Here is a 113,468-nt window from a genome sequence, read left to right as displayed (position 1 = left end):
CGCGTTGCCGTGCACGCCGACGACGGAGGAGAGGGCGACGATACGGCCGGTGCGGCGCTTGAGCATGGGGAAGACGGCGGCGCGGCAGGTGTGGAAGACGCCGTCCAGGTTGGTGTCCATGACCTGGTGCCAGTCGTCGTCGGACATGAGCGCGAGCGGGCGGTCGCGGGTGATGCCCGCGTTGGCGACGACGGCGAGGACGGGGCCGAGTTCGTCCTCGGTGCGGGACACCCAGGACGCGGCCTGTGCGGGGTCGGAGACGTCGGCGCGGACCGCGAGGCAGCGGACGCCGAGTCCGGCGGCCTCCTTCTCCACCGACCGGGCGGCTTCCTCGTCGGAGCGGTAGCAGAAGCCGACGTCCCAGCCGTCCTGGGCCAGGCGGCGGACGATCGCCGCGCCGATTCCCCGGGAACCGCCGCTGACCAGCGCGATCCTGGGGGCGAGGGGGGAGGGTCGGGTCATGTCAGCGTGCCCTTTCCAGCCGCAGGACGGTGGCGGCGGCCAGTCCGTGTCCGTCGGTGGAGGTGATGACCGCGTGGCCGCCCGGGGCCTGTGCCGCGGCGGCCAGGACCGCGGCGAGCTGGAGGGCGGAGGCGGCGGCTCCGGTGTCGCCGACGAGCGGGCCGACGGCGGGCAGGCGGTCGCGGGTCTGCCGGGGGAAGAGGGCGTCCAGGGCCTCGTCCTCGGCGGTGTCCAGCCCCGATCCGGTGGCCGACCAGACGTCGGACGCGGCCACACGGGCCCGGCCCAGGGCGGCGGAGACCGTGGCCCGGACGGTGTCGGCCGGGTCGGTCCCGGGCGGGGCGTGACGGGTGTGCACGGCGAGGACGGTGGCCAACGGGGGCGTACGGGCGGGGAGTTCGGACGGGGTGAGGCGCAGGACGGCCGCGCCTTCGCCCAGCAGGGCCGGTGCGCCGTCCCGGCTGCGGGCCTGGAGCCAGGCGCGGGCGTGCGAGTACTCCTCGGCGGCCCCGCACAGAACGGTGCGGGCGCGTCCGGCCCGCAGCAGGCGGCGGGCGTAGAGGAGGCCGAGGAGGGCGGCGGCGCGGCCGCCCGCCAGGGTGGTGTTGGGGCCCTGGATGCGGTGGCGGATGGCGCACTGGGCGGCGGCGCAGTTCATGACGCTGTTGGGGATGACGCCGGGCTCGACGTCGTAGGGGCGCTCCCCGGTGAGGGAGGAGCGGGTGAAGTCGGTCATGGACTGGACACTGCCCGTGGTGGTGCCGAGAACGAGGGCGGTGTCGGGTCCGGGGCAGGCGGCGCGGGCGTCGCCGCAGCCGTCCGGGGCACCGCCTGCCGTGCGGTCGCCGAGGACGGCGCCGACGGCGGTGACGGCGAGGGCGGTGACCCGGTTCATGTCCCGGGTGCCCTTCTTGCCGAGGACGGCGCGGGGGTCGAAGTCCGGTACCAGGCAGCCGGGTTGACCCTCCACGCCGGGTACGGGAGCGGCGGTGGGGCGGCGGTCGCGCACGCCTGCCGAGAAGTCGGCGGCGGTGTGCCCGTACGGGGAGAGCGCCGACCAGGCGGTGATGTTCACGGGGTCCTTCCTTCGTACCGGCCGAGCACCACGGACGCGTTGTTGCCGCCGAAGGCGAGGCCGTTGTTCTGGACGACGCGCAGGTCGGCGGCGACGGCGTGGTTGGGAACGCAGTCGACGGCGCACGCGGGGTCGGTGGTGCGGTGGTTGATGGTCGGCGGGATGAAGCCGTGGGTGATCGCGAGGGAGCAGGCGATCGCGCCGAGCGCGGAGGCCGCGCCCATGGTGTGGCCGAGCATGGACTTCAGGGAGACCGTGCGGGGCGGGGTGCTTCCGTAGACCTGGCGGATGGCGCGGCTCTCGGTGACGTCGTTGGCCTTGGTGCCGGTGCCGTGGGCGGAGATCAGGTCGACCTCGGCGGGCTTCACCCCGGCGTCGTCCAGGGCGAGCCGGAGGCAGCGGGCGACGCTGTCCTCCTGCGGGGCGACGGGGTGGTACGCGTCGCAGTTGAGCCCGTATCCGAGGATCTCGGCGTAGACGCGGGCGCCCCTGGCGAGTGCGGAGTCGAGGCTTTCCAGCAGGAGCATCCCGGCGCCCTCGCCGGTGAGGATGCCCCGGCGGTCGGTGTCGAAGGGGCGGCAGCAGTCGGGGGCGATGGTGCCGAGCCGGTAGAACGCGGTGAAGGTCTTGCGGCAGAAGGCGTCCGCGCCCCCGCACAGGGCGACGTCGGCGTCGCCGTGGCGGATGGCGTCGAGACCGTTGCCCAGGGAGTAGTTGCCGGCGGAACAGGCCGTTCCGATGGTGAGGACCTCGGCGTCGGACAGGTTCAGTTCGCGGGCGGCGGCGATGCCCAGGAGGGGGGCGGGGACGCGGCGGGCGGCCTGCGGGGCGACCGCGGGGAGGCCGCCGCGCAGGTGGGCCTCGGTGATGCGGTCCAGGTCGTACGACTCGCCGTCGGTGGTGCCGACGGAGATCTGGACGCGTACGGAGGCGAGGTCGGCGTCGGTCAGACCCGCGTCCTCGACGGCCAGGCGGGCCGCCGCGGCGGCGAACTGGGCGGCGCGGCCGTGGTGGGCGGGGTCCAGGCGGTGGAGGAGGGGGGCGGGGTCGAAGTCCTGGACCTGGCAGGCGTTGGCGTGGGCGAAGCCGGTGGTGTCGAAGGCGGTGATGGGGGTGACGCCGGAGCGGCCCTGGCGGAGGCCGGTGGTGAAGGGGGCCGTGCCGGTGCCGATGCTGGAGAGGGGGCCGAGGCCGGTGATCACCACGCGGGGGGCCGGGACGGGGTGCGGGAGGGCGGGGCGATGGAGGTGGGCCGGAACCGGGGCGGGCCCGGAGCGGGCGGGACCGCTCCCCTCGCCCGCCCTTCCTCGAGCTCTCGGCTCCGTTCGAGCGGGGGACGCCCCACTCGCCCCCGGAGGACGGCCCCGCCGCCCGAGGGGGGCGCGGTCCTCGACGGGGGCGGGGGGTCCGGGGGGAGACGCCGGGGAGGCCGGTCCGGGGTGGTGGGGGGGCACGGGGGCGGTCACCAGCCCTTCGTCTCGGAGAGGACCTCGCGGATTCCCGCCAGGTGCGCCATGCGCGGCATCTCGCTCTGGTCGATGGTGACCTTGAACTCCTTCTCCAGCGCGGCCAGTACACCGATCAGCGCGAGGGAGTCCGCGCCGTGCTCCTCGACGAAGCGGTCGGTCTCGGCGAGCTCCTCGGGCTCCAGCTCCAGGCGGTCGCAGACGATCTCGGTGATGCGGGCCTGGCGGATGTCGACGGTCGGCATGGTGGTTCTCTTCTCGTACAGGGGCGGGCGGCGGGTCAGGGGAGGGCGGCGGCCAGCCGTCGGGTGGATTTCCAGGCGGCCAGGCCGACCTCGTCGCGTACGGCCGCGCAGCCTTCCAGGACGCGGTCCAGGTCGGCGGCGGTCAGCTCGCAGTGGACGGAGAGGCGTTGCACGCAGCGCCGGTTGGGCACGGACGGCGGCACGAAGGCCGCGCCGAACACGCCCCGCGCGTCCAGGGCCTGCTGGAGGACGCGTACGCCGTGCTCGGTGCCCGGCTGGAGCGGGATGATCTGGCTCTCGCTGGGGGTGACGTTGTAGCCCAGCTCGGTGAGGCCCTCGCGCAGCACCCGCGCGTTGTGGTCCAGGCGCTCCCGCCGGTCGTCGGCCTCGCGCAGCACCCGCAGGGCGGCCGCGAGGCCCGCGACGTCGTGGGGCAGGAGCGTCGAGGAGAACACCGCGCCGAGGGAGTGGTAGGGGAGGTAGCCCGCGACCTCCTCGGGGCAGGCGATCAGTCCGGCTCGGCCGGCGAAGGCCTTCGCGAGGCTCGCCGTGCGGTAGGCGATCCGGGCCGTGAGTCCGAGCGCGGGGACCAGGCCCGTGCCCTGGCGGCCGATGACGCCCAGGGTGTGGGACTCGTCGGCGACGAGTTCGCAGCCGGTGCGGGCGGCGAGGGCGGTCAGGTCCCGCAGGGGGCAGAGGTCGCCGGTGACGCTGTAGAGGGTGTCGAAGGCGATGAGTCCGGGTCCGTATTGGCGGATGAGGCGTTCGAGGTTCTCGGTGTCGTTGTGGAGGAAGGGACGGGCGACCGCCGTGGCGGCGGAGATTCCCTCCCAGAGGGAGGCATGGGCGAGTTCGTCCACGTAGACCGGTGCGCCGGGCGGGCAAATGGCCTGGATGAGGCCGACGTTGGCGGCCCAGCCGGACTGGCAGAGCATCACGGCGGGGGCGTCCAGCCAGTCGGCGAGGTCCGCTTCCAGGTGGCGCAGCGGATCGGTGTCGCCGGTGAACGCGCCCGACATCAGAGCTCCGTTGCCGTACGCACGGAGGCTGGCGATCTGGGCCTCGACGACGACGGGGTGGCCGCCGAGCGCGAGGTAGTCGTTGGACAGGAGCGCGAGGTCGGCGCGGCCGGGTGTCGCGCGCCCCCGGTAGAGGGGGCCGCCCCAGCTCGCCTGGCGGATTCCCCATGCCTGCAACCGGTCCTGGAGGAAGGACAGTTCGCCGGACATCACACCTCGCTCGGTCGGCAGGAACCCCGGCCGGAGAACCGGCCGGGAAGTCTGAACTGACAAGACCGGCAAGACCTTAGGGGCGAATCGGACGGCCCTCGCACCACGGAATCCGTAGGACATACGTCCACGCCTCCGGGGAGGGGCGGGTTTGCGCAGCTCAGGCGCTTCCCCGCCGACCCGGCGCACACCGGCGGGTGAACTCACACTTCACTCCCCTGGATGCGCCTGCGCGCCCCTTTGGGCGCCCCTTCGGTCATTCGTCCAATCACCGGCGCACCTGCCATGTGGTTTCCACCCAAAACCTTGCAGGTGCGCGAGAAATTCGCCTATCTTGCCGCACATGCAGTCCTACACAATCGGACAGGCGGCCCGTCTGCTCGGCGTCAGCCCGGACACCGCCCGCCGCTGGGCCGACGCGGGGCGGGTCGAGACCCACCGCGACGAGAGCGGCCGACGCGTCATCGACGGCCGGGCGCTGGCGGCGTTCTCCGTCGAGGTGGGCCAGAGCGCCCCCGGCGAGGAGGACGCCTCCTACACCTCCGCCCGCAACGCGTTTCCCGGCATCGTCACCGCGGTGAAGCTGGGCGACGTGGCGGCGCAGGTGGAGATCCAGGCCGGGCCGCACCGACTCGTCTCGCTCCTGACCCGGGAGGCCGTCGAGGAACTGGGGCTGGAGGTCGGCATGCAGGCCACCGCCCGCGTGAAGTCCACCAGCGTGCACATCGACCGCGCGTGACCCCCGACCCCTTGCCCGTGACTTCTCCCACCGCAGCCCAGGAGCCCGCATGAAGACCGCACCGGCCGGCCGCCGCACCCTGGCGGCCCTGTTCACCGCCGCCCTGCTCGTCCCCCTCGCCGCCTGCGGGGGCGGTGACGGCACACCGGACGGCGGTACGAAGACGGGCGGGACGGCCTCCGGGGCCGCGGCTTCCGGGGGGAAGCTGACGGTCCTGGCCGCCGCCTCGCTCACGGACGTCTTCCGGACGGCGGGCGCCGCGTACGAGAAGGCGCACCCCGGCACGAAGGTCAAATTCTCCTTCGCCGGCTCGCAGGCGCTGGCCGCGCAGGTCAAGCAGGGCTCCCCCGCCGACGCCCTGGTCACCGCCGACACCAGGACCATGGACGGCCTGACGTCCGAAACCGGCCAACCGACCGTCATCGCCAGGAACCGCCTGGTCATCGCCACCGGCAAGGGCAATCCGAAGAAGGTCGGCGCGCTGAAGGACCTCGCGGACAGCAAGCTCAAGGTCGTCCTCGCGGCACCCGCGGTGCCGGTCGGCCGGTACAGCCAGAAGGTCCTCGACGCGCAGCGGATCACCGTGCGGCCGGTCTCGCAGGAGGCCGACGTGCGTTCGGTGCTCAGCAAGGTGGAACTCGGCGAGGCCGACGCGGGCATCGTGTACCGGACGGACGCCTCCGGCGCCGCGGGCAAGGTCGACGCCGTGGAGATCCCGGACGCGCAGAACGCGGTCGCCGCCTATCCGGCGGCCACGCTCAAGGCGTCCAGGAACGCGGCGGGCGCGGAGCGGTTCGTGGCGTGGCTGTCGTCGCCGGAGGCCCAGAAGATCCTCCAGGACGCGGGCTTCCAGAAGCCGTAGCGGGCGGTCCGCCCGCCGGTGGCGGTTCACGTGCCGCGGGCGGACCGGCCACGTACCGCAGAAGCCCCATGAACCACTCCCCCACCCGCACGGACGACGACCGCCGAGCCCAGGAACAGCCGATGAAACGCCTCCGTCCCCGCCGTCGCAGTGCTCCCGCCGCCCTGGCCGTGCCGGCGGCGCTGGCGGTGGCGTTCCTGCTGCTGCCGCTGGTGGGCATCCTCACCCGTACGTCGTGGGGCGAGGTCGCGGGGCACCTGACCGCTCCCGAGGTCGTCGAGGCGCTCCGGCTGTCGCTGTACGTCTCCTTCTGGTCGCTGGGGCTCTCCCTGCTGCTGGGGGTGCCGCTGGCGTGGCTGCTGGCGCGGGTGGAGTTCCCCGGGAAGGCGCTGGTGCGTTCGCTGGTGCTGCTGCCCATGGTGCTGCCGCCGACGGTCGGCGGGGTGGCGCTGCTGCTGGCGTTCGGGCGGCGGGGCGTGCTGGGGCCATGGCTGGAGGGCGCCTTCGGGATCACGCTGCCGTTCGAGACGGCGGGCGCAGTGGTGGCGGCGACGTTCGTGGCGATGCCGTTCCTGGTGATCAGCCTGGAGGGGGCGCTCGGCGGGCTCAGGCCGCGGTACGAGGAGACGGCGGCGTCGCTGGGCGCTTCGCCGGTACGGGTCTTCCTCACCGTGACGCTGCCGATGGTGGCTCCCGGGCTGATCGCGGGCGCGGCGCTGACCTGGGCGCGCGCGCTCGGCGAGTTCGGTGCGACGATCACCTTCGCGGGGAACCTGCCGGGCACCACGCAGACGCTTCCGCTCCAGGTGTACCTGCTGTTGCAGGAGGACCCGCAGGCGGCGACATCGGTGTCGCTGCTGCTGCTGGTGATCGCGATGGCGGTGCTGGTGGGGCTGCGGGGGCGGTGGACGGGGTCGCCGCGGCCGGCCGTTGCGTCCCGGCCGCCCGCGCCCGAGCAGCAGTCCGCGGCGGACGCCGTGCCCCCGGCCGCGGCCCCCCGGCCCGCCGCTCCCCCGCCTTCCGGCGAGAGGTGGTCCCTGCGCGCCGAGGTGACCGGTTTCAACGAGCTCGGCCTCCACGCCTCCCCCGGCACCACGCTCGCCGTCGTCGGGCCCAACGGGGCCGGCAAGACCACCCTGTTGCGCGCCCTGCTCGGGCTCACCCCGCGCGCCCACGCCGTGCTGCGGCTGGGCGCCGACGACGTGACCGCCCTGCCGCCGCACCGGCGGGGGGTGGCCTGGGTGCCGCAGGACGGGGCGCTGTTCCCGCACCTGAGCGCGCTCGGCAACACGGCGTACGGGCTGCGGGCCCGGGGGGTGCCGCGTGCGCGGGCGCGCCGGGAGGCGCGGGAGTGGCTGGAGCGGCTCGGGGTGGGCGCGCTGGCGCACCGCAAGCCCGCCGAGGTGTCGGGCGGACAGGCCCAACGCATCGCGCTGGCCCGGGCGCTGGCGTCGCGGCCCCGGCTGCTGCTGCTGGACGAGCCGCTCTCCGCGCTGGACCAGACGACGCGGGCGCGGGTGCGGCACACCCTGCGCGCGCACCTGGCCGGGTTCGGCGGGGTCTGCCTGATCGTCACGCACGACCCGGTCGAGGCGGTGTCACTGGCCGACCGGGTCCTCGTACTGGACGGGGGGCGGGTGCTGCAGGACGCGCCGCCCGCCGAGGTGACCCGTCACCCCCGCTCCCCGTGGGTGGCCCGGATGCTGGGCCGCAACGCCTGGCCGGGGACGGCGACCGCCGAGGGGCTGGACCTGCCGGGCGGCGGTGCGCTGGTGGTGGCGGAGCCGCTGCCGGCGGGCACGGAGGCACTGGCGGTCATCGCGCCGGAGGCGGTGTCGGTGCACCGGGAGCGCCCGGGCGGCAGCCCGCGGAACGTCTGGTCCGGCACGGTGCGCGAGATCACCGCGAGCGGGTCGCGGCTGCGGCTGCTGGTCACCTCCGACGAGGCTCCCGACCTGGTGGCGGAAGTGACGCCGCAGGCCGTGGCGGAGCTGGGGCTGGCGGACGGCACACCGGTGTGGACGAGCGTGAAGGCGACGGAGGTGACGGTGGTGCGGCTGTGAAAGCCGCCGGACCGGCCGTACTCCCGAGGCGCGGGACCCCCGGCCGTCCGGGCCGGCCGTCCCTTCGCCGCACGGAGTGCGCACACTCGCCCACCCGTGTGCCTCAGGTGCTCAGGAAGGCCCGGAGGGACGCCTTGAGGGCGGTGACGAAGGCGTCGCGGACGGGAGCGGCGACCCGGTCGAGGGAGAGGTAGGGGTTGAGGTCCTCCAGTTCGACCAGGAGGAGGGCGCCGTCCCGGGTGCGGCAGGCGTCGACGCGCTGGATGCCGTGGGAGAGCGTGTTCCAGGCGATGAAGCGGTCGGCGAAGGCCAGGTCGGCCGCGGTGGGCTCGTACGGGACCAGTTCCCAGCGGCGGTCCGGGTCGGGGGCGTACAAGGCGTACTGGAAGACGTCGTCGATGTACGTGAAGGAGACCTCGTACCGGAAGTCGATGCGGGGCTGGATGAGGTTCGCGCCGGTGGCGAGCGGCGGCAGGGCCTCGCGGGGGACGAACTGGAGGCCTATGGAGTCCGCGCCCGCCTTCGGCTTGACCGCGTAGAGACCGGCGGCGGGGAGCGCGGCCAGGTCGTCGGGGCGGTCGACGGTGGGGATGACGGGCAGGCCCTCGGCGGTGAGGTCCAGGAGGTACTGCTTGCCCGCCATGTCGGCGCGGCCGGTGAGCGGGTTGTAGACGCGGACGCCGTCGGCGAGGGCCTGGGCGCGGAAGGCGTCGTAGGCCTCCTGGTAGTGCAGGACGGGACCGGTGTTGCGGACGAGGACCGCGTCGAAGGAGCCCATCAGGGCGGCGGCGTCCAGCGGGTGGCACAGAGCGGCGTCGAAGTCCTCGCGCAGCCGGGCGAAGAGGTGCAGGTCCTCGTCGCAGTAGCGGCGTCCGCGTGCCGGATAGGCGAGGTCGCTGACGTGCAGGAGACGGGGCCTGCGGTGGGGGCGGGTGGGCACGATGTGACTCCTGGGGTGCCTGGGGTTGCGGGTGCTCAGCCTAGCGGCGGGTGCGAACATGCTGGTCAGAGGACTGGCGCAGGCACTGGTCGACCTTGCCCCTGGGGCAGGGCGCAGCATCGGGGGCACCGGGCCGCGGGGTCCGGTGCGGGGAGGAGAGGGCACGTGGGGGCTTCGGACGCGGGGCTGTTGACGATCGGGGCATTCGCGAGGGCGTCGCGGCTGTCGCCCAAGGCACTGCGGCTGTACGACGAGTTGGGGCTGCTGACTCCGGTGCGGGTCGATCCGGTGACCGGGTACCGCTTCTACGCGGTGGGGCAGTTGGAGCGGGCGCGTCTGGTGGCGTGGCTGCGGCGGCTCGGGATGCCGCTGGCGCGCATCCGCGAGGTCTGCGCGCGGGACCCCGCCGGGGCCGCCGACGAGGTGCGGGCGTACTGGGCGGAGGTCGAGGCCGACACCGCACAGCGCCGGGACCTGGCCGCCCTCCTCGTCGGTGAGCTGTCGGGCGGCGGCGGGGCGGTGACGGCGCCGCTGGAGCTGCGGTACGCGGCCCTGTCGGACGCGGGGCGGGTGCGGGAGAGCAATCAGGACACGGCGTACGCGGGGGCGCGGCTGCTGGCCGTCGCCGACGGATTCGGGACGGCGGGGGCGCCGGCCGGGGCCGCGGCCGTGGCGGCCCTGCGGCGGCTGGAGGCGGACGCCCGCGCGACGGACGCGCTCCCGGCGCGGGCCCACGGGGGGACGGCCGGTGGTGTGGCGGCCGGTGGTGTGCTGAACGCGCTGGAGGACGCCGTCGAGGAGGCCCGGCATGCGGTACGGAGCGCGGGCGGGCCACCGGGCGAGGGGGCCGGGACCACGCTCACCGCGATGCTGTGGACGGGGTCGCGGTTGGCGCTCGTGCACATCGGGGACTCGCAGGCGTATCTGCTGCGAGGCGGCGGGCTGTTCCAGATCACCACCGACCACACGGTGGTGCACGCGCTCGTGGCGGAGGGCCGGCTCACCCCGGAGGAAGCCGCGTCCCACCCCCAACGGGCTCTGCTGGCAAGGGCGTTGACGACGGACGAGAGCTCACCGGACGCGGCTGCCGAGGTGCGGTTGCAGGACGCGCTGCCCGGCGACCGGTATCTGCTGTGCTCGGACGGACTGTCGGCGGTGGTGCCCACCGGCGAGATCCGTGAGGTGCTGGCGCGGGCCGGGGAGCCGAACGAGGCGGTTCGGGAGCTGGTGGACCGGGCGAACGCGCTCGGCGGGCCGGACAACGTCAGCTCCGTGGTCGCCGATGTGCGCCGTTCGGGCGAAGACACCACCCCCGCGGGGGAAGCGGCGTGACTGCGCGGGGACGGGGGCGCGAGGGTCGGCGGGTGCGCGGACGGGTTGCCGGACCGCGCGTCCGTGGCCGCCGAGCGGCGGCCCACCGTGTTCTGGACCAGGAGATTCACCATGCGTGTGCCCCGTTTTCTGCTGACCGCCGTCGGCGCCGTCGCCCTCGTCCTCGCCCCGATCGGCGCGGCGAACGCCGCCACCTCGGGCGTCGCGCCGGTCGCGGTCAAGTACCCGTGCGGGTTCTACAAGACCGGCAGTGACGCCTTCTACCACCACTGCACCGCCGACGGCTCGCACGTCATCATCAAGGTGGACGCCAACTGGGCCCCCGACTACGAGCGTTGCGTGTCCCCGGGCAGGACCTGGCTGGGCGCAGGCAGCAAGATCAACAACGCTCACTACACGGGGCGCACCTGCTGATCCCCGCACCCGGGGCGGGCCGGACCCCCGGCCCGCCCGGTGCGCCGGGCGGGATCTGCGCGCCTCTCCCCCGGCACGCGCAGACGCGGCGCAGGGCACGGCGGGGGCCGGGCCCGCCACCCCGGGGGTCTTCTCAGCCGTGCACCGCTCCTGCCGGGGCCCGTACGGGAGTGGTGGTGCGGGTGGTGTGGACCAGGCGGGCGGTGCGGGTCGGGACGTCGACCGTGTAGGCGTCGACGGTCATCGCCCGGTCGGAGACCTTGAGCACCATGAACCCGTGGTCGGAGAAGTTCTGCCAGGCGGCGGGGTGTTTTCCGTGGGCGCGGCCGTCACCGGACTTGGCGGACGCGCCGCAGACGATCTGCCGGGTGCCGGCGGTGCGGGTGGTGGGCTCCAGGAGCTGGAGGGTGTGGTCGTGGCCGGAGAGGATCAGGTCGGCGCGGCCGACGACGACCTCCTCGTACAGCTCCTTGAGGTGGATGCCGCGGGTGTAGTGGCCGACGAGGAAGCCGTCGTAGGTTCCGGCACTGCCGTGCCTGCCGTTGTTGAGGTAGGGGTGGTGGCCGATGACGACCTTCCAGCGGGCCCGGGAGGCCGCGAGGGCGCCGTCGAGCCAGGCGCGCTGGGCGCGCATGTAGGGGCCGTTCCAGTAGTAGTGCGGGTCGAGCTGGGTGACGGTGGAGGCGACCGGGTTGGTGTCGAGGGCGAAGAACTCGATCACGGGGTCGGCGCCGCCGGCGGGCAGGGCGGCGGTGTAGTAGCGGCTGGGCATGTGCCAGCGGCGGGAGGAGCGGGCGTAGGAGACCTCGCGGTCGCCCCGGGAGGGGTCGCCGCCGCTGCCCGGGACCAGGCCGGAGCAGTCGTGGTTGCCGAGGACCATCAGCCAGGGCATGTCGAGGCCGGTGTTGGGCTCCTCGAACTTGGTCCGGAACTCGTCGTCGGTGTCGGACTCGGGGCCGTTCTCGTAGATGTTGTCGCCGAGGCCGACGGCCACGCCGACGCCCTCGCGGCGGCAGACCTCCCGGGCGGCGGCGGCCACGGCGTGCTGCTCCGCCGTGCCGGTACCCGCGTCGCCGGTGATCAGGACCGCGAACTCGCCCTGACCGTTGGGTCGTTGGGGGAAGGGGAAGGCGTCCGCGGCGGCCCCGCGGGGTCGTACGGCTCCTGCGGTACGGGCCTGCGCCGCGGCATGGCCGGGCAGGGCGGCGAGTGCCGCCCCGGCGGCCGCGCCGCCCAGCAGGGCGCGTCTGCGCACGGTGCCCATGGCGCGGACGCGGTCGCCCACCGGCCCGGCGGCCAGCTCGGGTTCGGCGCGCAGCCACTGGGCCTCGGTGAGGTCGGGGCGGGGCGGGATGAGGTCGTCGTCGCACATGGATGCGTTGTCCCACAGCACTACGGAAGGGCGGAAGGCCGCGGGGCGAACACCGGGCGGAGGTATGGGGGCGAGTTTGTGGACGGCGACGGCCGGGGGCCGTTTTGCCCCGGAACCGGCGCGGAGGGGCGGGTCACGGGGCGACGGAGGCCGCTCCCGGGTGGCCGGGGGCGAGGAAGACGACGACGTCGCCCGGGTCCGCGCCGGGCTCCGGAAGGACCTCGTGCCAGCCGAGCCGCCGGTAGAAGGCCACGGCGTCCGGGGCGGAACGGGCGGTCAGCAGCCAGACGCGGCCGTCCCGCGCGGCCCCGTCGCAGACGGCGGCCAGCAGGCGGCGGCCGAGACCCGTGCCGCGGGCGCAGGGACGTACCGCCAGCTCGTCCACCTGGAACGCCCCGACCAGGAGGGGACGGAGCCGGAGGCCGAGCTGGGCGGCGACGTGACCGGCGACGCGGCCGGCCGAGCGGTCGGCGGGGAACGGGCCGGGGGTGGTCCAGCCGCTGGCGAACCCGGCCGCGCCGGGCCCCCCGTCGCGGGCGGGGGCCACGGCGGCGCGGAAGCCGGGACGGCGCCGGTCGGTGTCCAGGCGCTCCCGGAAGGCCGGGACGGCGTCGGCGGGCTCGTTCCAGGGCGGGGCGGTGAAGACCTCCGCGTAGACGGAGACCAGGTCGTCGGCACGTTCGGCCACGTCGGCACGGTAGATGCGCATGCGCGGACAGTAGCGAAAGGGTTTCCCAAATTATTTCTGCAAAAATACTTTTGCAGAGTGGGGCGACCGTCCTACGCTGCCGGACATGGGAAACGAGGAACAGGCGAACGAGCGTCCGGACCGGTCGGCGGAACACGATCGCGTGCTGGACCCGGCACAGGACCTGGCGGCCCTCAAGGCCCTCACCCACCCCTTGCGCATCCGGCTGCTCGGCCTGTTGCGGCAGCACGGGCCGGGCACGGCGAGCGAGCTGGCCGCCCGGACCGGCGAGTCGTCCGCCTCGACCAGCTACCACCTGCGGGTGCTGGCGAAGTACGCCTTCGTCGAGGAGGCGGAGCACCGGGACGGGCGCGAGCGCCGCTGGCGGTCGGCACACACCGTGACCCGCTGGAACAACGAGGCGATGCACGCGGACCCGGCGGGCCGCACCTTCCTCGACTTCACGCGCCGGCAGCAGCTCGACCACCTGCGGACGGCACTGGTGCAGCACGAGGCGGACATGGCCGAGGGGCTTCTCGGCCCCGACTGGGCGGAGCCGTCGGGCATCAGCGACCTGATGCCGCGCCTGACCCCGGAGTCGGCGACGGAACTGCAACGGGCCTTCGAGGAGAAGCTGGCGGAGCTCTCCGCCCGCGACGCCGGCGATCCGCGCGCCGAACAGGTCGTCCTCCTCACCGCCGCACTCCCCCTGGCACAGCGCGGCGCCCCTGACCCGCGGACGACTTCGGACATGGGTGACGGTGCGACATGAAGCCCTCCCCCGATGTCCTGCGGACCGCGCGCCGCCGCTACGTCGTGGTCACCCTGCTGTTCTGGCTCCCGATCGGGCTGGGCTTCGGCACGGCCGTGCTGCTCTTCACCGAACGCGGCCTGGGCCTGGCCGCCGTCGCCGCGTGCTTCGCCGCGCACTCCGTCACCGCCGCCGTACTGGAACTGCCCACCGGCGGGCTCTCCGACGTACTGGGCCGCCGCCCGGTACTGGCCGCCGCCGGGCTCCTCAACACCGCCGCGCTCACCCTCCAGGCCGTGGTGGCCTCGCCCGCGATGCTGGCCGTCAGCATGGCCCTGATGGGCGCCGGGCGCGCCCTGTCCAGCGGGCCCGCCGAGGCCTGGTACGTCGACACCGTGCAGGCCCACGGCGGGCCCGACGCCGATCTGCGCACCGGCCTGGCACACGGCGGCACCGCCGCCTCCGTCGGCCTGGGGGCGGGCTCCCTGGTCGGCGGCACACTCCCGCTGCTGATCGGGCTCGGCCCGGACCTCGGGTCGTGGCTGGGACGGGCCACCGGGGGAGCCGTCGTCCCCATGTCCGTGCCGAGGCTGACGGGCGCCGCCGTCGCCGTCGTCTTCGTGCTGTACGTCCTGTCCGCCCTGCGGGAGCCGCCGCGCGCCCCGAGCACGCTGCGCGGCGTGCTGCGGGGCGTGCCGGCCACGGTGCTCGACGGGGTGCGGCTGGGGGCCCGCGAGGTGACGGTGCGCCGGGTGCTGCTGAGCGCGGCGGCGGCCGGGGTGGGCCTGGCCGCGATGGAGCTGCTGCTGCCGGTCCGGGCGGCCGGCGTCACCGGGGCCCTGGAGTCGGGGGCGCTGGCGTACTCCCTGGTGGGCTGCGCGGGGTTCGCGCTGGCGGGTTGCGGCAGTGCGCTGGCACCGCTGACGGCGCGCTGGACACGGAGCGGGGAGCGGGCGGTGCTGGCCGGTCTGGGGGTGTCGGCGTGCGGGCTGGCGCTGCTCGGGGTGACGGCGCTGTCGGTGTCACCCCTGGCCATCGGGGTCGCGCTGGTCGGCTACGGGCTGTTCTATCTGGGGCTCGGCTCGGCGGGCCCGAACGAGAACGAGCTGCTGCACCGCCGGGTGACCAGCGCGCAGCGGGCAACGGCACTGTCGGTGCAGTCGCTGGCGTTGCAGGTGACGGCCGGGCTGAGCGGGATCGTGCTGGGTGCCGTGCCGGCGGGGGCGGGCCCGTGGCTGCTGGCGGGTGCGGCGGTGCTCTGCGGGGCGCTGCTGTGGGTGCGCAGGCCGACGGCGGTGTCCGTGGCGCAGCCCGAGGGGAAGGGCGGCGAGGCGGTCGTCCAGACACGGGGGTGAGCGCCGGTGCGGGGGCGCCCGCACCGGCAGGACGGTTATGTGAGGGCCAGCTCGGCGACCGTCTCGTCGCCGCTGGTCTCGCCGGTGGGGCGGAAACCCAGTCCCGCGTAGAAGGCCTCGGGGCCGGCCGGGCCCGGGTGGTAGGTGACCGTCATGCGGGTGCCGCCGCGGCGGCGGATCTCGGCGGCGACGGACTCCACCGCGAAGCGGCCTCGGCCCTGCTCGTCCGCCGCGACGTTCAGGCGCCAGAGGCCGGAGCGCAGGTCGCGCCTCGTCCCGTCGCCCGCGAAGTCGATGTCCAGGAAGGCCATCAGGAAGGCCACCGGGCGGTCCCCGTCCAGGACCAGGCGCGGCCAGGCGGTCTTCCCGTGGACGTACGCCTGGGCGAGGGACTTCACGACCGGCGCCACCAGGTGCGCCTGGTCGGGCCGGACCTCGATGCCGAGCGCAGCGTCGAGGGTGGCGGGGGTGATCTCCGCCAGGCGGAGGCCCGGAGGGGGCGTTGCGGTCATGGGAGCAGCGTACGAAGTGCGGTCAAGCGGTTTCACGGCCCCGGGGCGGTCCCCGGCTCCCCCGCGCCGCCGCACGGGCGCCGGCCGCAAGCCGTGGCCGCCGCAGGGGGTCCGGCGGGGATGCGGCAGGATGGCGTCCGCACCGGACGGCCCGTCAGGAACGGCGCTGTCCCGGTGTGCCCGTACGACCGGAATGAGCAGGTGACCAAGGTGACGACACCTCACATATGCCGCCCCCAGGGGCAATTCGACCGCAGTCGCTCGGCCGTGCCGACGGCCCGGGGGGCGCACTGATGGAGCGCGCCCTCGCCCTGAGCGACCTGGTCGTCGCCGGAATCGCGGCGGCCGCGGGCCTGCTCGCCGCCCTCCTGCTGCGGATGCTGCTGCGCTGGCTGGGCGAGCGGGCCAGCCGTACGCGCTGGGGCGGCGACGACATGATGGTGGACGCGGTACGGACACTGGTCCCCGTCGCCGCGATCGCGGCCGGGATCGCGGTCGCCGCCGCGGCACTGCCGCTGACCGCCCGCACCGGACAGAACGTGACCCGGGTACTGACCGCCGCGCTGATCCTGGCGGGCACCCTGACGGCGGCCCGGATGGCGACCGGTCTGGTGCGGTCCGTGGCGCAGTCCCGGTCGGGGGTGGCCGGGTCGGCGACGATCTTCGCGAACATCACGCGGGTGGTGGTCGTCGCGATGGGCTTCCTGGTGCTGCTGCAGACCCTGGGCGTCTCGATCGCCCCGCTGCTGACCGCGCTCGGCGTCGGCGGCCTGGCGGTCGCGCTGGCGCTCCAGGACACCTTGGCGAACCTCTTCGCGGGCGTGCACATCCTCGCGTCGAAGACCGTGCGGCCCGGTGACTACATCCGGCTCAGCAGCGGCGAGGAGGGGTACGTCGTCGACATCAACTGGCGCAACACCGTCGTGCGCCAGCTCTCCAACAACCTGGTGATCATTCCGAACGTCCAGCTCGCGGGCACGAACATGACCAACTACAGCCGCCCCGAGCAGCAGCTCCAGATCAACGTGCAGGTCGGCGTCGCCTACACCAGCGACCTGGAGCACGTCGAGCGGGTCACGACGGAGGTCGTCGCGGAGGTGATGAAGGAGATCACCGGCGCGGTGCCCGAGCACGAGCCCGCGGTGCGCTTCCACACCTTCGGGGACTCCCGGATCGGGTTCACGGTGGTCCTGGGCGTGGGCGAGTTCAGCGACCAGTACCGGGTCCAGCACGAGTTCATCAAGCGCCTGCACCAGCGGTACCTGGTGGAGGGCATCCGGGTGCCGGCCCCGGCACGGAACGTGACCGTGGTGCAGGGCGAGCCGCAGCCGGACCTCGTTCCGCTCCTGGCACCGGGCATCCCGCAGCAGCGCCGCTCCGCGCCGACGCCGGAGCAGAGCGCACCGTAGGCACCGCGGTTCGGACCTCCGGTGAAGGTGGGGTATTGTTCTCATGCGCGCCCAGCCAGGGGGAAAGCCCAGGTCAGGCGCGCACCGGGACGTGGCGCAGCTTGGTAGCGCACTTGACTGGGGGTCAAGGGGTCGCAGGTTCAAATCCTGTCGTCCCGACCGGCGGTACATCGCAGGTCGGAGCCCGTATCAGAAGATTCTGATACGGGCTTTTCCGTATTTCCGGGAGGAACGATGGCTGACAGGGACGGGCGGCGCGACCGGGACGGCGAGGGGCGGGCGCGCAACGCGCGGCCGCGGGACGGCCTCGGGAGGCCGTTGCCGTACGGGACGCCGGGGGTGGAGCGGCAGCCGGAGGGGGTGGTCCGCTCCCCCGCCGAGTCGGTGCGCGAGGCGCAGCGGCTGCTGGACGCGGGGATGCCCTTCCACGCGCACGAGGTGTTCGAGGACGCGTGGAAGGCGGGCCCGCCGCAGGAGGCTCCGCTGTGGCGGGCGCTGGCGCAGGTGGCGGTGGGGCTGACGCACGCGGCCCGGGGCAATGCCACGGGGGGCGCGCGGTTGCTGCTGCGGGGCGCCGAGGGGCTGGCCTCGTACACGGGCGCGGACCACGGGATGGACCTGGGGCACGTACAGGCGTGGGCGCGGGCGCTGTCGGAACGGGTCGGGGCGCCGGGCGCGCCCGCGGTGGACGCCCGGGTGGAGGCGCTTCAGTTGCGCGGGGGTGAGGTGCGGGTCGCCGGCCGCCCGCGGCGGAGGGGCTGAGCCGTCGCGGGCGGGGGCTCCGGGGGCCGGAGGAGGGTCCGGGGGGGTCAGGCTTCGGTGAGGAGGACGACCTCCAGTGTCCGGGGCCCGTGCACCCCCTCCACCCTGTCCAGTTCGATGTCGCTCGTCGCCGAAGGGCCCGAGATCCAGGTCAGCGGACGGGTCGGGTCCAGGCGGGGCATGGCCTGCGGGAGGGACGCGACGACCTGGGAGGGGGCGCGTACCACGCAGATGTGGTGGTCCGGGACCAGGGTGAGGCGGCGGCGGCCCTGGGCGGGGCCGGCGTCCAGGACGACGGTGCCGGTTTCCGCGACGGCCAGGGCGCAGCCGGTGACGACGCTGTCGACCCGGTCGAGCTCGGCCGCGGTGAGTGCCGCCCGGTCCTCGACGCGTGCCGCGCCGGTCTCGGAGAGCCACCCGTCGGGCAGGCCCGCGGGGACGAGGACGGAGGTCGAGCCGTGTTCCGCGAGCAGGCGCGCCAGGAGGGGGGCGAGGGCGTCCTCGGTGGTGCGGTGGACGATCGCCCGGTAGTCGGCGAGGTTCTCGTGGAGCAGGTCGAGGACGGCCGCCGGGTCGTCGGGGGTGTGCGCGGTGGCGTACGCGCGGGTCGGTCCTGGCGCTTCGGGGGCGTCGGCGAGGGCCCTGCGGACGCGGGCGAGGACGCGGTCGCGGCCGGTGGCCGGCGCGGCGGTGCCGGAGGGCTGGGGCTGCGGGGAGCGGGTGTTCACGATGTGCGGTTCCTCTTCCACCAGTCCCGGAAGGGCGCGGCGGGCAGTTCGGGCAGGTCACGGGTGTTGGTCCAGGCGGCGGCGCCCGGGAGGCGCCGGGGGTGGGCCTTGCGGGTCAGGGAGGCGGCGCGTTCGGCGGCGGCCAGCGCGGAGGGGTGGTCGAGGACCCACCCGGACGCCTTCATCGCGGCCTTCTCCAGGCGGTGGCCCCGGCCGCCCCGGTCGGCGACCTTCTCGCGGAGGTGGACCAGGACCTCGGGGATGTCGATGGCCACCGGGCACACCTCGTAGCAGGCGCCGCAGAGGGAGGAGGCGAAAGGCAGGGAGGCGTCCAAGTCCGTCGTGGTGCCGCGGAGTTGGGGGGTGAGGATCGCCCCGATCGGGCCGGGGTAGACCGAGCCGTACGCGTGGCCGCCCGCCCTTTCGTAGACCGGGCAGACGTTGAGGCAGGCGGAGCAGCGGATGCAGCGCAGCGTCTGGCGGCCCACCTCGTCGGCGAGGACGTCGGTGCGGCCGTTGTCGAGGAGGACGAGGTGGAAGGCCTGGGGGCCGTCGCCGTCGGTGGTGCCGGTCCAGGTGCTGGTGTACGGGTTCATGCGCTCGGCGGTGGAGGAGCGCGGGAGGGTCTGGAGGAAGACCTCCAGGTCCCGCCAGGTGGGGACGACCTTCTCGATGCCGACGACGGAGATCAGCGTCTCGGGGAGGGTCAGGCACATGCGGCCGTTGCCCTCGGACTCGACGACGACCAGGGTGCCGGTCTCGGCGACCATGAAGTTGGCGCCCGAGATGCCGACCTTGGCGCGCAGGAACTTCTCGCGCAGGTGCAGGCGGGCGGCTTCGGCGAGGTCGGCGGGGCGGTCGGTGAGGTCGGCAGGGGCCGGGCGGCCCCACGCGCTCATCGTGCGGGCGAAGATCTCGCGGATCTCGCCCCGGTTGCGGTGGATGGCCGGGACCAGGATGTGGGAGGGGCGGTCGTCGCCGAGCTGGACGATGAGTTCGGCGAGGTCGGTCTCGTAGGCGGCGATGCCCGCGGCCGCCAGGGCCTCGTTCAGCCCGATCTCCTGGGTGGCCATGGACTTGACCTTGACCACTTCGCGCTCGCCGGTGGCTCGCACCAGGTCCGTGACGATGCGGTTGGCCTCGTCGGCGTCGGCCGCCCAGTGCACGGTGCCGCCTGCCGCGGTGATGGCTTCCTCCAGTTGCAGCAGGTAGCGGTCCAGGTGGCGGAGGGTGTGGTCCTTGATCTGCTTCCCGGCCTCGCGGAGTTCGGCCCAGTCGTCCAGTTCGGCGACCGCTTTGGCGCGTTTGTCGCGGATGGTGTGGGTCGCGTGCTTGAGGTTGGCGCGCAGGGTGGCGTCCCGGACGGCGGCGCGGGCGGCGCGGGGGAAGGCGGGCATGCCCAGATACGTACGGTTCGCGCCGTTCTTGTAGCTGGTTTCGGACGTAATGGCCGTGGGCGCGACGGTTCCGGATGATTCGGTTCCGGATGGCCCGATTCCGGACGCGGCGGTTCCGGACGGGGTGGCATCGGAGGCGCCGGTGCCGGGCTTCGGGACGCTCACAGCAGGGGCTCCTCTTCGGTGCTGGCCAGGATCTCGGCGAGGTGCAGGGCGCGCTGCGGGGAGTCCTGCCGGCGGAGCATGCCGCCCAGGTGCATCAGGCAGGAGTTGTCCGCGCCGCACAGGACCTCCGCCCCCGTGGACCGGGCGTTGCGGAGCTTGTCCTCGCCCATGGCGGCGGAAACATCGGAGTTCTTCACCGCGAAGGTGCCGCCGAAGCCGCAGCACTCGTCCGCTCCGGGGAGCTCCCGCAGCTCCAGGCCCTTGACCGCTTCGAGCAGCCTGCGGGGGCGTTCGCCCAGGCCCAGCACGCGCAGTCCGTGGCAGGAGGGGTGGTAGGTGACGGTGTGCGGGAAGTACGCCCCGACGTCGGTGACGCCGAGCACGTCCACGAGGAACTCGGTCAGCTCGTACGTCCGCGGGACGAGCCCGGCGGCCGCGGCCGCGAGGTCGCCGCCCCGGCCCTCCTTGGCCTGGAGGCGTCCGATGCGCGGATAGTTGTCGCGGATCATCGCCGCGCAGGAGCCCGACGGGGTGACCACGCAGTCGTACCCCTCGAAGGCGGCGGCGGTCCTGCGGACCAGCGGTTCGGTGTCGCGGCGGTAGCCGGTGTTGTACTGCGGCTGCCCGCAGCAGGTCTGGGCGGCGGGGAAGTCCACCTCGACGCCGAGCCGCTCCAGCAGCTTCACGACGGCGATTCCGGTGGCGGGGAACACCGCGTCGTTGACGCAGGTGACGAAGAGAGCGACGCGCATAGGTCGGAGGATAGGGCGGGCGGAGGCCGGCCGGATAGGCCGTGATCACGATCGTGTGATCACGTTTGCGCATCCCCGCCTCCGTATCCGTCCCGGCATCGGTGTCCACCGCCATCACCTCCCTCTCCGTGTCCGTTTCGCTCCCGATCGGCCGGACGTACGGAATCGGGTCCTCCAGGTGGGGGAAATCCGGGCGAAAACCCCTCTCCCGGGGGAGAGATGTCCCCCGGGGGTACCCTTGGGGATTCCACTCGGCCCGCCCGGCGGCCCCCGCACCGCCTCGTCACGCCGTCGGGGCCCCCACGCACCTCGGAGGCCGCCCGGACCGGGAAGAGTGGCTCAGGTCACTTGAGAAAAGGCGTAACGAAACAACGCGGGTGCGCGATGACCTGACAGGTGCCGTCGCGCAGCCGAGCCTTCCGCCCTGTGGAACGAGGCTCGGCTACGGCCTCGCTCCCGCCATCACACTTGTATTTCTCGCTACGAGAGGCTCTTCGTGTCGCTCAGTCCGTCCCGCCCGTTCCCTCAGGAGATCGCCGAATCGCCGTCCTTGGTCTCGCTCATCGAGCGCGGCCGGGACCAGGGCCACATCAATGGCGACGACGTCCGCCATGCCTTCGAAGCGGACAGCATCCCTGTCGACCAGTGGAAGCGGGTCCTGCGCAGCCTGAACCAGGTCCTCGACGAGGAGGGTGTGACGCTGATGGTGACGGCGGCCGCGGCCGCCAAGCCCGCGAAGGCCGCCAAGCGCGCGCCCCGCAAGGCCGCCGCCGCCGGCGAGGCCAAGCCCGTCGCGAAGCGTGCCGTCGCCAAGAAGGCCGCTCCGGTCAAGAAGACGACGACGGCCGCCAAGGCCGCCGCCGCTGCCGCCCCCGAGGCTCCGGCCGTCGAGGACGAACTCGACGAGACCACGGCCGTGGCGGACAAGCCCGCCCCGAAGAAGCGCGCCACCAAGAAGACGGCGGCGAAGAAGACCGCCGCGAAGAAGCAGACGGACGAGTGGGCGGGTGACGGCGAGGAGGAAGAGGAGACCCCCAAGCCCGGCACCGCCGGTTACGTCCTGTCCGACGAGGACGAGGACGACGCGCCGCCGCAGCAGGTCGCGGTCGCGGGCGCCACCGCCGACCCGGTCAAGGACTACCTCAAGCTCATCGGCAAGGTGCCGCTGCTCAACGCCGAGCAGGAGGTGGAGCTGGCCAAGCGCATCGAGGCCGGTCTCTTCTCCGAGCACAAGCTCGACGGCGAGGACGGCGAGGCCACGGAGGAGCTGACCCCGCAGTTCCGCCGCGAGCTGGAGATCCTGGTCGAGGACGGCCGCCGCGCCAAGAACCACCTCCTGGAGGCCAACCTCCGTCTGGTGGTCTCGCTGGCGAAGCGTTACACCGGCCGCGGCATGCTGTTCCTGGACCTCATCCAGGAGGGCAACGTCGGTCTGATCCGCGCGGTCGAGAAGTTCGACTACACCAAGGGCTTCAAGTTCTCGACGTACGCCACCTGGTGGATCCGGCAGGCAATCACCCGCGCGATGGCCGACCAGGCCCGCACCATCCGCATCCCGGTGCACATGGTCGAGGTCATCAACAAGCTGGCCCGCGTCCAGCGCCAGATGCTCCAGGACCTGGGCCGCGAGCCCACCCCGGAGGAGCTGGCCAAGGAACTCGACATGACCCCCGAGAAGGTCATCGAGGTCCAGAAGTACGGCCGCGAGCCCATCTCCCTGCACACGCCGCTGGGCGAGGAGGGCGACAGCGAGTTCGGCGACCTCATCGAGGACTCGGAGGCCGTGGTTCCGGCCGACGCCGTCTCCTTCACCTTCCTCCAGGAGCAGCTCCACTCGGTGCTGGACACCCTCTCGGAGCGCGAGGCGGGCGTCGTCTCGATGCGCTTCGGCCTGGCGGACGGCCAGCCCAAGACGCTGGACGAGATCGGCAAGGTCTACGGCGTGACGCGTGAGCGCATCCGCCAGATCGAGTCCAAGACGATGTCCAAGCTGCGTCACCCGTCGCGCTCGCAGGTCCTGCGCGACTACCTGGACTGATGCCCGCCCGGCTGTTCGGCCGGGAAGGACAGGTGCAGCGCCTGGGGCGAGCGATGGATCAGAGTGGGCCGTACGACGACCTGCTGGTCCGCCGCTCGCCCCAGGCGCAGGTGCGGGAACCGGCGGGTGAACAGCTCCAGGGTGATGCGCAGTTGCGCGCGGCCCAGGTGCGCGCCGGGGCAGCCGTGGACGCCGCGGCCGAAGCCGAGGTGCTTGGCGGGGGCGGTCCGGGCGATGTCGAAGCTGTCGGGGTCGGCGTGGCGGGCGGGGTCGCGGTTGGCGGAGCCGTACGCGACGAACACGGTCGCGCCGGCGGGGAGTTCGGTGCCGGCGAGGGTGACGGCACGGGTGGTGAGCCGCCGGAAGCCCTGGATGGGGGCGTCGAAGCGGGCGCACTCCTCGACGGCGGCCGGGACGCGTTCCGGCTCGGCGCACAGCAGCTCCCACTGGGCGCGGTCGCGCAGCAGGTGGTGGACGGCGCTGCCGATCAGGGCGGTGGTGGTGAGGTGCCCCGCGATGAGCAGGTTCTGGAACTGCGAGACGGCCTCGGCGCGTTGTTCGCGGGTGAGGTCGCCGGTGCCCGGCACGAGGGCGGCCGTCATGGTGGAGACCAGGTCGTCCCGGGGGTGCGCGCGGCGCTCGCGGATGTAGTTGTCCAGCAGGTGCTGGAGGGTGACGACGTCGCGGGCGGCGGCCACCTGCTCCTCCTCGGGCAGCGGCCGGAAGAGGAGTTCCTCGGCGCGGCGGCTGCCGTGGACGGCGGTGCGGGCGTCCTCCTCGGTCAGCCCGAGGAGACGGCCGATGACGTCGCCGGGAAGCTGCTGGGCGTACTCCCCCATGAGTTCGGCCTGTCCGCGGGGGGCGAAGGCGTCCACGAGGGCTTCGGCGCGGGCGGCGGCGTACGGGAGGACCGCGTTGACGCGGGCAAAGGAGAGCCCGGAGTTGAGGGGGGTGCGGTAGGCGCGGTGGGCTTCGCCGTCGGCGCTGAGAACGGTACGGAAGCCCCCCAGGCCCCTGGCGAGCTCGGCGAGAGCGGCGGGGCCCGGGCGGACGTCGGGGCGCAGGGCGTTGGCCGAGGAGAAGTCCTCCGGACGGCGCAGGACCTCGCGGACGTCGGCGTCCCGGGCGACGAGCCAGGCGTCGAGCTCGGGCACGAAGGTGAGCCCGGGGGCCGCGCGGGCGCGGGCGCAGCGGGGGTAGGGGTCCCGGTAGAGGGCGTCGAGGCGGTGGTGATCGGCCAGGTCCACGGGGTCATGGTGCACGAGGGGGGCGGGGCGGGGGAAGGGGGTTCCGGGGCGGGTCGTGGACCACGTGCCGTGGGGACGGTGGTGAGGGGCACGCGCGGGTGAGCGCGTGCAGGGGCGGTGCCTTCGTCCCACGGGCCGGGGCGCCGGCGCTTCGCGGGGTGCGGAGCGCGGAGAGCCGAGGCAGGGGCATGACAGGGTGGCGGGGGCGTGCGGTAGGTTTTGCGTCTCCTTCAGCATGCGATCACGGGCACTCACCCGTACGCCACTCACCTCGGGGACTGAGACTTCTCAATGGAAGACATCGTCAACGGAATCGGCCGTGCCGCCGCCTACGGCGCCCTCGGCGTCGTCCTGCTCACGCTGGGCATCTTCCTGGTCGACGCGCTGACCCCGGGCAAGCTGGGGCGGCAGATCTGGGAGCAGCGCAACCGGAACTGCGCCGTGCTGCTCAGTTCCGCGCTGCTCGGCATCGGCGGCATCGTCTTCACGTCCATCTGGACGACGTACGACGACTTCGGCAAGGGCCTGGTGTCCACCGCCGCGTTCGGTGTGCTCGGCCTGGTGATGATGGCGGTCGCGTTCTGGGTGGTGGACGTGGTGACGCCCGGCAAGCTGGGCCAGACCCTGGTCGAGCAGGAACCGCACCCGGCGGTGTGGGTGACGGCTTCCTGCAACATCGCGGTGGCCGCGGTGATTTCGGCCTCCATCGCCTGACGCGCGGGGCGCGAGACGCCTGACGGCCTGAAGTACGGGGGTTTCCCGCCCCCGCACTTCAGGCCGTCAGGCGTTCCAGGATGCGGTCCATGCCGCTGTTCCAGTTCTCCCTGAGCGCGCGGACCGCGCTCGGCAGGTCGCCATTCACCAGGCACTCGGCGATGCGTTCGTGTTCCTCGGCCGACCGTTCCAGCACGTCCTGGTCGCCGAGGGCGACCTGTTCGTAGCGGTGCATGGTGAGTTTGAGGGAGGCGATCAGGTCCATCAGGCGGGCGTTGGGGCAGCCCGAGAGCAGCAGGGCGTGCCAGGCGTCGTCGTACCGCTCGATGACGTCGTGCCGGGCCTGCGGCGCCGAGAAGGCGCGCGCCTCTTCGAGCAGCCTCGGTGCCAGGGCGGCCAGCCGGGCCGGATCGGTGGACTCCAGGGCGAGGGATTCCAGGGTGGCGACGATGGTGGTGAGGTCGCAGAACTCCCGGGCGCTCAGGGGGGCGAAGCGAAATCCCTTGCCGCGTTCGCTGGTGATGACGCCCTCGCGCTCCAGGGAGATCAGGGCTTCGCGGAGCGGGGTGCGGCTGACGCCGAGTTCGGTGGCGAGGCGGCCCTCGTTGATGGGCTCGCCGGTCGGGATGGTGCCGCGGCCGAGCCGTTTGATCAGTTCCTCCTTGACCTGCTCGCGCAGCGGGCGGTTCTCGATAGGCATGTCGGCGGCCCTTCCCCTCGTCCGGCTCAGATTATCGGCCACCCGGGGCGGGCGGCCGCCCCGGGTGGCCGGTGGGTGGGTGTGCGTCACGCGGTTCCGCCGCCGTCGACGGGGATGATCGCGCCGCTGAGGAACGAGGAGGCGTCGGAGGCGAGGAAGGCGACGGTCTGCGCGATGTCGCGGGGCTGCCCGATGCGGCCGAGGGGGCGGTCGGCGGCCTGCTCGTAGAACACCTCCGCGGATGCGCCGAGTTGGCGGGCCTCTTCGGCGAGCATGCCGGTGGCGGTGTCGCCGGGGCACACGCAGTTGACCCGGATCAGGTCGGGCCCGTGGTCGATGGCCATGGCGCGGGTCATGTTGACGACGGCCCCCTTGGAGGCGCAGTACGAGACGGCGCGGGCGCCGCCCGAAATCCCCCACCCGGAGCCGGTGTTGATGATGGAGCCGCCGCCCTGGGCCGCCATCCCGGGTATCACGAGGCGCGACATCAGCAGGACCGAGCGGACGTTGACGGCCATGACGAGGTCCCAGTCGTCGTCGGCGATCTCGCAGACGGTGGACCGGCGGATGATTCCGGCGTTGTTGAAGAGGACGTCGATGCCGCCGAGTTCGAAGTGGGCGGCCCGGACGGCCTGCTCGCAGTCGGTGCGCCGGGAGACGTCGCAGCACACGAAGACGCCGCCCGCTTCCTTGGCGGTGGCCTCGCCGGCTTCGGGGTCGATGTCGGCGACGACGACGCGGGCGCCGAGTTCGGCGAGGAGGAGGGCGGAGGCGCGGCCGATGCCGGAGGCGGCGGCGGTGACGAGGGCGCGCTTGCCGGTGAGGTCGATCATGTCGGACTGGCTCCTTGGGGTGGTTGTCCGGTGGCTGAGGCGTCTTCAGTGGCTGGGGCGTCTTCAGTGGCTGAGGCGGTAGAGGGCGGTGCGGCCCCGGCCGGTGAGGACGGTGGCGTAGCCGGAGAGTTCGGCGTCCAGGGCGTCGTCGCCGGTGTCGATGAGGAGGGGGCGGCCGTGCAGGGCGGCGAGTTTGGCTTCGGTGGCGAGGACGAGGAGCTTGCCGGGGGCGAGGGTGCGGAGGACCTCGGGGGAGATCTGCTGGTTGCCCCGGCCCAGGAGGAAGCCTTGGCCTCCGACGGGGGAGAGGGCGAGGAGGAGGGGGTGGTGCCGGGCCAGGGCGTGGAGGTGGGCGGAGGTGAGGCGGGTGGCGAGGGTGCGGTACGGGGGGAGGCCGGGGGGTGGCGGGTGCGCGGCGGCACCGGGCGGGCGAGGGGGCGGGGGCGCAAGGGCCGCCCGCGGGGACCCAAGGGGAGGGAGCGCCCCGTCAGGGGCGCGGGGAACCGCACGGTCAGCCACCGCGCACCCGCACGGCGACGGGCAGTCGCCGCAGTGGCTCGCCCCGCACCCGCCGCCCGCCCGGACCAGCGCCGTGACCCCCGTCAGCGGGATCTCCGCGCCCAGGGCGGCGGCCACCGCCCGGGTGGTGGTGCCCGGGCCCAGGATCAGGAGGTCCTCCGCCCCCGCCCGGGACGCCAGCTCCGCCGCGATCCCCCCGAGCGCCTCCGGGGAGGCCCCCGTGCTGCCCGCCTTGCGCTGCTGGACGCGCACCGGCACGTACGGCACCGGCAGCCAGCCGTAGAGCCGGGAGGCCAGGCGGCCGCGCCGCAGTTCCGCCTCGTCGCGGTCCATGACCTCCGCCGGGCGCAGCCGCGGCCCGCCGGACCCGGACGCCCAGCCCGCAGCGATCTCCCCGGCAGCCCGGGGGTTCACCGCGAAGACCGCCGAGTGCATCTTGACCCCGGTCGGGATGCCGAGGACCGGGAGCCGTGCCTCCTCCCCCAGCGCCTCCAGCACGTCGCGGGCGGTGCCGTCGCCCCCGGCGAACAGCAGCAGGTCCACGTCGTCCGCGAGGGCCCGCACGGCCTCGACGGTGTCACGCGGCCCGGTGGCCCCCGGGCGGCGCGGCCGGTGCACCACGCGTGCGGGCAGCCCCGCCGCACGGGCCGACGCCTCCCCCATCGCGCCGGAGACGGTCAGCAGCTCGACGTCCCGGGTGCGGCGGGCCAGTTCGGCCAGGGCGGCCGTGGAGCGGTCCACCGCGCACGGCACCGCCCCCCGTTCCAGCGCCCGCCGCTGGGTCCGCGTACCGTCGCTGCCGCCCAGGCCCACCCGGCCGCCGAGCCCGGCGACCGGGTTGACCACGAGACCGAGCCGGATCATGTGGCGTCCGCGGCGCCCAGCACCTTGCGGCGGTAGGTGCGCCAGCTCGGGGACCAGCGGGCCGGGTCGTCGAGTGCCTCCGGGCGGACCCGGTGGACGGTGGAGCGGTGCGGGGCGGTGCGGACCGTCTCCGGGTCCTCGTAGGCCTCCCGTGCCACCTCGGCGAGGATCGCCGCGTACTCGTCGAGGTCGGCCCGGGAGTAGGACTCGGTGGGCTCCAGGGTCATCGGCTCGGGGACCAGGTAGGGGTGGTGGCTGGTCCAGTAGTGGGCGCCGAAGTCGGCGGCGCGCAGGCCGATCTGCTCGCTGTGGACGCCGGTGTCCGCGTTCAGCTGCTCCCAGCTGTAGCGGACCTGCTCGACGCGGGGGCGCCCGGTGGCGTACGGGACGCTGACGCCGCGGATCTGCTTGACCTTGTGCAGGAGGTAGTTGTTGTTGAGGACGGCGGTCTCGGCGACCTCGCGCAGGCCGTCGGCGCCCAGGGACATGATCCAGGCGTACGCGCGGACCAGGTTCGGGACGACGCCGTGGTGCGGGCGGATCTTGCCGACCGAGTACGGCCGGTCGCCGTCCAGCCGGTGGCGGCCGCGGTCCGCGTCGTACTCCACGGTGGGACGCGGGAGGTACGGGGCCAGGGCCTCGGTGACGCCGCAGGCGCCGGCCGCCGGGCCGCCGCAGGCGTGCGGGGTGGAGAAGGTCTTGTGCAGGTTGAAGTGGCACAGGTCGAAGCCCGCGTCGCGGGCCCGGGTGATGCCGAGGATGCCGTTGGCGTTGGCCTGGTCGTAGGCGGCGAGGCCGCCCGCCGCGTGGACGATGTCGACGAATTCGGCGATGCGGGGGTTGTAGATGCCCGTGTCCTCGGGGTTGGTGATGAGGAGGGCGGCGGTACGCGGGCCGACGGCCGCGCGCAGGGCCTCGATGTCCGGGTAGCCGTCGGCGTCCGGGTGGAGGGTGATGACCTTGAAGCCGGCCGTCTTGGCGCAGGCCGCGTTGGAGGGGTGGGAGAAGACGGTGGTGATGATCTCGTCGCGGGTCCGGGCCTCGCCCCGGTCGGCGAAGTAGGCGCGGATCATGGCGACGTTGGCGTAGATGGCGGCGGAGCCCGCACCGGGCTGGAGGGAGACCCGGTCCATGCCGGAGACCTCCTTCAGCAGGCCCTCCAGCCGGTGCAGGATCTCCAGGACGCCCTGCACGGTGGACTCGTCCTGGAGGGGGTGCAGGCCCGCGATGCGCTCGTCCGTGACGAAGCGGTCGTTGACCTTGGGGCTGTACTTCATGGTGCAGGTGCCCTGGCCGACGTCGACGTTGAGGTCGGCGCCCAGCGTCTCCTGGGAGAGCCGCAGGTAGTGGCGGAGCACCTGCTGCTGGCCGATCTCGGGGAGGGCGGGCGCGGTGGTGCGGCGCAGCGCGGCCGGGACCTCGACCGCACCGCCGAGGGCTTCGGTGATCTCCGGGTCCACGTCGGGGACCAGGACGCCGCGCTCCCCCGGTGAGCCGAGTTCGAAGATGAGCTTCTCGTCCCAGGACGCCTGGTGGAAGCGGCGCAGCGCGGGCTTGTCCGCGATCCGGGCGTCCTCGGGGGCGACGGGCCCGGCGGCGGGGTGCGCGGTGGGGCCGGCGGGGTGGGTGTCGAAGGGGGCGCTCACTTGACGATCTCCTCCAGGGCGGCGGCCAGCTCGTCGATGTCGGCCTTGCTGTGGACTTCGGTGACGCAGTACAGCGCCTGGTCGACGGCGGTCTCGATGCCGCCGAAGATGCCGCGTTCGCGCAGGTCGGCATGGATGTCGGCGGTGCTGCGGGCGCCGGTGAAGCGGACCGGGAAGTCGGCGAAGTGGACCGCTTCGGCGTGCGGGACCGCGACGCCGGGGACGCGGGCGAGGCGCTGCTTGGCGTACGCGGTGTGGGCGAGGACCGTCTCGCCGATCTCCCGCATGCCCTGCGGGCCCATCAGGGAGAGGTAGACGCCCGCGCCGATGCCGTGCAGGGCGGCGGCGGTGCCGACCCACTCCTTGCCCTCCTCGCGCCGGGCGAAGGAGGTGCGGTCGTACGCCACGTCGCCGAAGCCGTACTCGCCCTCGACGTCGGTGGGGACCAGGCCGAAGAGGCGGGTCGGGTACTCCGCCACGAGGCGCGGGTCGTCGGCGGCGCCGATGAAGCCCGCGGTGCCGCCGCCGTAGCTCATGCGGATGCCGAGCGGCTGGATGTCGCCGCAGGTCAGGTCGGCTCCGTACGAGGACGGCGGGGCCAGCACGCCGAGGCTGACCGGGTTGCAGCCCACGACGTACAGGGCGCCGCTGCCGTGCGCCAGCCGGCCCAGCCCGGGAAGCGTCGGGTCGACCAGTCCCAGCCGGTTGGGGGCCTCCGCGTACACGGCCGCCACGTCGCCCCCGGCGAGGGCGGACCGTACCGCGTCCGCGTCGGTGCCGCCGGTCGCCGGGTCGGCGGGGACGAGGACCACCTCGTGGTCGGGGCGGACGTAGTCGCGGATCTTGGACAGCTTGTCGGGATCGACGTCGCCGCAGATCAGCAGTCTGCGCAGGCCCGTGACGCGGCCGGCCATGCGCAGCGCCGTACCGGCGGCCTGGAAGCCGTCGTAGACGGGGACGTTGACGACGTCCACGTCGAGGAGTTCGGCCATCAGGGACTGGTACTCCCACATGGCCTGGAAGCGGCCGTGGTCCTCGTACGGCTCGCCCGCGTAGGCGGTGAGGAACTCGGACCGTCCCGTCACCTCGTCGACGACGGCGGGCACGTGGTGGGGGTAGCAGCCGCCGCCGAGGAAGCTGAGGGTGCGGGTGGCGGGGGTGTTGCGGCTGAGCAACTGCTCCATGTGGCGCACGAGTCGGGCCTCGGAGCGCAGGGGTGCGGGCAGGTCGAGGGGGCGGCGGAGCCGGATCCCCTCGGGGATGTCGGCGTAGAAGTCCTCGACACCGGCCGCGCCGACGGCGTCCAGCATGGCCTGCCGTACGGCGGGAACCGCGTTCGGAATGTACGGGTGCACCGGGACCCGGAGGTGCGGGCGGTCCGGGGAATTCTCGGGTGGGGTCATGCCGCGCCTCCGCTGGCGAAGAGCTCCCGGAGCCGGGCCCTCGGTCCCGACTTCCGCGATTTCAGGGGCAGTTGACGTTCGACCTCTTGACGCGACAAGGCGTCATTCAGTGTTCTGTATACAGCATTAGGCATTCCGACGGCGGGAGACAAGGGTGTCAACTCGACCGGCACGCAGGGCAGTTCTGGCCGCCGGGCTCGCGGCGGGGGCCACGGCCGCGCTCTCCGGCTGCGCCACCGGGGGCGCCGGCGGCCGGGGCGGTCCGGCTCCGGAGGTGCCCGAGGCGGACGGGAAGCAGCTCAGGGGCACGGTCACCGTCTGGTCCTGGGACGTCGCGGCCAAGGCGATGCGGCGGCTGGCGAAGGACTTCCAGGCGAAGCACCCGGGGACGGCCGTCACGGTCCGCGACATCGGCTACGACAGCGCCTACGACAAGATCACCGTGGGCCTGAAGAGCGGCTCGGGGCTGCCGGACGTGCTGACCGTCGAGGGCCCGCGCATGGCGACGTACACGGGGAACTTCCCCCGAGGCTTCTACGACCTGACGAAGCCCGCCGGTGCGCACCGGAAGAACTTCGACGAGGCGTCCTGGAAGACCGTGGTGGACCCGCGGGGCAGGACCGTCGCCCTGCCGTGGGACATCGGCCCGTGCGGGATGTTCTACCGGCGTGACTACTTCCGGGCGGCCGGGATCGAGCCCGGGTCGATCCGGACCTGGGACGACTACGTGCAGGCGGGCGAGCAGCTCAGGAAGCGCACCGGCCGCCGGATGCTCGTCCTGGACTCGGTCGAGGACTCCACCTTCGCGATGCTGCTCCAGCAGCAGGGGCGGCACTTCTACGCCGACGGCAGGGTGGCCGTCGACAGCCCGGAGGCGGTGCGGGCGGCGACACTGCTCAAGACCCTGGCCGACCGGGACCTGGTGGATTACCAGAAGGGCTGGGACGGCCTGGTCACCGCCACGAAGGCGGGCAGGGCGGCCACCGAGACGAGCGCGGCGTGGTGGATGGGCACGCTGCTCGCCGACGCGCCGGAGCTGAAGGGGAGGTTCGGCGTGCTGCCGATGCCCGCCTTCACGGCCGGCGGGGCGCGCACCTCGAACCGGGGCGGGTCCGTGCTCGCCGTGCCCGAGCAGAGCAGGAACCCCGGACTCGCCTGGGCCTTCGTGGAGTTCCTGCTCACGAGCGTGCCGAACCAGGTGTCGATGCTGAAGCGGGAGGGTCTCTTCCCGGCCTTCCTCCCGGCACTCGCCGACCCGTATCTGAGCACGCCGCAGGAGTACTTCGGCGGGCAGGCGGCCCTGAAGGTGTTCGCGGACCTCGCTCCGACGACACCGCCGGTGGAGTACACCGAGGACGGCGCGAAGGCGAGCGAGATCATGTTCTCGACGATCTCCGGAATCCTGACGCGCGACAAGGACCCCCGGGAGGCGCTGGGCTCCGCCGCCGCGCAGATCGCCTCGGCCACCGGCCGGCCGCGGATCGCGGGCTGACGCACCATGGCCGCGCCCACGCGTACGCTCCCGCCCTCCCCCGCCGTGGCGCCCCCGTCCCCGTCCCCGTCCGGCCGGCGCCGGCAGCGGCACCGGGTGGTTCCCTGGGTGTTCGCGGGGCCCGCCGCCGTGCTGTTCGCCGTGTTCTTCGCGTACCCGCTGGGTGCGAGCCTCTTCCAGAGCTTCACCGCCGAGCGCGACGGGGCGTCGGTGTGGGTGGGGCTCGCCCAGTACCGGCGGATGGCGTCGGACCCGGCGTTCCTGGAGTCCCTGGTCAACGTCGGGCTCATCCTGCTGGTGCAGGTGCCGCTGATGGTGGTGCTCGCGCTGCTGCTGGCGGGACTGCTCAACCAGTCCTGGCTGAGGTTCCGGGGCGCCTGGCGGGCGGTCTACTTCCTGCCCGCCGTCACCACGCTCGTCGCGTACGCGGTCGTCTTCCAGGTGCTGCTGAAGACGGACGGGGGGCCGGCGAACCAGTTCCTGTCGGTGTTCGGGCTCGGGCCCGTCGACTGGCTCAACGACCCGGCCTGGGCGCGGATCTCCCTGATCGCCTCGCTGACCTGGCGGTGGGCCGGGTACAACGCGGTGATCCTGCTGGCCGGTCTCCAGGCGATCGGCAAGGAGCAGTACGAGGCGGCCGCCCTGGACGGGGCGTCGGCCTTCGCGACGTACCGCAGGATCATCGTCCCGCAACTGCGCCCGGTGGTCCTGTTCTGCGCGGTCACCTCCACCATCGGCACACTGCAGCTCTTCGACGAGAACTACGTGCTGACGCGCGGCGGCCCCGACAACGCGACCCTCTCCCCCGTGGTCTACCTCTACAGGACCGGCTTCGAGCAGCTCGACTTCGGTTACGCGGCGGCCATCGCATGGGTGGTGGTGCTGCTGATCGCGGTGCTGTCCCTCGCCCAGTACCTCCTGTTCGGACGGCAGGAGCGCCGATGAGCACGGCCGCCCCGGCCCGGGACGCCGTACGCAGGAGCCCCGTGCGGCGGCTCGCGGGACCGGCCGTCGGGCTGGTCCTGGTGGCCGGCGCGGTGATCAGCCTGGTGCCGTTCGCCTGGATGGCGATCGCCTCCACGCACTCCACCGCGGACCTCTTCCGCTCCCCGCCCCCGCTCGTGCCGGGCGGCCGGCTCCTGGACAACCTGGCCCGGCTGGAGGAGACCGTCGGGTTCAGCCGGGTCATGCTCAACAGCGTCGGCATCGCCCTGGTGCACACCGCGCTGAGCGCGCTGATCTCGGCGATGTGCGGGTACGGGCTGGCCAAGTTCCGGTTCCGGGGGCGCGGACTGCTGCTCGGGGTGGTCCTGGCGACGATGATGATCCCGTTCCAGGTGCTGCTCGTGCCCCTGTTCCAGATGATGGCGAGCCTGGGCTGGGTCAACACCTACCAGGCGGTGGTCCTGCCGTTCCTCGCGAGTTCCTTCGGCATCCTGCTGATGCGGCAGGGCTTCCTGGACTTCCCCGACGAACTGCTGGAGTCGGCGCGGATCGACGGCTCCGGTGAGCTGCGCACCTTCTACACCGTCGTACTGCCCTGCGTGCGGCCGCAGTTGGGAGCCCTTGTGATCTTCACCTTCATGAGTGCCTGGAACAGCTTCATCTGGCCGCTGCTCATGCTGAACTCGGAGGACGCCTACACCGTGCCCGTCGCGCTGAACACCCTGACCGGGCTCTCCCGCGTCGACCACTCCGGGCTGATGCTCGGCTCGCTGCTGGCCACGCTGCCCCTGCTGCTGCTCTTCCTGTGCTTCCAGCGGCAGTTCGTCTCCGGTCTGCTGGGCGGGGCGGTGAAGCAGTGAGCCGCGGCTTTCCCGAGGGCATCCAGTACGGCGGGGACTACAACCCCGAGCAGTGGCCCGAGGAGACCTGGGCCGAGGACGCCGCGCTGATGCGGGAGGCGGGCGTCACCCTGGTCACGGTCGGCGTCTTCGCCTGGGCGAGGCTCCAGCCCGGCCCCGACTCCTGGGAGTTCGGCTGGCTCGACCGGCTGATGGACCTGTTCGCCGCGCACGGCATCGCCGTGGACCTCGCCACGGCGACCGCCTCGCCGCCCGCGTGGCTGGTGCGTTCCGCCACCTACGTCCGGCCGGTCACCGCCGACGGCGTACGCCTGGAATTCGGCTCCCGGCAGCTCTACTGCCCCTCCGACCCCACCTACGCCCGCGCCGCCGGGAAGCTGGTGCGCGCGCTGGCCGAGCGGTACGCCAGACACCCGGCGCTGGCGCTCTGGCACATCCACAACGAGTACGGCGACCACGTCACCGAGTGCTTCTGCGAGGAGTCGGCGGCCGACTTCCGCGACTGGCTCAGGAAGCGCTACCGCACCGTCGAGGAACTCAACCGCGTCTGGGGAACCGACTTCTGGTCGCAGCGCTACGGCGACTTCCGGCAGATCGAACCGCCGCGCACCGCCCCGGGCCCGGTCAACCCCACCCAGGTCCTGGACTGGCGGAGGTTCTGCTCCGACGCGCTCCTGCGGCTGCACCGGCTGGAGCGGGACGTGCTGCGCACGCACTCCCCCGACGTGCCCGCCACCACCAACTTCATGTCGATGTTCAAGGCCCTCGACCACTGGGAGTGGGCCCGGCACGAGGACATCGTCTCCGACGACGCCTACCCCGACCCGGCCGGTCCGGCGGCGCACGTGGGCGCGGCCCTCAACCACGACCTGATGCGCTCCCTCAAGGGCGGCCGGCCGTGGCTGCTGCTGGAGCAGGCGCCGTCGGCGGTGAGCTGGCGGCCCGTCAACGTGCCCAAGCGCCCCGGCCTGCAACGCCTGTGGTCGCTCCAGGCGCTCGCCCGGGGCGCGGACGGGATCCTGTACTTCCAGTGGCGGCAGTCGCGGGCGGGCGCGGAGAAGTTCCACAGCGCGCTGCTGCCCCACCGGGGCACGGCCTCGCGGGGCTGGCGGGAGACGGTCCGGTTCGGGGCGGAGCTGCGCCGGCTCGCCGAGGTGGCCGGCTCCCGGATCACCGCGCGGGCCGCGATCGTCCTGGACTGGCACTCCTGGTGGGCGCTGGAGGGCACCGACCACCCCTCGGAGCGGATGCGCTGGCGGGAGCTGCTGCGCCCCTGGTACGAGGCGCTGTACGCACGCGGGGTCACCGTGGACTTCGTCGCGCCGGACGCGGATCTCTCCCCGTACCGGCTGGTCCTGGCCCCGAACCTGTACCTGCTGCGCGCCGAGCACGCCCGGCGGATCGCCGACCACGTGCACGGGGGCGGGCATCTGGTGTGCGGGCCGTTCAGCGGGGTCGTGGACGAGCACGACCACCTGCACCCCGGGGGCGCGCCGGGGCCGCTGCGGGAGGTGCTCGGGGTGGTCGTCGACGAGTTCTGGCCGGTCCCGGACGGGGAGTCGGTGCGGGTCGGCGAGGACGCCCGGGCGAGCGTGTGGAGCGAGTGGCTGGTGGCCGAGGGGGCCCGTCCGCTGCTGGCGTACGCCTCCGGGGCGCTCGCCGGGCAGCCCGCCGTCACCCGGAACGCCTGGGGGCGGGGCAGCGCCCGCTACCTGAGCTGCCGCCTCGACGCCGAGGGCCTGGGCCGGGTGCTCGACGGAGCGCTCTGCGAGGCGGAGGTGACACCGGTGCTCGGCGCCGCGCCGCCCGCGGGGGTCGAGGCCGTACGGCGCGGCCCGTACCTCTTCCTGCTCAACCACACCGACCGGGAGGCCGACAGCCCGGCCCTGCCCGGCACCGACCTGCTCACCGGCGAGCAGGTGCACGACCGCGTCCGGCTGGGGCCGCTCGGCGCGGCCGTCGTCAGAACCGTATCCACGGAAAGGTGACCATGAACCCACGCACGCCCGCCCTCGCCGTCGCCCTGGCCTGCGGCACGCTCCTCGCCGGGGCCGTCGCGGCCCCCGCCGCCCCGGCCCCGCCCGCGGCGGCCGGCAGCCCGGGGCCGGTGGCCGGCTACGGCGACGTCCTGGACCGGCGGGGCTCCCCCGCCGCCGCCCGCCCGGACGAGTCCGACGGCCACAACAACTCCGTGAACGTCTTCGCCGACCGGGGCGCCTGGCACGCGTACGCGCTGCCCGAGGCGGGCGACACCGCCGCGTACGGGGGTTTCACCGGGCCCCTCTACATCGCGCAGGAGTACCCCTGGTGGCTGAGCAGGGCCTTCAGCCGCCTCCGCCTCACCGAGTCCGGGCAGCCGTTGGACCTCGCCGCCGGGGGCGCGCCGCGCTTCACCTCGCAGCCGGGCCGGCTGCTCCAGTCGTACGACCTCGGGGGCGGTCTGCGCCTGGAGATGGAGCTCCGCTTCTCCTCCCGGCGCACCGCGCTGGTGCGGGCCGAGATCCGCAACACCGGGCGGCAGACGCGCACCCTCGGCGCGGGCTGGACGGGGTCGCTGCTGCGCCCGCGGGCGGCGCCGATGAAGGACGCGCCGCGGCTGCGGGCGACCCGGCACGGCGTCGGGGTGGACTTCGCGAAGGTGCGCGAGACCTGGGAGTACCTGACCGACGGCACCGAGCGCTTCGAGGTCGTCCACCGGGAGCCGGTCCGCACCACCGTCGACGGCGACGCCTACCGCACCGAAGCCGTCTCCCCCGTCGTCCTGCGGCCCGGCCGCGGTCACTCCTTCGACTGGACCGAGTCGTACACCTTCACCGGGGCCGAGCGGGCCCGCGAGGCGGCGGCGGTGCGTTCCGCGCTCGCCCGGCCCGACGCGGCGGCCGCCTCCGCCGACGCCCGGTGGCGTCGCTATGTCGACTCGGTGACGCGTGGGGTGGCGAAGGAGGACCGGCGGGTCGCGGTGAAGTCGCTGGAGACGCTGGTGACGAACTGGCGCGGGGCCGCGGGGAAGCTGGCGCACGACGGCATCACGCCGTCGATCTCCTACAAGTGGTTCACCGGCGGCCTGTGGGCGTGGGACACCTGGAAGCAGGCGGTGGGCACGGCGCGGTTCGAGCCCTCGCTGGCGCAGAGCCAGATCCGCTCGATGTTCGACCACCAGATACGCGCCGACAGTGCGACGCGCCCGCAGGACGCGGGCATGATCCCCGACTGCGTCTTCTACAACGACCCGGCGCGCGGGGGCGGCAACTGGAACGAGCGCAACTCCAAGCCGCCGCTGGCGGCATGGGCGGTGTGGGAGGTGTACGCGAAGTCCGGCGACCGGTCCTTCCTGCGCGAGCTGTACCCGAAGCTCGTGGCGTACCAGGAGTGGTGGTACCGCACCCGCGACCACGACGGCAACGGTCTCGCGGAGTACGGGGCGACGGTCGACCCGGGCAACGACTCCCCCACGGCGCGGTTGCTGGCGGCGGCCTGGGAGAGCGGCATGGACAACGCGCCGCGCTTCGACGCCGCCCTCGGCGCGGCGGTCGTCGCCAACACGGGGGCGGACGGGAAGGTGGTCGGCTACTCCGTCAACCAGGAGTCGGTGGACCTGAACGCCCATCTCGCCGCCGACCAGGGCCATCTGGCGAGGATCGCCCGGGAGCTGGGCAGGCCGGGCGAGGCGCGGGACTGGGAGCGGAGGTCCCGGGCGACGCACACCGCCGTACGGGAGCGGATGTACGACCCGGCGACGGGCTGGTTCCACGACAAGGCGCTGGGCGGCGACCGGTTGCTGACCGCGCGCGGACGGGGCATCGAGGGCGCGACACCGCTGTGGACGGGCACGGCGTCCGCCGGGCAGGCGCGGGCGGTGCGGGCGAAGCTGACCGACCCGGCGGAGTTCGCGACGAAGGTGCCGTTCCCGACGGTGGCCAGGAGTTCGCCGTACTTCCAGCCGACGCGCTACTGGCGGGGCCCGGTCTGGCTGGACCAGGCGTACTTCGCGCTGGGCGGCCTGCGGTCGTACGGCTACGGCCGCGACGCGGACAGGTTGACCGGGCAACTCCTCGCACAGGCGGCCGGTTTGCGGGGCAACGGGCCGATCATGGAGAACTACGATCCGGTGACCGGGGCCGCCCTCAACTCCACCAATTTCAGTTGGTCGGCGGCCGCGCTGCTGCCGATGCTGACGCGCGACCGCTGACCCGCCGCCCGCCCGTCGACCTGTTCAGCGCCCGCCCTTCGCGGCACGAGCACGGCCCGTTCGCCCCGCCGGGGCGGGCGGGCCGTCGCGCGTTATCAAGCCCCACCCGTCACTGTCCCGCGCTTGCGGCATATTCCTTCCATCCGGTGACTCCCTGCACACAAGCGAGCGCCGAACGTACAAAGTCGGTGAGTCTATGCCGGGGACGACGATCGGTGCAGGGGCTTGGCAGAACCGGCCGACGCCCTCACGCGGGCGGGCTAAGCTCGCTGCGCAACAAGCCGAGTTGATGTGAATTCATCCACTTGTTCCCCTAGGTCGCTCTTGTTTGAAAACGTCCCCCAATCACCGCCAGAGGCTCTCCATGGTTCGGGTTGAATCCCCCCCACGTCAGGCAGCACATCAGGCGCGGCAGGCGACACATCAGGCGCATGCGGCACGACAGCAGGAGTCCACCTTCTTCCGGCCGATCGCCCTGGCCGTCGTCCTGACCGTCGCGGCCACCGCGGGCGCGGCGTTCCTCGTCGACGTGTCCGCCCGCATACCCGTCGTCTGGGCGGGGGCCGCGGCGACGGTGGTGATCGCCGCCCTCACGGGTGAGATCGTGCGGCGCGGCAGGGCGCTGCGCCAGGCGCAGGCCGACCACGCGGCGCGCGCGGCCCAGTTGGAGCGGCGGCTGGCCGAGCACGACGACGAGACGGTACGGCTGGCCAAGGAGCTGATGCCGGCCGCGATCCGGCGGCTGCGCTCCAGCGAATCGCCCGCCGAGGTGATGCGGGACGTCGTCGACGCGGACGAGCGCTACCGCGATCTGCCGTACGCGCAGCGCGAGTTGCTGCGCACCGTGCTCGACATCATCGACCTCGAAGAGGCCAGGCGGGAGTCCGCGCAGCGCGCGTTCGTCAACATCGCCCGCCGGGTGCAGGCCATCGTCCACCAGCAGGCGAGCGAGCTGCGGCAGATGGAGGAGGACCACGGGCGCAACCCGGAGGTCTTCGACGACCTGTTGCGCATCGACCACGGCACCGCCCTGATCGGCCGGCTCGCCGACTCCATCTCGGTGCTCGGCGGGGCCAGGCCCTCGCGTCAGTGGCCGCGCCCGGTACCGCTGTTCAGCGTGCTGCGCGGCGCGATGTCGCGCATCCTGGAGTACCGGCGCGTCGACCTGCACTCGATCGCCAAGGTCGCCATCATCGGCACCGCCGTCGAGCCGCTCATCCACGCCTGCGCGGAGCTCCTCGACAACGCGACCCGTTACTCGCCGCCGCAGACCCGGGTGCACGTCACCGCGGTCGAGGTGCAGACCGGCATCGCCATCGAGATCGAGGACGGCGGCGTCAGCCTCAGCGAGGAGGCCCGCCGCCGGGCGGAGAACATGCTCGTCCAGGCACAGGCCGGCATCGACCTGAACGCGCTGGGCGACACGCCCCGCCTCGGCATGGCCGTGGTCGGACGGCTGTCGCAGATGTACAACCTCCAGGTGTCGCTACGGCAGTCCGCGTACGGCGGGGTGCGCGCGGTGCTGATCGTTCCGCGCGACATCGTCACCACCGGCCCCGCGCCCGGCATCGCCCACGGCATCGGCGCCTCCGCCGTGCCCCGCGGCGGCAAGATCGACGGCATGACGCCCGAAGAGGCCCGGGCGCCCCAGCGCAAGCCCCGTCCCGCCAGGCCGAAGCCGCCGACGCCCGCCCCCGCGGCGCCGGTCGCGCCGCCCCGGCCGGTACCGATGTCGGCCATGGAGGACGACGTTCCCGTGGTCACCGAATGGACCGAGAACGGGCTGCCCCAGCGCCGCAGCCGGGGCCGAGCGCCCCTCGGCTCCCACAACCTCCCGGCGCAGGAGCGTCAGGCCGCGGCCGAAGCCGCCGCGGCGGCAGCGGCGGCCGGCTTCCCGGTCAAGGAGGAACCCCAGCCGGGGATCTGGCTCGAAGCGTTCACCAAGGCGGCCAAGGGAGTGCCGCTGGACCCGCCGGCCGAGGCGGACGGCCCGCCCACGCACCAGGCCGACGGCACACACGACGACAACACGTGGGACAAGGGAGATCTGAAGTGATCCAGCAGCGGGCCAACTTGGACTGGATTCTGAAGGACCTGGCCACCGGCGTACCGCAGATCCACCAGATCGTGGTGCTCTCCGCGGACGGACTGCGCATCGCCCGGCACGGCGGCGACCCCGACGTCGCCGACCGCCTCGCCGCCGCCTGCGCGGGGCTCCAGAGCCTGGCGTCGGCGGTCGCCGCGGAGATCCCCGACAGCGACGGGCAGATGCGGATGGTCGTCATCGAGGTGGACGGCGGCTTCTTCTACCTGATGGCGGCGGGCACGGGGGCCTACCTCGCGGTCCTCGCCGACGAGACGGTGGACGCCGGTCTGGTGGGAGCGCGGATGCGCGACCTGGTCGTACGGATCGGAGCCCACCTGACCAGCCCGCCCCGGCACGACGGGCACCACGGATGAAGACACCCCGCCGCGAACGCCGAGACAAGCTGCCCGCCACCTCCGTCGCCGCCCCCGACCCGGGTGCGGCGAAGGGGGACCCGGAGCGGCTGTACGTCATCACCGGCGGCCCGGACGGCGGGGAGCGAGCCGCGCTCGACCTGGTCACCATGGTCGTCGCCTGTTCCACCCCGTCGCCGACCGTGCAGCCCGAACAGGCCGCGATCCTGCGGCTGTGCCGGGCCCCCCTGTCGGTGGCGGAGATCTCCGCATACCTGCGCCTGCCCTTCAGCGTGGTCACCTCGCTGCTGACCGACCTCCTCGCCACCGAACTGGTGGAGTCGCGCGCCCCGATCGTGCGCGCCGTACTTCCCGACCGGTCCCTTCTCGAAGCGGTGATGCATGGACTTCAACGGCTCTGACACCATTACGGGCCCCCGTACCGAGGACGTACTGCCCAGCACTGCCACCGCCGCGGTGAAGGTGGTGATCGTCGGCGGTTTCGGCGTCGGGAAGACGACGATGGTCGGCGCGGTCAGCGAGATCCGCCCGCTGACCACCGAGGAGACGATGACGCAGGCCAGCATCGGCGTCGACGACAACTCGCGGATCGAGGGCAAGACGGCGACGACCGTCGCCATGGACTTCGGCCGGATCAGCATCAGCGAGCAGCTCATCCTGTACCTGTTCGGCACGCCCGGCCAGGAGCGCTTCTGGTTCCTGTGGAACGGCCTGTTCGAGGGCGCGCTCGGCGCGGTCGTGCTGGTCGACACCCGGCGGCTCGAAGTCAGCTTCGACGTGATCGGCCGACTGGAGGAGCGCGGGGTGCCGTTCGTCGTCGCCGTGAACACCTTCCCGGACGCGCCGAGCCACCCCATGGAGACGCTGCGGCACGCGCTGGACCTGCCCGACGAGGTGCCGATGGTCAACTGCGACGCCCGGCTGCGGGCGTCCAGCCGCGATGTGCTGCTGACCCTCATGAACTACCTGCACGCGCTCGCCCTCCAGCGGTCCTGACACCCGCCGGACCCTCGACTTCCCAATGCTCTTCAGGAGTTGCGATGACTTCCCCCTTCGATCCGACCCCGCTGCCGCCGCCCGAGTGCCCGGCGCACGCCTCGGGCGGCGCGCCCGAACCGGAGGTGAGCGAGATCGGCCCCGGCGGGCTGCGCAGGCTCTACGGCCCGGCGCACGAGAAGGACCCGATGGGCCTGTACGAGAAGCTGCGCGCCGAGCACGGGCCGGTGGCCCCCGTCCTGCTCAACGGCGACGTTCCGGCCTGGCTGGTGCTCGGCCACAGCGAGAACCTGCACATGACGCGCACCCCCTCGCTGTACTCCCGCGATTCGCGGCGCTGGCGGATGCTGCAGGACGGCTCGCTGGACATGACCAACCCGCTCGCGCCGATCTTCGCGTACCAGCCGGTGTGCGTCTTCGCGGACGGCGCGGAGCACGAGCGTCAGCGGGGCGCGGTCACCGACTCCATCGCCCGCATCGACCACCGGGGGGTGCGCCGCTTCATCAACCGGTTCAGCAACCGCCTGGTCAACGACTTCTGCGAGAGCGGGCAGGCCGACCTGGTCAGCCAGTTCGCCGAGCACCTGCCGATGATGGTGATGTGCCAGATCATCGGCATGCCCGAGGAGTACGACGAGGAGCTGGTGCAGGCCGCGCGCGAGATGCTCAAGGGCTCCGAGAAGGCGATCGCGGCCAACGAGCACGTGATGGGTGCCCTGTACCGGCTGGTGGCGCGCCGCCGGGCGGAACCCGAGGAGGACTTCGCGACGTGGCTGGTGGAGCACCCCGCGCAGTTCACCGACGACGAGGCCGCCCACCATCTGCGCCTGGTGCTGATCGCCGCGTACGAGACGACGGCGAACCTGATCGCCAACGTGCTGCGCATGGTGCTCACCGACCCCCGCTTCCGCGCCCAGCTCAGCGGCGGGCACATGACGCTGCCGGAGGCGGTGGAGCAGACGCTGTGGGACGAGCCGCCGTTCACGACGATTCTGGGCCGGTGGGCCGCCGGTGACTCCGAGCTCGGCGGGCAGAAGATCAAGGCGGGCGACGCCCTGATCGTCGGCATCGCCCCCGCCAACGTGGACCCGGTGGTGCGCCCCGAGCCGTCGGCCTCGATGCAGGGCAACCGCGCCCATCTCGCGTTCAGCGGCGGGCCGCACGAGTGCCCCGGCCAGGACATCGGGCGTGCCATCGCCGACACGGGTGTCGACGCCCTGCTGATGCGCCTGCCGGACATTCAGCTCTCGGTCGAGGAGGACGAGTTGAGGTGGCGCAGCACCCTGATGTCGCGTCACCTGATCGAGCTGCCGGTGTCCTTCGCGCCGCGACCGCCGCAGGAGATCACCGGCCCCGTCATTCCCGAGCGGGCCGGGGCCGCGGCCCGCGACTGGCAGATCAGCTCTCCGCGCAGGCCCGACCCGGCCGCATCCGGCACGGTGCCGCAGCCCGGCCCGGTACCGGCGGCGCCCCGGACCGCGCCGCCGGCGGCGACGGTCCCGGCGCAGCGTCGGGGGTCGGCGCCGGTACGGGCCTGGCGCACGCTGGTCACCTGGTGGCGGGGCTACTAGCAGCCGTCGTACGCGTCCGGGGCCCGGCGGCGCCGGGTCGGGCCGGGGCCGTTCGCGCGTCGTCTCAGGCGGCGTGGCGGACGGCCTCGACGTGTTCGGCCACCTGGTCCCACCACCAGGAGATGGTCGGCAGCGGCAGGGCGTCGGCGCTGTCGTCGGCCGGGCGGTGCTTCCACCAGCCGGCCGGTTTGGCGAGCGGGGTGACCTGCTGGGGCGCCACCCGGTAGCGCGGGCAGCGGGCGGCCCAGTCGAGGTGGCCGCGCACGAACTGCCCCAGGTCGTGGACGTATCGCCGCAGTTCGGCGCCTCCGTCGCACAGGACCTGCGCGCGCAGGCGCAGGAAGAGCACCATCACGCGGTCGCGCATGGCGACGGCGTGCTGGAGCGCCTCGGCGGGGGCGCAGTCCAGTTCGTGGCACAGGACGTCGACCAGGTTGAGGTCGTCGTCGGCGCGCAGGAGTTCCTTGTTGCGCGAGTAGAGGTCGTTGTCCCAGCTGACGAGGGTCCAGGTGATCTCGGTGAGGGCCCGCACCCGGGGGTCCTCCAGGTCCTCGTCGGGGACCGAGTAGCCGGCGACTATCTCCATCATCGCGGTGGAGGGGGCCATCCCGATGGCCCGCATCCACAGGGTGACGTAGTCGTTCACGGAGGGCTGGCCGGGGCTGCGCCGGCACTCCGCCTCCCAGACCAGGCCGGAGGTGTAGACGCGCATGGCGTCGACCCAGCGGCGGATCTGGCGGGCGGTGGCGTACCGCTCCAGTTCGACGCGCAGGTCGCGCAGGACGGCGGCGTGCCGCGACTCGCCGGGGACGGGGTCGCCGGGGGCCTCGACGGCCCGCATGATGTGGCCGACCTCCCGGGCGAGCTGTCCTGCGGTGGGCCGGGCCTCGTCGCAGACTCCGTCGTCGAGGGAGAAGAGGACGGCGTGGAACTTCGCCATCAGGGTGAGCGGGGCGAGACGGCCGTAGGGCATGGTGAAGGCCGTGAGCCCGCCGAAGTCGCAGCGCGCGAGCCGGGCGCGCTGGTCCGCGTCGGTGTCGAGGTCCTGCCGGAACATCCAGTCGACGGTCAGCTCGTTCAGCACCTCCGCCGACGGGTGCGCCGCGGACGGCACCGGGCAGTAGAAGGGCGTGTGCGGCAGGGGCTGAACAAGCCGGTGATCCGAAGTGACGTGCATGGGAATTCCCCCTGGAGTCCAGGTTTCAGCGTGCAGTGCGGTGTTCTGGTCCGTGCTGTGGCCTATCTGCCCATGTCGGATCGTCAATAACGATGCAATTGCCCGCCATCTGCGGAAAGTTGAGCGCGGGGTGTCCGGAGCTGTCGATGGGCCGGACTTCGGGACCGGTGCGCGCTGCGGATGATCTCCAGGGGGCGTACGAGGCCACCGGGACGGATCTTTACCCGTACACCTCTTGCCATCGAGCCGCCCCGGGGGGCCGGACCCGTGATTCCGTACGGTGGACGCACGTACGGGCACGGAAAGGGTTCACGAAGCGCGCGGGTGGGCACGGGTGGCTGCCATGTGGCCGGATATCGCCTTGTTCCGAACGGGATGTTCGAAGGGTCCGGCCCTTACCCGTCCGGGTCCGCGCCGTCGCACGCCTCCGTTCGCGCCGCGAGCGCCGGGTGCGGTGCGCTCCGGTGCGCACTGCCGCGTTCGAATCGCTTCGGACGCCCTCGGGCAGGACACCGGGCCGGCGCGCGCGGCGCACCGCCGCACGGTGTCAACAAGGGGCGGGTCCGGACCCGGGCGGATCAGCCGGTGCCGAACCAGGTCTCGGCGACCGCGTCCCACGTCGGCTCGGGCGGCGCGGGCAGTTCGCGGAAGTACCAGGGCAGGTTGGCGTAGACGTGGAGCAGGGTGTACGCGAGGAGCAGGCGCGGGTCGAAGGCGCGGCCGTACTCCTGCTGGAAGCGGGCCATCAGGCCGGGTTCGCCCCTGGTGAGGAAGAGTCCGACGCCGACCAGGTCGTAGGCCGGGTCGCCGAGCATGGCGGGTTCGAAGTCGAAGAGCCCGGTGAGCTGCCAGGTGGCGGGGTCGACCACGAAGTGCTGTCGCATCGGCTCGGTGTGCAGCAGGACGCGGGGCGCGTCGGCGGGCAGGTCGACGGAGTCGAGGAAGGCGGGGATCGTCTCGACCCACTCCTCGGGCAGGCCCCGGGTGCGCTGGCGTTCGACGGCGCCGGCCCGCTGCCGGGCGAGGAAGTGGGCCCAGTCGGCGGGGCCGAGGGTGGTGGCGAGGGGCTGCGGATCGAGGGCGTGCAGCGCGGCCAGCGCCCCGGCGGCCTGGGCGACGACGCCGGCCCGGGCGGCGGCGGGGATGCGCGGCCAGGCCCGGGCCAGGTCTTCGCCCGGGAGGCGGGACATGAGGACGTACCGCCAGCCGTTCTCGTACCCGCCGGTGGAGTGGAGGGCGGGCGTGGCGACGGGGAGGCGTCCGTGGAGGTGGGCCAGGACGCGGCTCTCCGTGTCGGCGTCCGAGGCGTCGACACCGGGGAAGAGCTTGAGGACGTGGGTGTCGCCGACGGCGTAGACGGGCTGCGAGCCCTCGGAGAAGCGCACCAGCGGCAGGTCGCCGAGGCCGAGGCGGGCGCAGAGGTCCTGCGCTCCGGGGCGTACGCGCGCGTCGTCGGGGACGACGGCGTCCCACTCCTCTTCGGTGTTCACCTCGGGAAGCATGACGCGGACAGTAGGCGGATGATCAGCACGGCGGCAATCGAATTGGGGGGAGGCTGCGTTAGGCTGCGGGTCACTCGTGCCCGATTTGCACCGTTTTGGGAGCTCCGGGCGTGCCGTGGTGCCGCTCGTGCCCTCCGTACCACGCAGGCCGCTCCCGCCACTTCGGTTCGCCGCCTGTCGGTTTGCTCCCTGGAGGTCCTCTTGCTTTCGAGCCGCCCCCGCACCGGCCGCCCCTCCGTCAGCCACTCCTCCGCCGGCCGCTCCCCCGTCGGCCGGGGCCCCTTCCGGCGTCGGCGTCGGCTGGCGCTCGCGGTGCTGCTGGTGGCCTCGCTGGCCGCCGGGTCCCTTCCGGCGACGGCCGACGCCCCCGCCCCGTACACCCTCGTGCACGACAGCACGCTGTCCCCGGACGCGCTGGCGGCGCCGGGGACGAACCTGCTGGTCGTGGGCATCGACCGGCGCACGGGGATGACGCGGGAGCAGATCGCCAGGCTCCATGTCGGCGGCAAGGAGTGCGACTGCACCGACACGATGATGCTGGTGCACTTCTCCCGCGACGGCGACCGGATGAGCGTGGTCTCGCTGCCCCGCGACTCGTACGTACCGTTCGCCCCGCACGACCATCCGCGGCATTCGGGGAAGATCAACGGCGCGTACCTGCACGGCGGGCCCGACCTCGCGGTGCGCACGGTCGAGCAGGCCACCGGACTGCGGATCGACCACTACCTGGAGACGGACTTCGTCCGCTTCGCGGACGCGGTCGACGCGCTGGGCGGCGCCGAGGTCTGCACCGACAGACCGCTGGAGGACCTGAACGCGGGGCTGAGCCTGCGGCCCGGCACCCGTGTGCTCCAGGGCGTGGAGGCACTGCGGTACGCACGGGCCCGCAAGGTGTCGCCGCCCGGCGACCTCGGCCGGGTGCGCCGTCAGCAGCGGTTGCTGCTCGGGATGCTGACCCGGCTGGCGGAGGCGGGTGCGCTGAGCGACCCGGTGAAACTGGCCGCCGCGGCCTCCGCGCTGCTCCCGCAGGTGCGCACGGACGCGGGGACGGGCGTGGCGACGCTGTTCGGGCTGGGCTGGGGGCTGCGCGAACTGCGTGCCGACCGGGTGGAGTTCGCGACGGTGCCGATGAGGGCCTTCGACCACCGGGTGCCGTCGTGGGGCTCGACGCTGCTGTGGGACGAGGTACGGGCGAGCCGGATGTTCGCCGCGGTGCGGGAGGACCGGCCGGTCGCCGACGAACTCACGCTGCGGGCGGTGCCGGTGGCGATGGACCCGGGCACGGTTCTGGTGCGGGCGGACGACCCGGACGTGGCCGAGGGGCTGCGCAGGAGCGGTTTCGCCGTGACGAAGGCGGAAGCCCCGGCGGTGCGGGCCGAGCAGCCGACCGTGATCGTGTACGACCCGTACTGGGAGCGGTACGCCTCGACGCTGGCGGCGGCGCTCCCGGGCGCGCTGCTGCGGCCGGTCCGGGGGAACGGGCGCACCTTCGAGGTGCGGGTCGGGAGCGCCGGGCAGCCGGTGGCCGAGGTGATGTACGACAGGAGCATGGTCGAGGGGGCGCCGATGACGGGGGAGCAACTGCGCTGCCGTTGAGCTCCGGCCCTGGGTGAAGGGCAACCCCGCGTAGTTCTCGGCGAGTTCGGCCGCGGCGTGCCGTGAGGAGGCGATGCGGTCGAGCTGGGAGATCTGCAAGCGGGTCCGGAACGGGGACTGGCCGGGCTCCGGGTGCAGGGTCGTCGTCATGAAGTACGAGAAGTGCTCGGCCCGCCAGTCCCGGCGCAGCGCGGCGTCCGAGGAGGCGTCGAGGAGGTCGCCGCCGCCGGTGAACGGCAGCGCGTAGCCGTAGAAGGGGCCGACCGTCTGGGAGCGGGTGTTGCGGGCGACGGCCTCGGGCATCGAGGCGGACCTCGCGCAGGCCGGGAGGTTCACCCGCACGGCGGCTTGCTGAAAGCACCGCGAAACGCACTCGAAAGGGGTGCGCGAGTGCGGCGGGTCGGCTGCGGCGGCCCCGCTCGCGGGTGGAGGATCGGGAGCGCCGGGGGCGATGTGCGCGCTTCGCCCGCGCGGTCCCGTTCCCTGCCCGCGCGTCGCCGGAGGTGAGTTGCGGCATGGCCCGCACTTCTGTCGTCGGTCCCCGCCTTCGGTACTGGTTCGACAACACGATGACCCGGGGCACCCCCGCCCTGATCGGCTGGCTCTCGCTGGTCTGCCTGGGGCTCGTCGTTCCGGTGAGCGCCCTGCTGGTGCGGGCGGACACCGGCCGGTCCGGCACGCCGCGCAGCCAGCTCGGGGAGATCTGGAAGAACGTGAGCTCGACGCTCAAGCTGGGCGGCGCGGTCGGCGCCCCGGCGTTCGTGCTGCTGTCGATCCTGCTCGCCCTGGTGGGGCTGTTCTTCGCGAGCACCCTGGTCGGGCTGATCGCGGCCGGCGTCAACCGCAAGATCATGGATCTGCGGCGCGGCCGCTCCGTGGTCCTCGAAGACCAGCACACCGTGCTCCTGGGCTGGTCGGAGCAGGTCTACCCGGTCATCAGGCAGTTGGTGGAGGCCAACGTCAACAAGCGCCGGGCGGCCGTCGCGGTCCTCGCCGACAAGGACAAGGCCGAGATGGAGGACCTGATCCGGGTCCGGGTGCCGAACACCCGCAACACCCGGGTGATCTGCCGCACCGGAAGCCCCGTGGACCCCGCCGACATCCAGCGGGTCAATCCGCGGGGCGCGCGGGCGGTGATCGTGCTGACGCCGGGCGTCGAGGACGGTGACGCCGACATCGTCAAGACGCTGCTGGCCGTCACCCGCAGCCCCGGCATGCAGGAGGGCCCGCGGCATGTGCTGGCCGCCGTGCAGAACGTACGCAACCGGGACGCGGCGCGGCTCGCGGCGGGCGCCGGGGCCTGCGTGCTGAGCATCGACGACGTCGCGGCCCGTCTCATCGTGCAGACCTGCCGGCAGCCGGGCCTCTCGGTGGTCTACATGGACCTCCTCACCTTCGAGGGCAACGAGTTCTACCTGACCGCCGAACCGGGGCTGACGGGCCGCACCTACGGCGACGCGCTCCTGTCGTACGCCACCTCCTCGGTGGTCGGCCTGCGCCGGGCCGACGGCGCACTGGAGCTCAACCCGCCCTCCACCAGCCCCATCCACGAGGGCGACGAGATCGTCGCGATCTCGCAGGACGACGACACGATCGTCCTCTGCGACCGCCCGTGGACCGTGGACCGGACGGCGATCGTCACCTCGGCGCCGCCCGCCCGCCGGCCCGAGCGGACCCTGATGCTGGGCTGGAACCGGCGCGCCGCCACCGTCATCGCGGAGCTCGACCAGTACGTCGCCGAGGGCTCGGTCATCGACGTGGTCGCCCGGGAGACGGAGGTCGCCCGGACCCTCACGTCCGTGCCCCTGGAGCGCGGCGCGCTGACCGCGTCCTTCCGGACGGGCGATGTCACGGAGCCGGACGTGCTGCGCGGCCTGGACCTCCCCTCGTACGACCGCGTGATCGTCCTCAGCGACGACGCCGACGGCACGATGGGCCTGCGCGCCGACAACCGCACCCTGGTGACGCTGCTCCAGCTGCGCGGCATCGCCGACGGCACGGGCCGCGCGCTGCCGGTGGTCGCGGAGCTGAGCGACGACCGCAACCGGGCGCTGGCGCCGATCAGCGAGAGGGACGACTTCATCGTCAGCGACAAGCTGATCAGCCTGCTGATGACGCAGGTCTCGGAGAACCGCGGCCTGGCCGACCTGTTCGAGCACCTCTTCCGCGCGCAGGGCAGCGAGGTCTACCTCAAGCCCGCCCGGGACTACGTGGCGGCGGAGCGCGAGGTGAACTTCTACACGGTGGTGGAGTCGGCCCGCCTCCAGGGGCACTCCGCGATCGGCTACCGGCGGCTCTCGGAGGCCGCGCGGCCGCCGGAGTACGGCATCCACCTCAACCCGGACAAGGCGGAGCGGCTGCGCTTCACCGAGGGGGACAGCGTGATCGTGGTGGCGGACGGCTGAGCGGCCGGCCCGCGAACGGCCTCCGCGGAGCGCCGACCGGGCAGGACGCGAGGATTCCGGATCTCAGGGCAGACCCTGATGCCAGGGCCTCACGGGCTGCCTATGGTTGCTTTCACCGGCACCGTTCCGCGGACGACGACGGGGGATCACGGGGGATTTCACGGGGGAGACGTCGTCCCGGAACGGATCGCTGGTACTTCTTGCCGCGTGCCCGGACCCGGCCCGTACGGACCGGGCCCGGGCACGCGGACATCCGGCCGCGCCGACGCTCAGCCAGGTGCTCGGGCGGACGCTCAGGCACGCAGGTACGTCAGCACGGCCCGTACTCTGCGGTGGTCGTGCAGATCGGTCTCCAGCGCCAGCTTGGCGAAGATGTTGCGCACATGCGTCTCGACCGTCTTCGCGCCGATGACCAGGTGCCGGGCGATGGCGTCGTTGCTGCGCCCCTCGGCCATCAGCCCCAGCACCTCCCGTTCGCGGCCGGTGAGTTCGTCCAGCGGGCCCGGTGCGCGCGGGGCGGCCAGCAGCCGGGCCACCACCTGCGGGTCCAGCACGCTCCCCCCCGCGGCGACCCGCTTCAGCGCGCTGCCCAGTTCGTCGATGTCGGCGACGCGCTCCTTGAGCAGGTAGCCGAAGCCGCGCGGGTCGCGGGCCAGTTCGCGCACCGTGTCGGTGGTCTCCACGTACTGCGAGAGCAGCAGGATGCCGGTGCCGGGGTGCCGCTCGCGGATCGTGGCGGCGGCGCGCAGGCCCTCGTCGGTGTGGGTGGGCGGCATCCGGATGTCCAGGAGGACGGAGTCCGGCCGGTGCCGGTCGACGAGCGCGGGCAGCGCTTGGGCGTCGCCGAGTTCGGCGGCCACCTCGAATCCCGCGTCGGTCAGCAGCCGTACGATCCCCTGCCGGAGGAGCGCCGAGTCCTCTGCCACGATCACGCGCACGCCGCACCCGCCCCGCCGAGGCCCACTGTCAACCGCACGGCAACTCCGCCCTGATCCGCGTCCCGCCGCCTGCGGGACTGTCGACGTGCAGTATCCCGTCCACGGCGGCGAGCCGGTCGGCCAGCCCCCGCAGCCCGCTCCCCGCGGCGGTGTCCGCGCCGCCGATGCCGTCGTCGACGGTCTCCACGACGAGCCGGTCCCCGGTGTGCCGGGCGGAGACGCTGACCGCGCGGGCACGGGCGTGCTTGGCCACGTTGGCGAGGGCCTCGCAGACGGTGAAGTAGGCGGTGGACTCCACGACCGGGTCGTAGCGCCGGGGTTCGGCAGCGACCACCACGGGCACGGCGGCCTGCTGGGCGAGGGCGGTGAGCGCGGGGCCCAGCCCCTCGCGGGTGAGGACGGCGGGGTGGATGCCGTGGGCGATGCCGCGCAGCTCCTCCAGGGCGAGGGTGAGGCTCTCCTCCACCTCGGCGAGGGAGGCGCGCAGGGAGGGGTCGGGGTGGTCGGCGAGGGCGCGGTCGACACGGCGCAGCGCCATCTTCGCGAAGACCAGGCGGGCCTGCGCCCCGTCGTGCAGGTCGCGTTCCAGGCGGCCCCGTTCGGCGTCGGCGGCGCGCACGATGCGGGAGGTGACCTCCTTGGCCTGGGTGCGCAGCCACACGTTCTCCAGGGCCAGCCGCAGGGCCGCGCCGACCGCCTCCAGGAGGGCGGGGTCCTGGGCGAGCGCCGGGTCGTGGTGCAGCAGGGCCAGCGGGGTGCCGCGGGAGGAGTCGACGCGGGTGCGCCCGGGGCCGTCGCCGCGCACGCTCTGGCCCGATCCGTCGACGTACTCCCCCTTCTCCTCCGCCCACAGGCCGAGCCGCAGGCCGGGGTCGCCCAGGACCCGGCCGAGGGCGGCGCGCAGCCTGTCCTGGTCGGGGTCGCTGCCGAGGTCCATGACGAGGTCGCCGACCTCGGCGCGCTGGAGCCGCATCCGCAGCAGTCCGACGAGGAAGGCGACCGGGACGGCGACCTGGGTGACGTCGGAGAGCAGGAAGACGGCGCTCTGCAGGAGGCCGGCCGGGGGCGACGGCAGCAGCAGGAGCAGCAGGTCCCACAGCAGGAACGCGGAGGCGATCGCGATGGCGATCCACGCGGGCAGCAGCGCCCGGCGGCGCGCCACCGACGCCTGCTGCCAGCGGCGCACGATGGCGACGACCAGCACGATCGACAGCAGCCAGCCGAGCGCCCGGTAGACGGTGTCGACCGGCGTGAAGAAGCCGGCGAGAGCCGGGACGTGCAGGAGGTTGGGGCCGCAGTCGTTGCAGGAGAGGTACGTCGCCTCGACGGCGACGACCGCCGGGTCGTACGTCAGCGCGCGCAGCAGACCGCCGACGGCGACGAGACCGTACGAGAAGACCACCAGGCGGCGGGCGGGCGCGGAGCCGGGGCGGCCGTCGGGGAAGGAGAGGACCAGGTGGACGAGGACGGCCATGTTGAGCGCCTCCCACCAGGCGCCGACCGCGAAGAGGGCGGGCACGCCGGTGCCCTGGAGGTTGCCCAGGAACCAGGCGACGCCCTCGGCGACCATGAGCGGTCCGGTGCGGTTGGCGGGCCGGTGCCACCAGGCGGTGAGGCCGCCGCCCGCGTAGGCGAGGCCGACCGCGAGGTCGCGGGCGATGTCGCCCGCGCTGCCGCCCGCGCGGTGGTACGCCCAGGCTCCGGCGGACGCGGAGACGGCCGCCGTGAGGGCCGCCGCGGCCAGACGTATGCGCAGGGGGCCGGGCGGGACGGGAGGTCTGTTTTGGTGCCTTTCCACGGCCCACACGGTAGGGCATGGCCGGGCCCGGCGGCCCCGTCGGCGCTGCCGGCCCCCCGTGCGTGCGCCGGCCGGGCCGGCCGCGGGGGACGAGCCGACGGGGCCGGACGAGGGGTTCCTACGCCGATTGGGAGGGGGGCGGGCCCTCACTCCGTACTCCGCGGACCGCCACCGCACATCACCCCGCCGCATCCGGACACACGCAAGGCATGACTCGCCACGACGAAGACCCCACCACTCCCCCGCCCGACACCGTCGGCGCCCGCTCCCGCACCGAGGTGGAGACCACCCTGCGGGAACTGGAGGCGGAAGCCGCCGCCCCGCACCGGCAGACCCAGATCAGCCGCGGCGCCCTCGCGGGCTACATCTGGGCCCTGGGCAGCGCCCAGACCACTCCGGTCACCGGCAGCCACTGCTCGGTGGCGCCCAACGACGCCGAACTCGCCGCCGAACTGGCCGCGACGGAGGACCAGTTGGCCGACCCGGTGCACCGGGACATCCCCCGCGAGTACGTCCAGGGCGTGTGCGACGCGCTCGCGTGGGTGACCGGGCGGAGCGACAAGAAGGCCTGACGCCGCCCAGGCGCCCGGCACCACCCGGCTGACGGACGGCGCGGACCGACGCCGACGCGGCTGCGCGCGGACTACCGGGCAGGACGTCGAGGAGCCGACGTCCGCGCCGTCCACCCCCGCGCACTGTGATGCTCAACGCGTCGGCGCACGGCCCCGCTTCCCGCATCCAGGGCTACGCTCGACCTGTCTGCACCTGCCACGAACCCGTACCGGCACCTGCCGCCGCCCGCACCTGCCACCGCCCCGGAGCGCCCCTTGGCACAGCCCCGCACGGAACGGTCCGGGGCCCTCCCCGACCAGCCCGACCACTGGACGGAACCCGGCGCCCACCTCGTGCGCGAGGGTGTGTACCGGATCCCGCTGCCCCTGCCCCTCGAAGGCCTGAACGCGGTCAACGTCTACCTGGTCGAGGACCGCGAGGGCCCCGTCCTCATCGACTCGGGCTGGGCGGGCCCGGAGACCGGCAAGGCCCTCGCCGAGGCCCTGCGCCCCCTGGGGCACACACTCGGCGACCTCGCCCAGATCCTGGTGACGCACGCCCACTGGGACCACTACACCCAGGCCCTCCTGCTGCGCGAGTCCCTGGGCGTACGGGTACGGATCGGCCGGGGCGAGCGGCACTCCATCGAGGGCCTGGACCTGAACCGGGGCGCGCACCCGGCGCAGGCCGCCCAGCTCCGCCGCTGCGGCGCGAAGGACCTCGCGGACGCCGTGGCGGCGATGCCGGTGACGGCCGAGGAGTGGGCGATGCCCTTCGGCCCGCCGGACGCCTGGCTGGACGACCACGAGGAAGTGCCCCTCACGGAACGGACGTTGAAGGTGCTGGCCACCCCCGGGCACACCCGGGGGCACGTGGTCTTCGGCGACCCCGGCGCCGGACTGCTCTTCGCGGGCGACCACGTGCTGCCGCACATCACCCCGTCGATCGGCTTCGAGCGCACCCCCGAACGCTCACCGCTGCGTTCGTACCGGCAGTCCCTGCGCCTGGTGCGGGAGTTGCCGGACGCGCTGCTCCTGCCCGCGCACGGACCGGTGACCACGAGCACGCACACCCGCGTCGACGCCCTCCTCGCCCATCACGAGGAACGCCTCGACGCGGTGGCCCGCGCGGTCCGCGGGGGCGCCCGCAGCGCGCTGGACGTGGCCCGCGCCCTGCCGTGGACCCGCCGCCGACGTCGGCTGGACGACCTGCCGGACCAGCACCGGATGCTGGCGGTGCTGGAGATCGACGCGCACCTGGAGGTGCTGGCCGAGACGGGGGTGCTGTGCTGGGAGCCGGTGGCCGGGGTGCGGCACTTCGCCGTGGCGGGGTGAGGGCGGGGCGATTGCGTTCCGCGCCCCGGGCCGCGGGTATGCTCCGGCCTTCCGCACCCCGTCCGGAAGGAACGTCGCGTGATCGTCGTCGCAGGTGAGGCCCTGATCGACCTGGTGCCCGGGTCCCGGGGCGACGCCCTGGCCCCGCTGCTGCCCGCCCGGGGCGGCGGCCCGTACAACACGGCCGTGGCGCTGGGACGGCTGGGCGCGGACGTCGCGTTCTGCTCGCGGATCTCCACCGACGCCTTCGGCGACTCGCTCGTGGAGCGGCTGCGGGCGGAGAACGTCTCCACCGAGCTGCTCCAGCGCGGCCCCGAGCCCACCTCGCTGGCCGTCGCCTCCCTCGGCGCGGACGGCTCGGCGTCGTACGCCTTCCACGTCGCGGAGTGCGCGGACCGCCTCTTCACCACGCCCGGCCGGCTGCCCGCCGGGGTCCGCGCCCTGTCCTTCGGCACGTGCTCCCTGGTGCTGGAGCCGGGCGCGAGCGCGTACGAGGAGCTGATGCGACGGGAGGCCGGACGCGGGGTGTTCGTCGCGCTGGACCCGAACATCAGGGCCGGGCTGATCGCCGACCCGGACGCCTACCGGGAGCGCTTCCGCGGCTGGCTGCCGTACGTCTCCCTGCTCAAGCTGAGCGAGGAGGACGCCCACTGGCTCGGCCCGGACGTGCCGGGCTGGCTCGCGGCGGGCCCTGCGGCGGTGGTCGTCACACAGGGCGGCAAGGGCCTCACCGCGTTCACGGCGGGCGGTGAGTTCTCGGTGCCGGGCGTCCGGGTGGACGTGGTGGACACGATCGGCGCGGGCGACACCGTGAACGCGGCACTCCTCCACGGCCTCTCCGCCCGCGGCCTGCTGTCGGCGGAGGCGGTGGCAGGCCTGGACGGCGACGCCTGGACCGAGCTGCTGGGCCTCGCCGCGCGCGCCGCGGCGCTCACCTGCTCGCGCGCGGGCGCGGAACCTCCGTACGCCTCCGAGCTGCACGCGTGAGCCGGCCGCGGAGTTGCGCCGCTCCGCCCGGACTTCAACGCAGAGGGCCGGTTCGGATTCCTCCGAACCGGCCCTCTGCACACGACTCCTTCGAGTCGGGACGACAGGATTTGAACCTGCGACCCCTTGACCCCCAGTCAAGTGCGCTACCAAGCTGCGCCACGTCCCGTTACTCGCCTGACCTGGGGTTTTCCCTGGCTGAGCGCGTACGAGAACAATACCGCACATCAGGTCGTGGTCGCGAACGGCTTTGCCGGGACGCGGAGGCTTGACCTCAAGTCCACTTGATGTCCGAGAGTCCTCCGCATGAGCACACAAACACCGGCACAAACACCGGCACGGACATCTCCGCAGCAGCCTTCCTACGGATACGCCGACCTGGGCCGCCTGATGGGCCTGATGACCGGCGACGAGAAGCACGGCCCCGCCGCCACCTCGACGCTGGACGCCCTCTGGGTGCTCTACGACCGGGTCCTGCGGGTGACCCCCGGAACCGCGGAGGACCGGGCGCGGGACCGGTTCCTACTGTCCAAGGGGCACGGCCCGATGGCGTACTACGCGGTGCTGGCCGCGAAGGGGTTCTTCGGGGAGGAGGTGCTGGCGGGGTTCGGCTCGTACGACTCACCCCTCGGGCACCACCCGGACCGCGTCCTGGTCCCCGGCGCGGAGATCGGCAGCGGGTCGCTCGGGCACGGGCTGCCGCTGGCGGTCGGCACGGCACTGGGGCTGCGGGCGCAGGGGCTGACGGGCCCCGCGGTGTGGGTGCTGATCGGGGACGCGGAGCTGGACGAGGGCAGCAACCACGAGGCGATCGCCTTCGCGGGTCCGGCGGGGCTCGACCGGCTGCACGCGCTCGTCGTGGACAACTCCTCCGCCACGCACGGGTGGCCCGGCGGCATCGCCTCACGCTTCGAGGCGGCCGGCTGGTCCGCCGCCACCGTCGACGGCCGCGACCACGAGGCGCTGCACGCCGCGTACACCGCCCCGCATCCGGGCCGCCCGCACGTGGTCGTGGCCCGCGTCGAGCCCAAGAACTGACACCGCCGACAGCAACAGACCGACCGGAAAAGGACATTGACCATGGACACGATGCGGGACCGGTTCATCGCCACCACCTCGCGACTGCTGGACGAGGACCCCCGGGTCGCGGTCGTCCTCGCCGACATCAGCGTCGACGGATTCTCCGCCGCCCGGCGCCGGCACCCCACGAGGGTGGTGAACGTCGGCATCCGGGAGCAGTTGCTCGTCGGCGCGGGCGCCGGGATGGCGCTGACCGGTCTGCGGCCGGTGGTGCACACCTTCGCCAGCTTCCTGGTGGAGCGGCCCTTCGAGCAGGTGAAGCTGGACTTCGGGCACCAGGGCGTGGGCGGTGTGCTGGTGAGCGCGGGCGCTTCGTACGACTGGCCCGCGGGCGGGTTCACCCACATGGCGCCCGGTGATGTGGCGCTCCTCGACACGCTCGACGGATGGACGGTGCATGTGCCCGGCCACCCCGACGAGGCGGAGGCGCTGCTGCGGCACGCGGTCGCCGACGGGGACGAGCGGGTCTACGTACGGCTGTCGTTGCAGAGCAACGCCCGGGCCCGGGAGGTGCGGGGCGGCGGGGGGTTCGTCACCGTGCGCGAAGGGCGCGGCGGGACGGTGGTCGCCGTCGGGCCGATGCTCGACGACGTGCTGGACGCGGTGGCGGACCTGGACGTGACCGTCCTGTACGCGGCCACCGTGCGGCCCTTCGACGGGGCGGCGCTGAGGGCCGCCGGGCACACCGATGTCGTTCTCGTCGAGCCCTGCCTCGCCGGGACCTCGACCACCGCCGCGAACGACGCGCTCGCCGACCTCCCGCACCGGGTGCTCGGCCTGGGCGTGGGACAGCGCGAGCTGCGCCGGTACGGGGACATGGCCGACCACCTCGCGGCGCACGGGCTCGACGCGGCCTCGCTGCGGGAGCGGATCAGCGTCTTCCTGAAGGCGTAGCGCAGTCGAGGAGGCCGGCGTGGAGTTCCCGCCCCCTCGCGCTCAGACGTGCTTGTCGAGCCAGGCCGTCAGGTCGTCCTGGACCTCGTCCCTGTTCGTCTCGTTGAGGATTTCGTGGCGGGCCCCCTCGTACCCCTTCCAGGTGAGGTCCTCGACGCCCGCGTACCGCAGGTCCTCCAGAAGTTCGTGGACGAGTGTCATGCCCTGGTGGCACGGGTCCTCGGTGCCGACCGCGAGGTGGAAGGGGAGGTCGGCGGGGACGCGGGCCAGGTTGCGCGGATCGTTCAGCTTGCGGATGCCGCGCACCCAGTCGAGCGAGAGGCCCGTGCTGAACGGGAATCCGCAGCGGTCGTCGGCGGCGTACGCGTCGACCTCGCTCTCGTCGCGGGAGAGCCACTCGAAGCCGGTGCGATGGGTGAACGCGTCGTTGAAGTGGGCAAACCGGTCGGCGGTGAAGGAGGCGGTCGCGTCCCGGCCCTCGGTCTTCGCCTGCCGCTCCAGGTGCGCGACCGCCGCTTCGAGGTCGGTGCCGGGCAGCGTGCGGAAGACCCCCGACAGGATCACCCCGGCGAGCCCGTCGGGATGTTCCTGCGCGTAGTCGCGGGCCAGCATCGCGCCGAGGCTGTGCCCGAGCAGCACCACCGGCACGCCCGGGTGCAGGGCGCGGGCCTGGCCGCCGACCGTGCGCAGGTCGGCGACCATGTTCCGCCAGCCGTCGTCGCCCGCGACGCCGAGCCCACCGGTGCCGGCGGCGGTCGCGCCGTGGCCCCGGTGGTCCGAGGCGAGCACCCCGTACCCGTGGGAGACGAGATGGCGGGCGAACCGGTCGTAGCGCTGGGCGTGTTCGGCCGCTCCGTGCGCGATCTGCACCAGTGCGCGCGGGCGTCCGCTGCCGGGCAGCCAGGTGTACGTGGCGAGCTGGACGCCGTCGTGTGCGGTCGCCGTGCCGGGGGTGCCGGGAGCGGTCATGGTCGGCCTGCCTCTCTGAGCTGACTGTCGCATCGCGGGTGGGGTGACGCTACGGGTACGGTGCTGACCCTCCCCCGGACCCGCGCGGTCATGCCGGGCGCCGCCCGTCCCCCGCTCCTGCGACCGTTCGGCGTACGCCACCTGCTCCGGGGCCGGTGGACGGCCGTGCGACGCCCCGGCGGGGCCGCCTCAGATGCCGCCCTCCTCGCGCCGCCCGATCTGCGTCATCAGCTCGGCGGCCATCGCCTTGATCGTCTCCAGGCCCTCGCGCCCCCACTGCCGGGGCTTGACGTCCACCACGCAGATCGCGCCCAGCGCGATGCCGTCCCGGTCGATGAGCGGCGCGCCGAGGTAGGAACGGATGCCGATCTCGTCGACGACCGGGTTGCCCGCGAAGCGCGGGTAGTCGCAGACGTCCTCCAGGACGAGGGCCTTTCTGCGGGCCACCACGTGCGGGCAGTACCCGTGGTCGCGGGCCATCGCCCGGCCGATCCGCCCGGCGGCGGCCGCGGCCCCCAGGTCGCTGCCGGAGTGGGTGCCGTTCGGGGTGTGCAGCCCGGCGAAGAACTGCCGGTTCTCGTCGATGAAGTTGACCATCGAGTACGGTGCCCGGGTCGCCTCCGCGAGCCGTACGGCGAACGCGTCCAGCATCGGGTCCGGCCGCCCGCCGAGACCCAGCTCCCTGAGTCTGCGCGCCCGTTCGGGCCCCTCCCGGTCGGCCGGGGTGAGCAGCAGGTGGCCGATCCTGTCGTACGTCATAGCTGGGCTCCCGTCATGGGTGTGCTCCGTGGGCCGTGGTGGGGGCGGCGGGCGCGTGCGCGAGGAGGTGCTTGACGAGGGTGACGAGGGTGGCGACACCGGAGCTGGCGAGCCGGGCGTCGCAGATCACGATGGGGATCTCCGGGTTGAGGTCGAGGGCGCCGCGCACCTCCTCGGGCTCGTACCGGAAGGCCCCGTCGAACTCGTTGACGGCGACGACGAAGCCGATGCCGCGCTGCTCGAAGAAGTCGACGGCGGCGAAGCAGTCCTCCAGGCGGCGGGTGTCGGCGAGGACGACCGCGCCCAGCGCCCCCTTGGAGAGCTCGTCCCACATGAACCAGAAGCGTTCCTGCCCCGGCGTGCCGAAGAGGTACAGGACGTGGTCCTTGTCGAGGGTCATGCGGCCGAAGTCCATGGCGACGGTGGTCATGGACTTGTTCTCGACGCCCTCCAGGCTGTCGGTGCCGGCGCTCGCCTGGGTGAGGAGCTCCTCGGTGCTGAGCGGGTCGATCTCGCTGACCGCGCCGACGAAGGTGGTCTTGCCGACGCCGAAGCCGCCCGCGACGAGGACCTTCAACGCGGTGGGGAAGACCTCCTCGGGGCCGGGCCCGCCGCCTCCGGGTCCGAACGCGGAGCCGTAGTCAGAGTTGTCGTCGTAGACCATCGAGCACTGCCTCCAGCAAGTCGCGGTCGGTCGGGGGGTGTTGGAGGATCGGGGCATGGGTGAGGACCGCCCCGCAGTCCACCAGGTCGCTCAGTACGACCTTGGTGACGACGGCGGGCAGGCGCAGGTGTGCCGCGATCTCCGCCACCGACATGGGGTCGTCGCACAGGCCGATCGCCTGCGTGTGCTCGGGGCCGAGGTGCAGGGGCAGGCCGGTGCCGGTGGCCATCACCATCGTCAGCAGGTCGAGTTCCACGCTGGGGCGGGTGCGGCCGTTGCTCACCGTGAACGGGCGGATCAGCCGGCCTGCCGCGTCGTCGAGCCAGGGCCCGTCCTGCGGGGCCGCCACGTTCAGTACCCCGGGGCGTTCGGCACACTGCCCGCCCGCTGCCGTGCCGGGGTCGCCAGGTACGGACGTACGCTCTTGACCAGCATCGCCATCTCGTACCCGAGGACCGCGGCGTCCGCCTCGCGTCCGGCCAGCACGGCGAGGAAGGTGCCGGACCCCGCGGTCGAGACGAACAGCAGCGTCGAGTCCAGCTCGACCACCACCTGCCGCACCTCGCCGCCGTCCCCGAACCGCATTCCGGCGCTGCGGCCGAGCGAGTAGAGCCCGGAGGCGAGGGCCGCCATGTGGTCGGCGCTGTCGGTGTCCAGGCCGTGCACGGACTTCACCAGTCCGTCGGAGGAGAGCAGTACGGCGCTGCGGGTGTACGGAACCCGTTGTACGAGTCCGCTCAGCAGCCAGTCCAGATCGGTTGCTTGGCCGGTCGGCGCGTCGCTCGCCATGGGGGTCACTCCTTGGGGGTGGGGAAGTGCGTGAAGTGCGGGTCGTCGGGCTGTCGGGAGTCGGGCCCGGCGGCGGCAGCGTCGTCGGCGGGGAATTCCTCCGTGCGCGGGCCGGCCGCCTCGGCCAGTCCGATGCCGCGCTGGAAGGCGGCCATCAGTCCGGGGTCGTGCAGCACGGGCTGCTCGTCGTCCTTGCGCGGGGCGGGTCCGTCCTTCAGTTGCGGTACGAGGTGCTCCTGGCTCCTGCGCCTGGGCAGCCGGGGCTTGCCGGCCCGGCCGCGCACCGCGCCGTCGGGCGCGCCGCGCGCGGTGCTGTGCACCGGTTCGGCCGGGACCGTGAACTCCGGTGGTGCGGTGGTCCCGTGGGTGACGCCGGGCACGGCGGCCGCCGGGTTGGGCCGGTCGGCGCCCTGGCCGCGCACGGGCAGGGGGGTGTGGCCGGCGGCCGGGGCGGGGCGGGCGGGCTCCTGCCGGGGGCCGGGCGCCCCGTCGCCGGGTTCCTGCCGCGGGTCGGGCACCCGGTCGTCCGGCTCCTGCCGCGGGTCGGGCGTCCGGTCGCGGGACGGCAGGGGCGGGGCGCTCCGCCGGTCCGCGGGTGCGGCGGATATGGGGGGTGGGCCGCCCTGCGGGGAGGCGGCGGAGGCGGCAGCGGCGGGCTGCCGGGACGTCCCCGGGCCGGCGGCGTCGTACTCCTCGCCCAGCAGTGCCTCCGGGAGGACGAGGATGGCCTGCACCCCGCCGTAGATGTTGTTCTGGAGGCGGACGGCGATGCCGTGCCTGCGGGCCAGCGCGGACACCACGAACAGGCCGATCCGGCCGTCCTGGAGGAGGTGCTGCACATTGACCTGGTCGGGGTCGGCGAGCAGGGCGTTCATCTTGTTCTGCTCGGTGACCGGCATGCCGAGACCCCGGTCCTCGACCTCGATGGCGAGGCCCGCGGTGACCGACTGGGCGCGCAGCAGCACGGTGGTGTGCGGGGCGCTGAACACCGTGGCGTTCTCCACGAGTTCGGCGAGCAGGTGGATGACGTCGGCGACGGCGTGGCCGCGCAGGGTGCCGTCGATCGGCGGCACCAGCTTGACCCGGGAGTACTGCTCGACCTCGGCGATCGAGGAGCGCATGACCTCGCTCATGGAGACCGGGTTGCTCCACTGGCGGCGCGAGACGGCCCCGCCGAGCACGGCCAGGTTCTCGGCGTGCCGGCGGATGCGGGTGGCCAGGTGGTCGACGTGGAAGAGGCCCTTGAGCAGGTCCGGGTCCTCGACCTCGTTCTCCAGTTCGTCCAGGAGCTGGATCTCGCGGTGCACGAGCGACTGAAGACGCCGTGCGAGGTTGACGAAGACCTCGACCTTCTGGTCGGTGCCCGCGCTGCTGGAGAACTGGGACGCCTGCACGACGGCGGTCACCGCCGTGTCGTGGGCGCGTCCCATCTCCCGGGCGAGCTGGTCGAACTCGTCGCCGCCGCGGGGTGCGCCCACCGGCACGGTGCGCCGTATGTCGGGCTCCTCGCCCCGCCGCAGCACCTCGACGACAGCGCGCAGCTCGTCCTGGCGGCGGGCGCTGGTGCGGCGCAGTTCGACGCAGCGCGATGTGACCGAACGGGCCGCGCGCAGGGCCGCCACCACGGCGACGAGCACGGCGACGGCGGCGAGCACGGCGGCTGCCGCGAGGCCGATCCATAAGCTCTGCGTCGGACGGATCCCGGCGGTGCGGACCGTGTGCAGCACGGCCCCGGTGCCGCTGAGGGCGACCACCAGGGCGGGGAGCACGGCGGCGCGCAGCAGTTGGGGACGCAGCTGCGCCTCGGAGGTGGACGCCGCGGAGGGGCGGGTTCCGGGCCGGCCGTGCCGCCCGCCCTCGCGGCGGTCTGCTCGCGCGGCTGGTGCGCGAAGATGAGACATCAGCGTCCTCGGTACGTGGGGCCCCACGGATTGCGGAGTGCAGGGCCCTCCTGGTCTCAGGGCCTGCGGCCGGCCCGGTTTTCCGGGCCTGGGGCAGGGCTGGGCTCAACTCGGGTGATGCGGGCCCCCGTTGATCACCGGGCACTCACAGTAGTCGGGAACATTCCATGGGTGAGGGGCAGTTGCCAAACTTGCCCGCCCGGCGTCCCGCTCTGGTATGACACCTCGCACTGACATACGGACCCCCGACTGGCGTGGACGGCCGTCTGCGGCACTCCGTGACAGCCGGGCGGACACCGCTGCCTCCTTCTGCCCGACGGCCGGGGAGCCCGGCCGCGCCGCCGCGCCCGGCGCGCCGGGCCCGCACGCCGCGACACCGCGCCACCGGGGCGTCGACAGCACGGAACCAGACGTGGGTTCGAAGGACTCGCCCCACGGATGCGGGGCGATATCGAGAATGCCCCGGTGGATCGGCAGCAGCACGCCGCACGGGGCGCCGCCCCGGAGGTCCAGGTGGAGAGCCCCGCGCGGTACAGCACCCCCGGAGCTCGGTGCGCTCCCGGACCTGCCGGCCCGTGCCGACACAACCGCCTCCGCGCCCTTACGGCACCTCGGCGCACAACAACCGGCAAGGGCCACGTCCTTGACGAACAGAGAGAAAGCCCGCCCTTGGCGATGAACGCTGGAAAATCATGATGGGCTAGTGTGAATCATCGTTTATCGGTCAGAATTACGGGGGACTCCAACGTGGCCACGGTGAACGTCATGATCGTCGACGACGACGTCCTCCTGCGTCACGGGTTGCAGCGCATTCTGGAGACCGCCGGAGACATTCGAGTCTCTGCCGCGTGCGGCGGGGGCGAGGCCGTGGCCGCTGCCGTGCGGCACCGCCCCGACGTGGCGCTGGTCGACATCCACATGCCCGACGTCAACGGGCTGACGGTCCTGAAGGACCTGCGCGCCCTGCCCGAGCCACCGGCCGTGGCAATGCTGACGGGGTTCGGCAGCGACGAGAACGTGACCCGGGCACTGGCCGCAGGCGCGGCGGGTTTCCTGCTCAAGGACCGGGCGGTGAACGAACTCATACCGGGAGTGAGGCTGTTGGCCGTCGGGGGAAGCGCGCTGTCGGCACGCGTCACTCATGCGGTGCGGGCCACCCCGCGAACTCAGCCCGTAGCCCCGGCTCCACTCGCGGTACGCGGTTACGCCACCTTGAGCGAGCGGGAGCGAGCGGTGCTGGAGCTGCTGCCCACGGGACTGTCGAACGAAGAGATCGGCCGTCGGCTCTTCCTCAGCAGAACGACGGTCCGGGACCACGTCAGCGCCCTGTTGGCCAAGCTCGGCGTGACGAACAGGGTGCAGGCCGCCATCGTGGCCCACACTGCGCGCACGGGGACGGGATCACTTCGGGGGCGACCGTCCACGCCCGTAACCGCTGTACCCGCACCCTCCCCGCCCGAGCCGGAGCGGTGAAGCGTCCGCCGACCTCGCTGGTGGAATCGCCCGCCGCCCTGGTCGCGCCTGTGGAGCCGTACACGGTGCGGGACCGGATCGGACCCGGGGCGCAGGCTGCCTGCCCGCTCACCGTAAACCTGCCGAGCGCACGTCGACGCCGGCCGTCGGCAGCAGCCGTCGCGGAACGGGCTCGGGCCGCTCGAGGCCGAACATGCCGTCTACCGCATGGTGCAGGAAGCCCTGACGAGTCCGGTCACGGGCTGGCCGGCCTGCGGGAACGAGCGGCACTCCCGGCAGCACCCCTTAGCGCGGAGCGGACCGAGCGCCGCGGCTTCCTCGCGCGTATGCGCCCTTCCTGCCCCCGACATGTGTCGGGTACCTCCCAACACTCGTCCACACAATAAGGACATAGCTCAACGAAGGGGGCAAATGCCGATCAATCCGTGTTGGCGTCACGAGGGGCCGCGACGAGAGTTCTTCACGACCGCCCGGAGCTGCGCGGAACAGAATGCTCCGACGGCGGCATGACACCAACGGCACCACCTGAGAGGGCACACACGTGTCTGCATCCATCATGTCCCGCCCCGTCCTGCGCCGCATGGCCGTCACCGTGGCAGGCGTCACCGCCGCCGGCGTCTTCGCGACCGTGGGGACGGCCCACGCCGCGGAGGCCCATGCCCAGGGGCCGCGCTCGGCCCCCGTTGCGGGGGCCGCTGAGGAAATTCCGTTCGACGACGAGTCGATCGAGGCATTCGGGAACGTGTTGCGGATCTTCGACGAGATCCCCGAAGCAGTACTCGCCCAGGGCGAAGACGCCACGGTGCAGTGGCTCACGTCGAGAGGAGGCGCCCACGCCGTCGAGAACAACGGCCAGACGCAGTACGCCTTCAACCTCGGCGGGTGCGCACGCGGCATCCTCCTTGCCGTGGGCTCGCAGATCTTCGCCATCGCCAAGGTCTACAAGGTGAAGAAGGCCATAGACAAGCTTGGTGGCATCAACAAGGTCATCCAGAAGATCCAGTCCAAGAAGAAGATGGGCAAGGGCTTCAAGAAGGCGATCATGGAGGTCTTCGAGGAGGCGGGCGGCGGCCTCGGCGGCATCGCAGCGGAGATCCTGGGCATCGACGGCGTCATCAAGAACTGCTGGTAGTGGCTGAGTCGGGAGGAGAGCGGGTGTGATGACCATGGCTGTGGCAGCGTCCGTCCTGCGTTGGGGGTTTCTGGTCGCGGGGTGCGCCGTCCTCGTCGCCTTTTCGATTGCCGCTTTGCGTCGCCGGCGGGCGGGTTCCGGGTTCGGCCAACTGGTCGAGGTCATGGAGAGCGAGTGGTTCAGTGCGGGAAAGGTGTTCTTCGCCGTGCTCGTCGGGATCGCCGGTTCTTGGGTTTCCGCGTACGTGGGCGGGGCACGGACCGGCCTGGCGGAGGCCATTCCCGTGGTCTTTCCCATGGGGATCGTCGCTTCGTTCGTCGTGTGCCGGTACGCGCGGGAGGGCGGCAGCCCGATGCGGGTGAAGGTGTGCGCCCTCGTTTTCGCGCCGCTGACGTTCGGGGCCGTGATGACGGGTTGGTGAGGTGACATCCCGCGGGTGCGCCGAGCGGCTTCGTGGGCGCGCACGGCGGCAGGGGGGAATGCGCTGTGGATCTCGTCGGTGCCGCCCGGCCGGTGCCATGGCCGGACCACGGTCCGCGTCCACCGGGTCGTCCCCGTCTGCTCCCGGGCAACGGGTTCCCGTACGCGCTGACCGCGCCGGCAAAGGCGCCGGATCGTGGACGACCAGCAGGAAGAAGCGCGCGCCCGGCGGAAGACCGGCCGCCGCCTCGGTCATGACCGAATGATCCGGGTGCGGGCCTCCATGCGCGGCGGGCCGCGCGGGCTCGGCAGCGGAAGAACCTCTTTCGCCGCCGCCGGACGCGCATCCCGCCGCGCACACGCGCGCTCATCGTCCGGCCGGTTCCGCCACAGCTCGGCGGCCCCGGCCGGACCCTCCTTGTTCTACGTCAGCGCTCCGTCAGGAGCTCGCGCTCTTCCCGGGGTTCCCGCGCATCCGCCCGCGCCCCCTCGGGACCGCGCCACGGCCGTGCGATCGGCCTCGACACAGCGCGCCACCACGGAACCGCCGGATGCTCCCCGGCGGGCTCGAAAGGCTGGCCCGGGCACGGGAAGGCCACCGGCTGCCCCGCCGCCCCGGCGACATCACGCGTCCACTCCGCCGGCTCCGCCCACGCGTGCATCGCCAGGTTGAACGTTCCCCAGTGAATCGGCAGAAGCACCCCCGTGGCCTGCTGTCCTTGCAGGTCGAGGTGGGCACGAAGCCCCTCGGCGGGCGTCATGTGAATGTCCGGCCACGCACCCGGCACCGGCGTGGCATCCGTGTGGTTCTCCGGCCAGTACGGGCTGTACGCGCCGATCTGGATCATCGTGGCGTCGAAGGGGCCGTGCGCCGCGCCGATGTCCTTGAAGCCCTCGAAGTAGCCGGTGTCGCCGCTGTGGAAGATCCGGTGCGCGGGGCCCGCGACCGCCCAGGACGCCCAGAGGGTGTGCTGCTGGTTGCGCAGGCCGCGCCCGCAGAAGTGGCGGGCGGGGGTGGCGGTGAGGGTGAGCCCGGCGATCTCGGTGGACTCGTTCCAGTCGAGCTCGCGGATGCGCTCCGGGGGGACGCCCCAGCGCTCCAGGTGCGCGCCGACGCCGAGCGGGACCGCGAAGAGCGCGCCGCTCGCCCTGAGGGCGCGGATGCTGGGCATGTCGAGGTGGTCGTAGTGGTCGTGCGAGATCACGACGGCGTCGAGCTCGCCGAGGGAGCCCAGTGGCACGGGCACCGGGTGCAGCCGCTTGGGCCCGGCGAAGTCGAACGGGGAGCAGCGCTCGCTCCACACCGGGTCGAAGAGCACCCGGCTGCCGTCGATCTCGGCGAGGACACTGGAGTGCCCCATCCAGGTCAGGCGCAGCCCGGAGGCGGGCGGCTCCTTGATGTCGGCGAGCGTGGTGGCGTGCACGGGGACGGTGCCCGCGGGTGCGCGCCGGATCCGCTCGTCCTTGCGGAAGTACGTCTTGAGCAGGCCGGAGGTCGATTTGGGCGAGGGCCGGTCGGCCCGGGTGCCCTCGGGGTTCTGGAAGACGCCGTCGGCGAAGTTCGGCGAACGGCGGATGCGCTCCATGCGCTCCCCGGCGGGATCGGCTCCGAACGCCGCGGTCCGCAGCCCGCGCAGTTTCTCGCGCAGCGGCGTCAGCGGGGAATCCGCACTGGTCACGGCACCTCCAAGGTCGGCTTCAGTCCATTATCGGCACGCCTGTACGACGCCCGGGAAACGGGCCCGTGACGGCGGACCGCACGGCAGGCGGCGCTTTCCCCGGGGAGAACGGCCGCCGGCTCTCACGTATGCCCGGTCGTCCTCCCCGTGGAACGCGCGTCGCCGCCGAAAGGGGTCAGCCGAAAGGGGTCAGTCGAGTTCGTAGACGGCGGTCACGACGACCTGTTCCTTGACCTGGCCGGGGGCGACGGGCACCGACGGAGGCGCGTCGGCGAGGGCCCCCGCCGGCACCTCCACCGGGCGCGGGCGGCCGGAGTCGGACTCGGTGAGGGAGACCAGCCTGCCGAGCGGGCGACCGCTGAGCCGGGCGTACTGTGCGGCCTTCTCGCGGGCGTCGTCATGGGCGGCCCGGCGGGCGGCGGCGCGCAGCGGGGCGGGGTCGGCGACGTCGAAGGTCACCCCGTGGACCCGGCCCGCGTCACCCGCGGCGTCCATGGCCGCCCGGATGACGGCCCCAGTGCGGGAAAGGTCGCGCACGCGGACCGAGAAGCCCTGTCCGGCCTGGTAGCCGGTCAGCCGCTGGTTGCCGTTGTCGTCCTGGTGGACGGGGTTCAGGGAGAGGCTCTCGGTGCGTACGTCACGGTCGGCGACGCCCTGGGCCCGGACCGCGGCGAGCAGCGCCCGGGCCGCGGCCGACTGGGCGGCGAGCGCTTCCTCGGTGGTGGGCGCGGTCGCCTCGACTCCGAGGTTGACGAACGCCGTGTCGGGCGTCGCCGTGGCCTCCCCCGATCCGGTGACGGTCACGGTGGCGGGCGCGGGGCGCGCGACCCCGGCGGTGACCGGGGCCGGGGTGAGCGCGGACGCGGGCGCCGCACCGGCGGCCAGCAGCCCGCCGGCGAGGGTGGCGGCGACGAGCAGGCGTGAGGACGTCCGGCGCGGGGCGGGCGGGATCGGGGACATGGAGGGGGTCCTTCCGGGAGCCGGGGCCGCGAGGAACCCCGGCGGAACAGGGTTGCGGGACATCCCAGCACTCCCCGCGTCCGGCCGGGCCGCGCCACTCTGGCGACGTCCCCCGAATGTGTCTTCCGGGTCTCCGCGGGACGCGGGGGCGCGGCCGTCCCCGGCTCCGCCGCCGAAAACCGCCATACTGGGCCGCGTCGGCCACATCCGGGCAGGGAGAGGGGAACGCGGTGTCACAGCAGGTGCAGCAGCAGGACGGTCCGGACGGGGTCGGTGCGTACGACGTCCTGGTGATCGGCGGCAGCGGCGTGGACACGGTGGTGCGGGTGGACCAGTTGCCGGTGCCGCTGGCGGACTCGGTGGGCGTCGCCCCCATCAGCGAGTGGCCGGGGCACACGGGCGGCAACGTCGCGCTGGGCCTGCGGGCGCTGGGCCTGGGCGTGAAGTTCCTGGACGTGATCGGGGACGACTGGATCGGCGGGCAGGTGCGCGAGCGGCTCGCCAAGGGCGATGTCGACTTCGAGCCGCTGATCTCGCCCGCGGGCACCCGCCGGGCGGTCAACCTGGTGGACTCGACGGGCGGCCGGATGTCGTTCTACGACTCCCGGGACCCCGCTGACCTGCGGCTGCCGCAGGACTTCTACCTGCCGCACCTGAACCGGGCCCGGCACGTCCACGTCTCGATCGTGGACTTCGCCCGGCACCTGCTGGACGACGTGGTGGCGTCGGGCGTCCCGCTCTCCACCGATCTGCACGACTGGGACGGGACCGCCGACCACCACCGCGACTTCGCGCTCCGCGCCGACCTGGTGTTCCTGAGCGCGGCCGGCGCGGGCGAGCGGATCGGCGAGGTGATGCGGGAGATCCTGCGCGAGGGCCGGGCGCAGGCGGTGGTGGCGACGGCGGGCGCGGGCGGCTCGTACCTGCTGGCCCGGGACGACGGCAGCACCCCGCGCCCGGTTCCGGCGACCGTCCCGCCCGGCCGGGTGGTCGACTCCAACGGCGCGGGGGACGCCTACGTCTCCGGTTTCCTGTACGGGCGCCTGACCGGCCGCAGCCTTCAGGAGTGCGCCCACTTCGGCGCCCTCGCGGGGGCCTACGCCTGCACGGTCCCCGGCAACACCTCGCTGATCGGTCCCGAGGCCCTGCTGTCGGAGCCGTCGGACCCCTCGGCGTAGCCGCGCCGCGGGCTCAGAGCGGCAGCAGGTCCGGCCGCTTCGCCTCGACGTGGTCGCCCGAGCTCTCGCCGCGCAGCCGTCGCCCGATCCACGGCACCAGGTGCTCGCGCGCCCAGTCGATGTTGTCGCGGCGCGCGTCGAGCCTGCGGCGCGGCGCCATCGGCGGCCAGGGCTGGTCGGGGTCGGCCGGGATCTCCAGGCCGAGGACCTGACCGGCCCGCAGCGCCACCCGGGTGTGCCCCTCCGGGGAGAGGTGCAGCCGGTCGGAGTCCCAGGCCCGCCGGTCCTGCACCGACCTCAGCGACCACAGGTCCAGGACCGGGCAGCCGTACCGGTCGGCGATGGCCCGTACGTGTGCCGAGTACGTGGCGACCTTGCCGCGCAGGTGGCGCAGCACGGGGATGCCCCGGGTGTCGAAGCCGGTGGTCACCATGACCGTGCCGACGGCCGAGGTGAGGTCGGCGACGGCCCTCTCGAACCGTTCGGCGACGTCGTCGGGGTCGGAGCCGGGCCGGATGATGTCGTTGCCGCCCGCGCAGAAGCTGACAAGGTCGGGGGCGAGCTGCTTGGCCCGGGGGACCTGGTCGGCCACGATCTGGTCGAGCAGTTTGCCGCGTACGGCGAGGTTTGCGTAACGGAAGGTGTGTTCGGGTACCCGGTCGTCCAGGAGGACGGCAAGCCGGTCGGCCCACCCGATGAACGCGCCGCCGGGGCCGGGGTCGCCGACCCCTTCGGTGAAGCTGTCCCCGATCGCCGCGTACGACCCGATGGTGCCTGCGCTGAATGATCTCGAATCGTCTGCCACGTCGACACATCCTTCACTTTCGCAAGTGACCTACGCCACCGTAGGGAGGGGTTGACGGAGGGTGAGATATGCCACCGGTCAAGATTCACCCAACCCGGAATACGCGGGTGGCGCTTCGGGATACGCGTCTCGCCCCCGCACCGGGGCCGGTGCGGGGGCGAGTGGGCCGTGGGGGGCGGTCCGTACTAGAGCGGGACGCCGTTGTTGCGCAGGTAGCCCAGCGGGTCGATGTCCGAGCCGTAGCCGGGGCCGGTGCGGATCTCGAAGTGCAGGTGCGGGCCGGAGGAGTTGCCGGTGGAGCCGGAGTAGCCGATCTGCTGGCCGCCGGAGACGCTCTGGCCGGAGCGGACGCCCAGCGCGGAGAGGTGGGCGTACTGCGAGTAGCGGCCGTCGTTGTGCCGGATGACGACCTCGTTGCCGTACGCGCCGCCCCAGCCGGCGGAGACCACGGTGCCCGCGGCGACTGCCTTGACCGGGGTGCCCGAGGACGCGCGGAAGTCGACACCGGTGTGGTAACCGCTGGACCAGCTGCCGCCGGAGGCGCGGTAGGGGGTGGAGACGCCCGAGGGGACGGGGGCGCTGAAGCCGGAGCGCTGCGTCTGCCGCTTGCTCTCGGTGCGCTGCTCGGTGCGCTGCTCGGCCCGCTTCTCCGTCCGCTTCTGGGAGCGCTGCTCGACGCGGCTCTCGGTGCGCTGCTCGGCGCGCTTGTCGGTGCGCTCCACGCGCTCGGTCCGCTGCTGCTGCGGGGCCGGGGCGGTGGCCTTCCGCTCGGCGGCCGCGGGGGCCTTGCCGCCGAGGGTGAGCTTCATGCCGGGGAAGATCAGCGAGGGGTTCTCACCGACGACCTCCCTGTTGTCGCCGTAGACCTTCTGCCAGCCGCCGCGCACGTCCTGGTCCGCGGCGATCTTCGAGAGGCTGTCGCCGGACACCACGGAGTACGTACGGGTGCCGGTCTTCGGCGCGGCGGCGGGGGCCGCCTGCCGGGGCTCGGCCGCGCGCTGCTGCGGGAGCTGCGCCTCGGCGGCGGCCTGCGGCAGCGCGACGGGGGCGGCGCCCTGGTCGGCGGCGTTCGCACCGGTGGCGCCGATGAGCGGAAGGGCCAGTGCGGCGCCGCCCGTGCCGGCGGCGACGAAGCCCCGGGTGAGCGGGGAACTGGACTTCGGGCGGCGGTGCTTACCCTGAGCAGGCATGACGATGTCCTCTCCGGCGCCTGCGAGGTGAGCTGTCGGGTTCGGGCTGGAGATGCCCGGCCGCGCTCCACATCCGGGAGCGCTGCTTCACCCCGAGCCGTTCCGGCGGACTGTCGTCCTCCGGTACGGCGTACTACCTGGGTCCCCCGCTCCTGCCACACGAAGAAAAAGGGAAAGTGACTCCGAGCGGTGGCAGGATTCGGCGGTCCACCCGGATTGACGGTGACCGTAAGCGAGTGCGGACCGCCGGAACAAGCCGTTCCCCTTTTCTCCCTCGCCAGAACACGCCTTCTTCACGATTCTCCCGGTGGCGCGCAATCGTCCCGGGCACCATCTCCCGCCTCTGGCCTGCCGTTTGACGCTTCGGCAGCAGACGTCACGGTTCGCTCTATGATTCTGCTCACTCGCACCCCCGTACGACCCAGACGGTTGCCTCAGGCACCCATATGGGGGCGCTTCTGTCGTATCGTCGGCCCGTGGCCCTCGTCGGCGTGCCCGCGTCGGCGGACGACCTTGAGGAGCACTCGTGACGCAGCAGGCATCGCCGTCGGCCGAGCCGGATCTCGCAGGCGTACGGAACTTCCGCGACGTGGGCGGGCTGCCCACCGCGGACGGCCGTCGGACGCGTTACGGACGGCTCTTCCGCAGCGGCCACCTGGCGCACGCCACCGAGTCCGACACGGCGTTCTTCCACTCGCTCGGACTCCACACGATCTTCGACTTCCGCAACGCGGCGGACCAGGAGCTGGAGGGTCCGGACGTCGAGCTGACCGGTGTGCGGAACGTGAACATCCCGCTGAGCGACCCCGCGGACGGCGCCGAGTTCTGGATGATGGTGCGCGACGGCAACCTCGACCAGCTGCGCGAGATCCTCGACGACGGCAAGGCTGCGGCGCGCATGACGGCGTCGTACCGCCGCATGATCAAGGACCGCACCGCGGAGCACAGCCGGGTGCTGCACGCCTTGGCCGAGGACAGTGTTCCGGCGCTGATGCACTGCGCGGCGGGCAAGGACCGCGCGGGTCTGTCGATCGCGGTGACGCTGCTGGCCGTGGGCGTGGAGCCGGACGCGATCCGGGCGGACTACGTGAAGTCCAACGACCCGCACCGCCGCTACCGGGTGCGCCGCTCCAGCGCCTCGCCGGAGGCCATGAACGGCGAGGTGATGCGCCTGCTCGCACCGCTCTTCGACGCCCGGGCAGAGTACCTGGACGCGGCCTTCGCCACCATCGAGGAGACCTGGGGCACCACGGACGCCTACCTGGAACGGGGACTGCGGGTGACGCCCGGGGTCCGCGAGGCGCTGCGCGAGCGGCTCACGGAGTGACCGGGCCGCTCAGGCGTCGCCGATCGTGAACAGCAGGAAGATGAACGCCGCGACGATGTGCCCGACCACGATGTAGAGGAAGACCCGCACCACGAGGCCGTGCGGCGCCTTGTCCGCGACGAATCCGTCCGGGCCGGCCCTGCCCGCGCCGTCCTGCCACTCGGCGCCCCGGTCGGAGCCGGGGCGGGAGGCGCGGGCTGCCTCGTCGGCGGCGCGGGCGATGGCGCTCAGGGCGGTGGTCTGCGCCTCGGTGAGCTGCTGGGCGGGGGCGGGTCCGGGAGCCTTCACGAAGCCCTGCGCGGGGGCGAGTCCCGGCGGCTGTGCGGTGGACTCGGTCATCATGACTCCTGGGGCAGGCAGAGCCCGGCGACGGTGCTCTGCATCAGTGTGTGGAGGAACAGCAGCTCGGCCCCCTGCGGCGTCACCGCGGTGATCCGGTGCGGGGTGAGCGAGTCGAAGTGGGCGCTGTCGCCCTCGTCCAGGGTGTGCACGCGCTCCCCGAGCACCAGGCGCAGCCGCCCCTCGAGCACGTACAGCCACTCCTCGCCGGGATGGACCCGTACGAGATCCCGCTGGGCGGCGTGCGGCACGTGGACGCGCAGCGCCTGCATGGCCCGGCCGTGGCTGCCGGCCTGCCGGTACGTCCAGCCGTCGGCCTCGCGGGCGGTCATCTCGCCGGACCGCACGACGGCGTCCGGGGCGGCCGCCGTCTCGCCGAGGACCTCGGAGACGGTCGTGCCGTAGACCCGGGCCAGCGCGAGGAGCATCGGCAGCGAGGGCTGGCGCTGTCCGGTCTCCAACCGGGAGAGGTGCGCGGGCGAGAGCCCGGCGCGGCGGGCCGCGGCCTCCAGCGTGAATCCGCCGCGGCGGCGGAGTTCTCGCAGGTGGGGAGCGACGGAGGGCAGTTCCGCCGAGCCCTCGGCCGCCTCTTCGAGGCGTGGCGTCATACGGTCCATTGAGCCAGAGTGCTTGCCTCTGGGGCAAACTTCTTGCCCCAGAGGCAAAAGAGGCCGGTTCAGCGGTGGGCGACCGCCTGCTTCACCAGTGTCCGGCCGAAGTCCCACATCAGGCCACCGCCGGAGTGTGCGTCGTCCATCACGGCGGTGAAGGCGTCCACGAAGCGGTCGACCTCCTTCTCCCCCACGGTCAGCGGCGGAATCAGTTTGATCACTTCCAGGTGGTCGCCGGACACCTGGGTGAGGATCCGGTGCTTCTGCAGCAGCGGCACGACGACCATCTGGGCGAAGAGCCCCTTGCGGGCCGCCTGGAGCATCGCCCAGCGCCCGCGCAGCGCGAGCGAGGCCGGCCGCCCGAACTCGATGCCGATCATGAGGCCGCGCCCGCGGACGTCGTGCAGCAGCTCGTACTTCCCCGTCAGCGCGGCCAGCCGCGTCTTCAGCAGGTCGCCGGTGCGCCGGGCGTTGGCCACGATCTGCTCGTCCTCCATGACCGAGAGCACGGCGAGGCCGGCCGCCATCGCCTGGGCGTTGGACCCGAAGCTGGCCGAGTGGACCAGCACCCGGTCCATGGAGGAGTAGACCTTCTTGAAGATCCAGTCCTTGCCGAGCGTCGCCCCGACGGGCACGTAGCCGCCGGAGAGCGCCTTGGCGACGCACACCAGGTCGGGTTCCACGCCCGCCTCGTGCTGGTAGGCGTAGAAGTCGCCGGTGCGGCCGAGCCCGGTCTGCACCTCGTCGGCGATGAGCAGCGCCCCGTGCCGGTGCAGCAGTTCCTGGGCGGCGCGCAGGAAGCCGGGCGGGGACTCCAGCACCCCCTTGCCCTGGATGGGCTCCACGACGAATCCGGCGACGTCGCCGCGCCGCAGCTCCCGCTCCAGCGCGTCCAGGTCCCCGAGTTCGATCGCGGTGTCGGGCAGCAGCGGGGCGAACCCGTCCCGGAACCCCTTCTCGCCGTTGACCGAGAGCGACCCGGTGGTGAGCCCGTGGAAGGCGTGCGAGCAGTAGAGGATGCGCGGCCTGCCCGTCGCGTACCGGGCGAACTTCAGCGCGGTCTCGACCGCTTCCGTACCGCTGTTGCCGAAGAAGACGCGGTCCAGGTGCGGGCTGTGCGCGAGGAGCTTCTCGGCGAGCAGTCCCGGCAGCGGCTGGCAGTCGAAGCGGGTGAGGTCGGCGAGCGAGGCGTCCAGCACGTCGTGCAGGGCCTTGCGGACGACGGGGTGGTGGCGGCCGAGGCCCATCACTCCGAATCCGGCGAGCATGTCGAGGTAGTCGTTGCCGTCGGCGTCCCAGAAGTACGCGCCCTCGGCCCGCTCGTACACCCGGTCGAAGCCGATGGTGCGGAGCATGCGCGGGAGCTGGTGGTTGAGGTGCCGGGAGTGCAGCTCGTACCGTTCGCCGCCGCGGGCCGCGAGCAGTTCCGCCAGGTCGAATCCCCGGGAGGCCCCGGCGGGCCCGCTCCCGGCGGGTGCGGGAGCCTCGGGCGCGTCTTCGGTCATTCCGTCAGTTCTCCTTCATTCTCCGCAGATGCGTGCTGTGACGGTGGTGGATTCTTCGTCGTTGACGGGTTCTTCGTCGCTGTCACGTTCTTCGTCGTCCCGGTTCCGTACGGGGCCGTCGCCGCGCCGATCCGGCCGGCGATCTCGACGGGCGTGAGTCCGATGTCGGCCAGCACCTCGCTCCGCCTGGCGTGCGCCAGGAACTGCTCCGGAATTCCGAAGGTTCGCAGCGGCACGTCCACGGAGGCGTCGCCCAGGGACTGCCCCACCGCCGAACCGACGCCCCCGGCCCGGGAGTTGTCCTCGATCACGGCGACGAGCGCGTGCAGGGCGGCGAGCGGCGCCAGCGCCGGGTCGACGGGCTTGACCCAGCGCGGGTCGACGACCGTGCACCCGATGCCCCGCTCCCCCAGCAGCTTCGCCGTCTCCAGGGCGACCCCGGCGAGCGCCCCGACCGACACCAGGAGCACCCGCGCATCCGCGTCCCGGTGCAGCACGTCGAGCCCGCCGATCCGGTCCAGGGCGGGGTACTCGGGCCCCACCGACTCCTTGGGGAAGCGCACCACCGTCGGCGCGTCGTCGACGGCGACCGCCTCCCGCAACTGGGCCCGCAACTGTTCGGCGTCGCGCGGGGCGGCGATCCGCAGACCCGGCACGACCTGGAGGACCGACATGTCCCACACGCCGTTGTGCGAGGGCCCGTCGGTTCCGGTGACCCCGGCCCGGTCCAGTACGAAGGTCACCCCGCACCGGTGGAGGGCGACATCCATCAGGACCTGGTCGAAGGCACGGTTGAGGAAGGTCGCGTACACCGCGAACACGGGATGCAGGCCGCCGGTCGCCAGGCCCGCCGCCGACACCGCCCCGTGCTGCTCCGCGATCCCGACGTCCCACACCCGGTCGGGGTAGGCCTCGGCGAACGCGGTCAGCCCCACCGGATGCAGCATGGCCGCCGTCAGCGCCACCACGTCCGGCCGCTCGGCCCCCACCTTCACCATCTCCTCGCCGAACACCGAGGTCCAGGACGGCCCGCCGGAGGGGCTCAGCGGCTCGCAGGTCAGCGGGTCCATGGCGCCCACCGCGTGGAAGCGGTCGGCCTCGTCCTGCTCGGCGAAGGCGTATCCGCGCCCCTTCTGGGTGAGGCAGTGCACCAGCACGGGGCCGTGGAAGCGCTTGGCGCGGCGCAGCGCGGACTCCACGGCCGCGATGTCGTGCCCGTCGACGGGGCCGACGTACTTCAGGCCCAGGTCCTCGAACATGCCCTGCGGCGCGAAGGCGTCCTTGAACCCCTTCTTCGCGCCGTGCAGCGATTCGTAGAGGGGCTGTCCGACGACCGGGGTGCGCTGGAGCACCTCCTTGCCCCAGGACAGGAAACGCTCGTAGCCGTCGGTGGTCCTGAGCGTCGCGAGGTGGTCGGCGAGCCCGCCGACGGTCGGCGCGTACGAGCGTTCGTTGTCGTTGACCACGATGATCAGCGGGCGGTCCCGGGCGGCGGCGATGTTGTTGAGCGCCTCCCACGCCATGCCGCCGGTGAGCGCCCCGTCCCCGATGACGGCGACGACGTGGTCGGGCCTGCCCAGCACCTCGTTGGCCTTGGCCAGCCCGTCCGCCCAGCCGAGCACGGTGGACGCGTGCGAGTTCTCGATGACGTCGTGCACGGACTCCTCGCGCGAGGGGTAGCCGGACAGGCCGCCCTTGCCGCGGAGCTTGGAGAAGTCCTGCCGCCCGGTCAGCAGCTTGTGCACATAGCTCTGGTGGCCGGTGTCCCACAGGATGCGGTCCACCGGCGACTCGAAGACCCGGTGCAGGGCGACGGTCAGCTCCACCACGCCCAGATTGGGACCGAGGTGGCCCCCGGTCCTGGCCACCGCCTCGATCAGGAACTGCCTTATCTCCCCGGCCAGTTCGACCAGTTCCGCTTCGTCCAATGCCTTCAGGTCCCGCGGCCCCCGGATGCCTTCCAGGATCGTCACGTCGGCCCCCTCTCGGATCGTCCAGCTCACCGTGACGTCGGGGCTGCCCGAGGGCACTCCGGCGTCCTCCCCGCTCGCGGCGGTCCTCACCGCCTCTGCGCTCCCCCTGCCGGAGGCGGCCGCCGGACGCGCCGCGAGGGGCGGCGCGTCGCGGGCGGCCGGGCCGGCGCCGCGGGGAGCCCCGGCCGCGCCGGAGCCCCCCGCGGCCGTCACGTCACCCGCGGTTGCCCGAAACGGTCTCGCGGGCGGCGCGGATGGACTCCTTGAGCGAGCCCATCGTGGCGAGGACGGCCGTCGGCTCGTAGCCGCAGTGCGCCATGCAGTTCGCGCACCGCGGGTCCTTGCCGCGCCCGTACTTCTCCCAGTCGGTCTTCTCGATGAGCTCGCGGTACGTGGGGACGTACCCGTCGCTCATCAGGTAGCAGGGCCGCTGCCAGCCGAACAGGGAGTAGTTCGGGATGGCCCAGGCCGTGCAGGAGAAGTCGGCCCTGCCCTCCAGGAAGTCCAGGAAGAGCGGCGAGTGGTTGAGCCGCCACTTCTTCCGGTTCCCCCCGGCGAACGCCTTGCGGAAGAGCTCCCGGGTCTGCTCGACGCCCAGGAAGTGCTCCTGGTCGGGGGCCTTCTCGTAGGCGTAGGCGGGCGAGATCATCATCTCGTCCACCTCCAGCTCGTCATTGAGGAAGTCGAGCACCTCGATGATGGTCTGGGGGGTGTCGGTGTTGAAGAAGGTCGAGTTGGTGGTGACTCGGAAGCCGCGCCGCTTGGCCTCCTTGATCGCCTCCACCGCCTCGTCGAAGACGCCTTCCTTGGCCACCGACTCGTCGTGCCGCTCGCGCAGCCCGTCGATGTGCACGGCAAACGCGAAGTAGGGCGAGGGCGTGAACTTCTCGATCTTCTTGCGCAGCAGCATGGCGTTGGTGCAGAGGAAGACGTACTTCTTCTTCGCCACCAACTGCCGCACGATTTCGTCGATCTGCGGGTGCATCAGCGGTTCGCCGCCGGCGATGGAGACCATCGGGGCGCCCGATTCGAGCACCGCCCCCACGGCCTGCGCCACCGGCATGCGCTGCTTGAGCACTCCCGCGGGGTGCTGGATCTTTCCGCAGCCCTCGCACTTGAGGTTGCACGCGAAGAGCGGTTCCAGCTCGACGATCAGCGGGAACTTCTCCCGCTTGCGGACCTTCTGTTCGAACAGGTACGTCCCGACCCTGATGGTTTGACGGAGCGGCATTGCCATCTGGCTCACCTCCTGGGGAGCAGCGAAGAACGGTGCCATTCGTAGAACGCCGGAAGAACATGGCGCAGAACACGGAAAGCCGATATTCCACCGCTGAGGGTGCCGAGCCGCAGGAGCTCGTGCTCGGGTGCGTCCACGACCACCCGGACGGCGGCAACGGGCCTGGGCCCGGCCCGCAGGGCGCCTGCGAGGACCGCCGCGGACTCCATGTCCACGGCGATCGCGCCCTCCGCGCGCAGCGCGGCCCGTTCGGCCGTTCCGCGCACGACGTGGTCGCTGCCGGTCAGCGGCCCGGTGTGGACCGCCCGCTCCGGGAGCGCTCTGGCCACCGCGTCGGCCAGCAGCGCCACGTCCGTACAGGCCGTGGCGCCGCGGCGGTCGCGGGTCTCGGTGGCGACCACGAGGTCGCCGGGGCGCATGCCGGCGGCGAGCCCGGCGCAGAAACCGGACGCGATGACGGCGGCGTCCCTGGCCGGGCCCCCCTCGGCGAGGGTGCGGGCGACGGCGTAGTCGGCGGCCTCGGGGCCCATTCCGGTACGGAGCACGAGGACGGGCCCCGCCGCGCCGCCGCGGTCGCCGCCGCGCAGGGCGAGGCGTTCGACGCCGAGCGCGCAGGCGATCAGCAGCGGCCGGGTACTGCCGGGTCCGGGTGCACCCGGGGTTCGGGTCAATGCGGCCCCCTTGAGCGGGCGGTGGTCCTCTTCAGGACCGGGAGGTCGGGAAGACGGGCTCCCCGTGGACGTACCGGCCGAGCGCGGTGAGCGGGAACACCTGCCGGTAGAGGTGGTAGTTGATGGAGAAGTCCCAGGGGAAGCCGGTGCCGGTGAAGTACGGCTCGTCCCAGGAGCCGTCGGGAAGCTGGGTCCCGGCGAGCCAGGCCACGCCCCGCTCGGTGGCCTTCGACCCGCTCTCCCCGGCCGCGATCAGCGCGAGGAGCGCCCAGGCGGTCTGCGAGGCGGTGGACACCCCGTGCCCGGCCCAGCCCGGTTCCTTGTACGAGCGCAGGTCCTCGCCCCAGCCGCCGTCGTCGTTCTGCACGGATTCCAGCCAGGCCACCGCGCGGCGGATGGCGGGGTGCGATCCGGGCAGTCCGGCGGCGGTGAGGGCGGGCACCACGGAGCCGGTGCCGTAGACGTAGTTGACGCCCCAGCGGCCGAACCAGGCACCGCTGGGCTCCTGTTCGGCGAGCAGCCAGGTGATGCCGCGCCGGGTGCGCGGGTGGTGGGCCTTGCCCTCGACGGCCAGCATCTCCACCACGTGGGCGGTGACGTCGGCGGACGGCGGGTCGATGACCTCGCCGAAGTCGCAGAACGGCAGCCGGTTGGGGAAGCCGCTGGTGTTGTCGGCGTCGAAGGCGCCCCAGGCGCCGTTCTTGGACTGCATCCCGAGGTTCCAGCGCACTCCGCGCGCGATGGCGCCCTCCATCCGGTCGCGGTCGGGGTGGGCGACGCGGCGCAGGGCGAGGATGACTTCGGCGGTGTCGTCGATATCGGGGTAGTTGTCGTTGTGGAACTCGAACGCCCAGCCGCCGGGCGGGAGTTCGGGCCTGCGCACCGCCCAGTCGCCGGGCCGTACGATCTCCTCCGCCAGCATCCAGTCGGCGGCCTTGACCAGCGCCGGGTGGTCGGCGGGAACTCCGGCGTCGGCGAGCGCGATGGTGGCCAGGCAGGTGTCCCAGACCGGGGACTGGCACGCCTCGACCATGCGGGCCCCGTCCTGGCGCCAGACCGCGAACCGGTCCAGCGACGCCAGCCCGGCCTTCATCACCGGGTGTTCGAGGTCGTATCCCAGCAGGTGGAGGGCGATCAGCGAGTACACGGCGGGCGGCTGGATGCCGCCCCAGCAGCCGTCGTTCTCCTGTCGTTCGATGATCCACCGGGCGGCCGCCTTCATCGCGACGCGCCGCAGCGGCGGCGGGGCGATGCGGTGGTAGACGTGCAGCGCCTTGTCGAGCCGCTGGAAGAAGCCGTCCCAACTGGCCGGTGGGGCGAGCGGCTTGAGCGGCGCGGGGTTGCGCCGGTCCGTGTGCAGCTCGTCCAGCGCGAAGGGCGCGGGCCGCACGGGGCGCTGCGCGGAGACCACCGTGAGCGGCACGATCGTCTGCCGTGCCCAACAGCCGAAGTCGTAGATGTTGAGAGGGACCCACTTGGGGAAGAAGATCAGCTCGGGTGGGAGTTCCGGCAGGTCGTCCCACTTCCACCAGCCGAAGAGGGCCAGCCAGATCCGGGTGAAGACCCGGCTCGCGGCGATCCCGCCCCGGGCCCGCACCCAGGCCGCGGCCCGCGCCATGTGGGGCTCGTCGGGGAGGTCCCCGGCCAGCCGCAGGGCGACGTACGCCTCGATGGTGGCGGAGAGGTCCCCGGGTCCCTGGTAGAAGGTGGCCCAGGTGCCGTCCTCGCGCTGTTCGCCCCGGATGAACAGGGCGGCCGCCTGGACGGTCCGCTCGTCCTGGATCCCGAGGAACTGCCGCAGCAGCAAGTCTTCGGCGTCCATGGTCACATTGGTTTCCAGGTCGCCCTTCCACCAACCCTGCGCGTCCTGCCGGGCGAGCAGGTTCTCCGTCGCCCGCTCCACGGCCAGCCGGGCCGCGTCGCGCACGTCGGGTGCGGCGGCGGCCGTGGCGGCGGTGGTCGTGGCGGCGGTGGTCGTCGTAGGAATCGAAATGGTCGTCTGGCTGGCCGAAGTCGCCCCGGGGTCCACAACCCCGCTGCTTCCGTCGGTCGTCGCTGTCATGGTTTCCCCTTCGTGCAGGTGGACTTCTGCTGTGCTGGGGTTTCCGTCGTCCGGGCCGCCGTTCAAGGCGGCCCGGACGGCGACTGCTCGGGGGTCCGGGGGCTAGCCCCCGGGAGAGCCGTGGGTGCGCCGGGCGGCCGTCACCTCTTGCGTACGACCACGAAGTCGGCGAGCGCGGTCAACTGCGCCCGCACCCGTTCCGGCATGTCGACGCCGTGCAGTGCCTCGATGGCGACCGCGTGCTGGCGGCGGGCCTCCTGAGTGGTCCACTCGCGGCCGCCCGCCTCCTCGATGAGGGCCGCGCGCATGGCGAACTCCTCCTCGGAGAAGGTGTCGAAGTCCTGGGACTCGGCGTCCGCCTTGAGCAGTTCGCCGAGCTTCTCGGAGGCGGTTCCGCCCGCGGCGAGCGCGGCGACGACCGGCAGCGACTTCTTGCGCTGGCGCAGGTCGCTCCAGGTCTGCTTGCCGGTCGAGCCGGGGTCGCCCCAGATGCCGAGCAGGTCGTCGACGGCCTGGAAGGCGAGGCCGAGGTGGTAGCCGTACGCCTCCAGGGTGTCGGCGGTCCTGTCGTCGGCGCCGCCGAGGACCGCGCCGATGGACACCGCGCAGGCGAGGAGGGCGCCGGTCTTGTTGCCCTCCATCTCCAGGCACTCCTCGACGGTGACCCGCTCGCGGTGCTCGAAGGAGATGTCCTGCGCCTGGCCGTCGATCAGCTTGCGCGTCGCGGTGGTCAGCCGGCGGGTGGCCCGTCCCGCCTCGACCGTGCCGATCTCCAGCAGGAGTTCGTTGGCGAGCGCGAAGAGCGCGTCGCCCACGAGGATCGCCTGGGCCGGGCCGTGCACCTTCCACACGGTGTCGCGGTGGCGGCGCTGCTCGTCGCCGTCCATCAGGTCGTCGTGCAGCAGCGAGAAGTTGTGCACGAGCTCCACGGCCACCGCGCCGGGCACGCCGACCTCGGGGGTGGCGCCCGCGGCCTCCGCGGACAGCAGGGCCAGCGCCGGGCGCACGGCCTTGCCGCCGTCGCCGTCGGCGGGCCGGCCCTGGGCGTCGATCCACCCGAAGTGGTAGGCCGCGACGGTGTCCATGGGCGGCGCGAGCCGGTCCACGGCGGCACGCAGCACCGGGGCGGACAGGTCCCTGCCGCGCTCCAACAGCGCCGCGATGTCCACGGTGTCGACAGCCGGGTTCGCCGGGGTCACAGGCTCTCCTCTTGTTCCATAACTGATGCTCATGCCGCCTCCAGTGGCGGAAGTTCATAGGGGCGGCCGAGTGCGGAGAGCGTCGCCTGCGCGGCACTGAGACCGCTGCGCACGGCGCCTTCCATGGTCGCGGGCCAGCCGGTGGCGGTCCACGCCCCGGCCAGGTACAGCCCCGGCGCACGGGTGCGCGCTCCGGGGCGCAGGCGCCCGACGCCGGGTGTGGGGGCGAACGTCGCGGTGCGCTCCCGGGTGACGAAGAAGTCCCGTACCTGCGCCGTCCGCGTCGCGGGCAGCAGCCGCTCCAGTTCGGGCAGGTAGCGCTGCCTCAGCTCGGCGACGGGCGCGTCGATCTCGTCGACGGCGTCGGACTGCGAGAGGGCCAGGTACTGGCCGCCGCCGGTGAGCCCCGAGGCCCCGGTGCGGTCGAAGACCCACTGGACGGGCGTGCCGAGGGCGGCGAAGAAGGGCTTGCGCAGCACCTTGCGGTCGTACACGACGTGGACGTTGAGGATCGGCGAGACGCCGATCTCCCGGATCCGGTCCTGCTCGTCCAGCGCCCCCTTGGGCAGCAGGGCGTGCGTCTCCTTCTGCGGCACGGCCAGCACGACGGCGTCGGCCGCGATCCGCTCCCCGCCCGCCTCGACGACCCAGCCGCCCTTCTTCGTACGGGTCAGGGCGTCCGCCCTGGTGCGCACCTCGGTCCGCACCCCGGCCGCGTCGAGGGCCTTGCGGGCCCGGGTGTCGTGCAGCTCGCCGAGCGGGACGTGGGCCCAGCCGATGTCGGCGGCTCCGGGGTCGGAGAGGAGGCCGGTCTTGAAGACCTTGGCGGCGAGCCCGAGCGAGGCCTGCGGCGCGCGCACGTTGAGGGTGGCGACGCCGACCAGGTCCCAGAGCGCCTCGATGGTGCGCGGCGACTGGCCGTGCTGGGCGAGCCAGGTCGCGAAGTCGACGTCGTCCAGCGCGGGGTCGTCCGGGTCGAGCCCCTTGAGCGCGAGCGCCGCCCGCCCGACGGAGGCCCGTTCGGCCATCGACAGGTGCGGGTAGGTGGCGAGGCTCGCGGCCAGGTGCAGCGGTACGGGCAGGGCCGCACGCCGCAGCGTCCCCAGCCGGGGCCCGCGCGGGTCGCCGACGTCGAGCACCGGCACTTCGAGCCGGCGTTGCAGCGGCGCGAGCGCGGCGGCGTCCACGCGGTCCAGGAACCACCGGTAGGCGGTGCAGCAGCGCAGGTAGACGTGCTGTCCGTTGTCGACGGTCAGGTCGCCGCGCTGGAAGGAGAACGCGAGACCGCCGAGCCGGGGCCGCCCCTCCAGCAGCGTGACGCGCACGCCCGCGGCCGCGAGTTCGAGGGCGGCCGTGACGCCGGCGAGGCCTCCGCCGACGACGACGGCAGTGGGCGCGGGCGGCATGGTGTGGTCCGTCATGCACCCTCCCCCGGGTGTTGTGCCGTGCGGAACGCTACTGCGGCCGGTGCGGCCGCAGTCGTTGCCTTCAGGGACGCGTCAGGCCAGCGGAGGGTTGCGCACCGGTTCGACGCATTCGGCGGATTCTGCCGCTTTCGCTCGTTGCGCACCGTGCACCCCGTGTGCGGCTTGCGCGCCGAGTTCGGATGTTTCACGTGAAACGCTCTTCCCGGCCCTTTCAAGGACGCCTCCGGGCGGTCTGCCGGGAGATGTGGCGCGCGTCGAGCCCGGAGAGACCGCGCACGGCGACGTACGCCTTCTCGTGCCCGGGCAGCGAGACGCGGCCGCGCAGGACGGCCTCGGGGTCGCGCTCGATGCGGTCCAGGAGCCTGCGGTAGATGCCCGCCATGGCGGCGACGCAGGCGCCGGAGCGCCGGTCGAGGTGGGGCAGCAGCCGGTAGCCCTCGGCGAAGAGGGCGCGGGCGCGCCGCACTTCGAAGTGCACCAGACCCGCGAAGTCGGAGCCGGGCGGCGGGGCGGAGCCGTGGAAGCCGTCCGCGCAGCCGAACTTGGCGAGGTCCTCGGCCGGCAGGTAGGTGCGCCCGTTGCCGGCGTCCTCGCGGACGTCGCGCAGGATGTTGGTGAGCTGGAGGGCGAGGCCGAGCGTATCGGCGTACTCGGGGGCGCGGTCGGCGTCCCGTGCGCCGGACGGCGTGCCGAACACGCCGAGCGAGAGCCGACCGATGGCGCCGGCGACGCACCGGCAGTAGACCTTCAGGTCGTCCCAGGTCTCGTACGTCGCCTCGTGGACGTCCATCAGGACGCCGTCGATGAGTTCGTCGAGTCCGCCGAGCGGGATCGGGAAGCGGCGGGCGGCGTCGGTGAGCGCGACGGCCACCGGGTCGGTGTCGTCCTCCTCGATGTCGCCCGCGCTGATCCGCGCGAGCAGGGCCCGGGTCTCCCCGAGCCGCTTCTCCTTGACCTCGGGCGGCAGCGTGCCGTCGCCGATGTCGTCCACGCGCCGGGAGAAGGCGTAGAGCGCGGACATCGCGTTGCGCTTGTCGGTGGGCAGCAGCCGGATGCCGTACGCGAAGTTGCGTGCCTGCTGTCCGGTCACCGCCTCGCAGTAGCTGTACGCGGCGAGTACCGGTGCGGACGTCTCGTGGTGTTGCTCCATGGTCCGGCTCACCCCTCTCTTCGCAGAGTCGCTCCCACTTCGCGCAGCAGACTGAGCTTGGTGGGCTTGGGCGGTCCAGAAAGCACGTCGAAACCGGCGGTGTGCACCGCCTTGAGGGCGGCGCGGCCGCCGGCGACGAAACCGGCCAGCAGAAGCCTCAGTCTGCCGTGCACGCTACCCACGAGCGGGATCCCTTCATTCAGCAGGCGCGCGGCACGTTCGGCCTCGAAGGCGATCAGCGAGCGCACCGAGGAGTTGGCGCTCGGCGCGGCGAGATCGTGCTCGGACACGCGGAAGCGCCGCATGTCTTCGGCCGGGAGGTAGATCCGGTTCCGGGCCAGGTCCTCGGCGACGTCCTGGAGGTGCTCGACGAGCTGGAGCCCGGTGCAGACGGCGTCGGAGCGGCGGACGCGTTCGGGGCTGGTGGTGCCGGTGAGGGCGAGGACCAGGCGGCCGACCGGGTTGGCGGACTTCTCGCAGTAGGCGAGGAGGTCCTCGTACGTCGCGTAGCGCGTGACCTTCTGGTCCTGCCGGTTGGCCTCGATCAGCCCGAGGAAGGGCCCGGGGGTGAGGGCGCGGCGGCGGACGGTGGGCTGGAGGGCCAGCAGCAGCGGGTGGCGCGGCGTGGAGTCGAAGACCCGGTGCAGGTCGGCCTCGAAGGCGTCCAGCAGGGCGAGCCGGTCGTCCGTCTGCCGCGGGTCGAGGCCGAGGAGTTCCGCGTCCCGGCCGCCGGGGGCGAGGTCGCCGTCGCCGATGTCGTCGACCAGGCGCGCGTACCCGTAGACGGCCATGAGGTCGTCGCGCCAGGCGCGGGGCAGGAAGAAGGGGGCCACGGGGAAGTTCTCGTCCGCGGCCTTGTCGAGGGTGCTGCGCTCAGGGGCGCCGGGGGACGCCTCCCGGACTCCGGTCATCGCCGACCGCCCTCCACGAGGACGGCGAGAGCATCTCGGAGCTGGAGAATTCCCACTGCCATTGCCGTCACACCTCCCGTTCTACACTGCCGACTCAAAACATCCCATTTCGGACACGCCGCCCGTCGACCGACGGCGGAGAGTGCTCTGAGGCGGGGCCCCGGGGGAGCAATAGCCCCACTTGCCGCGAATCAGCACCGGTACAGCTTACGTCGTACAACGCGAAGCATCTCCTCGGGGTGTTGCGCGCATCACGACAACGCGCCCGAGGGACCCAACCTTCCCCGGGGACGGGCCAGTTGCCGCGGCGGCCGGATCCTGACGCCCCGTCGGGCCGGTCCGGACGCCCGCCGCCCCGACGCACCGGCAGGGCCCCCACCGGTTCCGGCGGGGGCCCTGCGGGGAGGGAGCCGGCGCTACTTGCCGGTCTCCTTCTCGTACGCCTTGACGACCTCGTCGGTGGGGCCGTCCATCAGCAGTTCGCCCTTCTCCAGCCACAGGACGCGGTCGCAGGTGTCCCTGATCGACTTGTTGCTGTGGCTGACCAGGAAGACCGTGCCGGCCTCCTTGCGGAGCTCCCGGATCCGCTGCTCCGAGCGGATCTGGAACTTCCGGTCACCGGTGGCCAGCGCCTCGTCGATCATCAGGACGTCGTGGTCCTTGGCCGCCGCGATGGAGAAGCGCAGGCGCGCCGCCATGCCGGAGGAGTACGTCCGCATCGGAAGGGTGATGAAGTCGCCCTTCTCGTTGATGCCGGAGAAGTCGACGATGCCCTGGTAGCGCTCGCGGATCTGCTCGCGCGACATGCCCATGGCGAGACCGCCGAGGATGACGTTGCGCTCGCCGGTCAGGTCGTTCATCAGCGCCGCGTTGACGCCCAGCAGCGAGGGCTGGCCGTCGGTGTAGACCTTGCCGCTCTCGGCGGGCAGGAGCCCAGCGATGGCGCGCAGCAGGGTGGACTTGCCGGAGCCGTTGGAGCCGATGAGGCCGATGGCCTCGCCGCGGTAGGCGGTGAAGGTCACCCCGCGCACGGCGTGCACCTTGCGCACGCCGCGGGCCTCGTCGGCCTTCTTGCCGCGCAGGATGCGGTTGAGGGCGGCGGTCGCGCCGCCCTTGCCGCCGCCACCGGTGTTGACCCGGTAGACGATGTGCACGTCGTCGGCGATGACCGTGGGGACGCGGCCCTTGTTGTTGTCCTCAGCCACGGCCGTAACGCTCCTCAGACTTCCAGAAGTACACGAAGCCGAGCGCCCCGAAGAGCACCGCCCAGACCACCGCGGCCAGCCAGACGTGCGGCGGGAGGTTCTCCGAGCCGTACCCGTCGATCAGTGCGAAGCGCATCAGGTCCATGTAGACGGCGGCCGGGTTCCACTGGAGGACGTCGGCGATCCAGGCCGGCCGGTCCTTCAGCATCTCCGTGATGCTGAACATGACGCCGGAGGCGTACATCCAGGTGCGCATGATGAAGGGCATCAACTGCGCGAGGTCCGGGGTCTTGGACCCCAGCCGCGCCATGATCAGCGCCAGGCCGGTGTTGAAGGTGAACTGGAGCACCAGCGTCGGGATCACCAGCAGCCACGACAGCCGCGGAAGGTTGCCGAAGCCCACCACGATCAGCACCAGCACGATCATCGAGTACAGCAACTGCTGGAGCTGCTGCAACGAGAACGAGATGGGCAGCGAGGCCCGGGGGAAGTGCAGGGCGCGCACCAGCCCCAGGTTCCCGGAGATGGCCCGCACGCCCGCCATCGCCGAGCTCTGGGTGAAGGTGAACACGAAGATGCCGGTGACCAGGAACGGGATGTAGACCTCGGTGCTCATCCCCCGCCCGGCCTTCAGGATCAGCCCGAAGATCAGGAAGTAGACCAGCGCGTTGAGCAGCGGGGTCGCCACCTGCCAGAGCTGGCCCAGCTTGGCCTGGCTGTACTGGGCCGCCAGCTTGGCCGAGGAGAACGCCATGATGAAGTGGCGCCGCCCCCACAACTGCTTGACGTACTCGACCAGTCCGGGCCGGGCGCCGCTCACCGAGAGGTGGTACTTGGCGGCGAGCTCCGCCGGGGTCAGTCCCTCGTCGGGAGAGGGAGGGACGCTCATAGCGACCGCTCCGTCTTGGGAAGTGTCACTCACAAGTGGAAACTTTCGTCTTCAAAGATGCGCGAACCGGTGGGCGCCGGAGCGCGGGTATCCGGGTCCCGGGAGACAGAACCCGGTGCCGGCCGCCCCGGGAGGACTGTTCCGAGCCTGTCAGACGACGGGTGGTCGGCCCAGACGGGTCAGCCGCCATACCGTACGCCACTTCATGGGACGGCGCGGACCCGCGGGGGTGCGCCAGCCCTCCTTGAAACCGCCGAACCAGGCCTTGAGCGCCTCCCCCGAGGGACGCCGGGCGAGGGTGAGCAGCAGCCAGACGCCGAGGTAGACCGGCACCAGGGGCGCGGGCAGGTTGCGGCGGGCCAGCCAGACCCGGTTGCGGGCCACCATGCGGTGGTAGGTCGCGTGCCGGGCCGGCGAGGTGGTGGGGTGGTGCAGGACCATGTCGGCGCGGTAGTCGATCGCCCAGCCCGCGTCGAGGGCCCGCCAGGCCAGGTCGGTCTCCTCGTGGGCGTAGAAGAACTCGTCCGGGAGCCCGCCGACCTCCGCGAAGACCTTCGTGCGGACGGCGTTGGCGCCGCCGAGGAAGGTGGTCACGCGGGAGGAGCGCATCGGGTCGGCGGCGCGCAGCCGCGGGACGTGCCGGCGCTGGGTGACGCCGGTGTCCGGGTCGGCGATGCGGAAGCTGATGATGCCGAGCGACGGGTCGGCCTCGAAGGCCCCGCGGCACAGCTCGGCGGTGTCGGTCTTCGGCAGGAGCCCGTCGTCGTCCAGGAAGAGCAGGACGTCGACGTCCGATCCGCCGGGCCCGAACGCCTCGATGCCGACGTTGCGGCCGCCGGGGATGCCGAGGTTCTCGGGCAGGTCCACGGTGCGTACGTCGTCGGGGACGCCGGTGACGGGGGCGCCGTTGCCGACGACCACGATGTCGACCGGGTCGCCGTCCTGCTTGCGGACGGAGTCGATCAGGGCGTTGAGGTCGTCGGGGCGGGTGCCCATCGTGATGACGACCGCGCCCACCTTGAGGGGTCCGGACCCCTGGGCGGCGCTCACTTCAGCCTGCTGGAGGCGAGGATGGACACCAGGTGCAGCAGCGTCTGGAGCAGCGCGACGCCCGCGAAGACGGCGACGCCGAGGCGGGTGAAGAACAGGTCGTCGCGGACCGCGTCGAAGACCGCCAGGACCAGGATCAGCAGCGAGGCCTCGATGCCGAGGATCAGCCGGTGGAACTGGAGCATGGAGGCCAGCCGGCGGGCCAGCGCCATCTTCGAGGAGCGCGGCACGCTCGCCGACTCCGCGACCGGCGGCTTGCCGCCCTGGTGGCGGGCGACGGCGACGAGGTCGGTCTCCGCCTTGATCAGGATCGCGCCGAGCGCGGCCAGGGTGCCGAGGAAGGCCCACAGCCAGTCGATGCGGCCGCTCCCCCAGAGGTCGGCGGCGCGCAGGCCGACGCCCACGAGCACGGCGGCGTCCGTCAGGTACGCGCCGACGCGGTCCAGGTAGACGCCGTTCAGCGAGAACTGCTTCTTCCAGCGGGCCACTTCGCCGTCGACGCAGTCGAGCAGCAGGTAGAGCTGCACGGCGACGACGCCGAGCACCGCGCCCCAGATCCCGGGCACCAGCAGCGCCGGTGCGGCGAGGACGCCGCACACGGTCATGACGTACGTCAACTGGTTGGGGGTGACGCGGGTGTTGACCAGGTACCGGTCGACGCGCAGGGAGATCTCGCGCATGTACAGGCGGCCGCCCCAGTGCTCGCCGCTGCGCCGGTCCTTGACGCCCGCGGGGTGCACGACGGGACGGAGTTCAGCTACTGATGGTCGTCTTGACATAGTCGGCGTAAGCGTCCCTGATCTGGTCTGCGGACAGGTCGAGGTGTTCCAGGATGGTGAAGCGTCCCGGACGGGTCTGGGGGGCGTACTCGACGGCCTGGACGAACTCGTCGACGGTGAAACCGATGTCGCCGGGCAGTACGGGCAGCTCGTGCCTGCGCAGTACGTCGGCGAAGAGCGCGGCCTCCTCCCGGGCGCCGCGCAGGTGCATGGCGAAGGTGGCGCCGATGGCGACCTGTTCGCCGTGCGGGGCGGCGCGCCTGGGGAAGAGCAGGTCGAAGGCGTGGCTGATCTCGTGGCAGCCGCCGGACGCGGGGCGGCTGTCGCCGGCCACGGTCATGGAGATGCCGGTGAGCACCAGGCCCTCGGCGAGCACCTTGAGGAAGGAGTCGTCGCGGATGGTGCCGGGATGGCGCAGCACCGCTTCGCCGGCCTGGCGGGCCATCGCGGCGGCGAGGCCGTCGATGGGGTCGCCGTGCACCTCGTGGGCGAGTTCCCAGTCGGCGACGCAGGAGATGTTGGAGACCGCGTCGCCGATTCCGGAGCGTACGAAACGGTCCGGGGCCTCGCGGATCACGTCGAGGTCGATGACCACGGCGATCGGGGTGGGCACCCCGTAGGAGCCGCGCCCGTTGTCGTTGTCGAGGGTGGCGACCGGGGAGCACAGGCCGTCGTGGGCGAGGTTGGTGGCGACGGCGACCATGGGCAGGCCGACGCGGGCCGCCGCGTACTTCGCGACGTCGATGATCTTGCCGCCGCCGAGGCCGACGACCGCGTCGTAGCGCTGCTTGCCCTTGATGTCGTCGGCGAGCTTGACCGCCGAGTCCAGGGTGCCGTCGGCGACCGGGTACCAGTCGGCGTCGGGCAGGTCGGGCGCGAGGCGCTCGCGCAGGGCCTGCCCGGAGCCGCCGCTGATGGCGATGGCGAGGCAGCCCGAGCCGGAGATCCGCTGGTCCGCGAGGAGGCCGGCGAGGTCGTCCAGGGCGCCCCGGGAGACGTCGACGGTCAGCGGAGAGGGGATCAGGCGGGTCAGTACTGGCACGCGATCTCCCGGCCCTTGGCGAGGTCGTCGTGGTTGTCGATCTCGACCCACTTCACGTCGCCGATCGGGGCGACGTCGATGCGGAAGCCGCGGTTGACGAGCTCCTGGTAGCCGTCCTCGTAGTAGAGGTCGGGGTCGCGCTCGAAGGTCGTCTTCAGGGCGTCGGCCAGCTCGTCGGCGGCCTCGCCCTCGATGAGGGTGACGCCGATGTACTCGCCGGTGGCGGTCGCCGGGTCCATCAGCTTGGTGATCCGGCTGACGCCCGTGGCGGGGTCGACGATCACCTTCATCTCCTCGTCGGCGAGCTGCTTCTCCGTGTCCAGCGCGAGGATGATCTTCTTGCCGTCGCCGCGGGCGGCGAGCAGCGTCCGCTCGACGGAGACGGGGTGCACGGTGTCGCCGTTGGCGAGGATCACCGTGTGCCGGACGGCGTCCCGGCCGCACCACAGGGAGTAGGCGTTGTTCCACTCCTCGGCCTTGTCGTTGTCGATCAGGGTGATGCTGAGGCCGTACTTCGCCTCCAGGGCCGCCTTGCGGTCGTAGACGGCCTCCTTGCGGTAGCCGACGATGATCGCGACGTCGGTGAGGCCGATCTCGGCGAAGTTGCCGAGGGTGAGGTCGAGGATCGTGGTGTCGCCGTCCACCGGCACGAGGGCCTTGGGGAGCGTGTCGGTGTAGGGACGCAGACGCCGTCCGGCGCCCGCCGCCAAAACCAGGCCGATCATGCGGTTTCTCCTTCGTCGTGTACGGCGGGTGCTCCCGAGGAGACCCAGAAACGGATGCTCTCGGCGCCCGCCACCAGGGCGATGACCACGGCCAGGACCGTGAGCGCGAGGGGGAGGTCGACGGTGGCCGAGAGGGTGGCGAGGACGACCACCAGCAGGGTGCGGCCCTCGTGTCCGCCGATCGCCCGCACCAGCCGGGCGGGCGGCGCTCCGGTGCCGCCCTTGATGCGGTACACGGTGTCGTAGTGATGGTAGGCGACCGCTGCGACCAGCCCGAATGCGGCGGGAAGGGCGCCTGCGAGGTCCGCCTTGACCGCGAGGACGAGGATCGTGCAGTACTCGGCGATCCGGAAGACCGGCGGGACCAGCCAGTCGAGGGCGCCCTTGAGGGGGCCGCTGACGGCGAGGCCGGAGAGGCCGGCGTAGACGACCGCGCCGGGGATCAGGCGCCAGTCGCCGAACGGCAGGACGAGGGCCGGGACCAGCACCAGGAGCGCGCCGAGACCCGCGACGACGAAGGCGGGCTTCCAGCGCCCGCCCCCGGCCCCGGCGGCCAGTTCGGCCAGCGGCCCGGAGTCGGCCAGGTCCGCCAGTGCCTGCGCGGCCCGGTCGGTGCGGGTGGCGCGCCGGGTCAGCGAGCGCAGGACACGGCCGGCGGTGGTGTAGCAGGCGGCGAAGGCACAGCCGACGAGCAGGGCGTAGAAGACGACGCGGGGGGTGGTGAGCGCCGTCAGGACGGCGATCATCGCCCAGCGTTCGCCGATGGGCAGCACGATCATGCGCCGCACCCAGACCGTCCAGCCGACGCTGTCCAGCTTGTCGGAGAGGGCGGCGGTGGGGCTGGTGTTGCCGGTGGCGTCGTGGTTGGCCTCGTTGAAGGAGAAGTCCACGACGTGCCGGCAGGTCTGGAGCACCATCGCGCCCAGCGCCAGGGCCCATACGTCGTCACCGCCGCGGATCGCGCCGAGGGCGAGGCCCGCGTAGTAGGCGTACTCCTTGGCGCGGTCGAACGTGGCGTCGAGCCAGGCGCCCATCGTCGAGTACTGGAGCGAGTAGCGGGCGAGCTGCCCGTCGGTGCAGTCCAGGACGAAGGAGAACAGCAGCAGGAGGCCGGCCGCGACGTAGCCGCCCCGGGTGCCGGTGGCCGCGCAGCCCGCCGCGATCAGCGCGGTGACCAGGGAGGCGGTGGTGACCTGGTTCGGGGTGAAGCCGCGGCGCGCGCACCAGCGGGCGAGGTAGCGGGAGTAGGGGCTGACGCAGTACGTGGTGAAGAACCCGTCGCGGGACTTCACGGCGGTGCGCAGCCGGACCGCCTCGTCGTCGACGGCGGCGACGGCCCGCTCGGCGGCGGTGCGGGACGCGGTGTCGGCCGGCACGGCCGCGACGAGCGAGCCGAGTTCCGGACGCTGCACGGCGACGCCCTCGGCGTCGAGCGCGGCCGCGAGCTCGTCGGGCGAGCCCGGTGCGGTGCGCGCGGCCCGGCTGAGGGCGGCGCGCGCCTCGGGCTGCGCGGTGAGCGCGCCGGTGACGGCGGCCGCCGGGAAGCGGGGATCGGTCAGGCCCAGGCGCAGGGAATGCAGGTGGCCGACGAACCGGGGGTCGACGAGCGCGACGCGTTCACCCGCGGGCGTCTCGTCGAGCAGCCTCGCGGCCTGGGAGGGGTCGGCTGCGGACCGTACGTCGAATCCCAGCGACCGCAGCTCGCCTTCGAGCGACGACCCGGGTACCGGCGGGCCCGTGAGGATGGCGGTCGACAGACGAACTCACTCCTTGGACAAGGCTGACAGGGCTTCGGAAAACCGCAACGGGAAAGCCCGCGCACGGGCGGGCGGGGCGGCATCGGCAGAGGCTATCGGATGAACGGAACCTTGATTTCACTGCCGTTCAGGCTTCCGGCAGCACCTCGCCGGGCGACGCCGGGGCCGCCGCGATCATCATGGTCGATTCCCGCCCCGGCTAACAAACCGCCTCTGCGGGGCCGGGCCCCCGGCCGGGCGCGGCCGGGGGCACGAGATCGTTCCGGCGCTCTGACCTGCGTACATTTTCCCAGGTCAGAGCACATGACAACGGTGTTCAGTCCCGGCTTGCCCATACCCCCCACCCGTAGTTCACTGGGTGGCGGGCCGCACGGTCCGACACCATTCGTCATGTCTCAGGAGGCGGCTCTTCATGGGGGCTGGGCACGATCACGGGCATTCGCACGGCGGGCCGCCGCCCACGGGCACGGCGGCCGCGGCCTACAAGGGGCGGCTGCGCATGGCCCTGGCCATCACCCTGAGTGTGATGGTGGTCGAGATCGTCGGCGGCGTGCTGTCCGACTCCCTCGCCCTCATCGCCGACGCCGCGCACATGGCGACGGACGCGCTGGGGCTGGCGATGGCGCTCCTGGCGATCCACTTCGCCAACCGGCCGCCCACCCGGAACGCCACGTTCGGGTACGCCCGGGCGGAGATCCTGGCGGCGCTGGCGAACTGTCTGCTGCTGCTCGGGGTCGGCGGGTACGTCCTGATCGAGGCGGTGCAGCGGTTCATCACTCCCGCCGAGACCAAGGGCGGCCTGGCGATCGTCTTCGCCCTGGTCGGCCTGGTGGCCAACATGATCTCGCTGTCGCTGCTGGTCAAGGGGCAGAAGGACAGTCTGAACGTGCGCGGCGCCTATCTGGAGGTGCTGGCGGACGCGCTCGGCTCGGTGACCGTGCTGGTGTCGGCGACCGTGATCCTGCTGACGGGGTGGACGTACGCGGACCCGATCGCCTCGCTGGTGATCGGCCTGATGATCGTCCCCCGCACGGTGAAGCTGCTGCGCGAGACCCTGTCGGTGCTGCTGGAGGCGGCGCCCAAGGGCGTGGACATGGCAGAGGTCCGTGAGCACATCCTGGGGACGCCCGGCGTGGAGGACGTGCACGACCTGCACGCCTGGACGATCACCTCGGGGATGCCGGTGCTGTCGGCGCACGTGGTGGTCAGTCAGGACGTGCTGGACTCGGTGGGGTACGAGAAGGTGCTGCACGAGTTGCAGGGGTGCCTCGGGGACCACTTCGACGTCGAGCACTGCACCTTCCAACTGGAGCCGGGCGGACACGCGGTGCACGAGGCGAAGGTCTGCCACTGAGGCCGCCGGGGCGCCGGGGCGGCTGTTAAAGTGATCGAAGAGACGTTCGGTCTCGGACGAAACGTGAGTGATGAAGGGTGATGAGTCGATGACTGTCGTGACGCGCGCTGCTGCCCGCGGCATACGGACCGTCCTCATCGCCCGGCCCCTCGGCTGACCCCGTCACCTTTCCGGTTCATCCGTGGGGGCCCTTTCCTGACAAGGGATCCACGTTGTCCGACAACGTCTTCTTCGACGCCTTCATGACCCTGCACCGCGGCCTGCCCCGGCAGAGCCCCGGTTCGGACCGCACCACCCGGCACCTCCTCTCCCTGGCCGCCCTCGCGGGCCCGCTGCCCGAACGGCCGCGCGTCCTGGACCTGGGCTGCGGCCCCGGCCGGGCGTCGCTGCTGCTCGCCGAGGAGGCCGGTGCGCGGGTGACCGCCGTCGACCTCCACGAGCCGTTCCTCGACGAGCTGCGCGAGGCCGCCGCCGCCCGGGGGCTCGGCGACGCGATCCAGGCCGTCAACGCCGACATGGGCGCCCTCGACGGGCCCGCGTTCCCGGACGGGTCCTTCGACCTGGTCTGGGCCGAGGGTTCGGCGTACAGCATCGGCTTCGACACCGCTCTGGCGCGGTGGAAGCGGCTGCTCGCCCCGGGCGGCGTGCTCGTCGCCTCCGACTGCGAATGGGTCGCCGAGCGGCCGTCGGCGGGTGCCCGTGCCTTCTGGGACCCGCGGTACCCGCTGCGCTCGCGCGCCGATCACGCGGCGGCGGCCGTCGCCGCCGGGTACGACGTCCTCGGTGCGTACCTCCAGCCGGAGAGCGACTGGGACGAGTACTACGGCCCCCTGGGCGAGCGCGTCGAGCGCGCCGATCCGGCCGTGCCCGGCATGGCCGGGGCCCTCGCGACGAGCCGTGAGGAGATCGCGGTCCGCCGTGCGCACGGAGCGGACTACGGGTACACCGGGTACGTGCTGCGGCCCGTCGACCCGCGCTGGCGGACCCGGCCGGAGACGGCCGCCGACATCGCGGCCGTGCACGCCGTCAACGCCGCCGCCTTCGCGACCAGGGCCGAGGCGGACCTGGTGGAGGCGCTGCGCGAGGACCCCGGCGCCTGGCTGGACGGACTCTCCTACGTCGCCGAGGCGCCGGACGGCACGGTGGCGGCGTACGCCCTGATCACCCGCTGCCACGTCGGCGGCGCCCCGGCGGCCGCGCTGGCGCCCGTCGCGGTCCACCCCCGGTTCCAGCGGCAGGGCGCGGGGGCCGCGGTCGTCCGGGCGGTGACCGACGCCGCCCGCGCCCGTGGGGAGAAGCTGCTGCTGGTGCTGGGGCACCCGGAGTACTACCCGAGGTTCGGGTTCGCCCCGGCGTCCCGGCTGGGCATCAGGCCCGGTTTCCAGGTGCCGGACGAGGCCATGACGGCGCTCGTGCTGGACGACGGGGCGCGACTGCCGCGCGGTGAGATCACGTACCCGGCGGCGTTCGGGGTCTGATCCGGCCGCCGGAGGGGAAGTCCTGCCCCTGTCGCACCCGCGACAGGGGCAGGCCCCCGCGGCCCCGCGCGTATTTCGCCTCCCGTGCGGACGACGTCCGGGCGAAGTACGGACAAGAGGCTTTTGTACGGCAGACTTGGCAGCCGGGCACCGAAGCGAAGGATGGTTATGCCGACCACACCAGCCACTGCGGCGAACAGCGCTCAGAACGGATCAGCGGGCGCCGAGGCCCCCGAGATCCTCCTCGAACTGGTCGACGAGAGCGGCAACACCATCGGCACCGCGGAGAAGCTCTCCGCCCACCAGCCCCCCGGGCAGCTGCACCGCGCGTTCTCCGTCTTCCTCTTCGACGAGACGGGACGGCTGCTGCTCCAGCAGCGCGCGCTCGGCAAATACCACTCCCCCGGCGTGTGGTCCAACACCTGCTGCGGCCACCCGTACCCCGACGAGGGCCCCTTCGCGGCGGCCGCCCGGCGTACGCACGAGGAGCTGGGCGTCTCCCCCACGCTCCTCGCGGAGGCCGGCACGGTCCGCTACAACCACCCGGACCCGGCGTCCGGGCTGGTCGAGCAGGAGTTCAACCACCTCTTCGTCGGGCTGGTGCAGTCGTCGCTGCGCCCGGACCCGGAGGAGGTCGGGGACACCGCGTTCGTGACGCCCCGGGAACTGGCCGAGCAGCACGCGAAGGACCCGTTCTCCGCGTGGTTCATGACCGTGCTGGACGCGGCGCGGCCCGCCATCCGGGAGCTGACCGGCGACGCGGTGGGCTGGTAGCCCCGTTTCAGCGCGGAGTGAGCGGCAGGGCGGCCCAGATGACCTTGCCGCCGCTCGCGGTGTGCTCGACGTCGCAGGCGCCGCCGGACTCGGCGGCGATCTCCCGCACCAGCAGCAGGCCGCGCCCGCCGGTCTGCGCGTAGTCCGTCTCCAGCGGCCGCGGGCGGTAGGGGTGGCTGTCCTCCACGGACACCCGTATCCAGTCCGCGCCGACCGCCACCTCCACGGCCAGCTCCGGGGAGAGCAGCGCCGCGTGCTTGACGGCGTTGGTGACGAGCTCGGAGACGATCAGCAGGAGGCCCTGCACGAGGTCGTCGGACGCGGGCACCCGCTGGCGCCGGATCAGGTCGCGGACGGCGTGCCGGGCCTGGGGCACGGAGATGTCGACAGCGGGGGCGGTGAAGCGCCAGACGCCCTCGTAGGGCCGGGGCGGCCCCGCGGACTCCTCCGGGCCCGCCGGCCCGTCGCCCGGTGGGGCGTCCACGGCCCCGTCCGGGGGTGGGGCGCTCCCACGGCTCTCCATCATCGGGCACCCGCCCTCACGCTCGGTCGTGACCACGGTTCGAGTGTTCGCGGCCCAGCGGTCCGTACCAGCGCGCTGATCACAAGTTGACGGCAATCGGCGGATGGCGACCGGAACTGCAAGCACTGACGGCGGTTTCCGTCCGTTTGGCCGTCAGTGCGCCGACCGGTCCTGGCCTTCCGGCTTCTGGAAGCCGGTCCTGTGCGGAGGCTGTACGGGAGGCCGCCCGGGGGTGGCTGCGGTGTCGGGCTCCATCGCCTCCGACACCATGGACACCACCCGGCGGCCGCCGAACCCGATGGAGACCAGGCCGAGTCCGTCGAAGAGCAGCGCCAGCGAGAAGAAGGTGCCGAGCACGTACAGGCTGGAGTGCGGCCAGTCGAAGAGCACCAGGATGCCCAGCAGCAGGCCGAATGCGCCCTGCACGAGGGTCCACCCGAACTGCGGGCCGCGCACCACCAGGCTGCCGACCACCCGGAAGAGACCGCCGGTGAGGAAGAGCAGCGCGGCGAACATGGTCAGGGCTTCCGCGCTGCCGACGGGATTGCGGATGACGACGATGCCCGCGGCGATGTTGAGGGCGGCGACGACGACGCCGAGCCAGAAGAAGCTGGTGCCGCGCGACTGGACGGACTGGAGCAGTCCGACGAGTCCGCCGACCAGCAGCAGCCAGCCGAACAGCAGCATGGAGGTGAGGGTGGCGAGGCCGGTGTAGACGAGCCCGACGACGCCGCCGATCACCAGCAGGACGCCGAGGAACGCCAGCCAGCCGAAGTCGCGGCTCAGCTTCTTGCTCTCGCGGGTCTGTCGCATCATGTGCGCGCTCCTCGGTAGGCCCCCGTGGCTGCCTCGGCCCCCCGATGCACCGATCATAGGTTCGGGCGGGGCGGATAGCATCCGGCCCATGCAACGGCTTCCCCGGGTGACGCACTCCCTCGCCGGCTCGACCGCGACGGTGGTGCTGAGCAACCCCGCCAAACGCAACGCGATGACCGCGGACATGTGGCGCGAGCTGCCGGAACTGCTGGCCCGGCTGGCCGCCGATCCGACGGTGCGGGCACTGGTCCTCACGGGTGACGGGCCGACGTTCTGCGCGGGGGCGGACATCTCCTCCCTGCGCGATGCCGCGGAGTCCGGCAGCGCGCCGCAGGAGCTGGCGGTACGGGCCGAGGAGGCGCTGGCCGCCTTCCCGAAGCCGACGCTGGCGGCGGTGCGGGGGTACTGCGTGGGCGGCGGCAGCCAGCTCGCGGCGGCCTGCGACCTCAGGTTCGCGGAGGAGGGGGCCCTCTTCGGGGTGACGCCGGCGAAGCTGGGGATCGTCTACCCGGCGTCCTCGACCCGGCGGCTGGCGGCGCTGATCGGCCCGGCGGCCACCAAGTACCTGCTCTTCTCGGGCGAGCTGATCGACACCGGCCGCGCGCTGCGCACGGGCCTGGTGGACGAGGTGCTGCCGGAGGGCGAGCTCGGCAAGCGGGTGGCGGAGTTCACGCGCGTCCTGGTGTCGCGGTCGCAGCTCACGCAGGCGGCGGCGAAGGAGTTCGCGGACGGGCGCACCGACCGCGACGGGCACTGGGCCGAACAGGCGCGCGGCAGCGGCGACACCGCGGAGGGGGTCGCCGCCTTCCTGGAGCGCAGATCGCCGCGCTTCACCTGGAGCCCCTGAGAGAAGGGGTGGTGACGTCGCGTCAGGTCTGGAGTTCGCTCCGGCAGAACGCGACCACCTCGGCCGGGGCCTTGTCCGGCGAGCCGGCGTCGTACGGCGGCTGCGGGTCGTACTCGGTCATCAGCTGGATGACCTGCGCGACCATGTCCCCCTGGAGGCGGCCCGCCAGGGTCAGGCCCATGTCGATGCCGGAGGAGACGCCGGCGGCGGTGACGTACTTGCCGTCGAAGACGACCCGCTCCCCGGTCGGGCGGGCGCCCAGGGACTCCAGGGTGTCCATCGCCAGCCAGTGGGTGGTGGCGCGGCGGCCGGTGAGGAGGCCCGCGGCGGCGAGGGCCAGCGAGCCGGTGCAGACGGAGGTGGTCCAGGTCGTGGTGGGGTCGACGGCCCGGAGCCAGTCCAGGAGGGCCTTGTTCCCGGTCTGGTTCACCGGGTCGGGGCCGCCGGGGACGACGACGACGTCGGGGCGGGTCACCTCGGCGAAGGTCCTGGTGGCGACCACGGAGAGGCCGCCCCGGTCGTTGCGGACGGGGCCGGTCCGCTCGGCCACGAGGACGGTCTCGGCGCCGGGCAGGTTGCCGAGGGTCTCGTAGGGGCCGACGGCGTCGAGGGCGGTGAAGTTCTCGTACAGGGCGATGGCGATCTGCATGACGGTGCACGCCTTTCGGGGTGGCAGGGCTGGTGGTGCGTCAGCCGGTGGGGGTCGTGCCGCGGAAGCGGCGGCGGTATTCGGCGGGAGCCGTGCCGAGCGCCTTGACGAAGGCGCGGCGCATCGCCTCGGGAGTGCCGTAGCCGCAGGCGCGGGAGACGCACTCGACGCCGTCGGGGCCGTCCTCCAGGAGGCGGCGGGCGTGTTCGAGGCGCACCCGGTCCACGTAGCGGCCGGGGGTGACGCCCGTCTCGGCCTGGAAGGCGCGGGCGAAGTGGCGGGGCGAGAGGCGGGCGCGGGCGGCCAGGGCCTCCACGGACAGGTCGGCCTCGGGGTGCTCGGAGACGTACTGCTGAACGTCGCGCAGGGGTGCGCGCCGGGCGGTCTGGGCGGAGAGCTGGGCGCTGAACTGGGCCTGGTTGCCCGGGCGGCGCAGGAACACGACGAGGTGGCGGGCGACGGTCAGGGCGGTGTCCCGGCCGTGGTCCTCCTCGACGAGGGCGAGCGCGAGGTCGATTCCGGCGGTGACACCGGCGGAGGTGGCGATGCGTCCGTCGCGGACGTAGACGGCGTCGGGGTCGACGTCGATCTTCGGATAGGCGCGGGCGAGGTGGCCGGCGACGTCCCAGTGCGTGGCCGCCCGCCGCCCGTCGAGCAGTCCGGCCTCGGCGAGGTAGAAGGCCCCGCTGCACACGGAGACGAGCCGGTCCGCCCGGAGCGCGTGAGCGCGCAGCCAGGCCACGAGCCGGGGGTCGAGGTGCACGGTGCCCGGGCCGCCGGGGACCAGGAGCGTGACGCGGGTGTGCTCGGGCGGGTCGAGCAGGGCGGCGAGGCGGTCGAGGCCGGTGTCCGGGAGGAGGGTGAGGCCGCTGCTGGTGCGGACCGGTCCGCCGTCCACGGAGGCGGTGCGGACCTCGTACGGGGTGCCCGTCGCGACTCCGGCTCCGGCGAAGACCTCGACCGGGCCGGTCACGTCGAGACTCAGCACGCCCTCGAAGAGGACGGCCAGGACGAGATGGCGGTACGCGGTCATGGGCCGGGCTCCTCTCCGGGGCGGTCGGGACGGTGTCCCCCATGGTTCCGCGGGGCGGCGCACGGCCGCAATGACGGGTTCCCCACCTTTCCTGCCGTCGGGACGCGTCCTCCCGCGCCGGGCCGACCCGCCCCGGGCGACGTACTGAGCAGTCGGTAACGTGCAGGCATGACGACTTCCCCGCTGCCCGAACGTGCCGGCCGCCGCTGCCACGGCCCCCTCAACTCGTTGCACTCCACGGTCTACTTCTCGCCCGAGTACGCCCAGGAGCTGTCCGCCGTCGGCATCGTGGACGACGCGGCCCCGTTCATGGTGGGCCGGCTGGCCGCGCTGGGCGCGGTCGGGCCCGGCGTGGTCGCCGCGGCCTTCTACAACTACAACTACGACCTGATCGCCCGGGTCGTCCCCGCGGTCTGGGAGACCGCATCCCCCGAGGCCGTGCTCGGCGCGCGCCTGCGGGCCGCCGACGCGGCGCTGCGCAGGCTGCTCGGGGACGAGGTGATCCGCTCCGCGGAGATGGCGGAGGCGGCGGAGCTGGCCCGCACGGCGACCGAGGCCTGCACCCGGCACGCCCGGCCGCTGTACGCCGCCCACGCCGACCTGCCGTTCCCCGAAGAGGCGCACCTCGCGTTCTGGCACGCGGCGACGCTGCTGCGCGAGCACCGGGGCGACGGCCACCTCGCCGCCCTGCTGCACGCCGGTCTCGACCCGGTGGAGGCGCTGGTCAGCCACACCGCGACCGGGCGGGGCATGAACCCGCGCTGGGTGCTGCGCACCCGGGGCTGGCGGCGCGCCGACTGGGAGGCGGCCGCCGGACGGCTGCGGGCGCGCGGGCTGCTGGACGCCGACGGCGAACTGACGGAGGCCGGCACCCGGCTGCGGGCCGACGTCGAGGACGTCACCGACCGGCTCGACCTCGCTCCGTACGAACACCTGGGGGCGGCGGGCGTGGCCCGGCTGACCGACCTCGGCCGCGGATTCCTGATGACGGCCGCCGCCGCGGGGGCCTTCCCGGATTCGCTGGTGGGCAAGGGCTGAGACCGGGCGGGTTCGCCCGGGGCGCGGACGGCCACCCGTACCGGGAACGACGTACGGCATCCGTGCCGGACCCGTCCTTGCGGCGGCCGAGGGAGGACCCCGTGTTCCGAGCAGTCGCCGGCGCCCTGCGCACCGTGGGCGGAGCGGTCGCCACCGTCGTGACGCTGCCGTTCCGTCCGTCCGCCGAGCTGTTCGGCGGGGCTTTGGGGGGCGGACGCGGGACCCGCCGGGTGTGAGCCCGTGACCGGCCTGTCGGTCCCGCACGGCAGAATGCAGGTGCGCCCCCGGTGACACAGCCGGGCGGCGCGCCATGCACTGCCCGCAGGAGAAGGCGAGTCGGTAACACCGTGACGACGTCCATCGAAAGCATCGAAAGCAGGATCGCCGGGGAACTCGGCGTCAAGGAGCGGCAGGTCAGGGCCGCCGTCGAGCTGCTCGACGGCGGCTCGACCGTGCCGTTCATCGCGCGCTACCGCAAGGAAGCGACCGAGATGCTCGACGACGCGCAGTTGCGCACGTTGGAGGAACGGCTGCGGTATCTGCGCGAGCTGGAGGACCGCCGGACGGCGATCCTCGACTCCGTGCGGGAGCAGGGCAGGCTGGACGCCGCCCTGGAGGCGCAGATCCGCAGCGCCGAGACCAAGGCGCGCCTGGAGGACATCTACCTCCCCTTCAAGCCCAAGCGCCGTACGAAGGCGCAGATCGCCCGGGAGGCGGGGCTGACGCCGCTGGCGGACGGCCTGCTGGGCGACCCGTCGGCCGACCCCCTGGCGGCCGCCGCCGCGTTCGTGGACGCGGACAAGGGCGTCGCGGACGCCGCGGCCGCGCTGGAGGGCGCCCGCTCGATCCTCACCGAGCGCTTCTCGGAGGACGCCGACCTGATCGGCGAGGTCCGCGAGCGGATGTGGACGCGGGGACGGCTGGCGGCGAAGGTGCGCGCGGGCAAGGAGGAGGCGGGCGCGAAGTTCGCCGACTACTTCGACTTCGCGGAGCCGTTCACGGCGCTGCCCTCGCACCGGGTGCTGGCGATGCTGCGCGGTGAGAAGGAGGACGTGCTCGACCTGGTGCTGGAGCCGGAGGAGCCGTCCGACGCCCCGGGCCCGACCGCGTACGAGAACATGATCGCCCGGCGCTTCGGCATCGCGGACCGGGGCCGTCCGGGCGACAAGTGGCTCGCGGACACGGTGCGTTGGGCATGGCGCACGCGGATCCTGGTGCACGTGGGCATCGATCTGCGGCTCCGACTTCGTACGGCTGCCGAGGACGAGGCCGTACGGGTCTTCGCCGCGAACCTGCGTGACCTGCTGCTCGCGGCCCCCGCCGGGACGCGGGCGACGCTGGGGCTCGACCCCGGCTTCCGCACGGGTGTGAAGGTCGCCGTCGTGGACGCCACCGGCAAGGTCGTCGCCACGGACGTCGTCCACCCGCACGTGCCGGCCAACCGGTGGGACGAGGCGCTGGGGAAGCTGGCGCGGCTGGCGAAGGAGCACGCGGTCGAGCTGATCGCGATCGGCAACGGGACGGCGTCCCGGGAGACCGACAAGCTGGCCGGTGAGCTGATCGCGAAGCACCCGGAGCTGAACCTCACGAAGGTGATGGTGTCGGAGGCGGGGGCCTCGGTCTACTCGGCTTCGGCCTTCGCCTCGCAGGAACTGCCGGACATGGACGTGTCGCTGCGCGGGGCGGTCTCCATCGCGCGGCGGCTGCAGGACCCGCTGGCGGAACTGGTGAAGATCGACCCGAAGTCGATCGGGGTGGGCCAGTACCAGCACGACCTGTCGGAGGTGAAGCTCTCGCGGTCGCTGGACGCGGTGGTCGAGGACTGTGTGAACGGGGTGGGGGTGGACGTCAACACGGCGTCCGCGCCGCTGCTTTCGCGGGTTTCGGGCATCGGCTCCGGGCTGGCGGAGAACATCGTCGCGCACCGGGACGCGAACGGGCCCTTCCGGTCGCGCAAGGCGCTCAAGGACGTGGCGCGGCTGGGCCCCAAGGCGTACGAGCAGTGTGCGGGCTTCCTGCGGATCCGCGACGGCGAGGACCCGCTGGACGCGTCGAGCGTGCACCCGGAGGCGTATCCGGTGGTGCGGGCGATGACGAAGGCGGCGGGTGTCGATTCGCTGGTCGGGAACGTGGGCGTGCTGCGCGGGCTGCGGCCGGACACGTTCGTGAACGAGAAGTTCGGCCTGCCGACCGTGTCGGACATCCTCCGGGAGCTGGAGAAGCCGGGGCGCGACCCGCGGCCCGCGTTCAGGACGGCCACCTTCAAGGAGGGCGTCGAGAAGATCGGCGACCTGGCTCCCGGGATGATCCTGGAGGGGGTCGTCACGAACGTGGCGGCGTTCGGGGCCTTCGTGGACGTCGGCGTGCACCAGGACGGGCTGGTGCACGTGTCGGCGCTGTCGAAGAACTTCGTGAAGGATCCGCGGGACGTGGTCAAGCCCGGCGACGTGGTGCGGGTGAAGGTGAGGGACGTCGACATCGCGCGGAAGCGGATCTCGCTGACGCTGCGGTTGGAGGACGAGGCGGGTTCCTCGGCGTCCTCGCGCGGCGCGGGGGGCGGCCGGGCGGGCGACTCCGGTCCGCGGTCCGGCGCCGGGGGTTCGCAGGGGAGGGCTCCGCAGCAGCGGCGGGGCGGGGAGGCGCGGCAGCGTGGGCAGGGCGGGGGCGGCCAGGGCGCGGGACGGTCCGCGGCGCCCGCGCCGGCCAACAGCGCGATGGCGGACGCGCTGCGGAAGGCGGGGCTGGTGGACCGGGGGAAGCGGGGCTGAGGGGTCCGGGGGCGGGACCTGCGCGGGGCGGGGGCCGGCGGCCGGTGCCGGGGCGGGGTTCTTCCCTGCCCCGGCCGGCCCTCCCGCGGGGGGCCCGCGGGGTGGTGAACGGCTCCGTGCGGGTGTGTTGCGGCTGGTCGGGCCCTCACGGCGGAGCCGCGCTCCGGCCTGGGGGTCTGACTCCCGACCCGGAGGTCTGCCCCCGGCCCGGGGTCAGACCTCCGTGACCTGCCCGTCCTCCACCAGCACCCGGCGGGTCACGTGGACCGCGTCCAGCATGCGGCGGTCGTGGGTGACCAGCAGGAGTGTTCCCTCGTAGGAGTCGAGGGCGGACTCCAACTGCTCGATGGCCGGCAGGTCGAGGTGGTTGGTCGGCTCGTCCAGGACCAGGAGGTTGACTCCTCGGCCCTGGAGGAGGGCGAGGGCCGCGCGGGTGCGTTCGCCCGGGGAGAGCGTGGTGGCCGGGCGCCTCACGTGGTCCGCCTTCAGGCCGAACTTCGCGAGGAGGGTGCGGACTTCGGCCGGTTCCGTCTCGGGGACGGCGGCGGAGAAGGCGTCCAGGAGGGTCTCCGCCCCGTAGAAGAGACCGCGGGCCTGGTCGACCTCGCCGACGACCACGCCGGGCCCTAGGGCCGAGTCGCCCGCGTCGAGCGGCAGCCGGCCGAGCATGGCGGCCAACAGGGTCGACTTGCCCGAGCCGTTGGCGCCGGTGATGGCGACGCGGTCGGCCCAGTCGATCTGAAGGGAGACCGGGCCGAAGGTGAAGTCGCCCCGGCGCACGGTCGCCTGGCGCATCGTCGAGACGACCGCGCCGGAGCGCGGCGCGGCGGCGATCTCCATGCGCAGCTCCCACTCCTTGCGGGGCTCCTCGACCACGTCCAGCCGTTCGATCATGCGCTGCGTCTGGCGGGCCTTCGCGGCCTGCTTCTCGCTGGCCTCGCTGCGCATGTTGCGGCCGATCTTGTCGCCGTCGGTGGACTTGCGGCGCGCGTTGCGCACGCCCTTGTCCATCCAGCCGCGCTGCATCTGGGCGCGGCCTTCGAGGGACGCCTTCTTGTCGGCGTACTCGTCGTACTCCTCGCGCGCGTGGCGGCGGGCCGTCTCGCGCTCCTCCAGGTAGGCCGCGTAGCCGCCGCCGAACAGCTTGATCTGCTGCTGGGCGAGGTCCAGTTCGAGGACCTTGGTGACGGTGCGGGTGAGGAACTCGCGGTCGTGGGAGATCACGACGGTGCCCGCGCGCAGGCCCGTGACGAAGGACTCCAGGCGGTCCAGGCCGTCCAGGTCGAGGTCGTTGGTGGGCTCGTCGAGGAGGAAGACGTCGTACCGGGAGAGCAGGAGGGAGGCGAGGCCGGCGCGGGCGGCCTGGCCGCCGGAGAGGCCGGTCATGGGCTGGTCCAGGCCGACGGTGAGGCCGAGGGACGCGGCCACCTCCTCGGCGCGTTCGTCCAGGTCGGCGCCGCCGAGGTCGAGCCAGCGGTCGAGCCCGGTGGCGTACGCGTCGTCCGCGCCCGGCGCGCCGTCGACGAGGGCCTGGGTGGCGGCGTCCAGGGCGAGCTGGGCGGCGGCGACGCCGGTGCGGCGGGCGAGGAAGTCCCGCACGGTCTCGCCTTCGCGGCGCTCGGGCTCCTGGGGGAGGTGGCCGACGGTGGCGGTGGGCGGGGAGAGGCGGAGCGTGCCGGCCTCGGGGGTGTCCAGACCGGCCAGCAGGCGCAGGAGGGTGGACTTGCCGGCTCCGTTGACTCCGACGAGGCCGATGACGTCGCCGGGGGCGACGACGAGGTCGAGGTCGGCGAAGAGGGTGCGGTCGCCGTGGCCGGCGGCGAGGTCTTTGGCGACGAGGGTTGCAGTCATGAGGAGCTGATCCTATTCGAGGCGCGGGACGGGCTTCCCCTGCGCGGGGGGCTTGGGCTCTTGCCGGGGGCGCGGGAAGCTGTGCGCCGGGCCGCGATGTTTCCGGGGACATGCCCCGCCAGGGGCGCGGGGAACTGCGCGCTCGGCCAACAGCGCTCCCGCACGGCTCCCACCGGGCGGTGCGCCCCTTCAGGGGCGCGGGGAACTGCGCGAGCAACCACGACGCACCCGCACGGAACCGTGCACCTGGCTGCGCGGCGAGCGCTTTAGGGAAAGGGGCGGGTCCGGGGCCTCTTCTGCCCGAGCGGCATGGGCTGAGGCATCCGGCACGGGGGCTGGGCTCCCAGCCTCGGCGGAGGAGTTTGCCCGGCATAGGCGCTTGCGTGAGGGCGGCACCCGGGTGGGCCGGGAGCGGGAGGGGCCGCCCCCTTGCCCGCCCGTTCCGCCCCCTCGGGGCGGCCCCGTCGCCCAAGGGGGCTGAGGCGGCAGGGCGGCTGCGAAAGCCCAAGGGGGAGCTGCGACACCCAGGAGGCCAAGGGGGCGAGGGGAACGGGGCACGCAGGTCAGCGGGACGCAGAGGGAACGGGGCAGCGGGACGGAAGGGAACGGGGCACGTCGGCGAGCGGGACACAGGGGAAGGGGGCACCGAGGCACAGGGCAGCGGGGCAGCAGGGCAGCGGGGCAGGGAGAACGGTCAGGGGGAGGTGGGGGTGGTGAGGACGGAGCCCAGGGTGCGGGCGATGAGGTAGGAGGGGCCGCGTGTGGCCCTCTCGTCCAGGGCGATGCGGTGCCCGCCCGGCTCCAGGAGGCCCTCGAAGACCAGCCGGCCGTGCGTGCGGTGCAGGCGGTCCTGCCGGTAGGCGTAGAGCTGCACCCGGCAGGTGGAGGCGACCTCGACGCCCGCCTCGCCGTCCGCCGCGACCAGGCGGACCAGGCGGCGCTGTTCCGGCGGGGTGGGGTCCAGCGCGTGTTCGACCTGCGCGACGAGGACCGGGACGAGCGGGGCCAGGCCGTCCAGGTAGGCGGGCTCGGCTCCCGCCCGGCCGAAGGCGGCGCGTACCGCCGCCTTCTCGTGTTCGGCGATCGAGGCGCCGAAGAGGACGGCCGCGTAGGTGCGGATCTCCGTGGGCGGCACCCGGTCCGCGTCGGCGGCGATCTCCGCGCCGATGTTGATCGTACGGAGCGCGGCGGCCAGCTTCGCGAGGACGGCGACGCGTGAGCCGATGAGCAGGACCCGGCGGCGGAGCAGGGGCGGCGAGTCGTCGGCCGCGCCTTCGGGGGGCAGCAGGCGGGCGAGTTCGGCCCGGTACTGGGCGGCGTCGAAGCGGAACGGGCCGACTCCGTGGTAGCCGTCGCGTGCGAAGTCGAGGGTGTGGGTGGTCTGCCAGGCGAAGTCGCGCCAGAGGATGTCGCAGCCCCGCTGCTCGATGACGGCCGTGACCGCGCCGCATTCCAGGCCCTCGCACTCCGGGCAGCCGTAGATGACGTACCGGTTGTCCGGGAGCGGGGGCGCGGCTTCGAGGAGGAGTCTGCGGACGTGCGTGACGAAGATCGCGGGCGGGATGTCGGAGGCGAGGGGGGAGACGGCGTCGAGGTCCGAGAGCTGGTGCAGGAGGGGGCGGCCGTCCACGACGAAGTCCATGAAGTCGCGGTGGAGTCGGTGGACCCCGTTGGTCAGGACGCCTCCGGCCCGCGCGGCCGGGGCCAGTCCGAAGGTCGCGTACGCGGCGGCAGACATGGGGGGAGCATTCCCCGGAAAGGGTGGTTGTGTGCGGGGGGCGGGGAATTCGACCGCCCGCTCCTGGGACGGGGGCGCCGGTCTCCGTGGGCGAGCGCCGGTCCCGTGCTCCGCGGAGGGCGCACGGGACCGGACCCGTCAGCGCTGCTTCGCCACCTCCGCCTCCGTCGCCCCCGAGTCCCCGGTGCCCGGACCGATGCGGATCTCGAAGTCGCCGTCGTACTTGTGGTGGCCCTCGATGACGGCCGCCTCGACGGCCTCCACGCCCAGTTCGCCCCGTACGATCAGCGGATCGGAGCGCAGGTCGCGCATCAGGGCCCAGCACATGCCGACCATGACCACCGCGAACGGGGCCGCGACCAGGATGGTGAGGTTCTGGAGGCCCTTGAGGGCGTCTCCCCCGCCGTCGCCGATCAGCAGCATGATGGCGGCGACCGCGCCGGTCACCACGCCCCAGAAGACGACGACCGGCTTGGTCGGTTCGAAGGAGCCCTTCTGGGAGAGCGTGCCCATCACGATGGAGGCGGCGTCCGCGCCGGAGACGAAGAAGATGCCGACGAGGATCATGACCAGGATGCTCGTGACGGTGGCCGCGGGGAACTCGCGGAGCAGGCCGAAGAGCTGGCCCTCGGGCGTCGCCTCGTCGGGCAGGTTGCCCGCGGCCTTCATCTTCATCGCCGTACCGCCGAAGACCGCGAACCACAGCAGGCTGACGGTGCTGGGCACGAGGATGACGCCGCCGATGAACTGGCGGATCGTACGGCCCCGGCTGATGCGCGCGATGAACATGCCGACGAAGGGCGTCCAGGAGATCCACCACGCCCAGTAGAAGACGGTCCAGCTGCTGAGCCACGTCGCGACCTCCTCGCCGCCGGTGGCCTCGGTGCGGCCGATGAGCTGCGGGAGGTCGCCGAGGTACGCGCCGATGGAGGTGGGCAGGAGGTCCAGGACGATGACCGTGGGGCCGGCGACGAAGACGAAGACCACCAGCAGCAGGGCCAGCACCATGTTGGTGTTGGACAGCCACTGGATGCCCTTCTCGACGCCGGAGACGGCCGAGGCCACGAAGGCGACCGTGAGGACGGCGATGACGGAGATGAGCAGGCCGGTGCCCGCCTTCTCCATCCAGCCGACCTCCTTCATTCCGCTGCCGATCTGGAGCGCGCCCAGGCCCAGGGAGGCCGCCGAGCCGAAGAGGGTGGCGAAGATGGCGAGGATGTCGATGAAACGGCCGACTCCGCCGTGGGCGTGCTTCTCGCCGATGAGCGGGGTGAACACCGCGCTGATGGTCTGGCGGCGGCGACGGCGGAAGGTGCTGTACGCGATGGCCAGGCCGACCACCGCGTAGATCGCCCACGGGTGCAGGGTCCAGTGGAAGAGGGTGGTCGCCATGGCGGTCTGCATGGCCTCCTCCGCCCCCTTGGGCGTGGTGCCCGGCGGCGGCGAGGAGAAGTGTCCCAGCGGTTCGCTGACACCGTAGAACATCAGGCCGATGCCCATGCCCGCGCTGAACATCATCGCGACCCACGAGACCGTCTTGAACTCGGGCTTCTCGCCCTCGTCGCCGAGCGTGATCTTGCCGTAGCGGCTGATCGCGAGCCACAGCGCGAAGACCACGAAGGCGGACGCGGCCAGTATGAACGCCCAGCCGCCGTTGTGGATGAGGCCGTTGAGGAGCTTGGTGGAGACCGACTCCAGGGAGTCGGTGGCCAGGGCGCCCCACAGCACGAACGCGAGCGTCAGGGCGGCGGTGACGCCGAACACGACGCGGTCCGTGTGCGGTCTGTGGGTGGTGTGCGGGCTGCCGGGCAGGTCCGCCATGAGCGGCGAAGCTGCCCGGCCGCTGCCCGGCGGCTGGTCGTCGTGGGACACGTGGGTCACCTTTCGGGTAGGGAGGATTCCCTGCCGCTACCCGGTATCACAGGTGGCGCACGTCACGGTCGGCTAACAGCGCGTGTCGGGTTTTCCCTTCGTGAGGCGGTATGTCGCACCCGGGTCGAGGAGGAGGGCGACCAGGGCGCGCTGCGACTGCCGCAGGGGTACGTACGCCCCGTCCCGTGTGGCGCTGAACGCGACGCCGTGCAGGGCGAGTTCGTCCCGTACGTCGGTGATCTGGGCCTTCGTCAGGCGGTAGCAGGGGGGCGGGTCGGCCAGGACCTCGGCCGGTTCGGCGGGGTCGTTGTCGGCGCCGCCGAGGTGGACCGGGCCGCGGTCGGCGAAGCCCGCCAGCCGGGCCCGCGCGGTGGCCAGGGCGAGCGGGGTCCGGCGCTCGGCCGCGTACCGCAGCGCGCCGTCGAGCGAGACGGCGTGGGAGGTGACCCTGCGCCGCTTGTTGACTGCCTGGTCCTGCTGCTCGGCCTCGGTGAGGGCGTCGACCCGGCTCTCGATGAGCAGGCCCGCGGAGTGCTTGACGCCGGAGGCGTTGCGCAGGATGCGTTCCTGGCCGTCGCCCGCGACCTGCCGGGTGGGCTCGCCGGTGACCGGGTCGGTCCAGATGCCGTACGTGCCGGTGGTGAAGCCGGCGGCGTGGGCGGCGGGCCGGACGTACCGGCCGGAGAGCTTCCGGGACTCCTCGTGGAGGCGGGGATCGGTGTTGAGGTTGCGGGGCCACAGGTCGAAGAGGTCCTTGTCGTAGACCTTCGGCGTGGAGCCGTACTCGTGCAGGTCGTAGACGAGGTCGGGCCTGTGGTCGCGCAGTACGGCGGCCATGGCGCGGCCTTCGGCGGTGGCGAGCGCGAGGTGGTCGCGGTTGACGTCGACGCCGTCGGCGTTGCCCCGGGTGTTCGCGGCGCGGCCATCGGGGTTGGCGTTGGGGACGACCAGGACGGTGGTGCCGCGCAGGAAGTCCCGGGTGCGGCGGTCGGTGGCGTACGACAGGTCGCGCACCCGGCTCAGGCAGGCTTCCCGGCCGGCGGGTTCGTCGCCGTGCTGGCTGCAGATCAGGAGCACGGTGGAGGTGGTGTGCCGGCGCTCCGCGATGCGGACGAGCTGGAGCGGGCGGCCCTGCCGGGTGGTGCCGACGGTGGTGAGGGCGGTGCGGGCGGCCGCCCGGTCGACGGTCCGCAGGAACTCCTGTTCCTCGGCTTCGGTGGTCCAGCGGGCGCCGTCGGAGGTCTCGAATCCGGTACGGGGAGCAGGGGTGCGGCCGGTGTCCGCGCCGTGTGCGGGCGCGGCGGACAGCGGGACGGCGAGGGCCGCCGCGCCGAGCAGGGCGCCGGTCAGGCGTGCCTTCATCGGGTCTCCCCCGGCAGTCGGGACAGGTTGCGCGGTACGGGTACGGAGTCCCGCGCGCCCGGTGACAGCGGGGCCGCCTGCGCGTGGCCGGAGGTGGCGCGGGCGAAGGCGCGCTCGCCGCCGACGACCGGCAGCCGCGCCGACGTGCCGGAGAGGGAGATGTCGACGGTGGGGCGGCTGCCGGGGGCTTCGACGAGGCCGGCGTCGGTGCCGCCGACGATCAGGGCGAGGCGGTGCCCCTTGGGGACGACGTGGTCGGATGCGGCGAGGTCGACGGTGATCTCGTACGTCCTGCCGGGGGTCAGCGGGCGCGCCCGGCCGTCGCCCCGGTAGTGGGCGAGGCTCGCCCAGCCGCGGCTGAAGACGGTGTGGTCGACGGCCTTGGTGTTGGCCTTCGTCTCCTTGAAGCAGGCGCTGTCGGCGCCTGTGCTCGCGCCCCAGCAGGTGCGTTCGGCGAGGGTGGTGATGCCTTCGCCGGCGGCGGCGTAGTCGCGGATGGTGTCGGGGCCGAGGTCGACCAGGACCGCGCTGAGGGTGGCGCTCGCGGTGGAGGGGGTGACCTTCAGGGTGACCTTGCCGGTGCCGGAGAGGCGCAGGTCGCGGGAGAGCGGCCGGGTGGCGAAGCCGGCCTTCTCCGGGGTGGCGGTGTCGATCGTCGCGGCCCAGGCGTCCTCGTCGCGGGCCGGGTCGTCGGTGAAGGTCTCGGTGGCGCCGGGCCCGGCGGGCTTCAGGCCGAGGGTGCCGACGCCGTCCGAACCGCCCTTGTCCGGGCGGAGCGTGGTGGCGTCGGTGCCGCGCGGGGGCCAGACCTTGTCGGTGGTCCACCGGTCGGGTGCGCGTTCGATGTCGGCCATCGGTTCGCGGTCGATCCCGTTGTCGTAGCCCATCAGCTCGTGGTCGAACCAGCGGTGCAGGGTCCTGACCCACTCGGCGCGCCGGAAGTCGAAGGGGTCGACGTGTCCGGTCTGGGAGAGCCACACCTTGCGGTCGACGCCGTTCTTGGCGAGCGCGTCCCACCAGGCGCCGAAGTGGCGCATCCGGACGTTGAGGTCCTGCTGGCCGTGCACGGCGAAGACGCTCGCCCTCACCTTGCGCGCGTCGGGCACGAAGTCGCGGTCGGCCCACATGCGGGTGCGGTCGCCGTTGAGGGGCGCGTTGTCGGCGAGGTGCTTCTTCACCGGGGCGCAGCGCTGGGCGTACTCCGGGTTCTCGATGCCCGCGGCGAGGCCTTCGGGGCCGCCCCGGTAGAGGTCGGCGCCCTGCTGGAAGTAGTAGTCGTACCAGGAGGAGATCGCGCCGATCGGCACGATGGTCCGCAGGCCCTCGACGCCGGTGGCGGCGACCCCGTTGGCGACGGTGCCGTCCCAGCTCTTGCCGATCATGCCGGTGTCGCCGTTGGACCAGGAGGCGCGGGTGCGCTCGGTGCCGGTGCGGGTGGTGTAGCCGGTGCCGCGCCCGTTGAGCCAGTCGACGACGGCCTTGGCGGAGGCGATCTCGGAGCGGCCGCCGACGTCGAGGCAGCCGTCGGAGCGGCCGGTGCCGGTGAAGTCGACGGCGACGTAGCCGTAGCCGCGCGGCACGAAGTAGTTGTCGTAGAACAACGGCAGTTGGAGGGGCCGGCCGTCGGCGTCGTACGTCTTCTTCTGGCTCTCGTTGCCGCGTCCGCAGCAGCGGTAGTACGGGCTGGCGTCCATGATGACCGGGACGCGGCGGCCGGTGCGGTCGAGCTCGCGGGGGCGGACGACGTCGACGGCGACCCGGTCGGTCTTCCCGTCCTTGTCGCCGTCGACGCGGGTGTCGACCCAGACCGACTCGCGGACGGCCTTGCCGTAGTCGTAGACCGGCTTGCTCTCGGTGGGGCGGCCCGCCGCGGCGGGCGCGTCGGCGCCCCGGGCGGATCCCGCGGGCGCCAGCAGGACGGCCGTCATCGCGGCCACGGTCAGAGGGACGAGGGGGTTTCGTCTCGGGCGCCGGGCCCGCGCTGGTATCGGCATGGCCGGACGGTAACCCGGTCAACTCCCTTGCAAAAGAGGGCAGTAGGGAGACGGGGAGGGACGGAGGCGGCAAAGGGGACACGGGTGGCCATGTCGGCCGTATGGCAATCGTGTGACCACGTGTGACAGCAGCAA

Annotated in this window: 99 protein-coding genes, 2 tRNA genes, 1 pseudogene and 1 riboswitch (1 of these 103 only partly in view); of the genes and pseudogenes, 41 read left to right on the top strand and 61 right to left on the bottom strand. The window is 73.1% G+C overall.

Features of this window, described 5'->3' with window-relative positions:
- From fabG to cqsA, 5 genes are all read right to left on the bottom strand, one after another.
- Positions 1-462: the 5' portion of a beta-ketoacyl-ACP reductase gene (gene fabG, locus ACZ56L_RS04370; protein ID WP_345218825.1), read on the bottom strand. 294 nt of this gene lie to the left of the window's left edge; only the first 462 of its 756 coding nucleotides appear in the window; the start codon lies at positions 460-462; the stop codon falls past the left edge of the window.
- A 1-nt stretch (position 463) separates the two neighbouring features.
- Positions 464-1,537 carry a beta-ketoacyl synthase N-terminal-like domain-containing protein gene (locus ACZ56L_RS04365; RefSeq protein WP_471061347.1) on the bottom strand — a complete coding sequence of 358 codons (1,074 nt, stop codon included), beginning with the start codon at positions 1,535-1,537 and terminating at the stop codon, positions 464-466.
- The gene (locus ACZ56L_RS04360; RefSeq protein ID WP_468684762.1) at positions 1,534-2,742 is read right to left on the bottom strand and encodes a beta-ketoacyl-[acyl-carrier-protein] synthase family protein; all 1,209 of its coding nucleotides are present in this window, start codon (positions 2,740-2,742) and stop codon (positions 1,534-1,536) included. The genes ACZ56L_RS04365 and ACZ56L_RS04360 overlap by 4 nt, the downstream gene beginning before the upstream one ends.
- Before the next feature lie 257 nt (positions 2,743-2,999).
- Complete coding sequence (locus tag ACZ56L_RS04355; RefSeq protein WP_345218819.1) at positions 3,000-3,248, bottom strand: acyl carrier protein; 249 nt, start codon at positions 3,246-3,248, stop codon at positions 3,000-3,002.
- A gap of 35 nt (positions 3,249-3,283) precedes the next feature.
- Positions 3,284-4,477 (bottom strand): alpha-hydroxyketone-type quorum-sensing autoinducer synthase, encoded by a 1,194-nt coding sequence (gene cqsA, locus ACZ56L_RS04350; protein ID WP_468684760.1) that lies wholly within the window; start codon positions 4,475-4,477, stop codon positions 3,284-3,286.
- 343 nt (positions 4,478-4,820) lie between these two features.
- On the opposite strand from cqsA, the gene ACZ56L_RS04345 reads away from it, so the two are divergent.
- The 3 genes from ACZ56L_RS04345 (at position 4,821) to ACZ56L_RS04335 (ending at position 8,141) form a co-directional block, all read left to right on the top strand.
- A complete protein-coding gene (locus ACZ56L_RS04345; protein ID WP_345218812.1) occupies positions 4,821-5,216 on the top strand; it encodes a TOBE domain-containing protein in 396 nt (131 codons plus the stop codon).
- Between the two features lie 49 nt (positions 5,217-5,265).
- Positions 5,266-6,078 (top strand): molybdate ABC transporter substrate-binding protein, encoded by an 813-nt coding sequence (modA, locus tag ACZ56L_RS04340; RefSeq protein WP_401759487.1) that lies wholly within the window; start codon positions 5,266-5,268, stop codon positions 6,076-6,078.
- 122 nt (positions 6,079-6,200) lie between these two features.
- Positions 6,201-8,141 (top strand): ABC transporter permease, encoded by a 1,941-nt coding sequence (locus tag ACZ56L_RS04335; protein WP_471061342.1) that lies wholly within the window; start codon positions 6,201-6,203, stop codon positions 8,139-8,141.
- Positions 8,142-8,244: 103 nt separating this feature from the next.
- Here the strand turns inward: ACZ56L_RS04335 and ACZ56L_RS04330 are convergent, their stop codons facing one another.
- Positions 8,245-9,081, bottom strand: a complete 837-nt coding sequence (locus ACZ56L_RS04330) for an ATP-grasp domain-containing protein (protein ID WP_468684756.1) — start codon at positions 9,079-9,081, stop codon at positions 8,245-8,247.
- Positions 9,082-9,246: 165 nt separating this feature from the next.
- On the opposite strand from ACZ56L_RS04330, the gene ACZ56L_RS04325 reads away from it, so the two are divergent.
- Together ACZ56L_RS04325 and ACZ56L_RS04320 are read left to right on the top strand one after the other, a co-directional pair.
- Positions 9,247-10,413 (top strand): MerR family transcriptional regulator, encoded by a 1,167-nt coding sequence (locus ACZ56L_RS04325; RefSeq protein ID WP_471061339.1) that lies wholly within the window; start codon positions 9,247-9,249, stop codon positions 10,411-10,413.
- Positions 10,414-10,524: 111 nt separating this feature from the next.
- Positions 10,525-10,827, top strand: a complete 303-nt coding sequence (locus ACZ56L_RS04320) for a DUF6355 family natural product biosynthesis protein (protein WP_401759478.1) — start codon at positions 10,525-10,527, stop codon at positions 10,825-10,827.
- A 133-nt stretch (positions 10,828-10,960) separates the two neighbouring features.
- Here the strand turns inward: ACZ56L_RS04320 and ACZ56L_RS04315 are convergent, their stop codons facing one another.
- Positions 10,961-12,199 (bottom strand): metallophosphoesterase, encoded by a 1,239-nt coding sequence (locus ACZ56L_RS04315; RefSeq protein ID WP_471061336.1) that lies wholly within the window; start codon positions 12,197-12,199, stop codon positions 10,961-10,963.
- Positions 12,200-12,332: 133 nt separating this feature from the next.
- Positions 12,333-12,908 carry a GNAT family N-acetyltransferase gene (locus ACZ56L_RS04310; RefSeq protein WP_471061333.1) on the bottom strand — a complete coding sequence of 192 codons (576 nt, stop codon included), beginning with the start codon at positions 12,906-12,908 and terminating at the stop codon, positions 12,333-12,335.
- Positions 12,909-12,993: 85 nt separating this feature from the next.
- On the opposite strand from ACZ56L_RS04310, the gene ACZ56L_RS04305 reads away from it, so the two are divergent.
- A complete protein-coding gene (locus ACZ56L_RS04305; RefSeq protein ID WP_471061330.1) occupies positions 12,994-13,659 on the top strand; it encodes a helix-turn-helix domain-containing protein in 666 nt (221 codons plus the stop codon).
- Complete coding sequence (locus ACZ56L_RS04300; RefSeq protein WP_471061327.1) at positions 13,656-14,993, top strand: MFS transporter; 1,338 nt, start codon at positions 13,656-13,658, stop codon at positions 14,991-14,993. Before ACZ56L_RS04305 ends, ACZ56L_RS04300 begins: the two co-directional genes overlap by 4 nt.
- A 35-nt stretch (positions 14,994-15,028) precedes the next feature.
- Here the strand turns inward: ACZ56L_RS04300 and ACZ56L_RS04295 are convergent, their stop codons facing one another.
- Positions 15,029-15,505, bottom strand: coding sequence for an N-acetyltransferase (locus ACZ56L_RS04295; protein WP_471061324.1), 477 nt, complete (start codon positions 15,503-15,505; stop codon positions 15,029-15,031).
- A 293-nt stretch (positions 15,506-15,798) separates the two neighbouring features.
- Between ACZ56L_RS04295 and ACZ56L_RS04290 the strand changes: the two genes are divergently transcribed.
- The 3 genes from ACZ56L_RS04290 to ACZ56L_RS04280 all read left to right on the top strand — a co-directional run bounded on the left by ACZ56L_RS04290 (position 15,799) and on the right by ACZ56L_RS04280 (position 17,676).
- Positions 15,799-16,914 (top strand): mechanosensitive ion channel family protein, encoded by a 1,116-nt coding sequence (locus ACZ56L_RS04290; protein WP_471061321.1) that lies wholly within the window; start codon positions 15,799-15,801, stop codon positions 16,912-16,914.
- A gap of 85 nt (positions 16,915-16,999) precedes the next feature.
- A tRNA-Pro gene (locus tag ACZ56L_RS04285) sits at positions 17,000-17,073 on the top strand.
- 75 nt (positions 17,074-17,148) lie between these two features.
- Positions 17,149-17,676 (top strand): DUF309 domain-containing protein, encoded by a 528-nt coding sequence (locus ACZ56L_RS04280; protein ID WP_471061318.1) that lies wholly within the window; start codon positions 17,149-17,151, stop codon positions 17,674-17,676.
- Between the two features lie 47 nt (positions 17,677-17,723).
- Here ACZ56L_RS04280 and ACZ56L_RS04275 read toward each other — a convergent pair whose 3' ends face one another.
- The 3 genes from ACZ56L_RS04275 to ACZ56L_RS04265 form a co-directional block, all read right to left on the bottom strand.
- The gene (locus tag ACZ56L_RS04275; RefSeq protein WP_471061314.1) at positions 17,724-18,404 is read right to left on the bottom strand and encodes a LutC/YkgG family protein; all 681 of its coding nucleotides are present in this window, start codon (positions 18,402-18,404) and stop codon (positions 17,724-17,726) included.
- A complete protein-coding gene (locus tag ACZ56L_RS04270) occupies positions 18,401-19,801 on the bottom strand; it encodes a LutB/LldF family L-lactate oxidation iron-sulfur protein (protein WP_471061311.1) in 1,401 nt (466 codons plus the stop codon). Before ACZ56L_RS04270 ends, ACZ56L_RS04275 begins: the two co-directional genes overlap by 4 nt.
- 161 nt (positions 19,802-19,962) lie before the next feature.
- Complete coding sequence (locus ACZ56L_RS04265; protein ID WP_471061308.1) at positions 19,963-20,718, bottom strand: (Fe-S)-binding protein; 756 nt, start codon at positions 20,716-20,718, stop codon at positions 19,963-19,965.
- 496 nt (positions 20,719-21,214) lie between these two features.
- On the opposite strand from ACZ56L_RS04265, the gene ACZ56L_RS04260 reads away from it, so the two are divergent.
- Positions 21,215-22,756: an RNA polymerase sigma factor gene (locus ACZ56L_RS04260; RefSeq protein ID WP_345218780.1), complete on the top strand. Its 1,542-nt coding sequence runs from the start codon at positions 21,215-21,217 to the stop codon at positions 22,754-22,756.
- Here ACZ56L_RS04260 and ACZ56L_RS04255 read toward each other — a convergent pair.
- Positions 22,744-24,003, bottom strand: a complete 1,260-nt coding sequence (locus ACZ56L_RS04255; RefSeq protein ID WP_471061305.1) for a cytochrome P450 — start codon at positions 24,001-24,003, stop codon at positions 22,744-22,746. The genes ACZ56L_RS04260 and ACZ56L_RS04255 overlap by 13 nt on opposite strands.
- Before the next feature lie 291 nt (positions 24,004-24,294).
- On the opposite strand from ACZ56L_RS04255, the gene ACZ56L_RS04250 reads away from it, so the two are divergent.
- Positions 24,295-24,717, top strand: coding sequence for a DUF350 domain-containing protein (locus ACZ56L_RS04250; RefSeq protein ID WP_345218775.1), 423 nt, complete (start codon positions 24,295-24,297; stop codon positions 24,715-24,717).
- 58 nt (positions 24,718-24,775) lie between these two features.
- Here ACZ56L_RS04250 and ACZ56L_RS04245 read toward each other — a convergent pair whose 3' ends face one another.
- From ACZ56L_RS04245 to gcvPA, 5 genes are all read right to left on the bottom strand, one after another.
- The gene (locus tag ACZ56L_RS04245) at positions 24,776-25,417 is read right to left on the bottom strand and encodes a GntR family transcriptional regulator (protein ID WP_471061302.1); all 642 of its coding nucleotides are present in this window, start codon (positions 25,415-25,417) and stop codon (positions 24,776-24,778) included.
- An 86-nt stretch (positions 25,418-25,503) separates the two neighbouring features.
- Positions 25,504-26,250, bottom strand: coding sequence for an SDR family NAD(P)-dependent oxidoreductase (locus ACZ56L_RS04240; protein WP_471061300.1), 747 nt, complete (start codon positions 26,248-26,250; stop codon positions 25,504-25,506).
- Between the two features lie 63 nt (positions 26,251-26,313).
- Positions 26,314-27,633, bottom strand: a complete 1,320-nt coding sequence (locus ACZ56L_RS04235) for an ATP-NAD kinase family protein (protein WP_471061297.1) — start codon at positions 27,631-27,633, stop codon at positions 26,314-26,316.
- Positions 27,630-29,279: an aminomethyl-transferring glycine dehydrogenase subunit GcvPB gene (gcvPB, locus tag ACZ56L_RS04230; protein ID WP_471061295.1), complete on the bottom strand. Its 1,650-nt coding sequence runs from the start codon at positions 29,277-29,279 to the stop codon at positions 27,630-27,632. The genes ACZ56L_RS04235 and gcvPB overlap by 4 nt, the downstream gene beginning before the upstream one ends.
- The gene (gcvPA, locus tag ACZ56L_RS04225; protein ID WP_471061293.1) at positions 29,276-30,682 is read right to left on the bottom strand and encodes an aminomethyl-transferring glycine dehydrogenase subunit GcvPA; all 1,407 of its coding nucleotides are present in this window, start codon (positions 30,680-30,682) and stop codon (positions 29,276-29,278) included. The genes gcvPB and gcvPA overlap by 4 nt, the downstream gene beginning before the upstream one ends.
- Positions 30,683-30,836: 154 nt before the next feature.
- Between gcvPA and ACZ56L_RS04220 the strand changes: the two genes are divergently transcribed.
- From ACZ56L_RS04220 to ACZ56L_RS04175, 10 genes are all read left to right on the top strand, one after another.
- Positions 30,837-32,174, top strand: a complete 1,338-nt coding sequence (locus tag ACZ56L_RS04220; protein ID WP_401759436.1) for an ABC transporter substrate-binding protein — start codon at positions 30,837-30,839, stop codon at positions 32,172-32,174.
- A gap of 96 nt (positions 32,175-32,270) precedes the next feature.
- On the top strand, positions 32,271-33,119 hold the full coding sequence (locus ACZ56L_RS04215) for a carbohydrate ABC transporter permease (protein WP_468684724.1): 849 nt from the start codon (positions 32,271-32,273) through the stop codon (positions 33,117-33,119).
- On the top strand, positions 33,116-33,979 hold the full coding sequence (locus tag ACZ56L_RS04210; protein ID WP_471061288.1) for a carbohydrate ABC transporter permease: 864 nt from the start codon (positions 33,116-33,118) through the stop codon (positions 33,977-33,979). Before ACZ56L_RS04215 ends, ACZ56L_RS04210 begins: the two co-directional genes overlap by 4 nt.
- Positions 33,976-35,967, top strand: a complete 1,992-nt coding sequence (locus ACZ56L_RS04205; protein WP_471061285.1) for a beta-galactosidase — start codon at positions 33,976-33,978, stop codon at positions 35,965-35,967. Before ACZ56L_RS04210 ends, ACZ56L_RS04205 begins: the two co-directional genes overlap by 4 nt.
- Positions 35,968-35,969: 2 nt before the next feature.
- The gene (locus ACZ56L_RS04200) at positions 35,970-38,168 is read left to right on the top strand and encodes an MGH1-like glycoside hydrolase domain-containing protein (protein WP_468684718.1); all 2,199 of its coding nucleotides are present in this window, start codon (positions 35,970-35,972) and stop codon (positions 38,166-38,168) included.
- 364 nt (positions 38,169-38,532) lie between these two features.
- On the top strand, positions 38,533-40,224 hold the full coding sequence (locus ACZ56L_RS04195) for a sensor histidine kinase (RefSeq protein WP_471061282.1): 1,692 nt from the start codon (positions 38,533-38,535) through the stop codon (positions 40,222-40,224).
- Positions 40,221-40,628, top strand: coding sequence for a roadblock/LC7 domain-containing protein (locus ACZ56L_RS04190; protein WP_345218749.1), 408 nt, complete (start codon positions 40,221-40,223; stop codon positions 40,626-40,628). The genes ACZ56L_RS04195 and ACZ56L_RS04190 overlap by 4 nt, the downstream gene beginning before the upstream one ends.
- On the top strand, positions 40,625-41,029 hold the full coding sequence (locus ACZ56L_RS04185; protein WP_471061279.1) for a DUF742 domain-containing protein: 405 nt from the start codon (positions 40,625-40,627) through the stop codon (positions 41,027-41,029). The genes ACZ56L_RS04190 and ACZ56L_RS04185 overlap by 4 nt, the downstream gene beginning before the upstream one ends.
- Complete coding sequence (locus ACZ56L_RS04180; RefSeq protein WP_345218745.1) at positions 41,010-41,624, top strand: GTP-binding protein; 615 nt, start codon at positions 41,010-41,012, stop codon at positions 41,622-41,624. Before ACZ56L_RS04185 ends, ACZ56L_RS04180 begins: the two co-directional genes overlap by 20 nt.
- Before the next feature lie 44 nt (positions 41,625-41,668).
- Positions 41,669-43,195, top strand: a complete 1,527-nt coding sequence (locus ACZ56L_RS04175; RefSeq protein ID WP_380837689.1) for a cytochrome P450 — start codon at positions 41,669-41,671, stop codon at positions 43,193-43,195.
- 64 nt (positions 43,196-43,259) lie between these two features.
- Here ACZ56L_RS04175 and ACZ56L_RS04170 read toward each other — a convergent pair whose 3' ends face one another.
- Both ACZ56L_RS04170 and ACZ56L_RS04165 read right to left on the bottom strand, forming a co-directional pair.
- A complete protein-coding gene (locus ACZ56L_RS04170; RefSeq protein ID WP_471061275.1) occupies positions 43,260-44,372 on the bottom strand; it encodes a terpene synthase family protein in 1,113 nt (370 codons plus the stop codon).
- Positions 44,373-44,950: 578 nt separating this feature from the next.
- The gene (locus ACZ56L_RS04165) at positions 44,951-45,874 is read right to left on the bottom strand and encodes a phosphotransferase family protein (RefSeq protein ID WP_471061704.1); all 924 of its coding nucleotides are present in this window, start codon (positions 45,872-45,874) and stop codon (positions 44,951-44,953) included.
- A 201-nt stretch (positions 45,875-46,075) separates the two neighbouring features.
- Here ACZ56L_RS04165 and ACZ56L_RS04160 point away from each other — a divergent pair, with 201 nt between their 5' ends.
- Entirely contained in the window at positions 46,076-47,470 is a 1,395-nt protein-coding gene (locus ACZ56L_RS04160) for an LCP family protein (RefSeq protein WP_471061272.1), read from the top strand.
- A gap of 18 nt (positions 47,471-47,488) precedes the next feature.
- Here the strand turns inward: ACZ56L_RS04160 and ACZ56L_RS04155 are convergent.
- A pseudogene (locus tag ACZ56L_RS04155) lies at positions 47,489-47,701 on the bottom strand (4-hydroxybenzoate 3-monooxygenase); the annotation flags it as partial.
- A 284-nt stretch (positions 47,702-47,985) separates the two neighbouring features.
- Here ACZ56L_RS04155 and ACZ56L_RS04150 point away from each other — a divergent pair.
- On the top strand, positions 47,986-49,875 hold the full coding sequence (locus tag ACZ56L_RS04150) for a CASTOR/POLLUX-related putative ion channel (RefSeq protein WP_468684708.1): 1,890 nt from the start codon (positions 47,986-47,988) through the stop codon (positions 49,873-49,875).
- A 293-nt stretch (positions 49,876-50,168) separates the two neighbouring features.
- Here ACZ56L_RS04150 and ACZ56L_RS04145 read toward each other — a convergent pair whose 3' ends face one another.
- Both ACZ56L_RS04145 and ACZ56L_RS04140 read right to left on the bottom strand, forming a co-directional pair.
- Positions 50,169-50,807: a response regulator transcription factor gene (locus ACZ56L_RS04145; protein ID WP_345218735.1), complete on the bottom strand. Its 639-nt coding sequence runs from the start codon at positions 50,805-50,807 to the stop codon at positions 50,169-50,171.
- Between the two features lie 34 nt (positions 50,808-50,841).
- On the bottom strand, positions 50,842-52,611 hold the full coding sequence (locus ACZ56L_RS04140) for a sensor histidine kinase (protein ID WP_471061268.1): 1,770 nt from the start codon (positions 52,609-52,611) through the stop codon (positions 50,842-50,844).
- A 209-nt stretch (positions 52,612-52,820) separates the two neighbouring features.
- Between ACZ56L_RS04140 and ACZ56L_RS04135 the strand changes: the two genes are divergently transcribed.
- From ACZ56L_RS04135 to ACZ56L_RS04125, 3 genes are all read left to right on the top strand, one after another.
- Positions 52,821-53,183, top strand: coding sequence for a hypothetical protein (locus ACZ56L_RS04135; protein ID WP_401759414.1), 363 nt, complete (start codon positions 52,821-52,823; stop codon positions 53,181-53,183).
- Positions 53,184-53,438: 255 nt separating this feature from the next.
- Positions 53,439-54,497, top strand: a complete 1,059-nt coding sequence (locus tag ACZ56L_RS04130) for an MBL fold metallo-hydrolase (RefSeq protein ID WP_471061264.1) — start codon at positions 53,439-53,441, stop codon at positions 54,495-54,497.
- Between the two features lie 78 nt (positions 54,498-54,575).
- Positions 54,576-55,484 (top strand): carbohydrate kinase family protein, encoded by a 909-nt coding sequence (locus ACZ56L_RS04125; RefSeq protein WP_471061261.1) that lies wholly within the window; start codon positions 54,576-54,578, stop codon positions 55,482-55,484.
- A gap of 95 nt (positions 55,485-55,579) precedes the next feature.
- Here ACZ56L_RS04125 and ACZ56L_RS04120 read toward each other — a convergent pair.
- Positions 55,580-55,653 (bottom strand) — tRNA-Pro (locus tag ACZ56L_RS04120).
- A gap of 137 nt (positions 55,654-55,790) precedes the next feature.
- On the opposite strand from ACZ56L_RS04120, the gene ACZ56L_RS04115 reads away from it, so the two are divergent.
- Both ACZ56L_RS04115 and ACZ56L_RS04110 read left to right on the top strand, forming a co-directional pair.
- Positions 55,791-56,522, top strand: a complete 732-nt coding sequence (locus ACZ56L_RS04115; RefSeq protein WP_471061259.1) for a transketolase — start codon at positions 55,791-55,793, stop codon at positions 56,520-56,522.
- Positions 56,523-56,564: 42 nt separating this feature from the next.
- Positions 56,565-57,458, top strand: a complete 894-nt coding sequence (locus ACZ56L_RS04110) for a transketolase family protein (protein ID WP_471061256.1) — start codon at positions 56,565-56,567, stop codon at positions 57,456-57,458.
- A 42-nt stretch (positions 57,459-57,500) separates the two neighbouring features.
- Here the strand turns inward: ACZ56L_RS04110 and ACZ56L_RS04105 are convergent, their stop codons facing one another.
- The 6 genes from ACZ56L_RS04105 to ACZ56L_RS04080 form a co-directional block, all read right to left on the bottom strand.
- The gene (locus ACZ56L_RS04105; protein WP_471061254.1) at positions 57,501-58,427 is read right to left on the bottom strand and encodes an alpha/beta fold hydrolase; all 927 of its coding nucleotides are present in this window, start codon (positions 58,425-58,427) and stop codon (positions 57,501-57,503) included.
- Between the two features lie 189 nt (positions 58,428-58,616).
- Positions 58,617-59,186, bottom strand: a complete 570-nt coding sequence (locus tag ACZ56L_RS04100; protein ID WP_380837691.1) for a GAF domain-containing protein — start codon at positions 59,184-59,186, stop codon at positions 58,617-58,619.
- Between the two features lie 13 nt (positions 59,187-59,199).
- On the bottom strand, positions 59,200-59,850 hold the full coding sequence (locus ACZ56L_RS04095) for a GTP-binding protein (protein ID WP_471061251.1): 651 nt from the start codon (positions 59,848-59,850) through the stop codon (positions 59,200-59,202).
- Positions 59,828-60,199 carry a DUF742 domain-containing protein gene (locus ACZ56L_RS04090; RefSeq protein WP_345218717.1) on the bottom strand — a complete coding sequence of 124 codons (372 nt, stop codon included), beginning with the start codon at positions 60,197-60,199 and terminating at the stop codon, positions 59,828-59,830. The genes ACZ56L_RS04095 and ACZ56L_RS04090 overlap by 23 nt, the downstream gene beginning before the upstream one ends.
- 2 nt (positions 60,200-60,201) lie before the next feature.
- On the bottom strand, positions 60,202-60,639 hold the full coding sequence (locus ACZ56L_RS04085) for a roadblock/LC7 domain-containing protein (protein WP_345218715.1): 438 nt from the start codon (positions 60,637-60,639) through the stop codon (positions 60,202-60,204).
- Between the two features lie 5 nt (positions 60,640-60,644).
- Positions 60,645-62,540 (bottom strand): sensor histidine kinase, encoded by a 1,896-nt coding sequence (locus ACZ56L_RS04080; RefSeq protein WP_471061247.1) that lies wholly within the window; start codon positions 62,538-62,540, stop codon positions 60,645-60,647.
- A gap of 747 nt (positions 62,541-63,287) precedes the next feature.
- Between ACZ56L_RS04080 and ACZ56L_RS04075 the strand changes: the two genes are divergently transcribed.
- From ACZ56L_RS04075 to ACZ56L_RS04065, 3 genes are all read left to right on the top strand, one after another.
- The gene (locus ACZ56L_RS04075; RefSeq protein WP_468684682.1) at positions 63,288-64,013 is read left to right on the top strand and encodes a response regulator; all 726 of its coding nucleotides are present in this window, start codon (positions 63,288-63,290) and stop codon (positions 64,011-64,013) included.
- Positions 64,014-64,554: 541 nt separating this feature from the next.
- Positions 64,555-65,145, top strand: coding sequence for a hypothetical protein (locus tag ACZ56L_RS04070; protein WP_471061244.1), 591 nt, complete (start codon positions 64,555-64,557; stop codon positions 65,143-65,145).
- A gap of 34 nt (positions 65,146-65,179) precedes the next feature.
- Positions 65,180-65,566, top strand: coding sequence for a hypothetical protein (locus ACZ56L_RS04065; RefSeq protein ID WP_471061701.1), 387 nt, complete (start codon positions 65,180-65,182; stop codon positions 65,564-65,566).
- A gap of 427 nt (positions 65,567-65,993) precedes the next feature.
- Here ACZ56L_RS04065 and ACZ56L_RS04060 read toward each other — a convergent pair whose 3' ends face one another.
- Positions 65,994-67,244 (bottom strand): MBL fold metallo-hydrolase, encoded by a 1,251-nt coding sequence (locus ACZ56L_RS04060; RefSeq protein ID WP_471061241.1) that lies wholly within the window; start codon positions 67,242-67,244, stop codon positions 65,994-65,996.
- 189 nt (positions 67,245-67,433) lie between these two features.
- A complete protein-coding gene (locus ACZ56L_RS04055; protein ID WP_471061238.1) occupies positions 67,434-68,204 on the bottom strand; it encodes an SIMPL domain-containing protein in 771 nt (256 codons plus the stop codon).
- A gap of 287 nt (positions 68,205-68,491) precedes the next feature.
- Between ACZ56L_RS04055 and ACZ56L_RS04050 the strand changes: the two genes are divergently transcribed.
- Complete coding sequence (locus tag ACZ56L_RS04050; protein WP_345219110.1) at positions 68,492-69,382, top strand: carbohydrate kinase family protein; 891 nt, start codon at positions 68,492-68,494, stop codon at positions 69,380-69,382.
- A gap of 13 nt (positions 69,383-69,395) precedes the next feature.
- On the opposite strand, the gene ACZ56L_RS04045 is transcribed toward ACZ56L_RS04050, so the two are convergent.
- Both ACZ56L_RS04045 and ACZ56L_RS04040 read right to left on the bottom strand, forming a co-directional pair.
- Complete coding sequence (locus ACZ56L_RS04045; protein ID WP_468684671.1) at positions 69,396-70,187, bottom strand: SGNH/GDSL hydrolase family protein; 792 nt, start codon at positions 70,185-70,187, stop codon at positions 69,396-69,398.
- A 185-nt stretch (positions 70,188-70,372) separates the two neighbouring features.
- Positions 70,373-71,377, bottom strand: coding sequence for a M23 family metallopeptidase (locus ACZ56L_RS04040; RefSeq protein ID WP_345218704.1), 1,005 nt, complete (start codon positions 71,375-71,377; stop codon positions 70,373-70,375).
- 2 nt (positions 71,378-71,379) lie between these two features.
- Positions 71,380-71,560, bottom strand: a riboswitch (cyclic di-AMP (ydaO/yuaA leader).
- Between the two features lie 343 nt (positions 71,561-71,903).
- Here ACZ56L_RS04040 and ACZ56L_RS04035 point away from each other — a divergent pair.
- The gene (locus ACZ56L_RS04035; protein ID WP_468684668.1) at positions 71,904-72,704 is read left to right on the top strand and encodes a tyrosine-protein phosphatase; all 801 of its coding nucleotides are present in this window, start codon (positions 71,904-71,906) and stop codon (positions 72,702-72,704) included.
- 9 nt (positions 72,705-72,713) lie between these two features.
- On the opposite strand, the gene ACZ56L_RS04030 is transcribed toward ACZ56L_RS04035, so the two are convergent.
- The 18 genes from ACZ56L_RS04030 to ACZ56L_RS03945 form a co-directional block, all read right to left on the bottom strand.
- On the bottom strand, positions 72,714-73,043 hold the full coding sequence (locus tag ACZ56L_RS04030) for a DUF6126 family protein (RefSeq protein WP_471061235.1): 330 nt from the start codon (positions 73,041-73,043) through the stop codon (positions 72,714-72,716).
- A complete protein-coding gene (locus tag ACZ56L_RS04025) occupies positions 73,043-73,651 on the bottom strand; it encodes a helix-turn-helix domain-containing protein (RefSeq protein WP_345218695.1) in 609 nt (202 codons plus the stop codon). The genes ACZ56L_RS04030 and ACZ56L_RS04025 overlap by 1 nt, the downstream gene beginning before the upstream one ends.
- A 68-nt stretch (positions 73,652-73,719) precedes the next feature.
- Complete coding sequence (locus tag ACZ56L_RS04020) at positions 73,720-75,159, bottom strand: aspartate aminotransferase family protein (RefSeq protein ID WP_471061232.1); 1,440 nt, start codon at positions 75,157-75,159, stop codon at positions 73,720-73,722.
- Positions 75,156-77,132, bottom strand: coding sequence for a 1-deoxy-D-xylulose-5-phosphate synthase (gene dxs, locus ACZ56L_RS04015; protein WP_468685044.1), 1,977 nt, complete (start codon positions 77,130-77,132; stop codon positions 75,156-75,158). The genes ACZ56L_RS04020 and dxs overlap by 4 nt, the downstream gene beginning before the upstream one ends.
- A 214-nt stretch (positions 77,133-77,346) precedes the next feature.
- Entirely contained in the window at positions 77,347-78,369 is a 1,023-nt protein-coding gene (gene hpnH / locus ACZ56L_RS04010) for an adenosyl-hopene transferase HpnH (protein ID WP_471061229.1), read from the bottom strand.
- 5 nt (positions 78,370-78,374) lie between these two features.
- Positions 78,375-79,040 (bottom strand): 5'-methylthioadenosine/S-adenosylhomocysteine nucleosidase family protein, encoded by a 666-nt coding sequence (locus ACZ56L_RS04005; protein WP_471061226.1) that lies wholly within the window; start codon positions 79,038-79,040, stop codon positions 78,375-78,377.
- Between the two features lie 31 nt (positions 79,041-79,071).
- Positions 79,072-81,102: a squalene--hopene cyclase gene (gene shc, locus ACZ56L_RS04000; RefSeq protein WP_471061224.1), complete on the bottom strand. Its 2,031-nt coding sequence runs from the start codon at positions 81,100-81,102 to the stop codon at positions 79,072-79,074.
- Between the two features lie 140 nt (positions 81,103-81,242).
- On the bottom strand, positions 81,243-82,334 hold the full coding sequence (locus tag ACZ56L_RS03995; RefSeq protein WP_468684657.1) for a polyprenyl synthetase family protein: 1,092 nt from the start codon (positions 82,332-82,334) through the stop codon (positions 81,243-81,245).
- Positions 82,331-83,722: a hydroxysqualene dehydroxylase HpnE gene (gene hpnE, locus ACZ56L_RS03990; RefSeq protein WP_345218682.1), complete on the bottom strand. Its 1,392-nt coding sequence runs from the start codon at positions 83,720-83,722 to the stop codon at positions 82,331-82,333. Before hpnE ends, ACZ56L_RS03995 begins: the two co-directional genes overlap by 4 nt.
- A gap of 217 nt (positions 83,723-83,939) precedes the next feature.
- Complete coding sequence (gene hpnD / locus ACZ56L_RS03985; protein ID WP_345218679.1) at positions 83,940-84,878, bottom strand: presqualene diphosphate synthase HpnD; 939 nt, start codon at positions 84,876-84,878, stop codon at positions 83,940-83,942.
- An 8-nt stretch (positions 84,879-84,886) separates the two neighbouring features.
- On the bottom strand, positions 84,887-85,789 hold the full coding sequence (gene hpnC, locus ACZ56L_RS03980; RefSeq protein ID WP_471061220.1) for a squalene synthase HpnC: 903 nt from the start codon (positions 85,787-85,789) through the stop codon (positions 84,887-84,889).
- Positions 85,790-86,205: 416 nt separating this feature from the next.
- Positions 86,206-86,994, bottom strand: coding sequence for an ABC transporter ATP-binding protein (locus ACZ56L_RS03975; protein WP_345218675.1), 789 nt, complete (start codon positions 86,992-86,994; stop codon positions 86,206-86,208).
- Positions 86,987-87,916 carry an ABC transporter permease gene (locus ACZ56L_RS03970; RefSeq protein WP_345218672.1) on the bottom strand — a complete coding sequence of 310 codons (930 nt, stop codon included), beginning with the start codon at positions 87,914-87,916 and terminating at the stop codon, positions 86,987-86,989. Before ACZ56L_RS03970 ends, ACZ56L_RS03975 begins: the two co-directional genes overlap by 8 nt.
- 117 nt (positions 87,917-88,033) lie before the next feature.
- On the bottom strand, positions 88,034-88,879 hold the full coding sequence (locus ACZ56L_RS03965; RefSeq protein ID WP_345219106.1) for a glycosyltransferase family 2 protein: 846 nt from the start codon (positions 88,877-88,879) through the stop codon (positions 88,034-88,036).
- 50 nt (positions 88,880-88,929) lie between these two features.
- The gene (locus ACZ56L_RS03960) at positions 88,930-89,673 is read right to left on the bottom strand and encodes a CDP-alcohol phosphatidyltransferase family protein (protein ID WP_401759354.1); all 744 of its coding nucleotides are present in this window, start codon (positions 89,671-89,673) and stop codon (positions 88,930-88,932) included.
- Between the two features lie 13 nt (positions 89,674-89,686).
- Positions 89,687-90,754 carry an iron-containing alcohol dehydrogenase family protein gene (locus ACZ56L_RS03955; protein WP_345218668.1) on the bottom strand — a complete coding sequence of 356 codons (1,068 nt, stop codon included), beginning with the start codon at positions 90,752-90,754 and terminating at the stop codon, positions 89,687-89,689.
- Positions 90,742-91,479 (bottom strand): phosphocholine cytidylyltransferase family protein, encoded by a 738-nt coding sequence (locus ACZ56L_RS03950; protein ID WP_471061216.1) that lies wholly within the window; start codon positions 91,477-91,479, stop codon positions 90,742-90,744. The genes ACZ56L_RS03955 and ACZ56L_RS03950 overlap by 13 nt, the downstream gene beginning before the upstream one ends.
- Complete coding sequence (locus ACZ56L_RS03945; RefSeq protein WP_471061694.1) at positions 91,476-93,236, bottom strand: DUF5941 domain-containing protein; 1,761 nt, start codon at positions 93,234-93,236, stop codon at positions 91,476-91,478. The genes ACZ56L_RS03950 and ACZ56L_RS03945 overlap by 4 nt, the downstream gene beginning before the upstream one ends.
- A gap of 412 nt (positions 93,237-93,648) precedes the next feature.
- Between ACZ56L_RS03945 and ACZ56L_RS03940 the strand changes: the two genes are divergently transcribed.
- The 3 genes from ACZ56L_RS03940 to idi all read left to right on the top strand — a co-directional run bounded on the left by ACZ56L_RS03940 (position 93,649) and on the right by idi (position 96,842).
- Positions 93,649-94,590 carry a cation diffusion facilitator family transporter gene (locus tag ACZ56L_RS03940; RefSeq protein WP_345218665.1) on the top strand — a complete coding sequence of 314 codons (942 nt, stop codon included), beginning with the start codon at positions 93,649-93,651 and terminating at the stop codon, positions 94,588-94,590.
- 242 nt (positions 94,591-94,832) lie between these two features.
- Positions 94,833-96,068, top strand: a complete 1,236-nt coding sequence (locus ACZ56L_RS03935; RefSeq protein WP_471061691.1) for a GNAT family N-acetyltransferase — start codon at positions 94,833-94,835, stop codon at positions 96,066-96,068.
- 168 nt (positions 96,069-96,236) lie between these two features.
- Positions 96,237-96,842, top strand: coding sequence for an isopentenyl-diphosphate Delta-isomerase (gene idi / locus ACZ56L_RS03930; protein WP_345218663.1), 606 nt, complete (start codon positions 96,237-96,239; stop codon positions 96,840-96,842).
- Between the two features lie 7 nt (positions 96,843-96,849).
- Here idi and ACZ56L_RS03925 read toward each other — a convergent pair whose 3' ends face one another.
- Together ACZ56L_RS03925 and ACZ56L_RS03920 are read right to left on the bottom strand one after the other, a co-directional pair.
- On the bottom strand, positions 96,850-97,401 hold the full coding sequence (locus ACZ56L_RS03925; protein ID WP_380837696.1) for an ATP-binding protein: 552 nt from the start codon (positions 97,399-97,401) through the stop codon (positions 96,850-96,852).
- A gap of 117 nt (positions 97,402-97,518) precedes the next feature.
- Positions 97,519-98,181 carry an HdeD family acid-resistance protein gene (locus ACZ56L_RS03920; RefSeq protein ID WP_345218661.1) on the bottom strand — a complete coding sequence of 221 codons (663 nt, stop codon included), beginning with the start codon at positions 98,179-98,181 and terminating at the stop codon, positions 97,519-97,521.
- An 88-nt stretch (positions 98,182-98,269) separates the two neighbouring features.
- Between ACZ56L_RS03920 and ACZ56L_RS03915 the strand changes: the two genes are divergently transcribed.
- Entirely contained in the window at positions 98,270-99,028 is a 759-nt protein-coding gene (locus ACZ56L_RS03915) for an enoyl-CoA hydratase/isomerase family protein (protein ID WP_471061211.1), read from the top strand.
- 22 nt (positions 99,029-99,050) lie between these two features.
- Here ACZ56L_RS03915 and ACZ56L_RS03910 read toward each other — a convergent pair whose 3' ends face one another.
- Both ACZ56L_RS03910 and ACZ56L_RS03905 read right to left on the bottom strand, forming a co-directional pair.
- Positions 99,051-99,677: a DJ-1/PfpI family protein gene (locus ACZ56L_RS03910; protein ID WP_345218656.1), complete on the bottom strand. Its 627-nt coding sequence runs from the start codon at positions 99,675-99,677 to the stop codon at positions 99,051-99,053.
- A 40-nt stretch (positions 99,678-99,717) separates the two neighbouring features.
- The gene (locus ACZ56L_RS03905) at positions 99,718-100,710 is read right to left on the bottom strand and encodes a GlxA family transcriptional regulator (protein WP_345218652.1); all 993 of its coding nucleotides are present in this window, start codon (positions 100,708-100,710) and stop codon (positions 99,718-99,720) included.
- A gap of 168 nt (positions 100,711-100,878) precedes the next feature.
- Between ACZ56L_RS03905 and ACZ56L_RS03900 the strand changes: the two genes are divergently transcribed.
- The 3 genes from ACZ56L_RS03900 (at position 100,879) to ACZ56L_RS03890 (ending at position 104,516) form a co-directional block, all read left to right on the top strand.
- Entirely contained in the window at positions 100,879-101,748 is an 870-nt protein-coding gene (locus ACZ56L_RS03900; protein WP_345218649.1) for an SCO6745 family protein, read from the top strand.
- 101 nt (positions 101,749-101,849) lie between these two features.
- Positions 101,850-101,984 (top strand): LPFR motif small protein, encoded by a 135-nt coding sequence (locus ACZ56L_RS03895; protein ID WP_468684634.1) that lies wholly within the window; start codon positions 101,850-101,852, stop codon positions 101,982-101,984.
- Positions 101,985-102,095: 111 nt separating this feature from the next.
- The gene (locus tag ACZ56L_RS03890; protein ID WP_471061206.1) at positions 102,096-104,516 is read left to right on the top strand and encodes a Tex family protein; all 2,421 of its coding nucleotides are present in this window, start codon (positions 102,096-102,098) and stop codon (positions 104,514-104,516) included.
- Between the two features lie 213 nt (positions 104,517-104,729).
- On the opposite strand, the gene ACZ56L_RS03885 is transcribed toward ACZ56L_RS03890, so the two are convergent.
- From ACZ56L_RS03885 to ACZ56L_RS03865, 5 genes are all read right to left on the bottom strand, one after another.
- Positions 104,730-106,367 carry an ABC-F family ATP-binding cassette domain-containing protein gene (locus tag ACZ56L_RS03885; protein ID WP_468684630.1) on the bottom strand — a complete coding sequence of 546 codons (1,638 nt, stop codon included), beginning with the start codon at positions 106,365-106,367 and terminating at the stop codon, positions 104,730-104,732.
- Between the two features lie 694 nt (positions 106,368-107,061).
- Complete coding sequence (locus ACZ56L_RS03880) at positions 107,062-108,105, bottom strand: oxidoreductase (protein WP_345218641.1); 1,044 nt, start codon at positions 108,103-108,105, stop codon at positions 107,062-107,064.
- A 138-nt stretch (positions 108,106-108,243) separates the two neighbouring features.
- Positions 108,244-109,977: a BCCT family transporter gene (locus ACZ56L_RS03875; RefSeq protein ID WP_471061202.1), complete on the bottom strand. Its 1,734-nt coding sequence runs from the start codon at positions 109,975-109,977 to the stop codon at positions 108,244-108,246.
- 72 nt (positions 109,978-110,049) lie between these two features.
- Complete coding sequence (locus tag ACZ56L_RS03870; RefSeq protein WP_471061199.1) at positions 110,050-111,339, bottom strand: M14 family metallopeptidase; 1,290 nt, start codon at positions 111,337-111,339, stop codon at positions 110,050-110,052.
- Positions 111,336-113,333, bottom strand: a complete 1,998-nt coding sequence (locus ACZ56L_RS03865; RefSeq protein WP_471061195.1) for a Xaa-Pro dipeptidyl-peptidase — start codon at positions 113,331-113,333, stop codon at positions 111,336-111,338. Before ACZ56L_RS03865 ends, ACZ56L_RS03870 begins: the two co-directional genes overlap by 4 nt.
- Between the last annotated feature and the right edge of the window lie 135 nt (positions 113,334-113,468).

The sequence above is a fragment of the Streptomyces sp. NPDC039736 genome, assembly GCF_055596485.1.
The sequence above is the reverse complement of the archived record's forward strand: the minus strand, read 5'-3'. Positions and strand labels throughout refer to the sequence as shown.

Coding starts and splice junctions, on each gene's coding strand:
- ACZ56L_RS04305 (WP_471061330.1), top strand. CDS start 12,994: ATGGGAAACGAGGAACAGGCGAACGAGCGTCCGGACCGGTCGGCGGAA.
- idi (WP_345218663.1), top strand. CDS start 96,237: ATGCCGACCACACCAGCCACTGCGGCGAACAGCGCTCAGAACGGATCA.
- ACZ56L_RS04310 (WP_471061333.1), bottom strand. CDS start 12,908: ATGCGCATCTACCGTGCCGACGTGGCCGAACGTGCCGACGACCTGGTC.
- ACZ56L_RS04095 (WP_471061251.1), bottom strand. CDS start 59,850: ATGGTCTACGACGACAACTCTGACTACGGCTCCGCGTTCGGACCCGGA.
- ACZ56L_RS04025 (WP_345218695.1), bottom strand. CDS start 73,651: ATGACGCCACGCCTCGAAGAGGCGGCCGAGGGCTCGGCGGAACTGCCC.
- ACZ56L_RS04085 (WP_345218715.1), bottom strand. CDS start 60,639: ATGGCGAGCGACGCGCCGACCGGCCAAGCAACCGATCTGGACTGGCTG.
- ACZ56L_RS03870 (WP_471061199.1), bottom strand. CDS start 111,339: ATGAAGGCACGCCTGACCGGCGCCCTGCTCGGCGCGGCGGCCCTCGCC.
- ACZ56L_RS03940 (WP_345218665.1), top strand. CDS start 93,649: ATGGGGGCTGGGCACGATCACGGGCATTCGCACGGCGGGCCGCCGCCC.
- ACZ56L_RS04135 (WP_401759414.1), top strand. CDS start 52,821: ATGACTCGCCACGACGAAGACCCCACCACTCCCCCGCCCGACACCGTC.
- ACZ56L_RS04245 (WP_471061302.1), bottom strand. CDS start 25,417: ATGCCTATCGAGAACCGCCCGCTGCGCGAGCAGGTCAAGGAGGAACTG.
- ACZ56L_RS03900 (WP_345218649.1), top strand. CDS start 100,879: ATGACGACTTCCCCGCTGCCCGAACGTGCCGGCCGCCGCTGCCACGGC.
- hpnE (WP_345218682.1), bottom strand. CDS start 83,722: ATGACGGACCACACCATGCCGCCCGCGCCCACTGCCGTCGTCGTCGGC.
- ACZ56L_RS03995 (WP_468684657.1), bottom strand. CDS start 82,334: ATGAGCATCAGTTATGGAACAAGAGGAGAGCCTGTGACCCCGGCGAAC.
- ACZ56L_RS04235 (WP_471061297.1), bottom strand. CDS start 27,633: ATGATCCGGCTCGGTCTCGTGGTCAACCCGGTCGCCGGGCTCGGCGGC.
- ACZ56L_RS04345 (WP_345218812.1), top strand. CDS start 4,821: ATGCAGTCCTACACAATCGGACAGGCGGCCCGTCTGCTCGGCGTCAGC.
- ACZ56L_RS04175 (WP_380837689.1), top strand. CDS start 41,669: ATGACTTCCCCCTTCGATCCGACCCCGCTGCCGCCGCCCGAGTGCCCG.
- ACZ56L_RS03920 (WP_345218661.1), bottom strand. CDS start 98,181: ATGATGCGACAGACCCGCGAGAGCAAGAAGCTGAGCCGCGACTTCGGC.
- ACZ56L_RS04030 (WP_471061235.1), bottom strand. CDS start 73,043: ATGACCGAGTCCACCGCACAGCCGCCGGGACTCGCCCCCGCGCAGGGC.
- ACZ56L_RS04065 (WP_471061701.1), top strand. CDS start 65,180: ATGGCTGTGGCAGCGTCCGTCCTGCGTTGGGGGTTTCTGGTCGCGGGG.
- ACZ56L_RS04335 (WP_471061342.1), top strand. CDS start 6,201: ATGAAACGCCTCCGTCCCCGCCGTCGCAGTGCTCCCGCCGCCCTGGCC.
- ACZ56L_RS03935 (WP_471061691.1), top strand. CDS start 94,833: ATGACCCTGCACCGCGGCCTGCCCCGGCAGAGCCCCGGTTCGGACCGC.
- modA (WP_401759487.1), top strand. CDS start 5,266: ATGAAGACCGCACCGGCCGGCCGCCGCACCCTGGCGGCCCTGTTCACC.
- ACZ56L_RS04055 (WP_471061238.1), bottom strand. CDS start 68,204: ATGTCCCCGATCCCGCCCGCCCCGCGCCGGACGTCCTCACGCCTGCTC.
- ACZ56L_RS03865 (WP_471061195.1), bottom strand. CDS start 113,333: ATGCCGATACCAGCGCGGGCCCGGCGCCCGAGACGAAACCCCCTCGTC.
- ACZ56L_RS04170 (WP_471061275.1), bottom strand. CDS start 44,372: ATGCACGTCACTTCGGATCACCGGCTTGTTCAGCCCCTGCCGCACACG.
- ACZ56L_RS04165 (WP_471061704.1), bottom strand. CDS start 45,874: ATGCTTCCCGAGGTGAACACCGAAGAGGAGTGGGACGCCGTCGTCCCC.
- ACZ56L_RS04250 (WP_345218775.1), top strand. CDS start 24,295: ATGGAAGACATCGTCAACGGAATCGGCCGTGCCGCCGCCTACGGCGCC.
- ACZ56L_RS04280 (WP_471061318.1), top strand. CDS start 17,149: ATGGCTGACAGGGACGGGCGGCGCGACCGGGACGGCGAGGGGCGGGCG.
- ACZ56L_RS04290 (WP_471061321.1), top strand. CDS start 15,799: ATGGAGCGCGCCCTCGCCCTGAGCGACCTGGTCGTCGCCGGAATCGCG.
- ACZ56L_RS03915 (WP_471061211.1), top strand. CDS start 98,270: ATGCAACGGCTTCCCCGGGTGACGCACTCCCTCGCCGGCTCGACCGCG.
- ACZ56L_RS04115 (WP_471061259.1), top strand. CDS start 55,791: ATGAGCACACAAACACCGGCACAAACACCGGCACGGACATCTCCGCAG.
- ACZ56L_RS04020 (WP_471061232.1), bottom strand. CDS start 75,159: ATGACCGAAGACGCGCCCGAGGCTCCCGCACCCGCCGGGAGCGGGCCC.
- hpnH (WP_471061229.1), bottom strand. CDS start 78,369: ATGGCAATGCCGCTCCGTCAAACCATCAGGGTCGGGACGTACCTGTTC.
- ACZ56L_RS04110 (WP_471061256.1), top strand. CDS start 56,565: ATGGACACGATGCGGGACCGGTTCATCGCCACCACCTCGCGACTGCTG.
- cqsA (WP_468684760.1), bottom strand. CDS start 4,477: ATGTCCGGCGAACTGTCCTTCCTCCAGGACCGGTTGCAGGCATGGGGA.
- ACZ56L_RS04080 (WP_471061247.1), bottom strand. CDS start 62,540: ATGTCTCATCTTCGCGCACCAGCCGCGCGAGCAGACCGCCGCGAGGGC.
- ACZ56L_RS03910 (WP_345218656.1), bottom strand. CDS start 99,677: ATGCAGATCGCCATCGCCCTGTACGAGAACTTCACCGCCCTCGACGCC.
- ACZ56L_RS04315 (WP_471061336.1), bottom strand. CDS start 12,199: ATGTGCGACGACGACCTCATCCCGCCCCGCCCCGACCTCACCGAGGCC.
- ACZ56L_RS04270 (WP_471061311.1), bottom strand. CDS start 19,801: ATGCCCGCCTTCCCCCGCGCCGCCCGCGCCGCCGTCCGGGACGCCACC.
- ACZ56L_RS03880 (WP_345218641.1), bottom strand. CDS start 108,105: ATGTCTGCCGCCGCGTACGCGACCTTCGGACTGGCCCCGGCCGCGCGG.
- hpnC (WP_471061220.1), bottom strand. CDS start 85,789: ATGACCGGAGTCCGGGAGGCGTCCCCCGGCGCCCCTGAGCGCAGCACC.
- ACZ56L_RS04300 (WP_471061327.1), top strand. CDS start 13,656: ATGAAGCCCTCCCCCGATGTCCTGCGGACCGCGCGCCGCCGCTACGTC.
- shc (WP_471061224.1), bottom strand. CDS start 81,102: ATGACAGCGACGACCGACGGAAGCAGCGGGGTTGTGGACCCCGGGGCG.
- ACZ56L_RS04355 (WP_345218819.1), bottom strand. CDS start 3,248: ATGCCGACCGTCGACATCCGCCAGGCCCGCATCACCGAGATCGTCTGC.
- ACZ56L_RS04100 (WP_380837691.1), bottom strand. CDS start 59,186: ATGACGTACGACAGGATCGGCCACCTGCTGCTCACCCCGGCCGACCGG.
- ACZ56L_RS04105 (WP_471061254.1), bottom strand. CDS start 58,427: ATGACCGCTCCCGGCACCCCCGGCACGGCGACCGCACACGACGGCGTC.
- ACZ56L_RS04180 (WP_345218745.1), top strand. CDS start 41,010: ATGGACTTCAACGGCTCTGACACCATTACGGGCCCCCGTACCGAGGAC.
- ACZ56L_RS04320 (WP_401759478.1), top strand. CDS start 10,525: ATGCGTGTGCCCCGTTTTCTGCTGACCGCCGTCGGCGCCGTCGCCCTC.
- ACZ56L_RS03950 (WP_471061216.1), bottom strand. CDS start 91,479: ATGATCGGCCTGGTTTTGGCGGCGGGCGCCGGACGGCGTCTGCGTCCC.
- ACZ56L_RS04240 (WP_471061300.1), bottom strand. CDS start 26,250: ATGATCGACCTCACCGGCAAGCGCGCCCTCGTCACCGCCGCCGCCTCC.
- ACZ56L_RS04295 (WP_471061324.1), bottom strand. CDS start 15,505: ATGACCGCAACGCCCCCTCCGGGCCTCCGCCTGGCGGAGATCACCCCC.
- ACZ56L_RS04040 (WP_345218704.1), bottom strand. CDS start 71,377: ATGCCTGCTCAGGGTAAGCACCGCCGCCCGAAGTCCAGTTCCCCGCTC.
- ACZ56L_RS04265 (WP_471061308.1), bottom strand. CDS start 20,718: ATGCGCGTCGCTCTCTTCGTCACCTGCGTCAACGACGCGGTGTTCCCC.
- ACZ56L_RS04195 (WP_471061282.1), top strand. CDS start 38,533: ATGGTTCGGGTTGAATCCCCCCCACGTCAGGCAGCACATCAGGCGCGG.
- ACZ56L_RS03885 (WP_468684630.1), bottom strand. CDS start 106,367: ATGACTGCAACCCTCGTCGCCAAAGACCTCGCCGCCGGCCACGGCGAC.
- ACZ56L_RS04200 (WP_468684718.1), top strand. CDS start 35,970: ATGAACCCACGCACGCCCGCCCTCGCCGTCGCCCTGGCCTGCGGCACG.
- ACZ56L_RS04185 (WP_471061279.1), top strand. CDS start 40,625: ATGAAGACACCCCGCCGCGAACGCCGAGACAAGCTGCCCGCCACCTCC.
- hpnD (WP_345218679.1), bottom strand. CDS start 84,878: ATGGAGCAACACCACGAGACGTCCGCACCGGTACTCGCCGCGTACAGC.
- gcvPA (WP_471061293.1), bottom strand. CDS start 30,682: ATGACCCCACCCGAGAATTCCCCGGACCGCCCGCACCTCCGGGTCCCG.
- ACZ56L_RS04150 (WP_468684708.1), top strand. CDS start 47,986: ATGGCCCGCACTTCTGTCGTCGGTCCCCGCCTTCGGTACTGGTTCGAC.
- ACZ56L_RS03905 (WP_345218652.1), bottom strand. CDS start 100,710: ATGACCGCGTACCGCCATCTCGTCCTGGCCGTCCTCTTCGAGGGCGTG.
- ACZ56L_RS04210 (WP_471061288.1), top strand. CDS start 33,116: ATGAGCACGGCCGCCCCGGCCCGGGACGCCGTACGCAGGAGCCCCGTG.
- ACZ56L_RS03965 (WP_345219106.1), bottom strand. CDS start 88,879: ATGGGCACCCGCCCCGACGACCTCAACGCCCTGATCGACTCCGTCCGC.